Origin of the sequence: Salegentibacter agarivorans (genome assembly GCF_900113135.1) — a bacterium.
GTDB lineage: Bacteria > Bacteroidota > Bacteroidia > Flavobacteriales > Flavobacteriaceae > Salegentibacter > Salegentibacter agarivorans.
On the sequence record NZ_FOOH01000009.1, the window covers coordinates 1 to 115,343 of the forward strand.

Genomic DNA, 115,343 nt, shown 5'->3' on the forward strand with positions numbered 1-115,343 from the left:
AGGTATTTAAATTAAATTCATTCTCGGTGATACAAATAATCGGATTTTCATCATTAACTTCCACAATAGCTTGTTCGGGAGCAAGTACTTCTACAGAAAGTTCTACAGAATCTTGACATTCTCCAGATCCAACAGTATAAGTTGTGGAAAAGATGCCAATCTCAGCCTCGTTGTTGTACCAGTTTACGATTTCGTTAATAGTAGGTTCGAAAGTTCCGTTTCTACTTACACCTTCATCAAGAAGATCTAGATAGTAATTTCTAACCGAACTAATTGAAGGGAACCTTCCGTTTTCGATCGTTATATTACAGATTTCTGTGCTGTTAGGTTGCCCAGCATCTATAAGTTCACCATCAAAAATAGTAATGGCAAAAGTAGATTCGTCTGTGTCACATTCATCAGCTTCATTCCCAACGGTGTAAGTTCCGTTTAAAGAAAGTTCAGGGTCTCTATCTGGATCACCGTAGTAGGAAAGTAATTGGGCTCCTAAAATATTTACATTGGGTGAAAATTCTCCGTCAATTTCTCCATCCCATTCAAATCTCTGGAATAGTTGCGTTAAAGTTGCCTCTGGATTTAAAGGATCAAAATCAGCAAGAAGTGATTCAAGTTCAGAAACACAGATAGAATCTTCAATATCGTTTCCTGCATCAGGTCCTTGGATTACATCAATGGTAAAAGTAGTTTCCTCACTACCGCTTACACAATTTAAAGATTCGTCTACTCTGTAAGTAATTGTATAAGTGTCTGGTTCTACTGTTGAAGGATCAAAAACATTGTTGGATACTCCTTCTCCTGAGAAAGTTCCGCCTACCGTGCCTTCAAAAGAATCAGCTTCAGTTAATGAAGTTAGATCTATTGGCTGGTCACTTGTGCAAACATCTTCGTTATAAACTAAATTTCCTGCGTTAGCCGTTTCTCCTTCGATAACAGTACGGGTAAGTTCAATTTCCTCTGAACAGCCATTTTCAACATTTGCAATGAAGGTAGCAGTAAATGTATCGATGTTATTCTGGTTGTATTGATTGATTACAGCCTGAATATCGCCTTCTTCAAAATCTCCTTCAGGAATGTTTTCTCCGAAGTTTTCTAAGAATAATGCTTCAACATCTTCTGGAATCTCATTAACTAAAGCCGGAATATCATCATTACATAAGTCTGTAACGGGTACTAATTCAAAATCTGCTCCTTCTAAAACAGTTACTCCTAAATTAGCTGTGTCTTCACAACTTGTTCCTTCCCCAATGGTATAGATAATATCAAAAGTAATTTCGTCGGAAGTATTATTTAAATCGTCTGCAATTTCTGAAGGCAAAGGTGAAAACTTACCATCTTCATCAGCATCACCGCTTAAGAGGCTATTTAGATAATTTCTTACTTCTGTTTCATCAACTTCACCGATTTCTGAGCGACAAAGGATATTGCCTAAATTACTATCTCCAGCTTCAAAGCTTTCTTCTACTGTTATAGAAAGTTCTACTGTGTCTTCACAACCTGCTTCGGTAGTGAAAGTAGCCTGGGTCGTAAAAGTATCTATTGGTTCATCACTGTAATCGCTTGCTATTGATTGTATAGACGGGAGGAAGCTTACATTAGTAGGTAAGTCCCTTCCTGCAACTAGGCTAAGAAATAATTGCTCAGGAGTTTCATCTTCTAATCTTTCCTCAACTTCTGACAAACATAAGGTTGTTGATGCGTCTTCACCAGCATCAAAATCCTCTAAAGTAACCGCAACAGCAGCTCTGTCCACAGTTGGAGTTTCACAGGGAGGAGTGATGCGTCCAGCATCATTCACAACTTGTCCAACGTAGTAAACCTGTCCTGAGATTAATTCAGTGCCAGCTGCCAAAGGAGATGTTGCATTTCTTGAGCGGTACCATCTAATGGCTTGAGTATTATTATAAGTACCTTCCGCTTCTAAATCTGCTACAGTTGCTCCTTCACATAAAGTTTGTGAAGTCTCAGTAGCGGGAGCTTCTATTTGATTTGGATCGTAACCAAAAGCTACTCTTTGTGAAGGACAATTACCTGGTTCAATTGTAGAAATTGGAACCTGAGCAATATAATAACTATTACCAGCAACAAGTTCGCCGGTAAATTCATCACTTCCTTCTTCGGTAGTATATACCGCTATTCTATAGTTATTTTCATCATCTACAATAAACAAATCACTTAGATCGCCTTCATCAAAATTAGTAGGTGTACAATTAGAAAAAGTGAATCCGCTAGATCGATCGTTTGTTATTCTGTTCTCCGGTAATAACTCGCTTTCTACAGTTACCGTGATAGCAATACGCTCGCATTGTCCAGATTCTCCACCTACAAAATAGGTTTCTCCATCCACGAGAAGTTCATCTTGCGGGATGGCTTGAGTGTCATTCGCGTTATCGTCTGTTTGGTAAACTGGATAACCATCCGTATTAAGTTCGCTAACTGTTTGTGTAAAACAAACGGTTTGTGTTTCAGAGAAACTAAAATTGTCCGGATCAGGACAATCATCTTGCCCAAATGAGGGCAAGGTTCCAATTAACAATACAAAGGCGAAAAGGAACCAATTTGTTCCCTTCCTCCCAAAAGTAAAATTTTGCATAGGCTAGGTGTTAAAATTCAATTATTAGTATTAGGTTTAAATAATTTTAGCAGCACAAATATTAAAATAATTTTTAACATTGTGAGTTAAACTAAGCAGTACTTTAACAAATTTTACCATTTATTTTGGTTCTATATATTTTTGTTAAACGTTACTTGAGGCTTTAGGTCGATATTCGCGATAAATTTATGAAAAAATTAATAGGATGACTAACAAATTCTTAATATTCGGTATAATTCTCTTCTCAATATTTACGCCGGTTTGGGCGCAGTCTTCTATAGAAACCGGGGAGAAATATCTTAATGAAAACCAAATTAACCAGGCAAAGAAGGTTTTTGAAGAGCACAATGAGAATTTAAAGGCCATAGAATACCTTGGTGATATTGCCAGTTTTGAGAAAAAATGGGATGAAGCAATAAATTATTATGAAAAACTGGTGGAAAACCAGCCTAACTCTTCGGCCTATAACTTCAAACTTGGTGGAGCCATGGGAATGAAAGCTATGGAGGCTTCTAAATTTAAAGCGGCTTTAATGCTGGGCGATATTAAAACGCATTTGAATAAAGCTGCCGAATTAGATAAAAACCATGCAGAAGTCCGTAGGGCCCTGGTGGAACTTTATATGCAGTTGCCAACGATTATTGGTGGTAGCAAAGAACTTGCGCAGCAGTATGTGAAAGAACTTCAGTCAATAAATAGAGTAGATGCTTACCTGGCTCAGGCTTATATTCATAAAATAGAAGAAGACCGGGAAGCAATGAAAATAGCAGTAAATAAGGCTCTTGACACGGCCATTAAAGATAAAAGTTTGGTAGCGCGTAATTACCTGAATTATGAATTAGGCGAAAGAGCGGCTTTGTTAAATCTGAAGCCGGAAATGGCAGTTGATTTTCTTGAAAAGTATATAAAAAATTATAATTATAAAGATTTGAAATCGCCGGCCTGGGCCCATTTTCATATTGCTAAAATTCAGGCTTCAAAGAATAATCAGGATCAAGCTTTGTCTCATATAAATAAGGCCCTTGCATCAAAGTTTAATTTTCCTGAAGCCGAAAAACTCAAACAACAAATATTAGAGATGTAGGCTAAAGGCTTTTCCTAAAGTCTTAACTATATTTGCAGCCAGTTAACAGAGTTGAAATTGCCATAATTACTGGCGCGAAAAAGAATCTAATGAAACTTCATTTTATAGCAATTGGCGGTAGTGCTATGCATAGTCTTGCCCTTGCACTTCACACAAAAGGAAATATTATTACCGGAAGCGATGATGCTATCTACGAACCCTCAAAATCTGCTTTACAAAACAAAGGTTTGCTTCCGGAAGAATTTGGGTGGTTTCCTGAGAAATTAACACGGGAATTGGATGCCGTGATATTGGGTATGCACGCCAGGAAAGATAATCCCGAGTTGAAGAAAGCCGAAGAATTAGGCTTGAAAATTTATTCGTATCCTGAATTCCTTTTTGAACTTTCTAAAGAGAAAACACGCGTAGTAGTTGGTGGATCTCACGGAAAAACTACGATTACGGCTATGATATTGCACGTGATGCATTATCATGGGAAAGAAATTGACTATATGCTTGGTGCCCCGGTTCGCGGAATTGAAAATACTATTAATCTAAGCGATGAGAATGACTTTATGCTCATTGAAGGTGACGAATACCCGGCTTCAGCTATAGATCTTCGTCCTAAATTTCATCTTTATCAACCAAATATAGCCTTACTTAGTGGGATTGCATGGGATCACATTAATGTGTTTCCCACTTTTGAAAACTATGTAGAGCAGTTTCAAATTTTTATAAAATCTATTGTAAAAGGCGGAATCCTCGTTTATAACGAAGAAGATGAAACTTTGAAAATTTTAGCTGAAAATACCGAAAATCAAATAAGAAAGCATCCTTATTTTACCCCTGAATACCACGTAGAAGATGGAGAAACAATCCTGGAAACTTCTGAAGGGGATATGCCTTTAGAAATCTTTGGAAGACATAATATGAATAACCTTGCCGGTGCAAAATGGATTTGCCAGCATATGGGAATTGATGAAGACGATTTCTATGAAGCGATGATGGAATTTGAAGGGGCTAGTCGCAGGTTAGAAAAGATTTATGAAAATGAGAACGGAATTATTTTTAAAGATTTTGCGCACAGCCCATCTAAAGTGAAAGCCAGCACAGAGGCGGTCAAAGAACAATATCCCAATAAGAAACTTATTGCCTGTTTAGAATTACACACTTTTAGCAGCCTTAATTCAGAATTTATTCAGCAGTATAAAGATACTTTAGGTAAAGCGGATGAAGCTATGGTATTTTATTCTCCAGAGGCAATTTCGCAAAAACAAATGCAAGCTGTTTCTCCCGAGGAAATAAAAAATGCCTTCAATGAACCAAATCTGGAAGTGGTTTCTGAAACTTCAGCATTTAAAAAAATATTGGAATCTAAAGATTTTAAAAATTCGGTTTTACTTTTAATGAGTAGCGGGACTTTTGGAAGTTTAGATCTTGAAGAGATGAAAACTTTGTTTTAAGTTAAATACCTCATTTTAAATTGTCCCGCTGTAGATAAGAAATCATTTTTTATCTTTATAAAACTATGGGGCAGGAAAATCAGGTTGGTTTTGGAATTAAATCCTGGGCAGAAGACGATCGGCCCAGGGAAAAACTGCTTCATAAAGGTAAACTCAGTCTAAGCAACGCTGAACTTATCGCAATATTAATTGGTTCAGGAAGCCGCAATGAATCTGCAGTGCAATTAAGCAAACGCATTCTAGCTTCTACAGGAAATCAACTTAGCGATCTCGGAAAACTTTCAGTAAAAAAGCTCTGTGAATTTAAAGGAATTGGTCCGGCAAAAGCTATAAGTATTGTAGCTGCGATGGAACTGGGCCGGCGCCGAAGAACAGAAGAAGCCTTAGAGAAGAAGAAAATTACTTCCAGTGCTTCGGTTTTTGAGCTGATGCAGCCTATAATTGGCGAACTTTATCACGAAGAATTCTGGATTATTTATCTTAATAATTCCAATAAAGTTATTGAGCAATTACAACTTAGCAAAGGTGGCATTACCGGCACCCTTGTAGATGTGCGACTCACACTTAGAAAAGCGCTGGAAGTTGGTGCAACTTCTATTATTTTGGCGCATAACCATCCCTCGGGAACTTTAAAGCCAAGTGAAGCCGATAAGCAACTTACCCAAAAGCTTAAAACTGCCGCGCAAAGTTTAGATATAAAGGTGTTAGACCATCTTATTGTTACCGAAAAATCATACTTTAGCTTTGCAGACGAAGGCGTACTTTAAATTGATTAAATGCTACTAATTTATACCCAGAAAATCACCCCGCGAATAGTTTACACTTTCAAACATATTTGCACCAATGTTCTGGGGATTTCTATAAAATTTACTACTAAAATTGAAGAATTTATCGCCCACGAGGGGATGAAACTTTCTTACGGGAAACAAGCCCTGGGAAACGAATTGTTTGTGCAAAAAGTAGATCTTTTACTAGAACAGGGTTTAAGCGAGGTAGAAATAAAAGTACAGCCCTGGGGCGATAATTATTGCTTTTTCCCAGTGTCAGAAAACAGTGCTTTGCCTTTTGATATTTTTGCAGCTTCTTTCTTTTTACTGAGTAGGTACGAAGAATATTTACCGCACGTAAAAGACGATTTAGGGCGTTTTCCTGCTTCAGAAAGTGTAGGTTTTCAGGAAGGATTTTTAAAAACTCCCGTAGTAGATATCTGGGCTTATAAATTTAAGGAAATTCTGCTGGAAAGATTCCCGGAAATTTCACTTGCTAATAGGAAATTTCATACCAGGGCCATAATAGCAGTAGAGCACGTTTTTAATTTTCAGAATAAAGGGTTTTTGCGCAGTTTAGCAGGAATGCATTTAGATATTATAAAACTCCAGTTTAATAAAGTTTTAGATCGTATACAGGTAGTGATGCGGATTAAAAAAGATCCTATAAATATTTTTGAAGATCTAATTGCCTTTATAAAGGAATACAAAGTTCCTTTACTGTTTATGTTTCAGCTTAGTGATTTTTCTATTTACGATCGTAACATTAATTACAACCGAAACCCGTATCGCTCTATTATAAAATATGTGGGAGATTATGCTAAAGTGGGTTTAATGCCCGGTTATTTTGCAATGGAAGATTTTAAAACCCTTCGGAAGGAAAAGTTGCGTATGGAGAATACCGTACATACCCCTTTAGATAGCGTGATTAATGTGAAATATAATTTGAATATTCCTGAGTTTTATAATTTCCTCTCAGAGCTTGAAATTCCGCAGGATTATTCTATGGGATATCCTGAAACTGCCGGTTTTAGAGCGGGGACCTGCAGTCCTTTTTTGTTTTATGATATTAATACTGAATCTACCCTCGCTTTAAAAATTCATCCTTATGTATTCAATTCAAATATCGTAGAACATACAGATTTTGGACAATTAACCGGCGATATTGGCAAAATGATTGCTGAAGTAAAAAAAGTAGGTGGAAGTTTTAAAGCGGTATTTAAAAATCAGGATTTTTCTGAATATTCTAACTTCCAGGCTTATTACGCATTACTAAAACAGATTTATGAAATTAAGTAATATCAATCATATATTTTTCGATTTAGACCATACTTTATGGGATTTTGATCGAAATTCTGCCCTTGCTTTTGAGCGGGTTTTTAAATTCAGAAATATTCCGTTAGAGATAAACGATTTTCTCAAAATCTATATGCCGGTAAATTTTAAATACTGGGAGCGATATAGAAATGATCAGGTTACAAAAGAAGCTTTACGCTACGGGCGGTTAAAAGACAGTTTTGATCTTTTAAAATTTGAAGCCGATAAGGATTTAATAAATAATATTGCGATAGATTATATAGAATATCTACCCGACCATAATCATCTTTTAGATGGTAGTAAAGAGGTGTTGGATTATCTTCATAAAAGTTATGAATTGCATATTATCACAAATGGCTTTGAAGAGGTGCAGCATAAAAAACTTTCTAATTCCGGTATAAGTAAGTATTTTACTACAATCACTACTTCTGAAGAAGTAGGGGTGAAAAAACCCAATAGATTAATTTTCGAAGCCGCACTCAAAAAATCTTCAGCTACCCCCGAAAATAGTATTATGATTGGAGATAATTATGAAGCCGATTGTACAGGAGCTCAAAATTGTGGGATAAAACCCATCTTCTTCGACTACTATGGAAATAAAGAAAACATCGGCGTAATGCATATAAAAACGTTAAATGAACTAAAGACCTATTTGTAATAGTATTCTTTTGTTAATTTCGTTAGTGCAGCCTAAAGCCGTGCCTAATGAAATTACTTTCAAAATTTATTTTAAGAAGTATTGGCCTAGTGCTTATTGGGGTTGTGTTATGCGGTTGCGTAAAAGATATAGATCTTAACCAAAAAGAGGAAATTAGTTTAAGCCCAGATGTGCAAATAGATCTTCTTATCTACGATATAGACCAATCTCAATTTAAAGATCCTTCTACCGGAAATGTTAGAAACCATATAAGTGATACAGTTCGCTTAGAATTTCTGGACGACGATTATATTCAGAAAGATCTTACCTCAGTAGAATTTTATTTCAGGCATATTAATACTTTTCCCCACGAGATAGAAAGTAAGATAAGATTTTTATCTGATGGTAACCGGGAACAATTTGCGGTAAACTATACAATAAAGCCGGGGATTAATGGTAATCCCGTAACAACAGAACAGTTTGAGTTTATTGAAGAAAATCGTATACATTTAGTTCGTAGAACAATAAAAATGGTTGTTGAATTAGAGGTTCAACCGGGATCAGCGAAGTTTGAAGGGGAATTAGATTTCGCTTCCAAAGGCCTCTTTTCGTTTGAATTTTAATGATGTGGAGACTAATAGGATTGTTTTTAATTATTTCAGGAACGGTTGTAGCCCAAAACAAACCGCTACTGTTTAATGTAGACGATTTGCCACAAACTTTAATGAGTAATCCCGGGGCTCAAATTAACTTTACTGGCCATATTGGGATTCCGTTTTTTTCACAAATCCATCTTTCTGCAGGTTCTACGGGAGCCGATCTTTATGATGTTTTTGCCAATGATGGTACTAACATAAATACCCGAATTCAGGAAACCATGCGCAATATGGATTCCAGGGATTATTTTTCCATAAATCAGCAATTGGAAATCTTTTCTATGGGTTGGAAAATAGATAAAAAGAATTATCTGTCTACCGGTATTTACCAGGAAATGGATGTGTTTTCTTATTTTCCAAAAGACCCTGCGATTCTGGCCAACGAAGGGAATAACGATTATTTAAACGAACCTTTCTATTTTGACGATGTGTCTTTTACCGGAGAAATAATGACAGTGTATCACCTGGGAATTAACCATAAATTTGATAACCGGCTCACGGTAGGTGCGAGGGCAAAATTATATTCCAGTATTTTTAATGCCGAAAGTACCGGGAATACAGGCAGATTTACCACCTATACCACTCCCGATGGTAGAAATGTCTACAATCACGAAGTGGTAGATATGAACGTTTTAATTAATACCTCAGGTTTTGCTCCCTTAAAGGAGGAAGAAGGAATGACCGTAGAACAAGCTACCGCCGAATTGCTAAGTCGGTCTTTTTTTGGAGGCAACGTGGGTTTCGGCTTGGATTTGGGTCTTTCCTATATTTTGCATGAACAATTTATCCTATCAGGTTCTGTGCAGGATCTTGGTGCTGTTTTTCAGCGTAAAGATGTAGAAAATTACAGGTATTTTGGATCTTATGAAACCAGCGGGATAGAACCACTATTCCCTGAGTTGGATGCAAATGACGAAGCATTACCATATTGGGACGATTTTGAAGATGAAGTAGATAGAAATCTTAGAGATGAAACTACCAACCAATCTTATACTACCTGGCGACCTATAAAAGCAAACTTTGCTATGGAATATGGTTTTGGCCCCGCTTTTTTACCCTGTCATTACCTAAGTGTGAAAAAAGTGAGGTATATGAATTTGCTGGGAATGCAGCTAAGCGGTGTAAAGAGGCCAAAAGGTTTTGTATATGCTTTTACTACTTATTGGGATAGAAAAATTAATGAAAACCAGCGCTTAAAAGTCTCTTATTCTTTAGACGATTATTCTTTAACTAATATTGGCTTGATGTATACAAGAACTTTTAATAAATTTAATGTTTATCTGGCTGCCAATAATTTGCTGGCTTTCCCTAATTTGGCCAAAGCTCACAGTGCTTCCCTGCAATTGGGGATGCAGCTTATTTTTAATGATTAATAATATTTAAATGAAAAGAATAATTTTTATAATCACTTTTTTTATTGGTTCTATTCCAATGCTTTCGCAAGATCTTGATCAATATAAATATGTTATAGTTCCTGAAGAGTTTGAGTTTTCTAAAGAAAAAAATCAATTTCAATTAAACGCACTCACTAAATTTCTCTTTGAAAAATATGGATTTGAAACATTGATGAAAAGTGAAGAAAAACCAGCCGATCTTCAGGAGAATTATTGCTTGGGGCTCAATACCAAAGTAAAAGATAATTCGGGTTTATTTGTGACTAAACTGGTGATTCAGTTAGAAGACTGCAGAGGTAATATTGTTTTTGAAACCAAAGAGGGGCGAAGCAGGGAAAAAGATTATAAAGCAGCCCATCACGAAGCTTTGCGGGATGCTTTTAGTGATATTGAAGCATTAAATTACAGCTATAATCAGGGTGAAGTTGCAGCGACTGCACCTGCTAATGATAAGAAGCCGAAAGCTGCCGAAAAAGCTGAAGTAGCACAAAGCAAGCCTGAAACCAGAGCTCCCGAAGCTCCTGAAGACGCTCAAACACCTGCAACAGCTCCCGCCGAAGTAGTGGTTGAAAACCCTATGATAGATAATGATTCAGCAAAGGAATTGGAATTTGAAAAAGATAATATTTCTTATTTTCTTGAAAAATCAGATTCAGGGTATTCATTTTTTCAGGAAAATTCCCAGGAACCTTTTGCTGTTTTAGCCAAATCTGGTGAGAAAAATAGCTTTATCTACAAATCCCTCACCCGGCAAGGCGTAGCCTATTTTGACGAGGGTGGCAATTTGGTAGTCGAGTATTTAAATGCCGAAAATAAATCGGTTAAGCTTGTTTATAAAGCTTCAGCCAATCAATAATTATACTTGTTTTTCCAGCGTTTCTTAAGAAATTCTCTTTGAGCATTTTCCCGCGGATTGTTCCCAGGATCATAAAACTTTGTATTTTTTATTTCATCTGGCAAAAACTCTGCTTCTACAAAATTATTCTCGTGGTTGTGAGCATATTTGTAATCTTTTCCATAGCCAATATCTTTCATGAGTTTGGTTGGAGCATTCCTAATAGAAAGTGGCACCGATAAATTTCCTGTTTTTTTTACTGCGCTTTGTGCCTGGTTAATTGCCATATAGGCCGCGTTACTTTTTGGGGAAGTTGCCAAGTAGGTAACGCATTGGCTCAATACAATTCGGGCTTCAGGAAAACCAATGGTAGTTACTGCCTGAAACGTGTTATTAGCTATAACCAGGGCGGTAGGATTGGCATTTCCGATATCTTCACTGGCTAAAATTAGTAATCTGCGGGCAATAAATTTTACATCTTCACCACCTTCAATCATCCGGGCGAGCCAGTAAACAGCCGCGTTGGGATCGCTCCCGCGAATAGATTTAATAAATGCCGAAATAATGTCGTAATGCTGTTCACCGGTTTTATCGTAAAGCACTGTGTTTTGCTGAACCCTATTAAAAACCATATCGTTGGTAATTTCCAGGTTTCCTTCAGAAGAAGTAACGAGAAGTTCAAAAATATTGAGAAGCTTTCGGGCATCACCGCCACTTAATCTAAGTAAAGCTTCGGTTTCCTTTAATTTTATATTTTTGGCCGCAATAATTTTATCTTCCCGCATCGCTCTTTCCAAAAGTGCTACCAGATCTTCTTTGGTAAAAGGTTTTAAAATATAAACCTGGCAACGGGAAAGTAGGGCAGAGATCACCTCAAAACTCGGATTTTCAGTAGTTGCACCAATTAAAGTAACCCAACCTTTTTCTACTGCGCCTAACAGAGAATCCTGTTGAGATTTGCTAAAACGATGAATCTCGTCAATAAATAGAATAGGATTTTTTGTGGTGAATAAACCATCGCTTTTTTTAGCTTTTTCTATCACTTCCCTAACATCTTTCACGCCACTGCTAATTGCGCTCAGTGTAAAGAAAGGCCTGTCTGAAGTAGTGGCTATAATATTGGCTAAAGTGGTTTTGCCAACGCCCGGCGGCCCCCAAAAAATCATGGAAGGAATAATGCCTTGTTGAATTTGCTGCCTCAGTGCTCCCTTTGGCCCAATAAGGTGCTGCTGACTTAAATAATCGTCTAAAGTTTGTGGCCGTAATCGTTCTGCTAATGGTTTACTCATCTGACAAAATTAGTAAATTGAATAACACTTTGTCATCTATTAACAAATGGATTCTTTTTTGTAATATTAAAAGAAACTAATTCTTTTGAAACAGTCCAGTCCTTTTGTTTTTACTACCGGTGTTTTGGGATATCCCATCCTGTTTGTGCTGCTTATATGGATAGTTTTCTGGTTTGAGATTCGCTTCGGAATTAGTTTTAACAGTTTTGGTGTACGGCCGGGAGAAGTTAAAGGTTTACGTGGAATTTTATTCTCACCATTTATCCATGGCGATATAAAGCACCTTTTCAATAATACCATCCCGCTTTTTGTGCTTTCCATGTCACTTTTCTATTTCTACAGAAAAATAAGCTGGCCGGTTTTAATTATTGGTTTGCTGCTTACCGGAATTCTTACCTGGAGCATTGGACGGCCTGCGAACCATATTGGCGCGAGTGGAATAATATATATGCTTGCCGCTTTTTTATTTTTTAAAGGTATTTTTTCTAAATACTATAGGTTAGTTGCTCTTTCTCTAATCGTAGTTTTTCTTTATGGCGGAATGCTATGGTATGTTACTCCTATAAATCCTGAAATTTCCTGGGAAGGTCATTTATCGGGATTAATCTCGGGTTTTGTGTTATCGGTTTTTTATCGGAAGAATACTATTAAAAGTCCTAAATACGAATGGGAAAAACCTGAATACAGCGAGAAGGAAGATCTATTTATGCAGCATTTTGATGAAAATGGGAATTTCATTGAACGGCGCTTTGAAACGAAGGAAGAGGAAGAGGCTTACCAACCTCCCGAAGTAAATTCGGGACAGGTTCCGAAAGGGGAGCAATATATTGCAAATGAAAATGATGATAGAGATAAAATTACTTATCGCTATTTTTATAAGAAATCCGAATCCAGGAAAGAGTAAGGGAAAACCTTTTTGAATAACTAAGGAGTTTGTCTTTGTCTTATCGCTTCATACAAAAATACACCACAGGCAACCGATACATTCAATGATTCTATTTTGCCAAACATTGGCAGTTTTGCCTTTTTATCTACGCTTTTTAATATAGAATTTGAAACTCCTTTAGCTTCATTTCCCATAATAATTCCTGAGGCCTGCTTAAAATCTACATCGTAAATTGTGTCTTCTGTTTTTTCGGTAGCAGCTACCAATTGCACACCTGAAGATTGTAAATAAAAAACAGCATCTTTAATGTGATTTACTTTTACAATAGGAAGGTTGAATACCCCACCAGCTGAAGTTTTAACGGTATCGGCATTTAAAGGCGCACCTCCTTTTTCAGGAATAATTATAGCATCAACTCCTGTGCATTCTGCGGTTCTAATAATTGCCCCAAAATTACGGACATCGGTAATTTGGTCTAGCAATAGAAAAAGGGGAGTGGTTTTTTCTGCAAGAATTTTTTCAATTGTTTCTTCGAGGTTCCCAAATTTAATTGGGGAGATAGTCGCTACCACACCCTGGTGATTTCCTTTGGAAAGCTTATAAAGTTTTTCTTCTGGAACAAATGAAATATTATAGCTGCCCTTTTGAAGAAGGTGATTCAATTCTTGAAATAAAGGTCCTGAGAGGCCTTTTTGAATATATACCTTATCAATGCTTTTTCCTCCCTGAATAGCTTCTATAACAGCCCTAATTCCAAAAATACGTGTAGTTTCTTCCATAGGGCAAAGGTATGCTTTGTTAGGAAATTTAAATAAAGTTAAAGCATAAAAAAAGCCACCCAATCTGGGTGGCTTAGTAGTCAATATTAAAAGAATGGGAAATTAATCCTCGTCTTCAGAATCGTCTTCTTCTTCAAGAACTGTGATTTCACCTTCAGCACCTTCGGTTAAATCACCGCGTGTAGCTGCAAATTGGTAGAAAATAACATCTCCAACTTCAAGATTAAGACCACTGTAATCAAAATCACTCATGCTTACAGATCCTTCGGCAGTGTCAAGATCAAGATCTTCAATTATCATATATTCAGCATCTTCTCCGTTTTTCACCCAAAGATTTACTTCATCTATAGGTGCAGAAGTAGTGCTAACACTATATTCTAATTCAACATCATCCAACTTATTGATTGGAGCTGCTTCTGGATTATCACCTCCAAGAGCTACAGCTTCTACTACACTGATGGTTGCAGGATCATCAGATACGTTACCATTGGAAAGACTGGCACGAACCCTTACTGAATAAGTAGAGTCTACGGCAAATGATCCAAGATCAGCAGCATTGAAAGTTGCCATGTCTCCAGAAATATCGGCGGTAGTCAACGTACTTCCATCCTCAATTATTTCTACTGATTCTACGGTAACACCTTCGTCGGTAAACAATTCAATACTTAAATCCTGATCATAATCAAAAATTGTAAGGCTTCGGGTTTGTAGGTAGGCATAACCACCTACATCCCTTGGGTCTTCTCTATATCCGTTATCATCTGGTTCACAAGACGATAAACCAACTACTGCAATTAGGCAGAAGCTTATATATTTCAAAATGTTTTTCATTTTATATTTTTTAAAGTTATTGTTCAAAATTACCAATTACTCTTCATCCCAGAATAAAGGAGTTTGTTGATCATCACCACCAATAGCATCTGAAGCAGCGCTCCAGTTTGCGTTGTTTAGGTTTTGCTCGTTAACTGGATAAGTGTAGCGCAATGGTACTTCATTTCCTGTATCTTCTGGGAGGTTGAATGAAGGAGCATCAAATCTTCTCCATACATTCCATCCCTGGAAGGGATTATCATACATTGCTAACCAGAACTGGGTTGCAAATTGCTCCTCAGAACCATCATAGGCTACATCACCACTTGCAAGGTAATCTTCAATTTCTCCTTCAGGAATATCCCAGTATTCCATAGAAGCAGTTATTGCAGCTTCGTAATGCTCTTCAGCAGTACCACCTACAGAAAAATCATTTTGAGCAGCATCTGCAAGAAGGAATCTAACCTCTGCATAATCCATTAAAATTCCAGGATGAGTAGGTTCTCTAAACGCATCACCTACGTGAGTATAATTCTGAAACGAATTACTTCCACCATAAGTACCACCTATGTATTCACCGCTTGATAAATTATCATCAAGGTAAGCCGAGCGTCTAGGATCTTCTAATTCATTAAGAATATCAACTGCAGTATTAGCTGAAACATAATCTGAACGGCCACTCTGAACTAAATCTTCCCAAAGGGGGTTAGTGTTTGGTGGGGCTGATTGGAATTCTAAAGTTGCATTATCTGCATTGCTAGCAAAAACTCCATCAGTATAAGCATCCTCTGCTGTAGTTTTCGCAAGCGAAGGATTTACATCTGAAATTTGCATAGCTAACCTTAATTGCACAGAATTTGCAAACTTTTCCCATTTAGCCATATCTCCTCCGTAAAGTATATCCGCACCAGCAAATCCCTGGCCGGCACTTAAATTTCCACTGGCGGCACCTATTCTTGAAATTAGATCTTCGTAAATAGTTGCTGCATCATCATAAGCGGGAGAAATGTTATCTGCTCCTCCTAAAGCTTCTGAATAAGGAATATCACCAAAGGTGTCTACCAATACTTGCCAGGTGTATACTTCTAATACTTCAATTTGTGCAATTCTGGCTGTTCTTTCACCTTCACTAAGCGTTTCATCTTCCTGTACTTTTGTTTTAGCATCTTCCAGGTTGAAAATTACCCATCTATATAATCTATTCCAGTGATTTTGTGGAATTCCACGATTAGTTAAATCGTAGTTAGGTTCATCTAAGTAAGTCGTAGAGGTCCAATACTGCGCTACAAATCTGAAGATGTTAAGGTTCACATTAGGACTTGCCATTTGTCTGCTTAAATCTTTTGTAGCACTAGTGAACAAGAAATCTGCGGCTACATCCGTCGGATTTTTTGGATCTTTGTTGAGATCTTCATATTGCTCATCAGTTTGGCAAGACCAAAGTGTTGCTAGAGCAATAAATGTTAATATATATTTTTTCATTTTAATATTTATTAAAAGTTAAGTTTAAGACTTGCACCTATTTCTCTAAATGTAGGGTATGCACCAGATTGGTATCCCTGAACGTTACCGGCACTAAGTCCTGATTCTGGATCTGAATATGGAATGTTCTTATGAATAATCCATAGGTTTCTACCAATTAATGAAACAGAAGCTCTTGTAAATGGCAATCTGTCTATCATTTCTTCTCCAAAAGCATAAGTTAGGTTAGCCTCTCTAAGTTTTACGAAAGAAGCATCATAAACGTGACCGGCATTCGCATCTCTTGCATAACCATAAGGGTTAGCATAAGTAGAGAAGTCTGCTCTTGTACTGTTTGGTTCTCCATTTTCATTAACTCCTGGTAGCACAATACCTCCACCATTAGCTAATGTATTTCTCATTGGATTACCTAAATCATTGGTTCCAACTGATTGATCATAAACACCTGTTGCTTGACCATACCAGGTATCAAGAGAGAAAATATCTCCCCCTTTTTGTACATCAATAAGGAAGCCTAAGCTAAGGTTTTTATATTGGAAAGTGTTTTGTACACCTCCGGTCCATTCTGGCAAAATATTACCAATGATCTCGTTAGAGTTTGGAGTTGTTAAGTAATAGCCATTAGATCCAACAACTTTATTGCCACTGTCATCATAGATATAGTCTGTACCTCTTATGGTACCATAAGGCTCTCCTGGGGTCGCGTTAATAGAAACTCCACCTTGTAATCCAGCTAACTGAAGGTTATCAATTCCCTGTGCAAGGTTTAATACCTCACTACGGTTTCTTGCCCAGTTAATATTCATGTTCCAGTTAAAGTCTTCAGTCCTAATAGGGTTTAAGCGTAAAGAAGCTTCAAAACCTTTATTCTCAACTGTCCCTGCATTAAAGAATACAGAAGTAAATCCAGATGCCATTGATACCGGTACCGGTGTAATTTGATCTTCAGTTTGAGAGTTGTAGTAAGAAAGATCAAAACCTATTCTTCTATCTAAGAAATTAGCTTCAAGTCCAACTTCGTAAGATTTAGTTCTTTCCGGTTTTAGGTTGGCATTGTTTAATGTAGCTTGATTTCCAGCAACACCTGCTCCAGCAAATGGTGTACTTAATACATACGTATTTAGAACACTATAAGGGGCTGCATCATTACCTACTTCTGCATAATTTGCTCTTATTTTTGCAAAGCTTAACCAGTCTGCCTCTACAACATTAGAAAGTAATACGCTAGTAGAGATAGATGGGTAGTAAAAAGTATTATTGTCTGCAGGAAGGGTAGAAGATCGGTCTCTTCTTATAGTACCTTCAACATAATAAGTGTCTAAATAACCTAAACTCGCTCTTGCGTAAATACCATCAATCATTCTTGTGGCATCATATTCATTTGGTGGGTTAATTGGATCCACACTATTGCTTAATGCAAAAAAGTCTGGAGCGTTAAGACCACCATTAGTGGAAGCTCTAATAGAACTGTTATCATTTCTTCTTAGGTTCCAACCTAAATTACCATCCAGGTTTAAATCATCAATGATATCAGTATTGAAATTTAAAATTAAGTCATAGTTATATTCTGCAGCTCTACCATTGTAACGGGAGTATCCAGAAACACCAACACTACCAACATTTCTTCTTTCTTCCTGTAGTTCATCAAAAGTATCAAATGAAAAACGTCCAACTACACTAAATACATCGTTGATTTCGTAGTTAAGGTTAAAGTTACCAAAATACCTGTTACGGGTATCTGTTTGGAAATTTTCGTAACGTGTCCAATATGGGTTATCAGAATATATTGGAGTTCTGTTAAGTGGACTGTTAGGGTTCCAGGTGATATTCTGTCCTGTTTCAAGGTAAGCATCTCTTTGTGCGTAAACATCTACGTTTGCCTGGTTCCACTGGCGAAAAGATTGCATTGGGTTTTCTGAATCGTAACCTGTACCATATCTACCTTTACCGTCTGTTTTGGTGTAAGTGATATTGGCACCTGCGCTAAATTTATCAGTAAATTCGTGTGTTCCACTAAATTTAATAGTGTTTCTTTTAATTCTACTGTTTGGTAGATTTCCCTGGTTGTTTAGGTTAGTAACACCTAATCTAAAGGTACTGGTTTCGCTTCCTCCATCTAAGGCTACAGAGTTTATAGCAGTATAACCTCTTTCCCAAATATCATTTGGAGTATTTTGAGCTGCCTGCCATGGGGTAGCTTGCTGATAAGTGCTTAATTGTGGGTAAATGGAATTCCATTGGTGAATTAATTGACCATCAAAAGGAGCACCAAAAGAAGCATCTTCAGTAAATGGCGTAAATGGAATATTAGGATCAAAACCATCAGGAAGATCTAAATTTCCATAAGTGTTGAAAAATGGAGTGTCATAAAATGGGCCATATCCCGCACCATATTGGTCCTGGTAAACAGGAAGGGTATTATCATCTACTGAAGTAGTCATAAAAGTGGAATTGATAGAGATACCAATTCCTTGTTTTTTAGAACCTTTTTTAGTTTCAATAATAATTGCTCCGTTTGCAGCTCTTGCTCCGTAAAGTGCAGTTGCAGCAGCACCCTTTAAAACGTTGATAGACTCAATGTCGTTAGGGTTAATGTCTGATGCAGCGTTACCATAATCATAACCACCACGTCCAGCTTGCTGATCGGCAGTGTTAGGAGTGTCATTACTAATAGGAGTACCATCTATTACAAAAAGTGCCTGGTTGTTTCCTGTTAATGAAGCATTACCACGAATTACAATATTCGTAGATCCCCCCATAGTACCAGAACTTTTAATAGAAAGTCCAGCTACTTTACCAGATAGTGAGTTCATAAAGTTTTGGGTTGGTACATCAGAAACTTCAGCACCTTGAACCTCCTGAGTTGCATAACCAAGAGATTTCTTTTCACGTTGAATACCTAAAGCGGTAACAACAACTTCATCTAATTGGGCAGAATCTGTGCTTAATGTCACATCTATAGTGTCATTGTTTGCTACAGTATATTCTGCGGTTTCCATTCCAACGAAAGAATAAACCAAAACATCTCCTTGTGTGGCAGGAATGGAATAATTTCCGTCAAAATCGGTTTGGGTACCTGTATTGGTTCCCTTGATTAAAACGGTTACACCTGGAAGGGGTAGCCCGTCTTCATCGACTACCGTACCGGTAATCGTTCGTTCTTGTGCAAAAGTAATTTGCACAGCTAACACTAATAATAGTGTTAGAATACTACTAAACTTTGTTCTCATTTTTAAATTTGTTTGAATTAGCCAAGGCCAAAAGTGCTAATAAATGGTTAATAAAACAAACTTTTAATTTTAAATATCAGGTAGTTATTTAAATAAATGTTAATAATTGTATATAGATTGGTTAGAGTCAGGCGTTAAAGTGGTATTGGTGAAATGTTAAAATGTTAGAATATTATTGAATTTTGCTATTAAAATGTAGTTAAAGTCTAAAATATTCCTTTTTGAGTAAGATGAGCTTGTTTTTTAATCAGCTTATTTTTATTGATCTATACCTATTAATATATATGTTGTTAAAAGGTGTGTTCTGTCTTCCAGATTATCCTTCTGAAAATTAATTCATTATAGTTTGATTAATTTGTTTTTATTTCTACATTTGCAAACCCTAAAAAACAGGGGATTAAATTTATTAATAATTAGGTAAAAGAAATTATGCCAACAATTTCACAATTAGTACGAAAAGGAAGAGCCCAGATAACCAAGAAGAGTAAATCGGCTGCTTTAGATTCGTGTCCTCAAAGAAGAGGAGTGTGCACACGTGTGTATACTACTACACCTAAGAAACCAAACTCAGCTATGCGTAAAGTAGCAAGGGTGAGGTTGACAAACGGAAAAGAAGTTAACGCTTATATTCCAGGTGAGGGTCACAATCTACAAGAGCACTCGATAGTATTGGTTAGAGGTGGAAGGGTAAAAGATTTGCCAGGTGTTAGATATCACATTGTTCGCGGTGCATTAGATACTGCGGGTGTTGAAGGAAGAAGCCAGCGTAGATCTAAATACGGAGCAAAACGCCCTAAGAAGTAATTAAAAACTTTTAATGTAAAGAAATGAGAAGAAGACAGGCCAAAAAAAGACCGCTTTTACCAGATCCAAAATTTAACGATCAACTTGTTACACGTTTTGTGAACATGATGATGTGGGATGGTAAGAAATCGGTAGCCTTTAAAATTTTCTATGATTCTATCGCAATTATAGAAGAGAAGAAACAAGACGAAGAAAAAACCGGTTTGGAAATTTGGAAAGATGCTCTTTCTAATGTTATGCCTCACGTTGAAGTTAGAAGTAGGCGAGTTGGGGGTGCAACATTTCAAATCCCAATGCAAATAAGACCAGATAGAAAAGTAGCAACCGCTATGAAATGGTTAATTTCATTTGCGCGAAAGAGAAATGAGAAAACTATGGCGCAGAAATTAGCTTCTGAAGTTCTTGCTGCTGCTAAAGAAGAAGGTGCTGCAGTTAAGAAAAGAGTTGATACTCATAAAATGGCTGAAGCTAATAAAGCATTCTCTCACTTTAGATTCTAAAATAAAATGGCACAAAGAGATTTAAAATTTACTAGAAATATTGGAATTGCAGCTCATATTGATGCAGGTAAAACTACAACAACAGAGCGTATCCTTTATTATACAGGAATAAGCCACAAAATAGGAGAGGTGCATGATGGTGCCGCTACTATGGACTGGATGGAACAGGAGCAGGAAAGAGGTATTACAATTACTTCTGCTGCTACGCATTGTAAGTGGATGTATAGAGATCAGGAATTTACGGTAAATATTATCGATACTCCTGGTCACGTTGATTTTACCGTAGAGGTAGAGCGTTCTTTACGTGTTCTTGATGGTGTGGTTGCATTGTTCAGTGCTGTAGATGGTGTTGAGCCACAATCTGAAACCGTTTGGAGACAGGCTGATAAATATAAAGTACCACGTTTAGGATTTGTAAATAAAATGGACCGTCAGGGAGCTGACTTCTTTAATGTGTGTAAGCAGGTTAGAGAAATGCTAGGTGGAAACCCAGTACCATTACAAGTTCCAATCGGTGACGAAATAGACTTTAAAGGAGTTGTTGATCTTATTTCCAAAAAAGCAATTATTTGGAATGATGAGGATCACGGGATGACCTATGAGACTATAGATATTCCTGAAGAACTTATGGATGATGTGAATAAATACCGAACTGAGCTTGTAGAAGCTGTAGCTGAGTATGATGAAGCATTAATGGAAAAGTTCTTTGAAGATGAAGATTCAATTACTGAAGACGAAATTATTGCTGCGCTTAGAGCTGCAACCATAGATATGTCTATTATACCTATGATGTGTGGTTCTGCCTTTAAAAATAAAGGTGTTCAGGCAATGCTTGATGCAGTAATGAGGTATATGCCTTCTCCAGTAGATGTTGAAGCCATTGTAGGAACAAATCCTGAAACTAATGAAGATGAAAGCAGAAAGCCACACGTTGACTCTCCTTTCTCTGCATTAGCATTTAAAATTGCTACCGATCCTTTTGTTGGTCGTTTGGCATTCTTCCGTGTTTACTCGGGAGCTTTAGATGCAGGATCTTATGTATTGAACAATAGATCAGGTAAAAAAGAGCGTATTTCTCGTATTTACCAGATGCACTCTAATAAGCAGGAGCCTATTAATAGAATTGAAGCTGGTGATATTGGTGCAGCTGTTGGTTTTAAAGACATTAAAACCGGTGATACGCTAACTGATGAGAAACACCCAATCGTTCTTGAGTCTATGACTTTCCCAGAGCCAGTAATTGGTATTGCGGTAGAGCCTAAGACGAAAGCCGATGTTGATAAAATGGGTATGGCTTTAGCTAAACTAGCTGAAGAAGATCCAACTTTCCAGGTTAAAACTGATGAAATTTCAGGACAAACTATTATCTCTGGAATGGGAGAGCTTCATATTGAAATTCTTGTAGATCGTTTAAAGAGAGAATTTAAAGTTGAAGTTAACGAAGGTCAGCCACAGGTTGAGTATAAAGAAACAGTAACTAAAACTGCAGAGCATAGAGAGGTTTATAAAAAGCAATCTGGTGGTCGTGGTAAATTTGCTGATATTGTTTTTGAAATGGGACCTGTAGACGAAGACTTTGAAGGAAAAGGACTTCAGTTTGTAGACCAAATTAAAGGTGGACGTATTCCTAAAGAATTTGTTCCTTCGGTAGAAAAAGGATTTAAAGAAGCTATGAAAAACGGGCCAATGGCTGGTTTCCAAATGGATACTTTAAAAGTGATCCTTAAGGATGGATCTTTCCACCCTGTAGATTCCGATCAACTTTCTTTCGAATTGGCTGCAAAAATGGGTTACAAAGCCGCTGCTAAAAAAGCCGGTGCTGTAGTTCTTGAGCCAATTATGAAAATAGAAGTAGTAACTCCAGAAGAAAACATGGGTGATATTGTTGGTGACTTGAACCGTAGAAGAGGTCAGGTAAGCAGCATGTCAGACAGGTCTGGTGCTAAGATTATTAAAGCAGAAGTGCCTTTAGCTGAAATGTTTGGATATGTAACAACATTAAGAACATTATCTTCTGGTAGAGCAACTTCAACTATGGAATTTTCTCACTATGCTGAAACTCCTTCTAATATTTCAGAAGAAGTTATTAAAGCGGCAAAGGGTACAAACGAATAATATTAGGAAAATGAGTCAGAAAATAAGAATAAAACTAAAATCCTACGATCATAACCTGGTAGATAAATCTGCAGAGAAGATCGTGAAGACTGTAAAAACTACAGGTGCGGTGGTAACAGGACCAATTCCTTTGCCTACTCACAAAAAACTTTTTACTGTTTTACGTTCTCCTCACGTAAACAAGAAAGCAAGAGAGCAATTTCAATTAAGCTCTTATAAAAGGCTTCTTGATATCTACAGTTCTTCTTCAAAAACCATTGATGCGTTAATGAAGTTGGAGCTGCCTAGTGGAGTTGAAGTAGAGATTAAGGTGTGATGAAACTTGGTTTTCCGGTTTTTCCGGCAAACCTTAGTTGAATACATCCCGAACTTGTTTCGGGATCTCTTGAGTAAAACTCAAGTTTACATGTCCCGAGCAGTTGGCGAGGGAAAAACGGAAGAAAGATACATTCAGGGCGAAAGTATTTTTCTGCCCTGAATTTTTTTAAATAAATAAGTAATAATCAATAATTAATTATGTCTGGGTTAATAGGAAAAAAAATAGGCATGACCAGTATTTTTGACGAGAACGGGAAAAACATTCCGTGTACCGTAATAGAAGCAGGTCCATGCGTAGTTACCCAAGTCAGAACCAAAGAGGTTGACGGGTATGAGGCACTTCAAGTTGGTTTCGATGACAAAAAGACTGCAAATAAAGCTGCTGAAGGGCACGCTAAAAAAGCAGGAAGCGTTGCAAAACGTAAAGTCGTTGAATTCCAGGGCTATGAAGCAGATTATAAATTAGGTGATGCTATCACTGTAGAGCACTTTAACGAGGGGGAATTTGTGGATATTGCAGGTACTTCTAAAGGTAAAGGCTTTCAGGGTGTTGTAAAAAGACACAACTTTGGTGGTGTGGGTCAGGCGACTCACGGTCAGCATAACCGATTAAGAGCTCCGGGTTCTATTGGTGCAGCGTCTTACCCTGCACGGGTTTTCAAAGGAATGAAAATGGCCGGTAGAATGGGTGGAGAGAGAGTAAAAGTAGAAAACCTGAGAGTTTTAAAAGTGGTGGCAGATAAAAACCTTTTAGTAGTAAAAGGATGTGTGCCAGGTCACAAAAACTCATACGTAATCATTAGCAAGTAATGGAAGTAGCAGTTTTAGATGTAAAAGGAAAAGAAACAGGCAGAAAAGCAAAGCTTTCTGACGCTGTTTTCGCTATAGAGCCAAACGATCACGCAGTTTATCTAGATGTTAAACAATATTTAGCTAATCAGCGCCAGGGAACCCACAAAGCTAAAGAAAGAGCTGAGATTGCTGGGAGTACCCGTAAGATCAAAAAACAAAAAGGTACCGGTACTGCACGTGCAGGTAGCATTAAGTCACCAATTTTTAAAGGCGGTGGACGTGTTTTTGGACCAAGACCAAGAAACTACGGTTTTAAATTGAACAAAAATTTAAAACGTTTGGCAAGAAAATCGGCTTTATCAATAAAAGCAAAAGGAGAATCAATTTTTGTAGTTGAAGACTTTTCTTTTGATGCGCCGAAGACAAAAAGTATGATAGATGTTTTGAAAGCCCTTGGTATTCAGGACAAAAAATCGCTTATAGTGTTGGGTGACTCAAATAAAAACGTATATTTGTCGTCACGTAATTTAAAAGGACTTGAGGTTGTAAATTCCTCAGAATTAAGTACTTACGGAATTCTTAATGCTAAGAATATCGTGTTGCTTGAGGGTTCTTTAGAAGGAATTGAGTCGAATTTAAGTAAATAAGCCTTATGAGTATCTTGATAAAACCAATTATTACAGAAAAAGCCACCGGAGATAGCGAGTTGAATAACCGTTTTTCTTTTGTGGTAGACAATAAGGCGAATAAGATTGAAATTAAGAATGCAGTAGAAGCTGCTTACGGAGTTTCAGTTGAAAAAGTTCGTACTATAAATGTTCGTCCAGATCGCAAAACCAGATATACAAAATCTGGTATGATCACTGGTAAAACCAAAGCTTTCAAAAAAGCATTGGTACAGGTGACGGAAGGTGAAACTATTGATTTATACAGTAATCTTTAAGATTAAAAAATGTCAGTTAGAAAATTAAAACCAATCACCCCTGGTCAGCGTTTTAGAGTAGTTAATGGTTTTGACGCCATTACTACTGATAAGCCGGAGAAGAGTTTAATAGCTCCGTTAAAAAAATCAGGTGGGAGAAACAGTCAGGGAAAAATGACTATCCGCTACAAAGGTGGAGGTCATAAAAGACGTTACAGAATTGTAGACTTTAAACGCGACAAGCATGGAATTCCTGCTACTGTTGCGAGTATAGAATACGATCCAAACAGAACTGCCTTTATCGCGTTGTTGAATTACCAGGATGGTGAAAAACGATACGTTATTGCTCAAAATGGGTTACAGGTAGGTCAAAATATTGTATCAAGCACAGATTCGGCTGCTCCAGAAATTGGAAATGCAATGCCGTTATCTAGTATTCCGCTTGGTACTGTAGTTTCTTGTATAGAGTTAAGAGCCGGTCAGGGTGCTGTAATGGCAAGAAGTGCTGGAGCTTTTGCTCAATTATTAGCAAGAGAAGGAAAATACGCAACCGTAAAACTACCTTCAGGAGAAATTAGAAGAGTGTTGTCTACTTGTATGGCTACAATTGGAGCTGTATCAAATAGTGATCACCAACTTCAGGTTTCTGGTAAAGCTGGTAGAAAACGTTGGTTGGGTATTAGACCAAGAACAAGACCTGTAGCTATGAACCCTGTAGATCACCCAATGGGTGGTGGGGAAGGAAGAGCTTCCGGTGGTCACCCACGTTCTAGAAAAGGTTTACCTGCTAAAGGTTTCAAAACCCGTTCAAGAACAAAAGCGAGTAATAAATATATTGTAGAACGTAGAAAGAAATAATAAGATATGGCACGTTCATTAAAAAAAGGACCTTACGTTCACTATAAGTTAGATAAGAAGGTTGCTCAAAATGTTGAATCTGGAAAAAAAGCCGTGATCAAAACCTGGTCTAGAGCTTCAATGATTACTCCAGATTTCGTAGGGCAAACTATCGCTGTTCATAACGGGAAACAATTTGTACCTGTATATGTGACAGAGAACATGGTAGGGCATAAATTAGGAGAATTTTCACCAACACGTTCTTTTAGAGGGCATTCTGGTGCAAAAAATAAAGGTAAAAGATAATTGAAGCTATGGGAGTTCGTAAAAGAGAAAGAGCAGAGCAAATAAAAGAAGCCAAAAAACAGGTAGCTTTTGCAAAGTTGAATAACTGCCCTACTTCGCCTAGAAAAATGCGCTTAGTTGCGGATTTAGTAAGAGGAGAGAAAGTAGAAAAAGCGCTTCAAATATTAAAATTCAGTTCAAAAGAAGCTTCTGGACGTTTAGAGAAATTATTGCTTTCTGCAATAGCCAACTGGCAATCTAAAAACGAAGATGCAAGTATTGAAGATGCTGAATTGTTTGTAAAAGAAATCCGTGTAGATGGAGGAGCGATGCTTAAGAGGCTGCGTCCTGCACCACAGGGTCGCGCACATAGAATTAGAAAGAGATCCAACCACGTTACTTTGGTGCTTGGAGAAAACAATAATACACAAAGCTAAGTAGAGTATGGGACAAAAAACAAATCCAATCGGGAATCGCCTCGGTATCGTAAGAGGATGGGAATCCAACTGGTATGGAGGAAATGACTACGGCGACAAATTAGCCGAAGACGATAAGATTAGAAAGTACATCCATGCTCGTCTTTCTAAAGCGAGTGTATCCAGGGTAATTATTGAGCGTACGCTTAAGCTTGTAACCGTTACTATCACCACTGCCAGACCGGGTATTATTATTGGTAAAGGCGGCCAGGAGGTAGACAAGCTTAAAGAAGAACTTAAGAAAATTACCGACAAGGAAGTTCAAATTAACATCTTTGAGATTAAGAGGCCAGAACTTGATGCGCATTTAGTAGCATCTAGTGTTGCAAGACAAATTGAAAATCGTATTTCTTACCGTCGTGCAATTAAAATGGCTATCGCGGCTGCTATGAGAATGAATGCTGAAGGAATCAAAATTCAGATTTCCGGACGTTTAAATGGTGCTGAAATGGCACGTTCAGAAGCATACAAAGATGGTAGAATTCCTCTGTCTACTTTTAGGGCCGATATTGACTATGCTTTAGTTGAAGCTCACACTACTTATGGTAGGTTGGGTGTTAAGGTATGGATCATGAAAGGCGAAGTTTATGGTAAAAGAGATCTTTCTCCACTTGTTGGAATGTCCAAGAAACAAGGAGGAAAACCTGGAGCCGGGCGAGGTGGTAACAAATCACGTCGTAGAAAGTAATTTTTTAAAGTAAAGAAAAATGTTACAACCTAAAAGAACAAAATACCGTAAACAGCAGAAGGGCCGTATGAAAGGCAACGCCGGAAGAGGGCATAGACTCTCTAATGGTACCTTTGGAATTAAATCTATGGATTCTAGTTTCATTACTGCCCGTCAAATAGAAGCTGCACGTATTGCTGCTACCCGATATATGAAAAGGGAAGGTTCTATCTGGATTAAAATATTTCCAGACAAGCCTATCACTAAGAAACCTCTAGAGGTACGTATGGGTAAAGGTAAAGGTGCTGTAGAATATTGGGCTGCTGTTGTAAAACCAGGAAGAATTATGTTTGAAATTGGTGGAGTACCAATGGATGTTGCTAAAGAAGCTTTAAGGCTTGCGGCACAGAAACTTCCGGTAAGAACCAAATTTATTGTAGCTAGAGATTATCAAGCTTAATATTATAAAGTTATGAAACAATCAGAAGTAAAAGAACTGTCTGTGGCAGAATTACAAGAAGAGCTTGGGAAATCTAGAAAAGCATATTCAGATTTGAAAATGGCTCACGCAGTTTCGCCATTAGAGAACCCAATACAGCTTAGAGCTGTACGAAGAACTATAGCGAGACTTGCTACAGAGTTAACTAAAAGAGAACAACAATAAGTGTTATTCTGCTGAAAGATGGAAAAAAGAAATTTAAGAAAAGAGCGTATAGGCGTTGTTACAAGTAATAAAATGCAGAAATCTATAGTGGTTTCTGAAGTTAAGAAAGTAAAACACCCTATGTATGGAAAATTCGTTTTAAAAACGAAAAAATACGTAGCGCACGACGAAACAAACGACTGCAACGAAGGGGATACTGTAAGGATCATGGAAACAAGACCTTTAAGTAAATCTAAATGTTGGAGATTAGTAGAAATAATTGAAAGAGCGAAGTAATGGTACAACAAGAGTCTAGACTAAGAGTAGCAGACAATACCGGGGCAAAAGAAGTTTTGACCATACGTGTATTGGGCGGTACAAAGAAAAGATACGCTTCTGTTGGGGACAAAATAGTTGTCAGCGTTAAAGAAGCTACACCTAACGGAAATATCAAAAAAGGTGCAGTTTCAACAGCAGTTGTTGTTCGTACCAAGAAAGAAGTACGCAGAGCAGACGGGTCTTATATCCGTTTTGATGATAATGCCTGTGTATTATTAAATCCAACCGGAGAAATGCGCGGAACTCGTGTATTTGGACCGGTTGCGAGAGAACTTCGTGATAAGCAATTCATGAAAATTGTATCATTGGCACCAGAGGTGCTTTAATACATTAACAAGATGAGAAAGCTTAAAATAAAAACTGGAGATACTGTAAGAGTTATTGCTGGAGACCACAAAGGTCAGGAAGGTAAAGTTCAAAAAGTTCTCATAGAAAAGAATAAAGCCATCGTGGAAGGTGTTAACACTATCTCAAAACATGAGAAACCAAGTGCATCTAACCCACAAGGTGGTATTGTAAAGAAAGAAGCTCCTATTCATATTTCTAACCTTTCTTTGTTAGACAAAGATGGTAACACTACCAGAGTTGGATATAAAGAAGAGGATGGAAAGAAAGTAAGATTTTCCAAAAAATCTAATGAAGTAATTTAGTTATGGCATACGTACCAAGACTTAGAGCAGAATATGCAGAGCGAGTAAAGCCTGCATTAAAAGAAGAATTTAGCTATGCTAACGTAATGGAGATCCCAAAACTTGAAAAAATAGTTTTGAGCCGTGGCGTTGGTGCAGCTGTAGCAGATAAAAAGCTAATTGACCATGCTGTAGATGAACTTTCTACAATTACCGGTCAAAAAGCGGTGCAAACCATTTCTAAAAAGGATGTTGCTTCATTCAAACTTCGTAAAGGTATGCCTATTGGGGCAAAAGTTACTTTGCGAGGATACAGAATGTACGAATTCTTAGATCGTTTAATCACATCAGCACTTCCACGTGTTCGTGACTTTAACGGGATTAAGGCTAATGGTTTTGATGGTAGAGGAAACTATAATTTAGGAATTACTGAGCAAATCATCTTTCCGGAGATTGATATTGATAAAGTAAACCGAATTAATGGTATGGATATTACCTTCGTGACCACTGCCAAGACCGATAAGGAAGCAAAATCGTTGTTAACCGAACTAGGATTACCTTTTAAAAAGAATTAATTATGGCTAAAGAATCAATGAAAGCCCGTGAGGTGAAGAGACAAAAAATGGTAAAAAAGTATGCTGAAAAACGCGAGGCTTTAAAAGAAGCTGGCGATTGGGAAGCACTACAAAAATTACCAAAAAATTCTTCTCCTGTACGTTTGCATAACCGTTGTAAGCTAACTGGTAGGCCAAAAGGTTATATGAGACAGTTTGGTCTTTCTCGTGTAATGTTTAGAGAAATGGCTAATAAGGGATTAATTCCTGGAGTTAGAAAAGCTAGTTGGTAAAATTATAAATTGGTTGCAGGTTCTCCCGAGTGACGGGACGAAAACCACATCCGCAAATTAAGATAGATGAATACAGATCCTATTGCAGATTATTTGACAAGAGTTAGGAACGCTGTGGCTGCAAACCACAGGGTGGTAGAAATACCAGCTTCTAACCTTAAAAAGGAGATTACAAAAATATTATTCGATCAGGGATATATTCTTAGTTACAAGTTTGATGATGCTAGTGCCCAGGGAACAATTAAAATTGCCCTTAAGTACGACAAGATCACAAAAGAACCTGTAATTAAAGATATCCAGAGAATAAGTAAACCTGGTTTACGTAAGTATGCCGGCGCTAACGAATTGCCACGTATCTTAAACGGTCTTGGTATCGCTATAGTTTCTACTTCTCACGGTGTAATGACCGGGAAGCAGGCTAAAGCCGAGAAAGTTGGTGGTGAAGTATTGTGTTACGTTTACTAATACTTAAAAGACTAAAGAAATGTCAAGAATAGGTAAAAGCCCAATTACAATTCCAGAAGGTGTAAATGTAGACCTTAAAGATGGCGTTGTAACGGTAAAAGGAAAATTAGGAGAACTTAAGCAGGAAGTTAGCGACATTGATGTAAAAATTGAAGATGGCGTAATTACTTTTGAACGTTCTTCAGAGAAAAGTGATCAGAAAGCAAAACACGGTCTTTATCGTGCTTTGATAAACAATATGATTGAAGGAGTAACTAACGGATATACAAAATCTTTAGAATTGGTTGGAGTTGGATATAGAGCTTCTAACCAGGGACAAAAATTAGATTTAGCCGTTGGGTTTTCCCATAATATTGTAATAGATTTGGCACCGGAAGTTAAAGTAGAAGCAATTTCTGAGAAAGGGAAAAACCCAATCGTGAAATTAACTTCTTACGATAAACAACTTGTGGGCCAGGTAGCTGCTAAAATACGCTCCTTTAGAGCACCAGAGCCTTATAAAGGTAAAGGTATTAAGTATGTTGGAGAACAATTACGTAGAAAAGCAGGTAAATCAGCTTAATAAAGTTTAGATATGGCAGTTTCAAAACAAGATAGACGAAATAAGATAAGAAAGCGTGTTCGTAAGTCAATTACGGGTACCGCTAGCCGTCCAAGATTATCTGTATTTAGAAGTAATAAAGAAATTTATGCTCAAATTATAGATGACGTAGAAGGAAAAACACTAGCTGCAGCCTCTTCAAGAGATAAGGGCGTATCAGTAGAAGGTGATAAATCCAAACAAGCAGAATTGGTTGGTAAAGCCCTTGCTGAAAAAGCTTTGAAAGCCGGTGTAGAAACCATTTCTTTTGACAGAGGTGGTTACCTGTATCACGGAAGAGTTAAATCATTAGCAGAAGGTGCTCGAGAAGGAGGACTAAAATTCTAGAAAATTATGTATCAAGATTATAAAAACGTAGAACATGTAAAACCGGGCGGACTTGAATTAAAAGACCGTTTGGTAGGAGTACAACGTGTGACCAAAGTAACCAAAGGTGGTAGAGCTTTTGGATTTTCTGCTATTGTTGTAGTAGGAGATGAGAATGGTGTTGTAGGGCAAGGTTTAGGTAAATCTAAAGAAGTTGCCGATGCTATCTCTAAAGCTGTGGAAGATGCAAAGAAGAATTTAGTGCGTATTCCTTTACATAAAGGAAGCCTTCCTCATGAGCAAAAAGGTAAGTATGGTGGAGCAAGAGTTCTTTTGCTACCTGCTGCAACTGGTACCGGGATTATAGCCGGTGGTGCAATTCGTGCCGTACTGGAAGCTGTTGGTGTACACGACGTACTTTCTAAAAACCAGGGTTCTTCAAACCCACACAACGTGGTAAAAGCTACTTTTGATGCGCTACTTCAATTAAGAAGTGCGGATACTGTTGCTAAACAACGTGGTATTTCATTAGAAAAGGTTTTTAAAGGATAAATCAAGGAGAAAGATGGGAAAGATAAAAGTTACAAAAGTAAAGAGTGCAATTAACCGATCTAAAAACCAGAAACTGGTTTTAGAGTCTCTTGGTCTTAAGAAAATTGGCCAAACGGTAGAGCACAACGATACGCCAAACATCCTTGGTATGGTAAATAAAGTTAAACATTTAGTTTCCATTGAGGAAACAAAATAATAAATTCACATGGAATTAAATAACTTAAAACCTGCAAAAGGTTCAGTTAAGAGTAACAACAAGCGTGTTGGCCGTGGAGAAGGATCAGGTAAAGGTGGTACTGCCACCCGTGGTCACAAAGGGGCTAAATCTCGTTCTGGTTACTCCAAGAAGATTGGTTTTGAAGGAGGGCAGATGCCACTTCAACGTCGTGTTCCAAAATTTGGTTTCACTAACAGAAATCGTGTAGCATACCAGGGTGTTAACCTTGATACCTTACAGCGTTTGGTTGATGAAGGTAAAATTAAAGATACTGTAGATGTTGATACTTTGATCGAAAACGGTCTTGTGAGTAAAAACAAACCAGTAAAGATATTAGGTAGAGGTGAATTAAAGGCAAAGTTGAAAATATCTGTTCATAAATTTACAGCCACAGCTAAAGAAGCTATAGAAGCTGCTGGAGGTGAAGTTGTTACTTTATAATAGATAGCCAAATGAAATTCATCAATACTATTAAAAATATTTGGAAGATCGAGGAGCTAAAAAATAGAATTTTAGTAACCCTCGGTCTGTTATTAGTTTATCGTTTTGGAGCGCAAGTTGTGCTTCCCGGGATAGATGCTTCGCAGCTATCTAACCTGGCATCCCAAACAGATGGAGGTCTTTTAGGCCTCTTAAACGCATTTACAGGTGGAGCTTTTTCTAATGCTTCTGTATTTGCATTGGGAATTATGCCATATATCTCGGCTTCTATTGTAGTGCAGCTAATGGGTATTGCTATACCTTACCTGCAAAAACTGCAAAAAGAAGGTGAAAGTGGTAGACGTAAGATCAATCAGATCACCCGTTGGTTAACTATTGCAATTACATTAGTACAGGGACCCGGTTATATCTATAACCTTTTTGCTACACTTCCGCAGCAAGCCTTTTTATTAGGTGATACTGTTACGTTTGTAGCTTCTGCAGTAGTAATTCTTACTACAGGTACCATTTTCGCAATGTGGCTGGGTGAAAAGATAACCGACAAAGGTATTGGTAATGGTATTTCGCTATTAATTATGGTAGGTATTATTGCTACCTTACCACAAGCATTTATTCAGGAATTCGCTTCCAGGGTATTTGAATCTAACGGTGGCCTTATTATGATTCTTATTGAATTGGTAATTTGGTTTGCTATTATTCTTGCTTCGGTAATGTTGGTGATGGCAGTGCGCCAAATCCCGGTGCAATATGCCAGAAGAACCGCCTCTGGAGGTTACGAGAAAAACGTATTTGGATCAAGACAGTACATTCCACTTAAGCTTAATGCTTCAGGTGTAATGCCAATTATATTTGCGCAGGCAATTATGTTTATCCCAGCTGCTGTAGCAGGATTATCAGATTCTGATGCTGCACAAGGGGTTACCGCTGCCTTTAGCGATATATTTGGGTTTTGGTATAATGTAGTTTTTGCACTATTAATTATTGTGTTTACTTACTTCTATACCGCGATTACTGTACCTACCAATAAGATGGCTGATGATCTAAAACGAAGTGGAGGATTTATTCCGGGCATTCGTCCTGGTACTGAAACCGCTGAGTTTTTAGATAGAATTATGTCTCAAATTACCTTGCCAGGATCTATTTTCCTTGCGCTTATTGCTGTGTTCCCAGCGATTGTGGTGCAACTCTTAGGTGTGCAACAAGGATGGGCATTGTTTTTTGGAGGAACCTCGCTTTTAATTATGGTTGGAGTTGCAATAGATACTATGCAACAAGTAAACTCTTACTTGCTGAATAGACATTACGACGGATTAATGAAAACAGGTAAAAACAGAAAAGCAGTAGCTTAATTATGGCAAAACAACCGGCAATAGAACAAGACGGAACAATTATAGAAGCATTATCTAATGCAATGTTTCGTGTAGAATTGGAAAATGGTCACGTTGTGACAGCTCATATCTCTGGGAAGATGCGTATGCACTACATTAAATTGTTACCTGGAGATAAAGTAAAACTGGAAATGAGCCCTTACGATTTAAGTAAGGCTCGTATAACATACAGATACTAAAAGTAATTTGAGCTATTTATAAAATTTTCAGTACTTTTGCAACCTGAAAAAAATATGAATGCTGAAATCCTGATTTTGAGCCTATTTCAAAATCAGTGAATTGAAAAAAACTAAAGAGATGAAAGTTAGAGCATCAGTAAAAAAAAGAAGTGCCGACTGCAAAATTGTACGCAGAAAAGGGCGCCTTTACGTAATTAACAAAAAGAATCCTAGATTTAAACAAAGACAAGGCTAATTATGGCAAGAATTGCAGGGGTAGATATACCTAAACAAAAGCGAGGAGTTATAGCATTGACCTATATCTTCGGAATTGGTAGAAGCAGGGCTCAAAAGATCCTTAGCCAGGCCAAAGTAGATGAAAGCAAAAAAGTTTCAGATTGGGACGATGAAGAAATTGGTCGTATTCGTGAAGCTGTTGGTGAATTTACAATCGAAGGAGAATTACGTACAGAAGTTCAAATGAGTATTAAGCGTCTAATGGATATTGGATGCTATAGAGGTATTCGCCACAGAAGTGGTTTGCCACTTAGAGGTCAAAGAACCAAAAATAACTCAAGAACCAGAAAAGGTAGAAGAAAAACAGTTGCTAACAAGAAGAAAGCAACTAAATAGTAAGTAATATGGCAAAGAAGACAGTTCAAAAAAAGCGTAAAGTAACCGTGGAGTCCGTAGGGCAAGCACACGTTACGGCTTCTTTCAATAACATTATTGTTTCCCTAACCAATAAAAAGGGAGACGTTATTGCTTGGTCATCTGCAGGAAAAATGGGTTTTAGAGGTTCTAAAAAGAATACTCCTTATGCTGCCCAGTTAGCTGCAGAAGACGCGTCTAAAGTAGCTCACGAAGCTGGTTTGCGCAAAGTTAAAGTTTACGTTAAAGGGCCGGGGAATGGTAGAGAATCTGCTATTCGTTCGCTTCATAACAACGGGATTGAGGTAACAGAAATTATTGATGTTACTCCATTACCACACAATGGATGTCGTCCTCCTAAGAGACGTAGAGTTTAATAAATAGTATAATAATAAGAGAGGAGTTAAGATTATCGAAGGACAGAGACCTTAATTCATAATCCCTTTCTTCTAAAATTTAAATTAATGGCAAGATATACTGGTCCAAAGACTAAAATAGCCCGTAAATTCGGTGAAGCTATTTTTGGAGACGATAAATCTTTTGAAAAAAGAAATTATCCTCCGGGACAACACGGTAACAACCGTCGTCGCGGAAAGAAATCTGAATATGCTATCCAGTTAATGGAAAAGCAAAAAGCAAAATATACTTACGGTATCCTTGAGCGTCAGTTTAGCAATATGTTTAAGAAAGCTACTAGAGCACAGGGAATTACTGGTGAAGTTCTACTTCAACTTTGTGAATCACGTCTTGATAACGTAGTTTATAGAATGGGTATTGCCCCAACTAGAAGCGCAGCAAGACAATTTGTATCTCACAGGCACATTACGGTAAATGGCGAGTTGGTGAATATACCTTCTTACCAATTGAAACCTGGTGATGTAGTAAGTGTTCGTGAAAAATCAAAATCTTTACAGGCTATTCAGGATTCACTAGCTAACAATAGCAGTGTTTACGAATGGATTACCTGGAATAACGAAACAAAACAAGGAACTTTTGTTTCAGTACCCGGACGTATTCAGATTCCGGAAAACATAAATGAACAATTCATCGTCGAATTATATTCGAAATAATAATTCACAGAAGTCGTAATATGGCAATACTAAATTTTCAGAAGCCCGATAAAGTTATAATGATTGATTCAACCGATTTCGAAGGGAAATTTGAATTTCGCCCTTTGGAGCCCGGCTATGGATTAACCGTTGGTAACGCTTTAAGGAGAGTGCTTTTATCTTCGTTAGAAGGTTATGCAATCACTTCAATTCGTATAGAAGGCGTAGATCACGAATTCTCCGCTATTCCTGGAGTTGTTGAAGACGTAACAGAAATTATCCTGAATCTTAAACAAGTTAGGTTCAAAAGGCAAATTGATGAAATAGATAACGAAGCCGTTACCATTTCTGTATCTGGAGAAGAACAAATTACTGCCGGTCACTTTCAAAAATTCATTTCAGGCTTTCAGGTACTAAACCCAGATCAGGTTATTTGTACTGCAGATAAGAAAGTTAACCTGAATATGGAAATGACCATAGAGAAAGGTAGAGGTTATGTTCCGGCCGAAGAAAACAAAAAAGCCAACGCACCTCTTGGAACTATATTTACAGATTCTATTTATACACCAATAAAGAACGTAAAGTATAGCATTGAAAACTATCGTGTAGAACAAAAAACCGATTATGAAAAATTGGTTTTTGAAATCGTAAGCGATGGCTCTATACATCCAAAAGATGCACTTACTGAAGCTGCAAAAACACTTATCCACCACTTTATGCTATTCTCTGACGAGCGTATTACGCTTGAAGCTGATGAGATAGCACAAACTGAAACTTATGATGAAGAATCTCTTCACATGAGACAGTTGTTAAAAACTAAGTTGGTAGATATGGATCTTTCAGTAAGAGCTTTAAATTGCTTAAAAGCGGCTGAAGTTGATACTCTAGGAGACCTTGTTTCATACAACAAAAACGACTTGATGAAGTTTAGAAACTTCGGAAAGAAATCTTTGACAGAGCTTGAAGAACTGGTAAGTAACAAAGGACTTAACTTTGGTATGGATCTTTCAAAATACAAATTAGATAAGGACTAATATATAAGTAGTTTTCCATAAAAGCCGGCAAAAGATCGCGCTTTGGGAAAATGAATTAAGAACAAAACAATGAGACACGGAAAGAAAACAAACCATTTAGGTAGAAAGACCGCTCACAGGAAGTCTATGCTAGCCAATATGGCCTGCTCTCTTATAGAGCACAAGAGAATCAATACCACCGTAGCTAAAGCAAAAGCTTTAAAAGTTTTTGTAGAGCCTTTGGTAACTAAGTCTAAAGAAGATACAACCCACAACCGTAGGTTAGTATTTAGTAAACTTCGCCAAAAGGAAGCTGTAGCCGAATTGTTTCGTGAGGTAGCTCCTAAAGTTGGTGACCGCCCGGGTGGATACACAAGGGTAATTAAATTAGGTAACCGTCTTGGAGATAATGCCGATATGGCCCTTATTGAGTTAGTTGATTACAACGAAACTTATAAACTTGGTAAAACAGAGAAGAAGAAATCTACACGTAGAGCGGGTAGAAAGAAATCTACTGAAGCTACTCCAAATGCTCCAAAGGCAGAAGGAAAAACAGAAGAGAAATCTTCAGAAAATAAAGAAGACAAAAAAGAGGAATAGAAATGAATCTTTTAAAGTTCTAATTTTTAAAAAGGATAAACTCTCAGGGTTTATCCTTTTTTTATATATTAAAGTGAAATAGTCATTTCCGCGAAGGCGGAAATCTAAAGATTAAAAAAATTTCCGTAGCTGCGGAAATCCCAGCAACACAACAAATAAAGCAAAATGAAATATCAAACCCGAAAAAAAGCGATTATCCTACTGGAAGACGGTACTATCTTTCACGGTAAGGCTGTTGGAGACAAAGATGGTAAAGCCGTAGGTGAAGTTTGTTTTAACACCGGTATGACCGGTTACCAGGAGATCTTTACAGATCCTTCCTATTATGGCCAACTTATGGTTACCACCAATGCCCACATTGGGAATTATGGAACTCTAGCTGAAGAAAGTGAATCTGATAAAGCTAAGATCTCCGGACTTATCTGTAAGAATTTTAGTTATACCCATTCCCGCCCGGCTGCAGACAAATCACTTCAGGAATTTTTAGATGATAGTAATCTTTTCGCAATTTCCGATGTAGATACACGAGCCCTTGTAACTTATATTCGGGAAAATGGTGCAATGAATGCAATTATTTCTACTGATGTTGATAATATTGAAGGCCTAAAAAAAGAACTTGCTGAAGTTCCTGATATGAATGGTTTGGAGTTAGCTTCTAAAGTTTCAACTAAAGAACCTTATTATTTCGGGAATGAAAATGCAACTTATAAAATCGCTGCGCTTGATGTTGGCATAAAAAAGAATATTCTTCGCAATTTTGATCAACGTGATGTGTATGTAAAAGTGTTTCCATACAATGCTACTTACGAAGAAATGAGTGAATGGAATCCAGATGGTTATTTTCTTTCTAACGGTCCCGGAGATCCCGCCCCTTTAGATAGTGCTATTAATCTTACAAAAACGATTATAGAAAAAGATCATCCGTTGTTTGGTATTTGTTTGGGGCACCAGATAATCGCCATTGCAAATGGAATTAAAACCTATAAAATGCATCACGGTCACCGCGGGATAAACCACCCGGTTAAAAACCTTAAAACAGGAAAAGGAGAAATCACTTCTCAAAACCACGGTTTCTCGGTAGATAAAGCAGAAACTGAAGCAAATAATGAAGTGGAAATCACTCATATTTGCTTAAACGACGATACTGTTGGTGGAATCGCGATGAAAAATAAAAACTGTTTCTCGGTACAATACCACCCGGAAGCAAGTCCGGGGCCTCATGATGCCAGTTACCTTTTTGATGAATTTATGGATCGAATAAAGAGAGTGAAAGCTTAAATATTTTTTATAAAATTTGAATAAAAAGCCCAAAATTTAAAGATTTTGGGCTTTTCTTTTCTTAAAAGTGAATTTATTCTAAATTGCGATCTCATTCATCAAAAAATCATCAATGAAAAAATTATTACTACTCAGCTTTTTTCTCTTCTCATTTCTATTCATTAATGCACAAGATCAGGCTTCGGTTGAAGACGGACTTTTATCAGTAAACATCTTAACTCCCGGTTTAGAATACGAATTCGGACTTACAAATTCTACTACAATTGATTTAAGAGCTGGCTCAGGTATTGCTTTTGGTACCGGTTCAGCGGGAGATTTTTTTGGTATTTTCCCCGTCTTTTCTGCTCAGTATCGTTATTATTATAATTTTAAAAATAGAATTGAAAAGAATAAAAGAGTAAAAAATAATAGCGCCAATTATATAGCACTAAGTGGTAACCTCCAATCGGGAAAACCTATTATTGGGAATATTGAATATACTGCCGATTATTTTGGAGTTATAGGGCCGGTTTGGGGTTTGCAACGTTACTATGGCAGCGGTTTTAAATTAGACCTAAATTTAGGAGCTGGATATGGTTTTGATGAATTGGGTGATTCATATTTTTCACCAATCATAGGAATTAGGCTTGGATGGCTTCTTTCAAACTAATTTTCTTCAGAAGATGCGTTTATACAGTCAACTTCAACTTCTGTCATTGGGCTGGCTTTTCGTTTTTACTACAATCCTTTTGCTTCAGGAAATGACTAAAATTATTTTTCAAATAATTTCGGCATTTAAAAATCTTCTGAATTTTATAAAATGTTATTCTATTTCAGTTTTCGGTAAATTCATAAAAAATCTTACTATTTCCTGAGATTCTTTTAAACACTTTCTTTTAGAAAACCATTTCGTGTTTCCATAATGTTATAAATGCTTTAAAACTACCTGTTTCCCTCGATTTTTTAGGCTTCAATTTGTATCTTGCATTCAAATCAATTAACTAATTAAAAAAGATTATGAGTGTAATAATAAATATTCACGCCCGTCAGATTTTTGACTCAAGAGGAAATCCAACCGTAGAAGTAGATGTTTTAACCGAGAATGGAATTTTAGGAAGAGCAGCAGTGCCTTCTGGAGCTTCTACCGGAGAGCACGAAGCTGTAGAACTTCGTGATGGTGGCGATGATTATATGGGCAAAGGGGTAACCAAAGCCGTAGAAAATGTAAATGATGTAATTGCTGAAGAATTATTGGGTTATTCTGTTTTTGAACAAAACCTAATTGATAGGGCGATGATTGAAATAGACGGAACGCCAAATAAAGCGAAACTTGGTGCGAATGCAATTTTAGGTGTTTCGCTTGCCGTAGCTAAAGCTGCAGCAAACGAACTTGGTTTGCCGTTGTACCGTTACATTGGCGGTGTTAGTGCCAATACGCTTCCGGTACCAATGATGAATATTATTAATGGTGGTTCACATAGTGATGCTCCTATCGCTTTTCAGGAATTTATGATTATGCCTGTAAAAGCCGAAAGCTTTTCTCACGCTCTAAAAATGGGAACTGAGATCTTCCACCATCTTAAAAAAGTGCTACACGATCGTGGTTTAAGTACTGCTGTTGGTGATGAAGGTGGGTTTGCTCCAACTTTAGACGGGACAGAAGATGCTTTAGATACTATTCTTAAGGCCATAGAAAATGCGGGTTACAAAGGTGGCGACGAAGTGATGATCGCTCTGGATTGTGCCGCAGCAGAATTCTATGAAAATGGAAAATACGATTATAAGAAATTTGAAGGTGAAGGCGGAAAAATAAGATCTAGCGAGGAACAAGCTGAGTATCTTGCCGAACTTTCTTCTAAATATCCTATTATTTCTATTGAAGATGGAATGGATGAAAATGACTGGGATGGTTGGAAAGCCTTAACCGATAAGATTGGAGATAAAGTTCAGTTGGTTGGTGACGATCTTTTTGTTACTAACGTAGAAAGACTTTCAAGAGGAATTGAAGAAGGAATTGCAAATTCAATCCTTATTAAAGTAAACCAAATTGGTACCTTAACTGAAACTATTGCAGCAGTAAATATGGCTCACAACGCCGGCTTTACTTCAGTAATGTCACACCGTTCTGGAGAGACAGAAGATAATACTATTGCCGATCTTGCTGTAGCTTTAAATACCGGGCAGATAAAAACCGGTTCAGCTTCAAGAAGTGACCGTATGGCAAAATACAACCAGTTAATTAGAATTGAGGAGGAACTTGGCGAAGTAGCCTATTTCCCAAAGCGTAAAGCTTTTAAAATCTAATTACAGGATTCTAATAAAAATCAAATCCCTTTTGAAGAAATTTCAAAAGGGATTTTTTTTTGAGATAATTCAGCAAAAAACCTTTCAAAATCCCTTGTTTCAGTGAAAATCTTATCGCTGCTTAACGCAAAATTAACAGTAGATTTCTTAAATTAGCAACTCTCGAAAAAATAGTTGAATCAAGTATATAAAATTAAGATATGTCAAAAGTTGCGACGATTGAAATAGATGGGGAAAAATACGAATTTCCCGTTGTAGAAGGAACTGAAAACGAACTGGGAATAGATATTAAGAAACTGCGAGCTGAAGCAGGTGTTATTACCCTGGATCGTGGTTATAAAAATACAGGAAGTTGTGAGAGTGCCATTACTTTTCTTAACGGAGAAGAAGGTATTTTAAGATACCGCGGCTACTCTATAGAAGCCCTGGCAGAAAAAGCCGATTTTCTTGAAGTAGCCTACCTTCTTATTTTTGGGGAATTACCAACTAAAACCCAATTAGATAAGTTTTATGCCGATATCAAGGAGGAGTCTACGGTAGATGAAGAGATGAAGAAAATCCTTGATGGTTTTCCAAAATCGGCTCACCCAATGGGCGTTCTTTCATCTTTAACCAGTGCGCTTATTGCATTTAACCCTTCTTCAGTAAATGTAGATTCTGCAGAAGATATGTATAAGGCTATAGTAAAAATTCTTGGTAAATTCCCGGTTCTTGCAGCCTGGACACTTAGAAAGAAAAATAGTCTTCCGCTAAATTACGGTGACGACTCGCTTGGGTATGTGGAGAACCTCCATAAAATGATGTTCGAAAAACCAGGAAAGAGTTACAAAGTAGACAAAGAGGTTATTGATGCTTTAGATAAATTATTAATTCTGCACGCAGATCATGAACAAAACTGTTCTACCTCTACGGTAAGAATGGTAGGTTCTTCTCACGCAGGTCTTTTTGCTTCAATTTCAGCAGGAATTTCTGCACTTTGGGGGCCACTTCACGGTGGTGCAAACCAGGCGGTGATAGAAATGCTGGAAAGAATTAAAGAAGATGGTGGTGATACTAAGAAATTTATGGCAAAAGCTAAAGACAAGGAAGATCCTTTCCGTCTAATGGGCTTTGGTCACCGTGTTTATAAAAACTTTGATCCACGAGCTAAGATTATCAAGAAATCTGCCGATGAAGTTCTTGCCCAACTGGGTGTAGACGATCCTGTTTTGGATATCGCCAAAGGTCTTGAAAAAGAAGCTTTAGAAGATCAATATTTTGTAGATAGAAAACTATATCCAAACGTAGATTTCTATTCAGGAATTATTTACCGTGCATTGGGAATTCCAGTAGAAATGTTTACCGTAATGTTCGCACTTGGTAGACTTCCGGGATGGATTGCGCAGTGGAGAGAAATGAGGTTAATGAAAGAACCAATTGGCCGTCCACGCCAAATTTACACCGGTGCAAACCTGCGTGAATTTAAAGAGGTTGAGAAAAGATAAGAATATCTTACATATATTAATAAATTCGGAAAAAGCTTCATCATCGTATGAAGCTTTTTCTATATTTGATGAAAATTTTACTTGTGAAATTGAATATCAATAATGAGACTTCCCGCCTTAAAGCGGTGGTTTTAGGCACAGCAGAAAGTAACGGTCCCGTTCCATCTCTTGAAGAGGCTTACGACCCAAAATCAGCCGAATTCATCAGGATGGGTTCCTATCCCAAAGAAGAGGATATGGTAGAGGAAATGGAAGCCGTTGCCAAAATACTGGAGAAATACAAAGTGCAGGTTTTTAGACCAAAAGTTATAAAAGATTATAACCAGATTTTTACCCGCGATATTGCTTTTGTAATAGAAGATAAATTTATAAAATCAAATATTTTACCAGATCGCGAACAGGAAATTGAAGCTATTAGTCACGTAATTAAGCAAATAGATCCTTCAAAAATAATTCAGTTGCCTGAGGAAGCGCATATAGAAGGTGGTGATGTTATGCCGTTGGGAGATTATATCCTGGTGGGCACCTACCGCGGTGCAGATTATAAAGATTATATCACGGCGCGTACCAACGTGCAGGCGGTAGAAGCTTTACAAGAGTTATTTCCGCATAAAAAAGTGGTTTCTTTCAACTTAAGAAAATCTAATACTGAACCTCGTGATAATGCTTTGCATTTAGATTGTTGCTTTCAGCCGGTGGGAAAAGGCAAGGCTATAATTCATAGAAACGGTTTTCTGGAAGAAGAAGAGTATAACTGGCTGGTAAATCTCTTTGGAAAAGAAAATGTTTTCGAAATCTCCCGGGATGAAATGTATTATATGAATTCTAATATATTTTCTATTGATGAAGATGTAGTGATTTCAGAAAAGAATTTTACAAGATTAAATGCCTGGTTAAGAGAGCAGGGCATTACTGTAGAAGAAGTGCCTTATGCCGAAATTTCTAAGCAGGAAGGACTTTTGCGTTGTTCAACTTTACCGTTAATAAGAGAATAGATTATGAGACAGATTACAGATACAATTTTAATGGTGCGCCCGGTTGCGTTTAGAATGAACGAGCAAACCGCGGTTAATAATTATTTTCAAAAAGATCTTACTGCCGATAATGTAAATGAACGAGCCCAGGCTGAATTTGATGAGTTTGCTTCAAAACTTAAAAAAGTGGGAGTGAATGTTATTGTGGTAGACGATAAGCAGGAAGATGATACTCCCGATTCTATTTTTCCGAATAATTGGGTTTCTTTTCACGAAAATGGACACATTGCTCTATATCCTATGTTTGCTGAAAACAGGAGAAAAGAGCGCCGAATGGAGTATTTTGCGAAATTGGAAGAAAACGGTTTTAAGATTACCCAATTAGTAGATTACACTTCGGCTGAAGAGCACGATTTATTCCTTGAAGGCACAGGCAGCCTTTTGTTAGATAGACAAAACCAAAAAGCCTATTGTGCTCTATCGCCCCGCGCCGATGAAGACCTTTTGATAGAATTCTGTGAAGATTTTGAATTCACCCCGGTTATTTTTAATGCAAACCAAAGTGTAGGCGGAAAAAGAAAAGCCATTTATCACACTAATGTGATGATGTGTTTAGCTGAAAATTTTGCAGTTATCTGTCTGGATACCATAGACGATAGCAAAGAGCGTAAAAATGTGCTTAAACATTTAAAAGAAGATGGTAAAGAAATAATTGCAATTACTGAAGCCCAAATGCACGAATTTGCCGGAAATATGTTACAGGTGCAGGGTGCTTTTGATAAAAAGTATTTGGTTATGAGCGCCAGAGCTCATAAAAGTCTAAACCAGGATCAACTAAGTAAAATTGAAAAGCATTGCGAAATTCTAAGCAGTGACCTGGATGTAATTGAAACCTGCGGAGGCGGCAGCGCCCGTTGTATGATGGCCGAGGTTTTCTTGCCAAAAGCTTAGTTTTACATATTTTTCAGAAAAAATAATTAAAGATCTTCGTCAAGCTGAATTTATTTCAGCTTCTAACATGATGTAGAGTATAAACAACTTAGATCCTGAAACAAGTTCAGAATGACGATTTTGAAGTTCCTAACCTTTTTTTTCAAAGGGAGGTGGCCACAGGCCGGAGGGGTTTAATACTTCTTATACAACTCCCTTAAAAACAAGACCATAATCCCTGCGGTAAAAAAAGCAAAAGGAAGGGAACTTATAATTAAAAACTTCTGCATGGCGGTGAGTACATCGCTATTAGGTTTTATATTTCCCAGCAGAATTATTGCTTCTGAAAAAAGAAGGATCAGTACCGCCCAGATAAACCTGAATTTTTTCCTCGGGTGTTCCTTTCCTTTATCACTAAACATACTGAGAACATAGATAGCCGAATCTACAGAGGTTACCAGAAAACTAATCAGTAAAATTATTGTTACAATATTTGTGAAATTAGATAAAGGAAAGGCTTCGAAAAAACGAAATAAAGAAGTAAATACATTATCAAATTCACCGCTGTAAGAATCCATATTTTCAATAAGATCAAAAGAAGCAGAACCAAAGACACTAAACCAGAAAAAACTTCCCAGGGAGGGAATGAGCAAAACTCCTAAAATCATTTCCCTGATATTTCTACCTTTTGAAATTCTGGCAATAAAAATTCCGGTAAAAGGTGCCCAGGCTACCCAAAACGCCCAGTAATAATAAGTCCAGTCGGTTAAAAATTCTTTTCCGGGATTGTATTTTCCCAGTGCTAAACTAAGCGGAACAAAATCTATAATGTAGCTGTAAATTGATTCAAAAAACTGACTGAAAACATTTAATATATCTACCTGGAAAAACACGAAAAACATTAAAATAACAGTTACATAAATATTCCAGTTTGAAATTCGTTTTATCCCTTTTTTAATTCCGGCAAAAGCCGAAATAAAAGCTAATAGACAAACTAGAAAAACCAGCAGAATTGTTATCCATAAGGTTCCGGCGGGTGTTGAAGTAAGATGACTAATGCCACCTTCAATTTGAGTGGTTCCCAAACCTATTGCCGCTACCAGGCCAAAAACAGTGGTGAGAATAGTGAGCAGATTTACGCCTTGCGACAAATATTTTATCGTTTTAAGTTGGGGTAAGCTGCTGCCTAAAAGAATATCAGATTTTCTTACAAAAAGAGCGTAGGCGATGAGTAATGCGAAAATTCCATAGAACGCCCAGGCAGTAAAACCCCATTGATAGAATGTATATTCTAAAGCGATTACTTGAGAAGAAGAAGTTGTTTCTATAGGCGAATTTAAAAACATAAACACCGGTTCCTGCACTGCTCTTAGTAGAATACCGGCGCCCATTCCGGCACTATATAACATGGCAATCCAGGAAAGTCGGTCAAATTCCGGCGGGGAATTTCCCAATCTTATTTTTCCAAACCTTGAAAAAGCGATAAAAATGAGGAAGAATACGCACAACAATCCCAGCCATAGATAAAATCTGCCGAAATACTCCCGAACCCAAAGGGAACCGGTTTCTATTAATTCATAGAAAAATTCAGTAAAGAAAAAGATAAAAAGCGCAAGAAAAAACAGAATCCCAGAAGCGATATAAAGCAGCGGATTTCTTAGAAAAGCTTGAAAAAGGTGCTTCAAAATTTATTGCTTTTCAGGTTATAATTAGTTCTTCAACAGGTAGTTTTTTCAAATTTAAACAATTCAGAAAGAATCAGGCTATTTGTTTTTTGGGTTCGCCTTTAGCAATTTTATTCAGCATTCCTTCAAAAATAAAATAGTGAAAGGGATACATTGCATACCAATATAACCGGCCCCAAATACCTTTGGGTCTAAACGTGGCGGTTTGGTGCAGCACATTTTCTTTATCGATACAAAACTCTAACCAGGCCTCGCCGGGAACTTTCATTTCGGCAAAAAGTAAGAGTCTTTTTTCCTCTTTATCGGCTAAAAGTACACGCCAAAAATCTAAAGAATCGCCTGAGGCAATTTTATTAGGGTGTGTTCTTCCGCGGCGTAAACCCACCCCGCCAAAAAGTTTGTCTATATAACCACGAAATTTCCATAACCAATTTCCGTAATACCAACCATTTAGTCCGCCAATAGCCCAAATGCGTTCCAGTACTTCTTCGGGATTTTCCACTTTGGCGGCTTGTTTATCCTGGAGACATCCATATTTTGGTACCTGTATGTATTTATTTAATTCTTTACGAAAACGGCCGCTGCTTAACGAGTCTTTCCAGCTGGAAATAACCTGGTTTTGTTCAATTTTATAGAAGGCCAGTTCAATAGCTTCGGTATAAGAAATGGGTTCAATGTTGAGTATTTCCTGTAAACGAGTGTCATTGGTAATTACTTCAACCCGCATACTATCTACCAGGTTTTGTGCAAGTTTGTACGAGGTTGAGGTTACAAAATAAAGCCAGTAGGAAGATAATTTTGGCGACATTACCGGAACACTTAAAATCCATAATTTAAGTTTTCTCACTTCGGCATATTTCAGCATCATTTCCTTGTAAGTGAGCACATCTGGACCGCCAACATCAAAAGATTCATTATAGCATTCTTCTTTTCCAATAACGCCGGTTAGAAATTTAATAATATCCCGAATAGAAATTGGCTGGCATTTAGTTTCTACCCAGCTTGGGGTGATCATTACCGGTAATTTTTCACATAAATCTCTTATTATTTCAAATGAAGAACTGCCCGAGCCTACAATAATCGCCGCCCTTAAAACAGTAAGGTTAAAATTTCCTTTATAAAGGATTTCTTCAACTTTTTTTCTTGATTTTAAATGTTTGGATAGTTCTTCTTCGTTTATAATTCCGCTTAAATAAATTACCTGCTTCACCGAGGTGCCGGCCATAATTTTATTAAAATTTTCTGCGGCCTGGGATTCCTGCGTGTCAAAATTATCTGTAGAACCACTCATAGAATGAATAAGATAATAGGCTACATCTATATTTTTTATTATAGCTGGTGCTTCTTCATCTTTTAAAAAATCGAGTTCTACGATCTCTACTTTTTCCAGTAATTCCTCGTTAGAGGTAAAGCGGTTTTTATTTCTAACCGCACAAATTACTTCGTGCCCTTTTTCAAGAAGTTCGGGGAGCATACGCATCCCAATATATCCGTTAGCACCTGTTAGAAGAATTCTCATACAAAGATTTTAAGCTTAAAGTACCAATTAAATTAGTACTTTTCATTTTGATTAGTAAAACTTTATAAAATGAATAACGTCCTGAAAATAGTGCTTTTAGTAATTGGTGTTGGAATGATTGCTTATGGGTTATACCGGCTAATTACACCAGAATTTGCTCTCGATGCCGGACCTCTCCAAATTGAAGCTCACGGCGATAATACACAATCTTACGCTATGATAGGTTTTGGTATTTTGGCTCTTATAGGTGGCCTCGCTTTTGGGAAACGCTAAACAAACCTAAAGATCACCTATTTGGGTAAGTGCATTATCGGCTTTATAATCCAAAATCTTTTTAAAATATTTATGTATCGCAGGCGTATCGGCCTTTACCTTAATTTTAGAATGATCTTTATAGATAGAATATTCTTCAGCTTTGCCCTTATAAAGATGAAGTTTATAATAAGGAATAACCAGCGCGTAGGTTTCCAGTAAAGACCTAAACATCACGATAATTCCGTTGGGCCGCATTTCAACATTACAGGTATTGGCATTATTATCCAGAACCAATAAGTTATGAATATCAATACTGGTCTCGGTAATATGTAGTTTTGGAGACCCTGTGCCGTTTAATTTCATTCGCGCAAGCAGCGTAAAAGGCTTGCCAACTTCCTTATCAATTTTCTCTTTGGTTTTACTGCGGTTATAAGAGATATTTAATAACATAGCTTTTTGTTTAAAGATAAGTAAATTACTTCGGGACATGCTCATGAAGTAATAAGAAAAAATAATTTACAATTTCGAAACAAGTCTCGGTGCATTTAATCTCGATTATCGAGTAAATTATAGGCAAAAGCCTATTTTCTGTTATCTTTGCAGGGCTTAAAACAACAAATAAAAGTAAAAAATGAAACTCCAAAGTACCCTTTCTACCCACGTAAAAGATGCTGTTAAAAAGATCTATGATGTTGAAATTGATCACTTAGAATTTCAGCCTACGCGCAAGGATTTTGAAGGAGATATTACTTTGGTGACTTTCCCAATGCTGAAAACGCTCAAAACCAATCCTGTGAAATTGGGTGAAGAAATTGGAAATTATTTAACTGAAAATGTTGCTGAAGTTTCTGGATTTAATGTGGTGAAAGGCTTTTTGAACATTGTTTTAAGCGATGCTTATTTTCTAGATTTCTTCATTGAAATGAAAGATAGAAAAGATTTTGGGATACTTCCCGCCGCTGAAGATGCTAAAGGAATTATGGTTGAATATTCTTCGCCAAATACCAATAAACCTTTGCACTTAGGGCATATTAGGAATATACTTTTAGGATTTTCTGTTGCCGAAATTTTAAGTGCTGCCGGAAATAAAGCCTATAAGACCCAGATTATTAACGATCGTGGGATTCATATTTGTAAATCTATGCTGGCATGGGAGCGCTTCGGGAATGGAGAAACTCCCCAATCTGTGGGCATAAAAGGAGATAAACTGGTTGGGAATTACTACGTAAAGTTTGACCAGGAATACAAAAAGGAAATTTCCGAATTAATCGAAACCAAAGGAATTTCTGAAGAAGCCGCGAAAGCTGAAGCACCAATTTTGGTGGAAGCCAAGCAAATGTTGCTAAAATGGGAAGCCGGCGATCCAGAAGTGGTTGCACTTTGGGAAAAAATGAACCAATGGGTTTATGATGGCTTTGAAAAAACCTACGATGCTTTAGGCGTGGATTTCGACAAAAATTATTACGAAAGCGATACTTACCTGCTTGGGAAAGACGTGGTGAACCAGGGACTTGAAAAAGGTGTTTTTTATAAAAAAGAAGACGGTAGTGTTTGGATAGATCTTACCGATGAAGGCCTGGATGAAAAAATCGTTTTACGAAGCGATGGGACTGCTGTTTATATGACGCAGGATATTGGAACCGCTATTCAAAGGGTAAAGGATTTTGATATTAGTGGGATGGTTTATACCGTAGGAAACGAACAGGATTATCACTTTAAAGTTTTGTTTTTAATTCTGAAGAAACTCGGATTTGATTGGGCAGATTATCTATATCATTTAAGCTACGGAATGGTAGATTTACCTAGCGGAAAAATGAAAAGTAGGGAAGGAACCGTTGTAGATGCCGATGATCTTATTGCTGAAATGACCGAAACTGCCAGAAATATTTCTGAAGAATTAGGGAAATTAGACGGTTATACCGAAGTTGAAAAAGAAGAGCTCTACCGAATTATTGGTTTAGGGGCTTTGAAATATTATATTTTAAAAGTAGATCCTAAAAAACGAATTCTCTTTAATCCTGAAGAATCTGTAGATTTCCAGGGGAATACCGGTCCGTTTATTCAATATACTTACGCGAGAATTCAATCTATAATCAGGAAAGCCGATTTCGACTTTAAGAAACCGGTAGCCGATGGCTATGAATTTCACGAAAAAGAACGTTCGTTAATCAAGCAGCTTCAGTTATATCCTGAAACAATTCAGTTGGCGGCAGAAAATCATAGTCCGGCGTTGATTGCTAACTACACGTACGATCTGGTAAAAGAATTCAATTCATTTTATCAAAATGTAACTATCCTTGGTACTGAGGATATTACCGAAAAAATTTTAAGAGTGCAATTGGCCAATAGTGTTGGGAATGTTATAAAATCTTCTTTTGGCTTATTGGGAATCCAGGTGCCAGAAAGAATGTAGAAAGCCCCCCTTGTCCCCGAAAGGAGAATAAAAAGATAGATTAAATATTTAAAATGAGGTGAAATAAAAAGTTTTCACTTCAGGCTCAAATCATTAAATTTGCAATTCGTTGAAAAACGGAGAATAAAACCTCGGGATAAGTCCTGAAGGTTTAAATTGAAAAAAGTTTTCAAAATATCGGGGCGAGCCTCGGCAGAATTATACCCTTTATGGGAAATTAAACCATAGGAAAAATTATGTTTGATAGTTTAAGTGATAAGTTAGATAATGCCTTACACGTTTTAAAAGGCCACGGGCAAATTACCGAGGTAAACGTTGCCGAAACTTTAAAAGAAGTGAGACGTGCTTTGGTGGATGCCGATGTGAACTATAAAATTGCCAAAGACTTTACCAATACCGTAAAGGAAAAAGCGCTTGGTCAAGACGTTTTAACCGCTCTGAAACCAGGCCAGATGATGGTGAAATTGGTGAAGGATGAACTTACCCAGTTAATGGGTGGGGAAGCCGAAGGAATTAATCTTTCCGGAGATCCTTCTATTATTCTTATGTCTGGATTACAGGGTAGTGGTAAAACAACTTTCTCTGGAAAACTTGCTAATTTTCTAAAAACTAAAAAGACCAAAAAACCACTTTTGGTGGCTTGTGATGTTTATCGTCCTGCAGCGATCAACCAGTTACACGTAGTTGGTGAGCAGGTTGGCGTTGAGGTGTTTTCAGATGAAGGTAACCAGGATCCGGTTGCTATTTCTAAAGCTGCCATTGCACACGCTAAGCAAAATGGCCACAATGTGGTTATTATAGATACCGCGGGTCGTTTAGCTGTAGATGAGGCGATGATGACCGAGATATCCAATATCCACGAAGCAATCCAACCGCACGAGACTTTATTCGTGGTAGATTCTATGACGGGTCAGGATGCGGTGAATACAGCCAAAACTTTTAATGAAAGGTTGAATTTTGATGGGGTAATCCTTACAAAATTAGATGGTGATACTCGTGGTGGTGCGGCGATTTCCATTAAATCTGTAGTTAATAAGCCTATTAAATTTATTGGTACCGGTGAGAAAATGGACGCACTAGATGTGTTCTATCCAGACCGTATGGCCGATAGGATTCTTGGGATGGGAGATGTGGTGTCTCTTGTGGAACGTGCCCAGGAACAATATGATGAAGAGGAAGCAAGAAAACTTCAGAAGAAAATTGCCAAGAACCAGTTTGGTTTTGACGATTTCCTGAAGCAATTACAGCAAATCAAGAAAATGGGGTCTATGAAAGACCTTATGGGAATGATTCCGGGAGCCGGAAAAATGCTGAAAGATGTAGATATTGATGATGATGCCTTTAAAGGAATTGAAGCAATAATTCACTCGATGACTCCCGAAGAAAGAAGCAATCCAAAAGTTATAAATTCCAGCCGAAAGAAACGAATTAGTAAAGGTTCGGGAACATCGGTACAGGAAGTTAACCAATTGTTGAAGCAATTCAACCAGATGGGTAAAATGATGAAGATGATGCAAGGTGGCGGCGGCCAGAAGATGATGCAAATGATGAAGGGAATGAAGTAAAAAGCCCCCTAACCCCCAAAGGGGGGAATTAATGAAAAACAAATCGCAACTCTCCTCCCTTTTGGGGAGGTCGGGAGGGGCTTATAGATTACTGATAATGATCATTTTAGACGGAAAAAAAACCAGCAACGATATTAAAGATGAGATTGCTGCTGAGGTTGAAAAGATTAAAAAAAGAGGTGAAAAAGTACCTCATTTAGCTGCAATTATCGTTGGGAACGACGGTGCCAGCTTAACCTATGTAAATGCAAAAGTAAAATCCTGTAAACGCGTAGGATTTCAATCTTCTCTATACAGATTACCAAATACGGTAAGCGAGTTGGAGTTACTTGACAAGATTGAAGAACTAAATCAGAATGATGATATAGACGGATTTATTGTTCAGCTTCCATTGCCTCCACAAATTGATACGCAAAAAGTATTAAACGCCGTTGACCCCGATAAAGATGTAGATGGTTTTCATCCTACCAACTTTGGAAAAATGGCTTTGGATATGACGTCTTTTATTCCGGCTACTCCTTTTGGCATTTTAGAATTACTGGAGCGTTATGATATTCCTACCAAAGGAAAACATACCGTGGTTATTGGTAGAAGTTATATAGTGGGAAGACCTATGAGTATTTTAATGGGACGGAGTGGTTTCCCTGGAAACTCAACCGTAACTTTAACTCACGAATTCACCAAAAATATTACCCAAATAACTTCTCAGGCAGATATTATTATAATTGCCGTTGGAATTCCAGATTTTCTGAAGGCGGAAATGATTAAGGATGATGCAGTAATTATTGACGTTGGAATTACCAGGGTGCCAAATGATGAAGCGGAAAAAGGCTATGTAATTAAAGGTGATGTAGACTTTGATAATGTAAGTAAACGTGCCTCTTATATAACGCCTGTGCCTGGTGGAGTAGGACCAATGACGGTTTCAATGTTGCTTAAAAACACTTTGCTTGCTACAGAAAGACATAAGAAAAGAGCAAAAGAAAACAGTAAAGCCAGATCTGTTTAAGCAGGTTTTCAGTATAAAAAAAAGTCCTGTTAGATCTTACATTTAGTAGATTTAACAGGACTTTTTCATTGATTGGGATTCAGAAAAAAATAGAAACTAATCTTCTTCTAATTTCCAATCTAAATATTTATGAAGGTCAGTTTCAATAAATCTTAAGGTAATGGTCAGTAGCGCAAAATCATCTACATAACCAATTCCGGGCAGAAAATCGGGTACTATATCTAACGGATTAAGCACGTACAGGAGCACAAAAGCTATGGCGGCTATAGAAAACCACGGGATATCTTTGTAAACACCTTTTCGGTAATCTTTTAGCATCCCAAACATCACTTTTCCCAGCTCAGTATATTTTCTTAAAGCACCAGAATTATTAATTTTATCATCAATTTCTTTTTGATTTTTTACGGCAATATCAATATCGCCATCTTTAATTTGAGTAGCTCCTTTTTTTAGGTATTTCTCATCAATTTCTTCTTTCTTTTTACTAAACATATTCATAATTCTTCATTTTGTGGTTAGTAGTTATTTTTTAAAGTCGGTCGTGGGCATTTCCGTATTCCTTTTTATAAATTTTCAGAATTAATAAAAACAGGGAAATAAGCAAAGGCCCAAAAATTAATCCTATAAAACCAAACAGCTGTACTCCAACAATTACACCAAAAAGGGTGATTAGCGGATGCACAGCGGCGAGTCTATCCAGGATATAAAGTCTAATAATATTATCGGTAGAACCAACTACAACAAAGCCGTAGATTAGCATTGCAATGGCCTGCCAGTTATCGCCCTGGGCTATTAACAGTATTACTACCGGGAGAATACCAATTGCCGTACCTATAAAAGGAATCATAGATCCTATGGCGGTTATTACAAACCAAAAGAAAGGATCTGGTACACCAAAAATTAAGTATCCAATAAGTGCAATAATTCCCTGGAATATAGCCACCAGCGGAATACCCAATGCGTTAGATTTAACAAGTTGATCACTTTCTTGTGCAATTATCTCCAGGTTATCATTCCCAAGCGGGATATAAGAAATAAGAGAAGATTTCATAGACTCTCTTTTAACCAGCATATAGTAAAGCATAAAATACATAATACCAATAGCAATAAAGGCATTAAATGTGCCGCCTGCCAAACTTTGCAGGTTTCCAGACATCCAGTTTGTTACAGAAGAGGTATCTATAGACTCACTTAAACTATAACCTATATAGGTTTCAGCTTCGGTAAGTTGTTCTTTAACGGCCCTAATGACACGTTCAGAGTTTGCAACCGCTTTACTAATTTTAGAAGTAAGCATTACTACAATTAGTATAATAGGCACCAGGATACCTACAAAAGATCCTGCCATTAAGAGCGCTGCTGCTACCGGAGGTTTCCAACCCCTGGCCAGTAATTTTTTCATCCAATTGCGCAAAAGAACGTATAAAGTAATTGCCCCTAAAACCCCCGAGAGGTATGGGATAATTTCTTTAAAAATTAAAACCGTTAAAAAGATAATGAGCATTAGTACGAAAATTTGCCGTACCAGTGCCGGTTTTAATCTATCCATATTTTTGTGCTTGGTTGGTTATTTTGCAAATAGTTGTTCTTTATTTTTAAAGGCTTTGAATTCCAGTGCATTTCCGCTGGGATCTTTAAAAAACATTGTGGCTTGTTCCCCTACCTGGCCCTCAAAACGGATGTAAGGCTCAATTTCAAAATCAATATTTTTTGATCGTAATAAATTAGCAAATTCCTGAAATACTTCCCATTCCAGAACTACTCCAAAATGCGGTACAGGCACATCTTTACCATCTACAGGATTGCTATGTGCTTTTTCGGTTTCGTTAGCCGGTTTATAATGAATTACCAATTGGTGCCCGAAAAAATTAAAATCTACCCAATGATCACTGCTGCGGCCTTCGCCACAACCCAGGGTTTCTTTATAAAATTTCCTGGCTTTTTCTAAATTTGATACCGGGATTGCTAAATGAAACGGTTGTACCTTCATAAATCTTAATAGAATTACATTATTATACGCTATTAAAATTAACAAGTAATCTTAACATGCGGGCAAGCCACAGCGCTAATAATGTGTTAAGATTTAATCTTTACGAGGTCTTTTGCCAGATCGCAGTTTTGTTTTAGATTTTAAAGCAGAAGCTTTAAGACGGGAAGCTTCTTCTGTCTTGCTGGATTCGTCTACCATGTGGTTGATGGTATTAAGTTCTTCCTGGGTAAGGTCACGCCATTGCCCCACCGGGACGTCCAGGCTAACATTCATAATTCTAATGCGTTTAAGCGCGGTAACTTCATAACCTAAAAACTCACACATTCTACGAATTTGTCGGTTTAGTCCCTGGGTAAGTATAATTCTGAAATCATTCTTTCCTAATTTCTCTACTTCGCATTTTTTAGTGGTGGTTCCCAAAATAGGTACTCCATTGCCCATTCTTCTAATAAAATCTGGAGTAATGGGTTTATTGACTGAAACTATATATTCCTTCTCGTGGTTGTTCCTGGCGCGTAGAATCTTATTAACAATATCCCCATCGTTGGTAAGAAAAATAAGTCCTTCACTGGGTTTATCCAGTCTGCCAATAGGAAAAATTCTTTTCGGATAATTTATATAATCAATAATATTGTCTTTTTCCACACGGGTATCGGTGGTGCAAACAATGCCTACCGGTTTATTGAAGGCGATATAAACATTTGGTTCTTTTTTTTCTGCATCAGAAACCGTTTTCCCGTCTACTTTTACCACATCATCGGGACCAATTTTGGTGCCCATTTCGGGTACAGCTCCATTAATGGTCACCCGGCCCTGATCTATGAGTTTATCAGCCGCGCGGCGTGAGCAGTAACCTATTTCACTTAAGTATTTATTTATTCGGGTAAGCTTCTGTTCAGACATAAAAAAGATTGTGCTGCAAAGATACAAGAATTCGCCGCGAAACTAATTTTTTAAAAAATAATCAAGGTACAGGCAACCTTTTGTAACTTTCCTGCGTCTATGTAAATAGAAGGCCTTTTAATTAGAAAAATCGGGTGAAAGTAATTCAACTCTTTAAAAACGAAACTCAATTAATAAAGCGTGCGGCTAAAAAAGACCGTAAGGCGCAGCGCGAATTATATGAGTTGCATTCGGGAAAAATGCTTAGCGTTTGCCGGCAGTATATAAAGGATATGCACCACGCCGAAGAAGTTATGCTTAACGGATTTCTAAAAGTTTTCACCCACCTTAAAGATTTTGAATCCAAAGGAAGTTTTGAAGGCTGGATAAGAAAAATTATGGTGAGGGAATCAATTTCTTTTTTAAGATCACAAAAGAAAATTGTTTTTAGTAACGAAGAAATCGCAGACACTGGTTTTTCTGAAGAAATGAATACAGAGCTAAACGTGGCACATATTCAAAACCTCATAGACAATTTGCCGGAAGGCTACAGGATGGTTTTTGTTATGTATGCGGTAGAAGGATATAAGCACGCCGAGATTGCGAAAATGCTGAAGATAACCGAAGGGACTTCAAAATCGCAATTATCTAAAGCGAGAAAAATGTTGCAGGAGCAGTTAAATATACAAAACACATCGGATTATGGAATTAAATAAATTCGAAGAAAACACCAGGGAAATATTAGGAAAAAGGGAAATTAAGCCTTCTGCCCAAAGCTGGGAAAAGTTGGAGGCTAAATTAGATGCTGAAGCACACAAAACCTCTCCAACCCCCTGGAAATATATTGCCGCTGCAGTGGCAGTGCTATTAATTGCAGGAACTTTTATGTGGAATAACAATTTTTACGAAAGTCCGCAGGTTGTTGAAGAACCGGTAAACGAGATCATAAAAAAACCTGAAGTAAAACAAGAATTTACGCAAGAAAATAAGACACAAATAGCTTCTGAAGAAATTAAAAAGGAGGAAGAAATTTCAACTGAAAATAATACGAAAAATGATATTGTAGTAGTACCTGAAATTTCAGTAGAAGAAGAGAATGCTGAAACGCCAATTTTCGAAGAAAATAGATATAAAGAAGCTGTTGTTTTAGAGCCAATAAGCTTGGAACCTCCAATTTTAGAAGAAAAATTAATTCAATCTAAACTTGAAGAAGTGATTGCGGCCACTAGCAAAAATGATAAAATCTCTGGAGATGAAGTAGACGCGTTATTAGCCCAGGCGGCTTCAGAAATAAGTAGGGAAAGAGACAGGTCGCAATTTTACAATTCAAATAACGAGATTAGTGCCAATGCACTTTTGGCCGAAGTAGAAGACGAGATTTACCAATCTTTTAAAGCAAAAGTTTTTGAAGTTTTAAAAGAAGGATATCTCAAGGCTAAAACTGCGGTTGCCAATAGAAACTATTAATCATCAAAATCCCACCAACGGGTCATTCATCAAACATCAAAATCAATTATTATGAAAACACTTACTTTTTACGTCGCGCTTTTAGTATTTAGTTTTGCGCATCAGCAGGTTTCTGCCCAAGAAGTTGCTTCTGCAGAGACAGAAATATCTTCAGATGAGAAAGCCAGAGAATTTTTTGAAAAGCAAAAAGCTGAAATTATTGAAAAGGAGAAAACAAAACTAAAATACCAGATTGAGCGTATAAACGGCCAACTGGAAAGAAGTGAAATCACTAAAGAAGAAGCCGAAAAACAAAAGAAAGAATACGCTGAAAAGCACGCAAAAAATATTGAAAATAAAATAGCCATTTTGGAGAATGAAATGGAACTGAGGGATAGAAATGATTCTTCTGGAAATTATATTGCAATTGGCGGTAAGGGAAAAGTCTTGGATATTAATATTAATACAAAGAAGAAATACGATAAACGTACCACCAGTGATTTGGTAGTCGCTGCCGGTTTTAATAATGCCCTGGAAGAAGGCCAATCTCTCAACGATTCAGATTTTAAATTGGGAGGTAGCCGATTTTTTGAACTTGGTTGGGCGTGGAAAACACGGGTTTTTAAAGAAACAAACTGGTTGCGCATTCGTTACGGACTTTCTTTTCAATTTAATGGATTAAAACCTACCGATAATCGCATTTTTGTAGAAGATGGAGACGAAACTTACCTGCAGGAATTCGCATTAGATCTTGATAAATCTAAATTTAGAATGGACAACCTGGTAGTTCCGGTTCATTTTGAAATTGGTCCTTCTACAAAAACCGAAACCGAAGATCGGTTACATTTTTCTACCTATAAAATGCTGAAAATTGGATTTGGTGGTTATGCCGGTTTTAATATTGGGGAACGCCAAAAACTAAAGTATAAGGATGATGGCGATAAGGTGAAGGAGAAGCTTAAAAACAATTATAATACTAACGATTTGGTTTACGGATTGAGTGCTTACCTGGGCTGGGGTGGTGCCACGCTCTATGGGAAATACGATCTAAATCCAATATTTCAAGACCCAAATAAAGAATTACACAACTTTTCTTTAGGACTAAGGTTTGATGTTGATTAATGAAACCATCCTTTATTAATTTTTATTATTAGCCAATTTTAAATTGTAATTTTGTTTTGAATTTACAGACCCCATAGGTTTCCAAAACCTGTGGGGTCTAACCGCTTAAACAACATCAATTTGATCTCAAAATCCACTATAGACAATGTGTTTGAAACCGCCCGGGTAGAGGAGGTTATTGGTGATTTTGTTCAGCTAAAAAAGTCAGGATCTAATTTTAAGGGTTTAAGTCCGTTTAGTGATGAGCGAACGCCAAGTTTTATGGTTTCTCCCGTAAAACAGATCTGGAAGGATTTCTCAAGCGGAAAGGGTGGAAACGTCGTTGCTTTCCTTATGGAGCACGAACATTTCACCTATCCTGAAGCCATAAAATACCTCGCTAAAAAATACGGAATTGAGATCGAGGAAACCCAGCAAAGCAACGAGCAAAAACAGCAAGCCGATGAGCGGGAAAGCATGTATTTGGTTTCAGAATTTGCTAATAAACATTTTCAGAAAAACCTGCATAAAACCGATTTAGGGAAAGCTATTGGATTAAGCTATTTCAAGGAGCGTGGTTTCACTTTAGAAACCGTCAAAAAGTTTGAACTTGGCTATTCTTTAGACGAATGGGACGATTTTACTAAAGAAGCGCTCGCTGAGGCCTACAAATTGGAATACCTGGAAAAAACCGGACTTACCATTGTAAAAGGCGAAAAGCAGTTTGATCGATTTAAAGGAAGAGTGATGTTCCCTATTCATTCTATGTCTGGCAGGGTGTTAGGATTTGGAGGTAGAATTCTTACCAATGAAAAAAAGGCGGCAAAATACCTGAATTCACCCGAGAGTGATATTTACCATAAGAGTAAGGTTTTATACGGGATAAATTTTGCGAAACAAGCCATCGCCAAAGAAGATAATTGTTTTTTGGTTGAAGGTTATACCGATGTAATTCAGTTTCATCAAAGTGGGATTGAAAATGTAGTTTCTTCTTCAGGAACTGCATTAACTCCTGAACAAATTCGCTTAATTAACAGACTTACCAAAAATATTACTGTACTTTTTGATGGTGATGCCGCTGGAATAAGAGCTTCGCTCCGTGGAATAGACCTAATCCTGGAGCAGGGAATGAATGTGCGGGTTTGTACTTTCCCTGAAGGTGAGGATCCCGATAGTTTTGCAAAGAATAATTCAGATGAAGCTTTAGCTGAATATCTTCAAGAGAACGCACAGGATTTTATTAGTTATAAAGCTTCCTTACTAATGGAAGAAGCGAAGAAAGATCCGGTCAAGAAAGCAGAATTAATTCGGGATATAGTAAATAGTATTTCGAAGATTCCAGATACTATTCAGCAGGAAGTTTATTTACAGGAATGTTCCCGAATTATGGATATTTCTGAAAATGTATTGTTTTCCAGCCTTGCACAGCTCAATGCGAAAAGTGGAAGAACTTCTCCTCAACAACAGCAGAAAAAGAAATCTTTTGATGTAGTTAAAGAAGAACCGCAACCAAAGGCAGCTAAAGTAGACGAGCAATACGAGCTTGAGAAAAAAATTATTAGTCTGCTGCTTCAGTATGGAACTGTGGAGGAAGATTTTGAAGATCTGGTGCTTAAAGAAAAAGAAGACGGGGAGCTGGGTTTAGAAAAGGAAATACAAAGAACAAGAGTTTTTGAGAAAATATTTTTAGACCTGCAGGAAGATGAAATTGCTTTTACCAATCCTAAATTCAGGGATATTTATACTGAATTAATGGCTCGGCTAAATAGTGAAGAAAAATTTGAAGTTAAGAATTTTATTAATGATATAGATCCGGAGCAGGCTTCTGAGATCACTTCAATTTTAATGGAGGAAGAGCAATATAAATTGCATGAATGGGATCGGCAAAACATTTTTGTGAAAGCAAAAACCGAAACTATTTCAAGGCACGTTAGTGAAACCATCCTCTCGCTGCGCAGATTTTTAATAAATCAAAAAATAAACGAACTTTCAGAAAAGGTAAAAACTCCAGCTGAAGAGCAGGACACCCAACATGTTCTTGAAGACGTAAAAGATTATCTTAGTTTGAAGAAGGTTCTCTCAGAGAAGCTTAATCGCGTTATGTAGTATTTATTTGTAATAATCTTGATCTGGTAATAAGATCGGCAATATTGTCTACCTGTAATTTTTTAAGTAGCCTGGTTTTATAAGTACTTACCGTTTTTTCATTAATAGAAAGTGCCTCGGCAATGTCTTTATTTCGTTTTCCGGAAGCGATAAGGTTTAAAACTTCAGATTCGCGTGTAGAAAGTTTCTTAAATTTTGCGATTAAATTTCTTCCGGGAGACATCCCTGCGTTTAGTTTATCGGTAATTTTTTTGTTGAGATAAATTCCGCCTCTGGCTACCTGGTAAATGGCTTTTTCCAGTTCTTCTGGTTTTGCAAGTTTAGAAATATAACCTGCCGCTCCCGCTTTTATAGCGCTTAACGCATAAACTTCTTCAGGATGACCGGTACAAACGAGAATTTTTACTTTTGAATAATCGGTTTTAATGGTGCGAAGCGCGTTAATCCCGTTTATTTCGGGAAGGTCAATTTCTATAATTAAAACATCTGGTTGGCTTTCGCTTAAAAATCCGTACAGCTCCATCCCGCTATGTACGCTGCCTACTAACTCAAGCGCCGGGTTTTTTCTAAGGATACACCTGATACCCTCATGCACCACAGGGTGGTGATCTGCAATTAATACTGTACTCATAATAAAAGGTTGGTTAAAAAACACGCCGGGGTAGGACAAGCGCGTATATACTATTAAAAATAACCGATTTTCCCTCTACTTCCGTTTTTTGAGTACAATAATCGATAAAAAGATTACTTTTTAAGATTAACGGGAATATTGCACACCGGGATAGGTTTCATTTTGTGTAAATTAGCCCCATGCCTACTTTTATAAATTTTAAAAACTTCCTGTTTTCTTCCTTCAAAATCTTCAGCGGTTTTTCCGTTTTCGGCTTCTTTCATCGCCCATTCCAATTCGGGATAAGATGCGCCAATTTGATCTTCGTCGGTACGGCTGTCCCCAAAAAGTCCGTCTGTTGGTGCGGCATTTACAATTTCAGGAGTAACTCCTAAAAACTTAGCGATTTCAGTAACTTCAGTTTTCATAAGGTCGGCAATAGGGCTTAAGTCTACGCCGCCGTCTCCGTATTTTGTAAAAAATCCCACGCCAAAATCTTCTACTTTATTTCCGGTTCCTGCTACCAGGTAGCTATGTAGGCCGGCAAAATAATATAAAGTAGACATTCTTAATCTTGCCCGGGTATTTGCTAATGTGAGATCTAAAGTATCTGAAGCTTCAACCTGTGGAGCCGCTTTTTTAAATTCATCAAAAACCGGAGTTAGATCAACTTCCAGGTTGGTAACATTAGCATAATGTTGCTTTAACCAGTCTATATGCTTTTGGGCCCTGGTCACCTGGTCTGTATGTTGGTGAATAGGCATTTCTACACAAAGTGTACGCAAACCAGTTTTGGCGCAAAGTGCTGAGGTTACTGCCGAGTCAATTCCACCGCTTATTCCAAGCACAAAACCGTTCATTCCGGCATTTGTAGCGTATTCCTTTAACCAGTTAACTATGTGATCTACCACTTTTTCAGTTTGCATAATTTTGGGTGATTAAGTTTGTAAATAATACCTTTGCACACAAATCTACTATTTAAACATAATTATTAAAAGGGCAGGGCGTTAAAGCCTTCATAAAGAATGCCTATGTATAAGAAAATAATTTTCTTGCTTTGTACAATTGTTTTTGTTTCCTGTAATGAGGATGCTAAAATTGAAAAAGAGATTGCAAAAGTGCCGGTAGATTTTGAAGTGGTTCGTTTTGACAGGCAATTTGCCGAAGCCACGCCGCAAAAACTTATGGATTTAAAACAGGAATATCCGTTCTTATTCCCACAGCAGTTTTCAGATAGCGTTTGGATTTATAAACTTACCGATACCATTCAGCAGGAAATAGATGCCGAAGTAGCTAAGGCTTTTCCTTCTTTTGAAAATCAAAAGGCCGAAATTCACAGTCTTTTTCAGCATATAAAATATTATTTCCCCGAGTTTGAGGCGCCAAAAGTATTTACGCTAACCTCTGAAGTGGATTATAAAAACAAGGTGATTCTTCAGGATGATTATTTATTTATTTCACTGGATACTTATTTAGGGGAAGAGCATCATTTTTATATTGGGATCCAGGATTTTTTAAAAAAGAATTTTAGAAAAGACCAGATAATCCCGGATGTTGCCAATGCGTATGCCGAAAAATATGTAGAAAGGCCGCGTTCCAGAACTTTTCTTGCCCATATGGTATATTATGGCAAGTTATTGTATTTAAAAGATAAGTTTATTCCTGAAGTAACTGATGCTGAAAAAATAGGATATACTGAAGAAGAGCTCAATTGGGCCCAAAAGAATGAAGCGCAAATGTGGCGGTATTTTGTAGAAAATGAATTGTTTTTTGATACCGATACCGAACTTTATTCGCGGTTTCTATATCCTGCACCTTTTTCAAAATTCTACCTGCAACTTGATGCCGAATCTCCCGACAGACTTGGCCAGTATATTGGCTGGCAGATTGTGCGTAGTTATATGAAAAAAACCGATGCATCTTTAGAAGAAATGATAAAAACCGATGCCGAAACGATATTTAATAAAGCGAATTTTAAACCAAGAAAGTAATGTCAGAATTTAAAAAATCAGAAATAAACATAGAAGTAGTTACCGATGAAAATCGTGTGCCGGAAGGAATTACCTGGAGTGCCGAAGATGGCAACGTTTATAAAGAAGAAGCCAAAGCTTTAATGCTTTCGGTTTGGGACAGCAAATCGCAGGAAACACTGCGTATAGATCTTTGGACCAAAGATATGCCGGTAGACGAAATGAAGAAATTCTTTCATCAAACCCTGGTTTCTATGAGTGATACTTTTAACCGTGCCACCCAGGATGAAAAAATGACTGCTACAATGAAAGATTTTTGCGATTATTTTGCTGAAAAGCTTGAAATCACTCAAAAGTAAACTACCTTGGAGCAAGTTTATGAAGTATATAGAAATAATACTTCCGTGACGGTGCATTAAATCTGGATTACCGAGTGGAAAAACTCATTTTTGTATATAACGCGTATTCCGGTACCCGCCACGTGGTGCTGGATGCGCTGCATAAATTAATTAGGCCTAATACTTATGCCTGCAGTATTTGCAAAGTTACCCACGGCATTTTATCGGAAAATTCAAGGTGGAAAAATTATAGGCTGGCTTCAGAAGTAAAAATGGAGTTTTTGCATATAGACGAATTTCAGAAGCGATATGCTTCAAAATTCGGGTATAAATACACGTTTCCTATAGTTTTGTGGGAAGATGAAGGCGAAATGGGAATATTTATTTCTACTGAAGAGTTAGAAAGAATTCAAAATGAGGAAGACCTAATTAATTTGGTTGAAGAAAAACTTTAATTGATTATTTGGGAGAATTAGAAGAATTTAACTCGGTATTTATTGCTTCAATATAATCTAAAATCTCATCCTGTCCCAATTTTGAGGTAGCAGAGCTTACAAAGAATTCAGGCATCTCTTCCCATACTTCCAGCATTTTATCCTGGTAATTATTAATGTTTCTTTCCAGGGCTTTGGGCTTCATTTTATCGGCTTTGGTAAAAATTATACAGAAGGGAACGTTGTGTTCGCCAAGCCACTGCATAAATTCCATATCTATAGGTTGAGGTTCGTGCCTGCTGTCTATAAGTACAAAAGCACATATCATTTGCGCTCGATCCTCAAAATATTTGGTGATGAATTTCTGAAAAGTCCTTTTAGTAGATTTTGAAACCTTTGCATAACCATAACCAGGTAAATCTACAAGGTGCCAGTTCTTATTGATCAAAAAATGATTAATAAGTTGTGTTTTCCCGGGTTTTGCCGAGGTTTTAGCAAGTGCTTTCCTGCCGGTAAGCATATTTATCAAAGAAGATTTACCAACGTTACTGCGGCCAATAAAAGCGTATTCGGGCAGTTTGCTATCAGGGCATTGATTTACCCGCGTATTGCTCACCACAAATTCAGCCGACTTAATTTTCATCTTAAAATGTTTAAAAGTAATATTTGAAAGAGACCTAAAAAGAAGCTTTAAATCTTTAAACTTTCTTATTTAAAATTCCGTTTTTTCAGCCAGGCGTGAAGCAATTCATTAAAAACAATTGGGTGTTCCATCATTGCAGCGTGGCCGCATTTATCTACCCAGTACAGATCGGCATCGGGAAGTAAACGCTGAAAGTCTTCAGCAACTTCGGGCGGAGTAACATTATCGTCTTTTCCCCAAATTATACAGGTTGGGGTTTTCATTTTTGGTAAATCTTTGGCCATATTGTGTCTTATGGCGCTTTTTGCAATAGCAAGGGTTTTTACCAATTTGTTACGATCGCTTACCGTTTCGTAAACCTCGTCTACCACTTCTTTTGTTGCAACTTCAGGATCGTAAAAAACATCCTGTGCTTTTTTCTTTATAAATTCGTAATCACCACGGCGCGGATAGCTCTCACCCATAGAATTTTCATAAAGTCCCGAGCTCCCGGTAATTACCAGCCCTTTAACTATCTCAGGATATAATTTAGTAGCCAGTAGAGCAATATGCCCGCCAAGAGAGTTTCCCAACAGGATTACTTTATCGTAACCTTTATAATCTACAAATTCTTTTAAATATTTAGCAAAAGTCTGTACGCTGGTTTTAAGTAGCGACATGGAATAGAGGGGTAGTTCTGGAATTACCACTTTATAACCATGCTTCGGAAAATACTCTGTAACCCCATCAAAGTTACTTAAACCGCCCATAAGTCCGTGTAAAATAACTATCGGGGTTCCTTCTCCTTGCTCCAGGTACGTAAACTTTCCCTCTTGCCTTAAATTATTCTTCATTGATTGGCTTTGCGGTTAGCAATCGCAAATATAGCGATTTCATTACAAGTATAATCATTTTTGAGAAATAGCAAAGCCATTTAAGAAATGCATTTCTGCCTCAAAAATTAAATTTTTTAACACTAAAAGCACAATAAAAACCAAGCCTCTGAAACCTAAACAAATAGCGCTATTTGATAGTCTTTCAGCTAAATACAGTGGAGAAACTTATCAACAAAGTGGTAGAAAGTGGTAAAATGTGGTAAAATTTTCAATATATTTGACTCTATAAAGTATAGAAGTGGTAAACCTCATAGGAACATACGAATGTAAAGCAGATGCCAAGGGCCGGTTAATGGTCCCTTCGGCGTTAAAAAAGCAGCTTGCGCCTATGTTGCAGGATGGTTTTGTGCTAAAACGTTCGGTTTTTCAGTCTTGCTTGGAGTTATATCCAATGCAGGAATGGAATGTTTTAATGCAAAAAATTAACGGGCTAAACCGCTTCAAAAAGAAGAATAACGATTTTATTAGAAAATTTCAGGCTGGTGTGAAGATGGTGGAGGTAGATTCAAATGGAAGACTTTTAATTCCGAAAGATCTTGTGGCTTTTGCCGGGATTAGCAAAGAGATCGTGCTTTCTTCAGCAGTAAATATTATAGAGATCTGGGATAAAGATAAATACGAAAACACCATTGATGAAACTTCAGACGATTTTGCTGAATTGGCTGAAGAAGTAATGGGAAACGATGATTTAGATGCAATATCATAATCCGGTTTTATTAAAAGAATCTGTAGACGGTCTTAATATTAAAGAAGATGGCGTGTATGTGGATGTTACGTTTGGTGGCGGTGGTCATTCCAGAGAAATTCTAAACAGGCTCGGGCCAAAAGGAAAACTTTTTGCGTTCGATCAGGATAAGGATGCGCTGGAAAATAAAATTGAAGATCCGCGATTTATACTTATTCACGAAAACTTCAGGTTTATTAAAAGGTTTTTGAGGTTTTATGGAATAAAAAAAGTTGATGGAATTTTAGGTGATTTTGGAGTTTCCTCTCATCAGTTTAATGAAGCTGAAAGAGGTTTTTCTACGCGTTTTGATGCGCGTCTTGATATGAGAATGAACCAGGGAAGCAATTTAAGTGCTTTTGAGGTAATCAATGAATATACTGAAGAACAGCTTAAAAAGCTGTTTTATGATTATGCCGATTTAAAAAATGCGCCAAAGCTGGCGAATTTGATTGTTGAAGCAAGAAAAGAAAAAGCTATAGAAAGTAGTGAACAATTAAATGATTTGCTGAAACCGCACCTTTTTAAAGGAAAAGAAAATAAGATCCTGGCGCAGATCTACCAGGCAATTCGTATAGAAGTAAACCAGGAAATTGAAGCTTTAAAAGAGTTTTTGAAGCAAACCGAAGAGCTGGTGGTGAAAAATGGGAGAATTAGTCTTATTTCTTACCACTCACTGGAAGATAGATTGGTGAAGCGATATATAAGAAGCGGATTGTTTGAAGGTGAACCCGAAAAAGATTTCTACGGAAATATTTCAGTTCCCTTTAAAAAAGTGGGCGGACTTATAGTGCCTTCGGCGGAAGAAATTAAGGAGAATAACAGGGCAAGAAGTGCCAAGCTAAGAGTAGCTAAGAAATTATAGTTTTTTGAAACTTTATGAAAAAGGGTTTTTACAACATACTACGGGCTAATTTTCTTATTAGCAGGGATGCGGTAAACAACTGGCGCTTTATAGTTTTTTGTACGCTGCTCGCTATTATTATGATTGCGAGTTCGCACAGTGCAGAAAGGAAGGTGCATAAAATTGCAAAACTTCATACAGAAGTAAGAGAATTAAAAAGTGAGTTTGTAGATCGCCGTTCAGCGCTTATGCGTATTAAAATGGAATCTACAATTACGCAAAAAATGAAAGATAGAGGTATTCTACCTTCCGAGAATCCTCCTTATAAAATAAAAGTGAATATAAAGGAGTAAATGGCTACATCTGAAAAAGGCATATTGAATAGATTATACGTGGTTGCGGCCTGTATGTTCATTTTCGCTGTGGGGGTGGGCGTGAAGCTGCTGGATATTCAGTTTGTAGAAGGAGATCATTACCGCAACCTGGCAGAAGAGCGCACGGTAAGAAGTTTTAAAATTCCCGCCAGCCGTGGAAATCTTTATGATGCCAAAGGCAATCTTTTAGCAACTTCAGTTCCTAAATACGATATCCGGTTTGATGCGGTTACCGTTTCAGATAAAAATTTCCAGGAAAATATAGTGCCTCTTTCCAATAGCCTAACCGAGATGTTTGGGAAATCTGCAGCATATTGGTCTCAATATTTAAGACAGGCAAGAGCTAACGGCCAGCGTTATTTAACTATTGCAAAAAATCTTGGCTATTCAGAATATATGAAAGTGAAAAGCTTTCCTATGTTCAATTTGGGAACTTACCGAGGTGGAATGATTGTAGAGCAAAGAACAGTTCGGGAGCATCCACTTGGAAAAATGGGAGAGCGTACGGTTGGTTACGAACGCCAGGATGAGAATGGCTATTTTACCCGTGTAGGACTGGAAGGTGCTTTTAGTTCTTATTTAAGAGGAACAGATGGCCGTAGATTAAAACAAAAAATTGCCAAAGGCCAGTGGAAACCTATAAGTGATAATAATGAGGTAGAGCCTAAAGATGGTTATGATGTGATCTCTACTATAGATGTGAATATTCAGGATATTGCGCACCACGCTTTACTGAAGCAACTTGAATATTTTGAAGCAGATCACGGTACTGTAGTGGTTATGGAAACCAAAACCGGTGAGATCAAAGCAATGTCTAATCTTGGTCGGACTGAAACAGGGACTTATTTTGAAAAAAGAAATTATGCGGTTTACGAGTCGCACGAGCCAGGCTCTACATTTAAGCTAATGGCCATGACCGCCGCTTTAGAAGATGGCGTGATAGATACCAGCTCGGTTATAGATACTGAAAATGGTGTGGTACGATATTATGGAAGGCCGGTAAGGGATTCGCGTCACGGTGGCTATGGAAAGATATCTGCGGCCAAGGCATTTGAGGTTTCTTCCAATACAGCATTCACTAAAATTATTACTGAAGGTTATAAAGACAATCCGGCCAAATTTGTAGATAAGTTATACGATATGGGCTTAAATAGTAAAATTGGCCTGGATATAAAAGGAGAAGGATCGCCTAGAATTCCTCATCCTAAAGATAAAAACTGGAATGGTTTAAGCCTCCCCTGGATGGCCTTTGGCTATGGAGTTTCCATTACACCTTTGCAAACTCTGAACTTTTACAATGCTATTGCCAATAATGGGGAAATGGTAAAGCCGCGGTTTATTAAAGAGGTAAAAGAGTGGGACAAAAGTATTTTAAAGGTTGAACGTGAGGTGATGAATCCTAGAATTTGTTCTCCCGAAACTGCTAAAAAACTTCAAAAAATGATGCAGCAAACTGTAGAAAAAGGTACAGCTGCAAATATTTATACGCCAAACTTTTCTATGGCCGGAAAAACAGGAACCTGTCAGGTAGAATACTGGATTGAACCGGGAAGATATATCTCTTCTTTCGCGGGATATTTTCCAGCTGAAGATCCTAAATATTCCTGTATTGTGATTATTCATAAACCGAAAAGGAGTAAAGGATATTATGGAAATATCGTTGCCGCACCGGTTTTTAAACAAATCGCCCAAAAGATTTATACCGATACCCCGGTAATGGATACCCTGCCTTCCCTCGATATTCAGAATGATAAAGTGACAGACGATTTTGATGCATATTTTGCGAAAATTGATAATGAGAAAATAGTAATGCCAGATGTGACCGGGATGCCGGCTATGGATGCTGTTTCGCTTTTAGAAAACCTTGGTTTAAAAGTCAATTTCAATGGCACCGGAAAAGTTAACGGACAATCAATTACGGCAGGGCAGAAAATAAAAACTAATCAACAAGTAAATTTAAATATAGGTTGAGAGTCTTAAAAGACATATTATATAAAGTACAGATCGATGCCGTGGTTGGAAATACTTCGGTAACTATAAATAAGCTTCAGTTTGATTCAAGAAAGGTTGAATTAAACGATGCTTTTGTAGCTATTCGGGGTAGTATCTCAGATGGGCATAACTTCATTGAGCAGGCTATAAATCAGGGCGCACTCGCGGTTATTTGTGAAGAATTTCCGAAGGAAATTGTAAATGGAATAACCTATATAAAAGTAGAAAATGCCCAACAGGCTTTAGCTTTTATGGCTGCAAATTATTACGATAATCCTTCAGAAAAATTAAAACTTGTAGGTGTTACCGGGACCAACGGAAAAACTACGATTGCTACACTTTTATATAATTTATTTACAAAAGCAGGTTTTAAAGTCGGTTTACTCTCTACGGTAAAAGTAATGGTTGCTGAAAACACTTATGATGCAGTGAGAACCACTCCAGATTCTATTACCATCAATAAGTATTTAAAGCAGATGAATGATGAAGGTGTGGAGTTTTGCTTTATGGAAGTGAGCTCGCACGGGATAGATCAGCATAGAACCACCGCCCTGGAATTTGCCGGCGGAATTTTCACCAATCTTAGCCACGATCATTTAGATTATCACAGCAGTTTCGCTGAATACCGCGATGTAAAAAAGCGGTTTTTCGATGAATTACCGGCTTCAGCATTTGCGCTAACCAATACCGATGATAAGAATGGGCAGATAATGCTTCAGAATACTAGAGCTCAAAAATATACTTACGCCCTAAAATCTTACGCCGATTATAAAGCGCAAATTCTTGAAAATTCTTTCACTGGATTATTGCTGAAAGTAAACGACCAGGAATTATGGACACGCCTCATAGGAAGCTTCAACGCTTACAATGTTTTGGCTATTTATGCTACGGCAGAACTTTTAGGCCTTGAAAATCTGGAAAGTTTAAAGATTATTAGTGAGTTAAATTCGGTTAGTGGAAGGTTTCAATATATCATTTCAAAAGAAGAGAAAATTACGGCGATCGTAGATTACGCCCACACGCCAGATGCTTTAAAAAATGTTCTGGAAACCATAAATAGCATTCGTACAAAAAACGAGGAGCTTATTACGGTTGTAGGCTGCGGCGGAGATCGCGATAAATCTAAAAGGCCAAAAATGGGTCATATTGCTTCGGCTTTAAGTACTAAAGTGATATTTACCAGTGATAACCCGAGAACTGAAGATCCCGATAAAATTATTGAGGATGTAGAAGCCGGGGTTGAACCGCAGAATTTTAAGAAAATTATGTCGGTAACCAATAGAAAACAGGCAATTAAAACTGCCTGCCAAATGGCCGGTGAAAACGACATTATTTTAATCGCAGGTAAGGGTCACGAGACCTATCAGGAGGTAAATGGAGAGCGTAAAGATTTCGATGACCTTAAGATAGTGACCGAATTTTTGAAACAATTAAATAAGTAAGCCCACTTTTTCCACTGGAAGAATAACCAGAAAATATGTTATACTATTTATTTCAATATTTAGATGCAGAATACCAGGTGCCCGGGGCGCGCTTGTTTGAGTACATTTCCTTTAGATCGGCGATGGCTATAATCCTTTCTTTGGCTATTTCTACGATCTACGGAAAAAGAATAATCAATTATTTACAGGCAAAACAGGTTGGGGAAAGTGTACGAGATTTAGGACTTAGAGGACAAAGCGAAAAAGCGGGTACACCAACTATGGGCGGGGTTATTATAATCTTCGCCACGCTAATTCCTGTTTTACTCTTTGCTAAATTGGAGAATATTTATGTAATCCTGCTTATAGTAACCACCCTTTGGATGGGAGCTATAGGTTTTATAGACGATTACATTAAAACATTTAAAAAGGATAAAGAAGGCCTGCAGGGGAAATTTAAAATCCTGGGGCAGGTTGGCCTGGGAATAATTGTAGGTGGCACTTTGTATCTGCATCCGGGAGTTACCGTAAAAGAAGAAACAAATGAGCCGGCGCCAGAGCAACAAGAGCTGGTAGATAGCTTTCAGAATATTAGGGAAATGGGCCCGGAAATTAAAACTACCACTACCACAATTCCTTTTGTGAAAAATAACGAGTTCGATTATTCCAGCTTGATTAGTTGGATAAATCCTGCTTTGGCAAATTATGCCTGGTTAATCTTTATTCCAATCGTAATATTTATTGTGACTGCAGTTTCCAATGGCGCCAATTTGACCGATGGAATAGATGGTCTCGCCGCTGGTTCTTCGGCAATAATTGTGCTCACGCTTGGGATATTTGCCTGGGTTTCGGGTAACATAATTTTTTCAGATTATCTCAATATAATGTACATCCCGCGATCTGGTGAGATGACGATTTTTATAAGTGCTTTTGCGGGTGCTTTGGTCGGATTTTTATGGTACAACACTTATCCTGCACAGGTTTTTATGGGCGATACTGGTAGTTTAACTATTGGTGGAATTATAGCCGTACTCGCAATTGCCACAAGAAAAGAATTATTGATCCCCATTTTATGCGGAATCTTTTTAATGGAAAACCTATCGGTGGTTATGCAGGTAGCCTGGTTTAAGATTACCAAAAGAAAATATGGCGAAGGCCGAAGAATTTTCCTGATGTCTCCTTTACATCATCATTATCAGAAAAAAGGATACCACGAAAGTAAAATAGTAGTGCGCTTTTGGATTATTGGAATTTTTCTGGCCATTGTAACTATAATCACGCTAAAAGTAAGATAAGAAATAGTGAAAACTGAAACTCAAAATACTAACAATTCCGGTAAAAAACTGGTGATCCTTGGCGGCGGCGAAAGCGGTGCTGGGACTGCTATTTTAGGCGTGAAGGAAGGTTTTAAGGTTTTTGTTTCAGATAAAGGAAAAATAAAAGAAAAATATAAATCGGTTTTTGAAGAATTGAAGATCGATTGGGAAGAGGAAATTCATACTGAAGCTAAGATTTTAGATGCCGATGTAGTGATGAAAAGTCCCGGAATCCCGGAAACTGTTTCAATTGTAAAACAATTAGTAGAGAAAGGTATTCCGGTGATTTCAGAAATTGAATTTGCTGCCGCTTTTACTTCAGCAAAAATTATTGGGATTACAGGCAGCAACGGGAAAACCACCACTACAAAATTTGTGCACCATATTTTAAAAAATGCAGGCGTAAATGTGGGAATGGCAGGGAATGTAGGCGACAGCTTTGCAAAACAGGTCGCTGAAACAAATCCCGACTGGTTTGTGCTGGAATTAAGCAGTTTTCAATTAGACGGGATTAAAGAATTTAGGCCTGATATTTCGGTGTTAACCAATATCACGCCCGATCATTTAGATCGTTATGAACATAAACTGGAGAATTACGTTTTTTCAAAATTCAGGATTGCCGAAAATCAAACTAAAGATGATTTTTTTATCTACGATTTAGACGATGAAATTATCACAAACTGGTTGGATAGACACCCGGTAAAAGCGCAAAAATTACCGTTTTCCCTTCAGCAAAAAGTAGAAAATGGCTCATACATAGAGAACGAAAATATTATAGTTAATATAAAAAACAAACAATTTAATATGCCAACAACAAAATTAGGTTTACAGGGTAAACACAATACTAAAAATGCGATGGCTGCGGCCACTGTTTCCCAATTATTGCGAATTAGAAAAGAAACTATTCGTGAAAGTATGGAGAGTTTTCAGGGGGTAGAACACCGCCTGGAAAAAGTGCTGAAAATTAATAATGTTCAGTATATAAACGATTCTAAAGCAACTAATGTAAACGCAACTTTTTATGCTTTGGAAAGTATGGAAAGTGAAACCGTTTGGATTGTTGGAGGAGTAGATAAAGGAAATGTTTACGACGATCTTCTACCACTGGTAAATGAAAAAGTAAAAGCAATTATTTGCCTGGGAGTAGATAACCAAAAGCTAATGCAAAACTTTGGGAATTGTGTAGATACAATTGTTGAAACAGAATCTATGAAAGAAGCTGTAAGAATGGCTTATAGTCTCGCTGAAAGAGGAGATTCGGTTTTACTTTCTCCTGCCTGTGCAAGTTTTGACCTTTTTGAAAATTACGAAGACAGAGGACGTCAGTTTAAAGATGCCGTTAGAGATCTATAAAAAGAGCTTAGATCCTGAAACAAGTTCAGGATGAGGTTCGATAAAAGGAAATTAAAGAATTAAATGAGCAACATTTTTTCAAATCTTAAAGGCGATAAGGTTATCTGGGCTACGGCCGGGCTGTTGGCAATATTTTCATTTTTGCCGGTTTACAGTTCCAGTAGTAATCTTGCGTATTTATATGGAGATGGCAGCACTTTCCAGTATGTGGTGGTGCATTTCTTCCATTTGCTTTTAGGTTTTTGTTTGCTCTTTGCTGTACATAAAATTCCCTATCATTATTTCCGGGGGCTTTCCATCTTATTTTTGCCGGTTGTAATTGTGTTGTTAATTTATACGGTTGCCCAGGGAACAATGATAGACGGTGCTTATGCGAGTAGATGGATCCAAATTCCGGGCTTAGGGGTTTCGTTTCAGTCATCTACGTTGGCATCGGTAGTTTTAATGATTTATGTGGCGCGTTACCTCTCTAAAAAAACCAATGAGAATCTCACTTTTAAAGAGTCAATTTTACCGCTTTGGTTGCCTGTAGGAGTGGTATTATCCTTAATTTTGCCGGCCAATTTCTCCACAACTGCCATCGTTTTTTCTATGGTGCTGGTGTTGATGTTTTTAGGAGGATATCCAATAAAATACCTTGGAATTATTGTAGCGGCAGGTTTGATTTTGTTGACTATGTTTATTCTTACGGCTAAAGCTTTTCCGGGGCTTTTACCAAATAGGGTAGATACATGGGCAAGCCGAATTGAAAGTTTTTCTAACGATGAAGATACCGAAGCCGATTACCAGATTGAAAAAGCAAAAATTGCCATAGCCACTGGCGGAGTTGCAGGGACAGGAATTGGTAAAAGTGTGCAAAGAAATTTTTTACCTCAATCTTCTTCAGATTTTATCTACGCGATAATTGTTGAAGAAATGGGCTTAATAGGTGCCTTCGGAGTAATGTTGGCGTATTTGCTATTGCTTTTCCGGATTGTGATCGTAGCTACCAAGGCTAATACGATTTTTGGAAAACTACTGGTTATGGGAGTTGGTTTACCAATAATTTTCCAGGCATTGATAAATATGGGAGTTGCGGTAGAGTTATTTCCGGTTACAGGACAAACTTTGCCTTTAATAAGTAGCGGGGGAACTTCCATTTGGATGACCTGTATGGCACTTGGAATTATTTTAAGTGTAAGCGCCAAACGTGAGGAAATGAAAGAACGGGAAGAAGCTGAAAAGGAACTGGATAATGAAAATCCACTAGATATTTTAAGCGAAGCTATATAACCAGCATGATGCTGGACGAAAGAAATTGCGAAAGATATAAATGTAATTAAGTTCCAAAAATAGGGATGGAAATTTAAAAAAATGAAAAAGGATTTACGTGTAATATTATCTGGAGGCGGCACAGGCGGGCATATTTACCCGGCCATTGCTATTGCCCACGAGATAAAAACACGTTATCCTGAAGCCGAAATATTGTTTGTTGGTGCCAGTGACAGGATGGAAATGGAGAAAGTACCACAAGCCGGTTACAAAATAGAAGGTCTTTGGATTAGTGGAATTCAGCGAAAGTTAACGATGAGCAATCTAATGTTTCCGTTTAAGCTGTTAAGCAGTTTGGCGAAATCCAGAAGAATAATTAGGGAATTTAAACCAGATGTGGTGATTGGAACGGGCGGCTTTGCTAGCGGGCCATTACTAAAAGTGGCAAACTCGAATGGCATTCCAACTCTTATTCAAGAGCAGAATTCTTTTCCAGGAATAACCAATAAACTTTTGGCAAAACAGGCCGATAAGATTTGTGCCGCTTATGAAGAGGTTAAAAGATTTTTTCCTGCTGAAAAAACTGTAATTACCGGTAACCCGGTTAGACAGGATTTATTGAAAATTGACGAAAACAGGGAAAAAGCTCTTGCACATTTTGGTCTTGAAAAAGACAAGAAAGTAGTGCTGGTTTTAGGTGGGAGCCTTGGCGCAAGAAGAATAAATCAATTGGTGGAAGCCAATTTAGAAAGATTTAAAGAAGAAAATATTCAGCTTATCTGGCAAACCGGGAAGCTGTATTTCGAAGAATATAAAAAGTACAATTCAGGTTTGGTGCAAACGCATTTATTTCTGAATGAAATGAATTTGGCTTATGGCGCTGCAGATGTTATTATTTCAAGAGCTGGAGCGGGCACGGTTTCAGAATTAAGTATTGTGGGAAAACCGGTGCTTTTTGTTCCGTCCCCAAATGTAGCTGAAGACCACCAGGCCAAGAATGCAATGGCGGTAGTAAAGAAAAATGCCGCGATGATGTTGAAGGAAAATGAACTGGATGAAAAATTTGAGACCGAGTTTTTCGCATTAATGGCTTCCGAAGAGAAGCAAGAAGAACTGGGAGAAAATATTAAAAAACTGGCTTTGCCAAATGCAACCGCAAGGATTGTAGACGAAGTAGAGAAATTGATTAAGAAGTAAGCAAATCAGATTCTGAAATAATCCGAAAGATTGGGACAGAATGACGTGAGATTAAAATATAAATGCAGGATTTAAACCACATACGAAACATTTATTTTATCGGTATTGGCGGTATTGGGATGAGTGCGCTGGCGCGTTACTTTAAATTCTTGGGAAAAAATGTGGCCGGTTACGATAAAACTTCAACTTCACTTACCAGAACGCTGGAAGCTGAAGATATTGTTGTGGTTTATGATGAAAAAATGAAGTTGGTTCCAGCTGAATTTACAGATAAAGAAAATACGCTGGTTGTCTACACACCCGCGGTTCCTGCCGGTCACGAACAACTGGTTTACTTTAAGAATAATGATTTCAACCTAAAGAAAAGAGCCTCTGTGCTCGGATTAATTTCTAAAGGAAAAACCACTTTAGCGGTAGCTGGAACTCACGGTAAAACTACCACTACGGCAATTTTAGGGCATTTGCTTAAAGAAACCAATGCGAAAGTAACCGGATTCTTAGGTGGAATTAGTGAAGATATTCAAAGCAATTTAATCCTAAAAGGTGACGAAGTTATTGTAGTTGAAGCCGATGAATTTGATCGCTCATTTCTTCATCTTTCACCAAATATTGCAGCGGTAACCTCTATGGATGCCGATCATTTAGATATTTATGGCAAAAAAGAAGAGCTGGAAGATACCTTTAGGCAATTCGCAAAGCTAGTTCCTCAAAATGGAACTTTATTGGTGAAAAATGGCTTGCCGCTGGATGGAATTACTTTTGGAATAGAAGACAATGCCGATTATTCGGCTCAAAATATAAAGATCGAAAATGGAACGTATCATTTTGATCTAAAAACTCCTAACGGAGTTATTGAAGATTTTAAGTTTAATCTACCCGGCAAACACAATTTGCTAAATGCTATAACCGCCCTGGCGATGGCTATCCAATATGGATCCCCAATCCCCAGGCTATCCAGGGCGTTATATAGTTTTAAAGGTGTTAAACGTAGATTTTCTTATAAAATTAAGTCAGATAAGTTGGTGCTTATAGACGATTATGCACACCATCCGGCAGAGATCGCTGCGGTGAACCAGGCCATAAGGGAAATGCATCCCGGGAAGAAGGTTTTGGCAGTTTTTCAGCCGCATTTGTTCAGCAGAACGAAAGATTTTGTTGATGATTTTGCTGAAAGTCTGTCTTTATTTGATGAGTTGATGTTGCTGGATATTTATCCGGCGCGAGAATTGCCAATTGAAGGTGTTACTTCAGGCTGGCTACTGGAAAAAGTAAATAATAATTCAAAGAAATTAATTCAAAAAGAAAATATTATTGAAGAAGTAAAAAGATCAAATCCGGAAGTGGTGGTGCTAATGGGCGCAGGCAGTATTGGGGAAGAAGTGGAATCTATAAAAAATGGATTGCAGGATGAAGCTTAAGCTAAACTACATAAAACTGCCCGTTTTACTCCTTTTAGTGGGATTTCTGTTCGGTTTTGCAGAAAAACGGAATAATTCCCGAAAAGTGAGTGAGGTAAAAGTGCAATTTGTAACGGGTGAAAACCTGTATGTTACTGAGGAAGCGGTTAATAAGTTGTTGATACAAAATGATGTGGCCGCGGCGGGCATAGACAAAGAAATTTTAGATTTGAATAGGGTAGAGAGCCTGTTGAATAATCACGATATGATAGAAAATGCTGAAGCTTTTTTAAGTCTGGATGGGAAACTCCAAACTAAAATAAGTCAGCGTAAACCCATTGGTAGAATAGTGGGGAATTCTTCTTTTTATTTAGACAGGAATGGGCAGGTAATGCCGCTTTCACCATACTATGCTGCACGGGTACCACTGCTTATGGGAGTAGACTCCAGCAACGTAATTACAGCATATCCGCTGGTAGATTATATTCAGAAAGATGAATTTTTAACCCGACATATCACCGGTGTTAAACGTTTACCCGGAGATAAATTTGAACTGGAAATGAGAAAATTAGACTTTAAGGTGTATTTCGGCAAAGCCAATGATATAGCCTTAAAGTTCAATAATTTTAAAGCATTTTATAAAAAAGCTTTACAAGACGAGAAATTAGAGACCTACAAAAAAGTGAATTTACAATTTGGAGATCAGGTTGTTTGCACTAAAAAGTAAATTATGGAACACAACGAGATAGCCGTAGGATTAGATATTGGTACCACAAAAATTGTGGCCATGATTGGACGTAAGAACGAATATGGAAAGGTAGAGATCGTAGGTATTGGGAAATCCAAAAGCCTTGGTGTGCACCGCGGGGTGGTAAATAATATTACCCAAACTATTCAGTCTATACAGCAGGCTATTCAGGAAGCTGAGGCAGATTCAGGATTAAAAATTAGTGATGTAGTGGTTGGTATTGCCGGCCAGCATATAAGAAGCCTTCAACATAGCGATTATATTACCAGGCCAAACCCCGAAGAGGTGATTGATGCCGATGATATACATAGCCTTTGCAACCAGGTTCACAAATTGGTGATGTTGCCTGGTGAAGAGATTATTCACGTTTTACCTCAGGAATTCAAGGTAGACGGCCAGGCAGAGATCAAGGAACCTATTGGAATGTATGGCGGGAGGTTAGAAGCTAATTTCCACGTAGTGGTTGGCCAGGTTTCTTCCATTAGAAACATTGGAAGATGTGTGAAAAGCGCCGGATTAGAACTTTCGGCAGTGACTTTAGAACCATTGGCTTCAGCTAATGCCGTATTGAGTCAGGAAGAAAAAGAAGCAGGGGTGGCACTTATAGATATAGGTGGTGGTACTACCGATTTAGCCATTTTTAAAGACGGAATAATTAGACATACCGCCGTAATTCCTTTTGGGGGAAATGTAATTACCGAAGACATTAAAGAAGGATGTTCAATTATAGAAAAACAGGCAGAATTGCTTAAGATTAAGTTTGGATCTGCCTGGCCTGGAGAAAATAAAGACAATGAGATTGTTTCCATTCCCGGTTTACGCGGAAGGGAACCTAAGGAAATCACCTTAAAGAACCTTTCAAAAATTATCCACGCTCGTGTAGTTGAAATTATTGAGCAGGTTTACCTGGAAATTAAAAACTACGGGCACGAAGAACAAAAGAAGAAGTTAATTGCCGGAATGGTCTTAACAGGTGGTGGAGCACAGTTGAAGCATATTAAACAACTTGCCGAATATATTACCGGGATGGATACCAGAATTGGATATCCTAACGAGCACCTTGCAGGAAATAACGATACCGAAACTACCAGCCCGGTTTATGCCACAGCGGTAGGATTGGTAATGAATAGCCTGGAACACGGTGAAAAGAAGTTTCAAGAAGAAGTTGTGCTAAAAAGCAAAGAAGAAAGAGAAAGAGAAGAAGAGGAGTTGCAGAAAGATTTTGAGCAAAATCCACCGGAAGGTGAAGATTTGAGGCAGGATCCCGAAGCTTCAAAAAGACCGCCCAAAAAGAGCATTTTTGATAAATGGGCAGAGAAGTTTAAAGATTTTTTAGATAACGCAGAGTAAATACCTCGAGGTAATCCTACGAGGAATAGAATTAAAAAGTAAAAACATTTCAACGTAAGCGTTGAAGCATATTAAATCTCACTTAGTGAGTAAAAGAGAGAACCAGTAAAACAGAATTTATGAGCAGTACAGAATTCGACAACATTGCATTCGATTTGCCAAAGAATCAATCGAACGTCATTAAGGTTATTGGTGTAGGTGGTGGAGGCAGCAATGCTATAAACCACATGTTCCAGTTAGGAATTAAAGGAGTAGATTTCGTGGTTTGCAATACCGATGCACAAGCCCTTGATAATAGTCCCGTTCCTAACAAAATACAATTAGGTGTAAGCCTAACCGAAGGATTAGGAGCCGGTGCTAACCCGTTAATTGGGGAGCAGGCAGCCGTAGAAAGTTTTGATGAAATTAAACAAATGCTTGATGTAAATACCAAGATGGTATTTATCACCGCAGGTATGGGAGGTGGTACCGGTACAGGGGCAGCCCCTGTTATTGCGAAACAGGCAAAAGATATGGATATCCTTACCGTTGGGATCGTGACCATTCCTTTTCAGTTTGAAGGGAAAATGAGGAACGAGCAAGCCCAACTTGGGGTAGAAAAACTTAGAAGTCACGTAGATTCCTTAATCGTGATCAATAATAATAAACTTCGGGAAGTTTATGGGAACCTTGGTTTTAAAGCCGGTTTCTCTAAAGCCGATGAGGTTTTAGCTACCGCTTCAAGGGGTATTGCTGAAGTAATTACCCATCACTACACGCAAAATATTGACCTTAGGGATGCTAAGACGGTATTAAGTAACAGTGGAACAGCAATTATGGGATCGGCCCAGGCCACTGGTGCAACCAGGGCTCAGGATGCTATAAGTAAAGCATTGGATTCTCCTTTATTAAACGATAATAAGATTACCGGTGCCCAAAACGTATTACTGCTAATTGTTTCGGGTGGCGAGGAAATTACTATTGATGAGATTGGAGAAATCAATGACCATATCCAGGCAGAAGCCGGGCACAGCGCCAATATTATTATGGGTGTTGGTGAAGATGAAGCTTTAGATGATGCAATTTCAGTAACAATTATCGCTACGGGGTTTAACGTAGAGCAACAAAACGAAATTGTAAATACCGAAACCAAAAAGATTATCCACACGCTGGAGGATGATCAAAAAGCTGAACAAAAATTAGATCCTAAGAAAAGAGGTTTTTATCCAAAACACAATCAACAGGTTGAAGAACCAAAACAGGAAGAAGAATCAAATACACCGGAGCCTGATAATACCATTGTACACACATTGGACGATAGTGTAGAAGAAGTAGACGAGGTCGGGAATATTCAGGTAAAGGAAGACGAGCTTTACAAAACGCCAAAATCAGCGCGGGATATGGAAGTTTCTTATGAAGAAATAAATCCTGATGATTTTATAATTAATGATACTTCAGAAGAAATTAAATCTATGGAAGTGAATGAGCCTGAAGAGGTTCAAAATGATAATGAAGAGCAAATAATGTTCACTTTCGATTTTCCTATAAATCAGGAGAAAAGAGAGGAACCAAAAAAGGAACAAGCAAAACGGGAAGATCCTAAAGCTCAAACTCAACAGCCAAAACCAGAGCAAAAGGAAATTAGACATCAGCTTGAAGAAGATGAGTCTAAGAATATTGAAGTGAACGAACCGGTAGAAATCGTACCGGTAACCGAGAGTTCTACTCGTGGAGTGAAACGTTACAGCCTGGACGATTATATGGAATTTGAGCAATCTTTAGACAGGTCTAAACCACAAACTAAGAAGAAAGAGGAGCCAAAGGATGAAACCATTGCTTTTGAAAAGAAAACGGTAAAACCCGAACCTCAAACTCCTGAAAAGAAACAGGAAGAAAATGAAGGCGAAGAAGACCCGTTTAATAATCCTATTTCTGAAGTTTTAATTGAGCGTGCTGCCGAGCGTAGGGCGAAAATGAAAGAATTTAATTACAAGTTTAGAAGTAATGCCGCCCAAATTGATGAAATTGAAAAACAACCTGCTTACAAAAGACAGGGCGTAGACCTGGATAAAAATCAACCGGGAGAAGGAAAATTATCGCGCACTACCTTAGGGAAAGACGATAATGATGATCTTCATTTTAGAAGAAACAATTCTTTTTTACACGATAATGTAGACTAACACCAATCTTTTTTATATTACTGTTCATAAAAAAAGGTGCCTCGCAATGGGCACCTTTTTTGATTTTATAAAACCTCTTATTTAAGTTTTTTTCTCGGCTTCAATATCTTCGGTATCCTTTCTTCTTTTAATGAGAGAAATTCCTGAAATAAAGAAAATAAAACCAATAATGGCCAGCGCCCAGGGGCTTAACATAAGAGCAATACTTCCAAAAATTCCCAGAATTCCCATTACCAGTGCAATAGCACCGCCAACAGTTAAGATAATTCCTAAGACTTTAATCATAACTAAAATGTTTTGGTTAGGAGATTAAAGGTAACCAAATGTTTGAAAATCAAAGCGCGATTAACATTTCTTAAAGAAACGAGCTTAATGGTTAAGGTTTAGAAATCCACTTTTCTATTTCTAAAATTGCATCGGCTTCATCGCCCCAGCCTTTAATTTCTAAAACCTGGGATTTATCGTAATAAGTAAACCAGCTTTCCAGGATCTTAATTACTTCAGGATAATTTGAACTGAAGGTTTTATAATTTTCAACATTAATAATTTGATCTTTTATTTGGGCCGGAATAGCAATAACTTTATAATCAAATTCATTTTCGTCTATTAGCTTGAGCACCGCAATAGGGATAATTTCTATAATACTACCCGTTTTTTGACTTTCGCCAAGTACCAACACGTCTACCGCATCACCATCACCTCCTTTCCTGGGATCAGAAAATGTTGAAGGAATAAACCCATAATTCCCTGGGTAAGGCAGAAAGTTTATAATACGATCTTTACCATCTCTTTGGTCTACCAAAAATTTCTTTTGGGTTTTATGGTATTCAATCTTTTTATTGGTTCCCGCCGGGATTTCAATTACTGCCTGGTAATTTCCATTACTGGTTTTGGTTGGTAATTTCCCCAAATCTTTTGAGGTTTTACAGGCTGAAAAAATTAGAAATAATCCTAAATAAATACCGAAGGGAAAAATTTTCATTTTCTAAATTTTAGTCCCAGTAAATCATAAAATACTTGATCCTGGCCTCGTCTGGAATTTGTGACGCCCTAATTTTGGAATCGGTATCATACCTTAAATCTGAAGGTAGTTCCTTTTTGTCTATAGTGATATAAGCGTTTATCTCATCTAAAAAAACCACTGCCGCGTTAAGGGTATTTTCAATTCTGGAAATATTATAATCTTTCATAATATCTTTAAATGTACTCGCCGTACTTAAGCCGCTTTTGGTTTCATACCTTGGGTCAAGAACTCTTATGTAGCCAATAGTGCTGGTAGAATCAAATTCCTGCAGTGGTTCTAAGATCATTAAGGGTTTGCCTCCTTTTTCAAAAACTTTAATCTCACTGGTAGCCCGAAATTCTTCGGCGCCACTTTTTTGTTTAACAAGAGAATCTTCAGAAAACAGGGAATCTAACTGATTAATTTTAATATCCCGGTTTACTGGCCCCACCTGGTTAGCGGTAATTAAAAAAGGATTGTCTTCATCTTTTTGGCAGGAGGTTAAACCTAAAGTTAAACCAAGAATAAGTAGCAAAGATTTTTTCATTTTTTAGATTGAATATTGATGATATTTATTTTAATAATTTGTTGAGTACGCCCATAACGCCTCTAATAAATGTTGCGCTGGTAAGCACTTTAATTACTGCTCCCTGGGTTTTGCCAGAGGTTTTACGGGAAGTTTTACTACTGGCTTTTTCCCGTTCTAAAGCTTCAGCTTCAGCCTTTTCTTTGGCTTCTTTAGCTTCAGCTTCTTCTATTTTTTTATTTAGAAGTTCGTATGCACTCTCACGATCTATTTCCTCGTTATATTTTGGACGTAATTTAGATTGAAAAATAAGTTCTTCCAGTTCAGTATCAGTTAAAATATCCATCCTGCTCATTGGTGCTCTTAACATGGTGGCAGCAAGGGCAGAAGGTCTTCCTTTCTCGTCTAATGCCGAAACCAGCGCCTCACCAATACCTAACGAGGTAAGCTGGTTTTTGGTATCGTAATATTCAGAAATTGGATAATTTTCAGCCGATAATTTTATCGCTTTTCGGTCTTTGGCGGTAAATGCTCTTAATGCATGCTGAATTTTTAAACCCAGTTGGCCCAATACTTGGGAAGGTACATCGGTGGGGTTTTGAGTGACAAAGTAAAGCCCTACGCCTTTAGACCTAATTAACTTTACAATACTTTCAATTTGATCCAGCAACGCGCCTGAAGCTTCTTTAAAAATAAGATGGGCTTCATCAATAAATAAAACCAGTTTTGGCTTGTCGCTGTCGCCTTCTTCGGGGAAAGTGGTGTAGATCTCTGCGAGTAAACTCAACATAAATGTTGAAAATAACTTCGGCCTATCCTGAATATCGGTAAGTCGCATGATATTTACATAACCGTGGCCATTTTCGTCTTTCCTGGTAAGATCGGTTACGTTAAAAGAACGTTCCCCGAAAAAGCGTTCGGCTCCCTGCTGTTCAAGGGCTACAATTTTTCTAAGAATAGCACCGGTGGATGCGCTTGAAATTCTTCCGTATTCGTTTTCTATATTTTCGCGACCTTCATTAGTAACATACTGAAGCATTTTTTTAAGATCCTTCAGGTCTAATAATGGTAAGTGATGATCGTCGCAGTATTTAAAAATGATAGCGAGAATTCCTTCCTGGGTTGGGGTAACATCTAAAATTCGAGATAAAAGAATAGGACCAAATTCACTGACCGTGGCCCTTAAACGAACACCATCCTGTTCTGAAATTGTAAGAAATTCAACGGGTGATTTTGAAGCTTCAAACGGAAAACCTATTTTTTGATGTCTTTCATGTAAAAATTCTTCTCCGGCTGATGGTTTGGCGATCCCACTAAGGTCTCCCTTTACATCCATCAATAAAACCGGGACACCCTTTTGCGAAAGGTTTTCAGCAAGAATTTGCAATGTTTTAGATTTTCCTGTTCCTGTTGCTCCGGCGATTAATCCGTGGCGGTTCATGGTTTTTAGCGGGATTTTAACCGCCGCATCGGCGAAAGTTTCACCATCTAGCATTGCCGCACCTAAATGAATAAAATCTCCTTTTGGTTGGTAGGCATTGCGAATATGATCTACAAATTCTTGTTTTTTATCCACGTTTCAAATTTCCTTAAAAATAAGAATTGTTGCGAATAATTGCCGGTTTTCAGTCAATTTACTTTTAAATCTCAGGTTATTTTACGGGGTTTTCTAAAAGTTCTATACTTCCGTTTGTAGCGTTTATCTTCGCTTTCAATCCGTTAGGAACGGTAATGTTATCGTCTATATGGCCAATCATCGCTCCAGAAAAAGCAGGAATATGTAAAGGTTTTATGTAATGATCCATAACTTCTTCCATAGTTAGAGAACCATAACCTGAGCCGCCGGGATTGCAGCTGGTGCATTTTCCAAAGACAAATCCGCTTATTTTATCCAGAACTCCTCCCAATTGTAACTGGCTCATCATCCTGTCTACAGCATAAATTTGTTCGCCAACATCTTCTAAATATAAAATATTGTTTTTCCAATTTGTAGGAAAATATTCCGATCCCATAATTCCGGTAAGAACCGAAAGATTTCCGCCTATAAGTCGGCCGGTGGCTTCGCCGGGTTGAATAGTTCTAATGCGGTTTTTAGTTTGGGCCAGGTTATCACCTTTGTTCTTAGGATTTGTAAAATTGATTTTTTCGTTATCGAATAACAAACGTTTAAAATGATCAAAACTAAAAGAATTCCAGGTAGAAACCGCCAATGGTCCATGATAAGTAACGAGTCCGGTTTTTTCGAAAATCGCCAGGTGTAAGGCCGTAATATCGCTGTAGCCAATAAAAATTTTTGGATTGTTTTTTATCAATTCATAATCTAATTTATCCAGGATTCTCGCCGCGCCAGATCCTCCACGAAGGGCCATTACGGCCTGAATATTTTCGTCGCGAAACATGTTATTGAGTTCTTCGGCCCGTTCTTCATCGGTTCCTGCCAGGTGGCCATAGCTACTTTTTACGAATTTGCCGAATTTCACTTTTAAGCCCATAGCTTCCAAACTTTCTTTAGCAATTTCGTAGGGTTCGGTTTCAAAAATAGCGCTAGACGGACTTACAACGCCAACCGTATCTCCTTCTTTTAATCCCTGCGGAATTATCACCGAATTATTTGAAAGCTTAATTTTATCAATTTCAGTAAAATTAGCCAGCGGAAAAGCTAAGCTCCCAATTCCTATATTTTGAATGAATTTTCTACGTTGCATGTATGAAGATTTTGAAGAATTAAAGTTAGTAATTATCACGAATCTGCAGCAATACCTTTTCCATTTCAGCCTTTAAAACTGAAGTAGGAACCGTGTAATTGCTATTCATAAAGCTAAAAATTAGTAGTTTTCCGCTTTTGGTTTTTAGGTATCCGCTAAGGCTGTGATTATTTTTTAAAGTTCCGGTTTTTGCAAAAACATAAGGCTCATCGGCTTTGTAATAATTTTTGATAGTTCCCGAATGTCCGCCGGTGGGCAGCATATCTAATAATTCTTCTTCCGGTACTTCGGCTTTAATTTTCGTTAGTAATTTCACAATGCTTCGAGGAGTAAAAAGGTTATAGCGTGAAAGTCCGGAGCCATCGTACCACATAGGTTCATCTGGAAGATCTTTTAGATGATTTTCCTTCATAAAATTTATAGCGATATCAGATTTAAGAGTATCAGATAATTTTCCTGCCGCCATTATTAAAATCTGTTCTGCAATAAAATTATCACTTACTTTCAGCATTTCTTTATACACACTATCGCTGGGAATACTGTAGCGTGTTTTTTGAATTTTTTGATTTATTTCTGAATTCTGAACCAGGCTAACCGGTTTTTGTAGCGTATCACTTAGAAGTTTCAGGAGAATTTCTGAAGAATATTTAAAGGGTACAGATTGAGAAAAATCTGATTCCTTTTCCTGATTATTGAACTGGAAACTATTCTTAACAATATCACGTCTAAGCCGGGCTGAAACCAGGCTGTCTTTAGAACTAACCAGTGAATCTTTAAAAATTGTAGGGGAAACCAGGGGGAACTCCTTATTTTTTTTAAACTTGAATTCTACCATATTGCCATAAATGGGAAAAGCAGTACGCTCTGCCGAATAGTAGGCGTTATAATCGTCCCAGGCCCAACCAGGTCCCTGGTGCTTTTCGGTATATGTTGGTGCCACATAGGCCAAATGATTTTCGTTTTTCTTCAAAAATTGAAAAACTGAGGAATTTGGTAAATTTTCATTTAAAAATGATGGGTCTCCTGTAGCTTTAAAATAAAGCGTGTCGTTTTCAATAGAATATTTAAGTGCAGGAATAGAATCTCCCAGAATTTTTAGACCTGCATAAAATGTAAATAATTTGGTGTTGGAGGCCGGGGTGAAATATTTACCGGCATTATGGCTATAAATAGTTTTATTTTCTTCTGGATCTACGAGCATAAATCCTACAAATCCCTGTTCAAAAACCGGAGATTCGGTAAAAATCTTATCTAAAGGCTTGCTTATTTTGCGTGTGGTGGAACATGAGGAAATCGAGATAGTAATTAGGAGGAAAATTACAATTTTTAAGGATAATTTTAAAGAGGGGTAGATTTTCACAATTATAAAATTTTAAACAGGTTTACATATTTTTAAAAAATTAGCACAAAGTTAATTTAATTACCAAGAAGTTAATAAAAGTTTAATTTTTAAGTCAACAAATTTGCCCAGTTTTGGCGCTTTTCGGTATATTTAATTTATAATTCAGAAAACTTTAACACAAAAGGAATGAGAAACAAACTAACAATTATGGCCTTGCTGGCATTTTTCCAGATTACTGGAGTGCTGGCCCAACAAACTGAAGTGACCGGTACGGTTACTGTGGCCAGTGACGGAATGCCTTTGCCAGGGGTAAACGTTTTGGTAAAGGGAACTAATGACGGAACGGTAACTGATATGGATGGGAATTATGCTATTGAAGTTGCTGCAGATGCAGTGCTGGTATTTTCTTCCCTAGGTTTTGAAAACCAGGAACAAGCCATAGAAGGCCGTAGTGTAATTAATGTTGCTATGATCGAAGACATGGAGGGTCTTGATGAAGTAGTAGTAACTTCCCTGGGAATAGAAAGAGAGAAGAAAGCACTGGGTTATGCTGTACAGGAAATACAGGGTGAAGATATTACGAAAACTAATCAGCCTAATATTGTAAGCGCACTGCAAGGACAAACTGCAGGGGTGCAAATTACTAATTCAGGTGGTGCTCCAGGGCAGAGTGCAAGAATAATTATTCGGGGTGTAAACTCTTTAGATCCAAATGCCGATAACCAGCCGTTATTTGTAATTGATGGGGTTCCGGTAGATAACTCTACTACCGAAAGCGGTAGTACACCTCGTGGTTTATCTAACCGTGCTGCAGATATTAACCCGAACGATATAGAATCTATGAACGTACTAAAAGGTGCTGCCGCTACAGCACTTTATGGGGTTAGGGCTGCAAATGGAGCCGTAATTATTACCACTAAAAAAGGTAAAGCAGGAGATGTAAGAATAAATGTAAACAGCTCTATTGGTTTTGAAGAAGTAAATCAATATCCAGAAATTCAGGATGTGTATGGCCAGGGATTTGGTGGCGTTTACGATCCTAATTCTTTTTGGCCAAACTGGGGTCCTTCCATAGATGAAATTAGAGAAATAGATCCTGATGCTCAAATAAATGATATTTGGAGAGATGCCATGAGAACTGGAATTCAAATAGATAATTCTTTTAATATTTCAGGCGGTAATGAAAAAGCTAATTTTTACGCTTCACTTAATAATTTAGATCAGGAAGGGATTATTCCTTTTAGTGACTGGGGAAGAACTTCTGCAAGATTAAATGGAGAGTTGAAATTTAGTGACCAGTTTAAGGTTGCCGGTAATATGAGTTATACAATTTCCGGTGGTAACCGGGTGCCACACGATAGATTTATGGAACGTATGGTTTATAATACTCCTATGCAGGATATAAATGATTATATAAATGAAGATGGTACTATGAAAAGTATAGGAACCAATACCAATCCTATTTACGATGCACGTTTTAGTACTTTTGAAGACGAAGTAAACCGTATAATTGGTAACCTTAATTTTACTTACAGTCCGTTTGAATGGATGGATGTTAATTACCTAATTGGTACCGATTTCTATACAGATTCCCGAACAGAAATTACGCCGGGGCCATTAGGAATTGAAGGTGAAGTTCCTTTAAGTTCGCAAGGGTTTATAACTGAAACCAGGATAGATAGTAGAGATATAAACTCTAACCTTTTTATTACGCTAAAAAAACAATGGGACGATAAATGGAACACTACTTTACGTGTTGGTAACGATGTTTTTGAACGTGATTATGAAAGAGTAGATGCTACCGGGGAGAATTTTGTAATTCCTCAATTTTATGACCTTAGTTACGCAAGCCAGATTTCAAACTCACAAGATAAGCGTAAGAAAAGGCTGGTGGGGTTATATGGAGACCTTATGGTAGATTATGATGATATGTTATTCTTAAATATTACTGCGAGAAACGACTGGACATCAACTTTACCACAAGGGAATAATTCATTCTTTTATCCATCTGTAAACTTAGGTTTTGCATTTACTGAAGCTTTTGAAATGCCAGAAGTACTTTCTTATGGTAAACTTAGAGCTTCTTATGCTGAAGTTGGTAAAGACACCGATCCTTATAGAATAGGTCAAACCTATACTTCACCGGGTATTTTCCCTTTAGGAGGGGAAGTTGGTTTTACTAGATTTAGCCAATTTGGTGATCTTGGCCTAAAACCTGAAAGAACTACTTCTATAGAATTAGGTACAGATCTTAGATTCTTCGGAAACCGTTTGGGAATTGATTTTACCTGGTATAAGTCTAATAGTAAAGATCAAATTATTCCTGTTCCTGTTTCTGAATCATCAGGATTTTCTACTTTCATAACCAACGCCGGGGAAATAGAAAACCAGGGTGTTGAATTCATAATTACCGGGAATCCTATTAGAACCGAAGATTTTACCTGGAATGTTACTTTGAACGCTGCATATAACCAAAACGAAGTTGTAAGCATTAGAGAAGGTATTGAGCAAATTCAGGTGGGAAGCCAATATGGCTACGCTGGTAGTACCGTAACTATGCAACTTATAGAAGGAGAGGCGTATGGTAATATATTTGGAAGTAGTTATGAAAGATATGGAGCCGATGCAAATAACCTTTTCTTAAATGAAGATTTACCTAAGGTAATTGGGGAAAATGGTTTTCCGGTTAGAAATGGTAATCAGTTAATCTTAGGAAATACCACCCCAAAATGGATTGGTGGTTTAAAAAATGATTTCACCTATAAGAATTTTGACCTTTCTTTCCTTATTGATTTTAGAACCGGTTTAGAACAATATAGCCAATACGATAACTTTTTCTCTGCTTTTGGTATAGCTGAATATACTTTAGATAGAAACGAAACCCGGGTTTTTGAAGGCGTACTTGCCGATGGAACGCCCAATACTCAAGAAGTTTGGTTAGGCCAGGGTGAAGGTCCTGATGGTAGGGATTATGGCGCAGGTTACTATAGAAATAATTATCGTACGGTTAGTGAAAACTTTGTGCACGATGCTTCTTTTATTAAACTACGTAACATTTCCCTTGGGTATAATTTTGGAGATAACGTGTTAGATGCTATTTCTTTCCTTGAAACCGCGAGAGTATCGGTAGCTGCTAATAATATCATCCTTTACACACCCTGGGATGGTTTTGATCCCGAATCTTTTAGTGCCGGTGCCGGTGGGAATGCTACAGGCTTTACAGGACTTGGATATCCGGGCGTGCAAAGCTTGTTTTTTACACTTAACTTAGGTTTATAAAAAATATTGAATATGAAAATTTTAAGAAAAACATATAGTTTTATAGCAATCGCCGGGCTGTTTCTCACATTTACAGCCTGTGAGGATTACCTGGATATAAATGAGAATCCAAATAACCCTACTACTGCTCCTTTGAGCGGATTGATGGTGAATTCTACATTTGAAACTGCTCAAAATACATTTAGAATTGGAAATACAACTTCCAACTATGTACAGTATTTGGCGTCCCCCAACCAGGGAAGTGCCTCTGATGTTATGGATGAACTTAGTTTTAATACCACCTGGTCTTCTTTGTATAATGTAATGACCGATCTTAATGATATGATTCTGGAAGCTAACGAAACAGGCGCTTCCCATTACGAAGGTGCTGGCCAGATTCTAATGGCATTGAATTTAGCCATGACCGTGGATGCTTTTGGAGATGCTCCGTTTAGCGAAAGTTTCAATTTTGAAACCATCACTCCGGCTTACGATGATGATGCAGCTTTGTATAATAGGGTTTTTGAATTACTTGAAAATGGAATAGCAAACCTATCGCAAGAAACAGATTTACCCATAGGCTCAGATGATTATATCTATAATGGAGATGCAGATCAATGGATTAAGTTTGGAAATATGCTAAAGGCGCGTTATGCTAATCACTTAAGTAAAACCGATCAATATAATCCTACCGAAATTTTGGCAGCGATTGATGCAGGTTTTGAAAGTAATGAAGATAATGCCGAGGTAGAATATTTTGAAGAAGAATTCAATCCCTGGGCGAATGTGGCTATTAATAACGAAAACCTAATCCTGGGCGGCTGGATTTCTGAACAATTTGTAGAAGCTACCGATGGTACCACCTTTGGTGTAGAAGATCCCCGTTTGCCGTATATGATCGGAACTACTGACGATGGAGAGTATATTGGAGTTCCAAATGGAGAAGGCCGCGGTAGTGCAGCCGAATCTGGTGAGCGTTCTACGCTGGTTCCGGGAGACTTTTATACTTCAGAACAGTCTCCTGTATTAATCGCTACCTACGCAGAACAAAAATTTATTGAAGCCGAAGCAGCTTTTGAAATAGATAAAACACGTTCTTATAATGCCTATCTTGAAGGAATAAGAGCGCATATGAGAATGTTGGGTGTAGAACAATCAGAGATAGATGCCTATGTAAATAGCTCGGCAGTAAGTGTAGGGGAAGATAATTTCACCATAGATCATATTTTTAAAGAAAAATGGGTGGCTATGTTCTTACATCCAGAAGCCTGGGTAGATGCCAGAAGACATGATTATGATTATGAGAATTTTGATCTTCCGGCCAACTTAAACCCAGATCTTAATGGGCAGTTTATTAGAAGATTGCGTTATCCCGATTCTGAAATTGGAAGAAACGGTAGCAATGTTCCAGATGTAACTTTATTAGACAGAATTTTTTGGGACGAATAATCCCTAATTAAAACAATAATTTCAAATCTCCCGGCTTGCCCGGGAGATTTTGGTTTTAAATACTTATAAAATGAGGTATATAATTATAATCTTCACCCTTTTCCTGTTTAGTTGTAAAAGTGCAGATGTTTCAGAAAGGATTATTGATCGTCCAATCATTTTTAATGAAGAACGAAAAGAACTTAGCTTAGAATATCTAAAGGAACGCTACAATTTAGAACAATCTTCTCCAGAAATTACTCCAAAAATGATTGTCTTACACTGGACCGCTATTCCAGATTTAGAAAGTTCTTTTAGAGCATTTAATCCTGTTAAATTACCGGGTGCTAGAGAAGATATTCAGCAAGCCGGTGCTTTAAATGTTTCCGCCCATTTTCTGGTAGACCGTGATGGAACAATTTACCGGTTAATGCCGGAAACTACTATGGCCAGGCACGTAATTGGATTAAACCATGTCGCGATTGGGGTAGAAAATGTTGGCGGCACAAGAGAAACTCCGCTTACCAAAGCTCAACTTAAAGCTAATATTGATTTAGTGAAATATTTAAATGAAAAATATGATATAGAATATTTGCTGGGGCATTACGAATATCCGCAGTTTGAAGGCCATGAGTTATGGCTGGAAAAAGACGAGGGCTACCGAACCCAAAAGACCGATCCTGGAAAAGATTTTATGCAAAAAGTACGTGAAAAAACTAAAAACCTTAATTTTAAACCGGTACCCAAAAATCCTTAAAATGAATTTTAAAAATATAAGCTTGCTGTTGTTTTTGTGCGGTTTTTTTAATGTTTCAGTCAGCTCTGCACAGGAAAAGGAACTTTATAAAGAATTGTATAATTCCTATGAAGATTTCAAGGAAGAATCTATTGAACAACGTCGATTTACACATTCTGAAATTCAACCTTTAATTGAGAAGTTTAAGGAAAAAGAGAATTTTGAAGTGGCAAAAGTTGGAGAATCTATTGAGGGCAGGCCACTTCAGTTAATTTCAACTGGTGAAGGTGAGGTAGACGTTTTTCTCTGGTCGCAAATGCACGGCGATGAATCTACAGCTACGATGGCTATTTTTGATATTCTTAATTTCCTGGATTCCGAAGCATTTTCAGAAGAAAAAGAGGAAATGTTGAAAAAGGTAAAACTTCATTTTTTACCAATGCTGAATCCTGATGGCGCTCAGCGTTTTCAGCGTAGAAATTTATTGGGAGTAGATATTAATCGCGATGCTCTACGTTTACAATCGCCAGAAAGTAAAACTTTAAAAAGAGTGCGGGATAGTCTGGATGCCGATTTTGGATTTAACCTTCACGATCAAAGCACTTATTATAATGCCGAAAGAACTCCAAAACCGGCAACTATTTCATATCTGGCTCCCGCTTATAATTATGAAAAATCTATAAATGATGTTCGGGCCGCGGCAATGCAGGTAATTGTTCAAATGAATAATATTCTTCAGGAATACGCTCCCGGCCAGGTTGGGCGATATAACGACGATTTCGAGCCGCGAGCTTTTGGCGATAATATTCAAAAATGGGGAACCAGCACTATTTTAATTGAATCTGGTGGCTACCCAAATGATCCCGAAAAGCAGGAGATTAGAAAGTTAAATTTCGTTTCAATTCTTGCTGCAGTTTTTTCTATTGCTGAAGAAGATTATAAAAATGCTGAGATATCTGAATACGAGAAAATACCGAATAATGACCGCAAACTTTTTGATCTTAAGCTCACCGGACTTACCTATGAGCTGTTAGGAAAAGAATATATATTAGATTTAGGAATTAATCAGCGAGAAGTTCAGGATGAAAACCTTGATTATTTTTACGATGCCTATATAGCAGACAGGGGCGATCTTTCTACGTTTTACGGTTATGAAGACCTGGATGCTTCGGGTTTTAAATTATTAGAAGGAAAAATTTATCCTGAAAGTTTTGAAAATTTAGCTGAGCTTCAGCAGGAAAATATTTCAGAAATACTTCGTAAAGGGTATGCTTATGTCGCTTTAAATGAACTTCCAGAAGAAGATTTTGCAGAAATTCCTATTAATATTGTTTCTAAAGAGTTTGAAATTTCAGAAAGTCTACAGCCTCATTTCTTCCTCGAAAAAGATGGGGAATTAGAATACGCGGTTATTAACGGATTTTTGATAGACCTTTCCGAAGAAAAATTCCAGGTAGAAAATGCGCTTATTTTAGATTAGAAAGTAATTCAGCCATAAGCACAGCTTAAAAATAAGAGATTACGTATCTTTGCAGGCTATGATTACAGAAGAGACTAAGGCATTGGTAGACGATGGGATTATGCTTCCGCTTATGGAAGAATTTTACACCATCCAGGGAGAGGGATTTCATAAAGGAACGGCCGCTTATTTTATTAGAATTGGAGGTTGTGATGTAGGATGCCACTGGTGTGACGTGAAAGAGAGCTGGGACCCAAATATTCACCCGCCAACGCATATTGGGGAGATTGTTGAAAAAGCAGTTGCAAGTAGCAAAACCATTGTGATTACAGGTGGAGAACCATTAACCTGGGATATGACGAGGCTTACCGGCGCTTTAAAAGCTAAAGGTTGTGATATTCATATAGAAACTTCTGGAGCTTATAAACTAACCGGCCAATGGGATTGGATTTGTTTATCGCCCAAGAAAATAAAATTACCTACCGAAGAAATTTATCCGCTGGCCCACGAGCTTAAAGTGATTATTTTTAACAAACACGATTTCAAGTTTGCTGAGGAGCAGGCTGAAAAAGTGAGCGAAAATTGTATTCTTTATCTGCAACCAGAGTGGAGTAATAGAGATAAAATGATGCCACTTATTGTAGACTTTGTGATGAAACACCCAAAGTGGAAGGTTTCACTACAAACCCATAAATATCTTAATATTCCATAAAAAAACGGCTGTTTATAAATCAAACAGCCGTTTTTAGTAAAAATTGTATTTAATATTATCCAGCGGGAGAGAAAGGCACTTTAATATATTTATCGGCCCAACCCATTAATAGGTTTGCTCCTGCGTCCCCTTCTTTCTGCTCTATGGCCATAGAGAAATTCTCAATTTTCTGGCTGGAATTTCTTACAGGCACTTTAATTCTTACGTAGTCTTGTTTGTCGGTATATTCATAAGCTCCCCAGGTATGCGTGGATTGATTTAGGATAACAGTCCACTCTTTTTCGTCTGGAATAGTGTATAAAGTATAAGTACCTGCCTTTACAGTTTCACCACCAATTTCCATGTCTTTGTAAAAAGTGATTTCGGTAGCTTCGTTAGCACCGGTTCTCCAAACTTCTCCGTAAGGCACCAGTTTACCAAAAATTTCGCGATCCCGGGTTTGAGGTCGGCTGTAAATTACCCGCATAATTACCTCGTCTTTTTGATCGCGATGTATAATCATATCCATTGGGCTGGTATCTAATTTCGGAAAATTAGGTCCGTTGGTATTTTCTGTTTCCTGGGCGTTTAAATCTTGGAATCCCAAAAATCCAATTAAACATAGCGTAGTTAAAAGTATTTTCTTCATTGTGTTAGATTTTTAAGGTTAAAGATAGTTTACTGTTATTTCTTAAGGTGTTAAAGATTTATTTAGTTGCTGTTAAATTATTGAGTTTTTACAGATGTAAAGTTTGAAAGTTTTTTAGGTATAATTTACTTACTTCTGAATCCTAATTTTCCAAAAATTATTTTCAGATTATACCAATATACTAATTTGTGTTTACATAATGTATTCTCTGGCGCATATTTGTATAGAATTAATAATGCAAATGTTATGTGTGGAATTTTAGCAGTAATCGGAAAACGATTATCAGAAGAAAAGATTGGCGGGCTATCAAAAAGAATGTCGCACCGCGGTCCAGATGAAAGTGATGTGCATGTAACCGAAGAAGGGTATGTATTAAGTCACGAAAGATTGTCTATTGTAGATCTTGAAACCGGAAAACAACCTATCCAGGGTACTTCAACTGCCTGGATGATTCACAACGGCGAGATTTATAACCACCAGGCATTGCGAAATAATGAATTGAAACATCATACTTTTAGAACCACAGGAGATTCAGAAGTAATTGTTCATTTATATGAAGAATTCGGTGTAGATTTTCTTAATAAATTAGATGGCGTATTTTCTTTTGTAGTGGTAGATGGTAAAGATTTTATCGTAGCAAGAGATCCAATTGGGGTAAAGCCACTTTACTACGGAACAGATGATGAAGGTTCTATTTGGTTTGCCAGTGAAATGAAAACTTTGGTTGATCAATGTAGTAGTTTTGCAGCTTTTCCTCCCGGGCATTATTACACGCCTGAAACTGGTTTTGTAGAGTATTACACGCCAGATTGGTTTGATTATAAAAAAGCAACGAAGGAATTAGATCTTTCAAAAATAAGAGAAAGTTTAATTGAAGCCACCCGTAAAAGATTAATGGCCGATGTTCCCCTGGGAGTTTTATTAAGCGGAGGTTTGGATTCTTCTTTAACCTCTTCTATCGCAGCAAGATTAATGAAAGACAGCGGCCAAAAATTACATTCTTTTTCAATAGGTTTAGATGAAACCGCGCCAGATTTAGTTGCAGCAAGAAAAGTTGCTAAATTTCTGGGCACCGAGCATAGCGAATTTCATTTTACCGTAGAAGAAGGAATTGATATCCTTAAAAAACTGGTATGGCATTTAGAAACTTATGATGTTACTTCTATAAGGGCTAGCACCCCAATGTATTTTCTTTCAAAAGGAATTAAGGAGAAAGGCGTAAAAGTTGTTTTAAGTGGGGAAGGAGCCGATGAGATCTTTGGAGGTTACCTTTACTTTAAAAACGCACCTACGGCTGATGATTTTCAGAAGGAAACTATAAGAAGAGTGCAAAGATTGGCTACTGCAGATTGCCTAAGAGCAGATAAATCTACAATGGCCCACGGGCTGGAAGCAAGGGTTCCATTTTTAGATAAAGCATTCTTAAAAACAGCAATGGAAACTGAAGCTGTGCATAAACTGCCAAAAACCTATGATGGCGTTGAGAAATATATTCTTAGAAAAGCTTTTGATACTCCAGAGCAGCCATTTTTACCAGACGAGGTTTTATGGCGGCAAAAGGAACAATTTAGTGATGGTGTTGGTTACAGCTGGATAGACGAGTTGATTGCCTACGCTTCAGCCAAAGTTAGTGATGAGCAAATGGCAAAGGCTTCAGAGAAGTATCCTTACAACACACCGGCTACTAAAGAAGCATATTTCTATAGAGAAATATTCCACAGTCATTTCCCGCAGGAAAATGCTGCAAAAACAGTAAAAAGATGGATTCCGAAATGGCAGGAAGACCTTGATCCAAGCGGAAGAGCAAACACTTCTCACGTAGCAACAAATGCTAAAAAACAGCTTGAGGAATTAGCCCAAATATAGAGTAAACAATCGTGTGGTTTGTTATGCCCGAAATGCAGCTTTTATTTTGCTGTATTTTGGGCTTTTTTTTGCACAAATTGTTAATAACTTAAAACCCTTGTCAAGCTTCTTAGCCTATTAAAAATGTGCGTTTTGTTATATTTGTTCGTTATTCAAAATAGACGAATTTAATTAGCAAAATATATGAGCGAAGAACCCAAAAAACACAGTTATTCGGCCGATAGTATCCAGGCTTTAGAAGGTATGGAGCACGTACGCCTTAGGCCTTCAATGTATATTGGGGATACCGGTGTAAGAGGTTTGCACCATTTGGTGTACGAGGTGGTAGATAACTCTATAGATGAGGCTATGGCCGGCCATTGTGATACAATTAAAGTAACCATTAACGAAGACGGTTCTGTAACCACCGAGGATAACGGAAGGGGAATTCCAATAGACCTTCACAAGAAGGAAGGCGTTTCTGCCCTACAAGTGGTAATGACAAAAATTGGTGCCGGGGGTAAATTCGATAAAGATTCTTATAAAGTTTCCGGTGGTTTACACGGGGTTGGGGTTAGTTGTGTTAACGCACTGTCTACTTCTCTAAAAGCAACGGTTTACCGTGACGGACAAATTTGGGAACAAGAGTATGAAATAGGAAAACCGCTTTACCCGGTTAAGCCTGTTGGTGAAACCGATCTAAATGGAACGGTGATTACTTTTAAGCCCGATTCCAGTATTTTTCAGCAGAGCGTAGATTACAGCTATGAGACTTTGTCTAGCAGAATGCGTGAGTTAGCTTTCCTTAATAAGGGAATTCAAATTACACTTACCGATAAGCGTGAGGTTAATGAAAAAGGAGAATATCTTTCTGAGAGATTTTATTCTGAAGAAGGATTAAAAGAATTTATAAAATTCCTTGATGGGAACCGTGAGCCAATTATTGCGGATGTGATCGCGATGGAAGGTGAGAAGAACGATATCCCGGTTGAGGTTGCTATGGTTTACAATACTTCGTTCAATGAAAATCTTCATTCTTACGTAAATAATATCAATACCCACGAAGGAGGTACGCATTTATCTGGTTTTAGACGTGGTTTAACCACTACGCTTAAAAAATATGCCGATGCTTCTGGAATGTTGGATAAGCTGAAATTTGAAATCGTTGGAGATGATTTTCGTGAAGGTTTAACTGCGATAATTTCAGTAAAAGTTGCCGAGCCTCAATTTGAAGGACAAACAAAAACAAAACTTGGGAACAGGGAGGTAACTTCGGCGGTTTCTCAGGCGGTTTCAGAAATGCTTGAAAATTACCTGGAAGAAAACCCGAATGATGCCAAAACCATTATTCAAAAAGTAATTCTTGCGGCCCAGGCTAGAAATGCAGCCAAGAAAGCGCGAGATATGGTTCAACGTAAAACCGCAATGAGTATTGGCGGTTTGCCCGGGAAATTATCTGACTGTTCTGAGCAGGATCCTACTCAAAGTGAAGTGTTCCTTGTTGAGGGTGACTCTGCAGGTGGTACAGCCAAACAAGGTAGAGATCGTAGATTCCAGGCTATTCTTCCGTTAAGAGGGAAAATTTTGAATGTTGAAAAAGCGATGACGCATCGTGTTTTTGATAACGAAGAGATAAAAAATATTTACACTGCTCTTGGGGTTACTATTGGTACTGAGGAAGATAGTAAAGCTCTGAATACCGATAAATTAAGATATCATAAAGTAGTGATAATGTGTGATGCCGATGTAGATGGTAGTCACATTGAAACGCTTATTTTAACTTTCTTCTATAGATATATGAAAGAATTAATAGAAGGAGGTCATATTTATATTGCAACTCCACCTTTATATTTGGTTAAAAAGGGTAGCAGAAAACGCTATGCCTGGAGTGAAGAAGAACGTGATGAGATTGTTGAAAGTTACAGCGGTGGCGTACAAATTCAACGTTATAAAGGTCTTGGTGAGATGAATGCTGAGCAACTTTGGGATACTACTATGGATCCTGAAAGACGTAAACTTAGACAGGTAAATATTGATAATAGTAGTGAAGCCGATAGAATTTTCTCTATGCTTATGGGAGATGAGGTGCCGCCAAGACGTGAATTTATTGAGAAGAATGCTAAATATGCTAATATTGATGCATAATTGAGAATATTTTGAAAAGGAAAACCCGTAAGTGAGCTTACGGGTTTTTTTATGATTTTTTTAAACTTGTTTTAGGAGTGCTTTTTTTATTATTTTTACCGCCTAACTTAACACCTACTTATTTTGAAATTTCAAGCTAAATACCTCATTCTATTTATTTTATTTTCAGTTAATTCCTACGCTCAGGAGGGCGATGTTACAAAATTCGCAAATGAGATGCTGTATATTGCGGATGAATTTGCAGGACCTGCAGCCGAAGGGGTTGCTTATCAGGCCGGGGCCGGTTGGTTTACTTCAGCAACTGCTTTAAAACCATGGAAAGTAGAGATTTCCTTTCAGGGGAATGCTTTATTTGTTCCTTCTAACAGGCAATCTTTTACAATATCAAATGGTGATCTTGCGGGTGTTCACGAGAGCGGTGGTCCAATTTTGAGTCTTAAAGGAGATGAAAGTAATGCTGTAGTACCTACAGCCTTTGGTGGAGAAACTGATGTTTATTTTGAAGGAACTTTATTAGGAGAATCTTTTGAATTTCAGGCTCTCGAAGGCGTGAATAAAAGTGTGGTAGCATATCCTTTTGTTCAGGCTAATGTAGGTTTACCTTATGAAACAGAATTTTCGGCAAGATTTTTACCTCAGTTAACTGTAGATGGAGTAGCTATCACAACTTATGGTGCTGGAGTAAAACATAATTTCTCGCAATATTTTAAATTTAATAATGAAGAAGACTTTCAAGCCGCTGCTATAATCGCTTACAGTAAATTTGATGTAGAGTATGAATTTAGTCCTGTAAATATAGATAACGTAGTAAACTTGAATTTGGTTAACGTAAACTCTAACCTATGGATGGCATCAGTTATGGGATCTAAATTGTACGGCGATAGTTTTGAAGTTTTTGGAGCTTTAGGAGCAACAAACTCAAGCTTTAATTACGCAATGGGCGGTTCGGGGGTTGCTTTAGGGCCAATTAATTCGGCACTACGCGGTTTAGATCAAAGTCAGGCGCAATTTAAAGCCGATTTAGGTTTTAATTTGTATTTCGACCGTTTTAAGATTAGTACAATGGCAACTGCCGGGAAGTTTTTTCATCTTAATGCCGGTATGCATTTCAGAATATAAAACCCATAGTTTTAACCATATCTTATAGTAATACTATATCAATATTCGTATTTTTGGAATCAAATATTAATCGATTTAAATAAAATATAAGATGAAAGTTACTATAGTAGGAGCAGGTGCCGTGGGTGCCAGTTGTGCAGAATATGTAGCCATTAAAGATTTTGCTTCAGAAGTGGTTTTACTCGATATTAAAGAAGGAGTAGCCGAAGGGAAAGCAATGGATTTAATGCAAACCGCAACCTTAAACGGTTTTGATACTAAAATTACAGGAACTACAAACGATTATTCTAAAACTGCAGGCAGTGATGTGGCAGTAATTACCAGTGGTATTCCGCGTAAACCGGGAATGACACGTGAGGAACTAATAGGAATAAACGCCGGGATCGTAAAAGAAGTTTCTTCAAACCTTATTAAGCATTCTCCAAATGTGACCTTAATCGTGGTAAGTAATCCTATGGATACTATGACTTACCTTGTGCATAAAACTACCGGACTTCCAAAGAGCAAAATTATTGGAATGGGTGGAGCTTTAGATAGCGCCCGTTTTAAATATAGATTGAGTGAAGCTTTGGAATGCCCACCATCAGATGTTGATGGAATGGTAATTGGAGGTCACAGTGATACCGGGATGGTGCCACTTACAAGATTGGCAACAAGAAATTCGGTTCCTGTTTCAGCATTTTTATCTGAAGATCGTTTAAACCAGGTTTCAGAAGATACTAAAGTTGGTGGAGCAACCCTAACTAAGTTATTAGGAACCAGTGCCTGGTATGCACCTGGAGCTGCAGTTTCGGCTTTGGTTCAGGCTATTGCTTGCGATCAGAAAAAGATGTTCCCATGCTCGGCAATGTTAGAAGGAGAGTACGGATTAAATGATATTTGTATAGGTGTACCTGCAATTCTTGGAAAAGACGGACTTGAGAAAATTGTTGAGATCGAGCTTGATGATACAGAGTCTAATAAAATTAAAGAAAGTGCAGAGGGTGTGAATAAAACCAATGCCCTATTAGAACTATAAGTAGTTTTAAACTTGAATATATGTTAAAAAAGGCCGCAGAATTTGCGGCCTTTTTTATGTTTAAAAGTTAAATTATTCAAAAAAAAATTGTTGGCATTTCATTTTTGAAACCCTATATTTGTCCGTTTTTAAAATCGACCTAATTAATTATAACTTAAGGAATAATGCAGAACAAAGGACTGATTAAGGTTTTTGCAATTTTATTTGGGCTGGTATGTATATATCAGTTGTCTTTTACTTTTATTACCAATAATGTAGAAAGTGAAGCTGAAGATTTTGCCAGGCAAAGAATTAGCGAAAATGTAGAAGATTACTCGGCGTTGAGAGATGCTGAAGAAGAAAGGTATCTGGATTCGGTAGCGAATAATGAGGTAATTGCCGGTATCACATACAGTGACGCGAAAGACAAGGAGCTAAATAAAGGCCTTGACCTTAAAGGAGGAATTAACGTAATTCTTCAAATTTCGGTTAAAGATATTCTTGCCGGACTAGCGAATAATACCGACGATCCTGCTTTTAACCAGGCCATTGCTGAAGCTGATGCAGCTGCAACAGATAGCCAGGACGATTATATTGATCTTTTCTTTGAAGCTTTTAATAGTATTCCAGATGCTAAACTGGCATCTCCAGATATTTTTGCTAATAAAACCTTAAGTGACGAGATTAATTTTGATATGTCTAATGACGAGGTTGAAACCGTTATTAGAAGAAAAGTTGATGAGTCTATTACTTCTGCTTTTGAAGTATTGAGAAAACGTATTGATAAGTTTGGGGTAACCCAACCAAATATTCAGCGTTTAGGAAATTCAGGAAGAATTCTTGTTGAATTACCAGGTGCCAAAGATATTAATCGTGTACAAGGTTTGCTGCAGAGTACTGCACAACTTGAATTCTGGCACGTATATAAAAATACTGAATTAGGGAACTTCCTTGCTCAGGCTAATAATGTTCTTAAAAACGTTGTAGATAAAGAAAGTGAGCAAGCAGAAACTCAAGCTGATACTACGGCTGCTGCCGATAGTGATATTGATGAACTTCTTGCTGAAAGTGAAGATACTACAGATGTAGCTACAGGAAACAATCCTTTATTTGAATTAGTGCAAAGTCCAGGCTTCCAGGGAGGTCCTGTAATTGCATATTTTTCTGTACAGGATACCGCAAAAGTTAATAACTACCTTGAAATGTCTCAGGTAAGATCTATTCTTCCTGCCGAGCAACGTTACGCTAAATTTGCCTGGGGAATCCCGGAAGATGAAGAAGGTGTAGTTGGTCTTTATGCATTAAAAGGAAACCGTAACATGGAGCCGCCTCTTAGTGGTGATGTGATTACAGATGCTCAACAAACTTATGACCAAATGGGTCGTGTTGCAGTATCTATGCAAATGGACGGAAGAGGAGCTAAGGTATGGGAAGAAATGACCGGTCAGGCTTCAACCCAACAGAGCAATATAGCTATTGTTTTAGATAATACTGTTTATTCGGCTCCAGGTGTTTCAACCGGGCCTATTTCAGGTGGAAGAAGTGAAATTAGTGGAGATTTTAGCATAACCGAAGGTCAGGATTTAGCCAACGTGCTTAGAGCTGGTAAACTTCCGGCTTCCGCAGATATTATCCAAAGTGAAATTGTTGGACCAAGTTTAGGTCAGGAAGCTATAGACAGCGGGATTTGGTCTTTCGGGATCGCCCTCGTTTTTGTATTGATATGGATGGTATTTTACTATGGTAAGGCCGGTCTTTTTGCCGATGTTGCCCTTGCTGTAAACATCTTATTTATCTTCGGAATTCTTGCCGGTTTAGGTGCCGTGTTAACATTACCTGGTATTGCCGGTATTGTATTAACTATTGGTATCTCGGTAGATGCAAACGTACTTATCTTTGAAAGAATCCGGGAAGAGCTTGCTAAAGGAAAAATGCAGAAAGATGCGATTAAAGATGGATTCAACAATGCACTTTCTTCAATTTTAGATGCCAACATTACTACCGGTTTAACTGGTTTTATTCTATTAATTTTAGGAACAGGACCAATTAAAGGTTTTGCTACTACTTTATTAATAGGTATCGCAACTTCGTTATTTACCGCAATTTTCATTACCAGGTTATTTATTGATGGTTATGGTAAAAACGGAAAATCTTTAGAATTCGCAACCGGCGCTACCAAAAACCTTTTCAGAAATGTAAAAATTGACTGGCTTGGGAAACGTAAGGTAGCTTATGTAATCTCCGGAATTTTAATTATTCTAAGTGTTGGTTCTTTATTAGTACAGGGATTAAACCAGGGGGTTGATTTTGTTGGAGGTAGAACTTACACTGTTCGTTTTGATCAGGATGTGAATCCTACCGATGTTGAACAGGATCTTATCGCTGAATTTGGAAGTGCCGAAGCAAAAACTTTCGGGCCAAATAATCAGCTAAAGATAACTACAAAATATAAAGTAGATGAAGAGAGCACTGAAGTAGATAACGAGATTCAACAATCTATGTTTGATGCTTTACAATCTTACCTTCCGCAGGATCTTACTTTTGATGAATTTACTACAGGTGGAGCTGGGAAAGATATTGGTATTATGCAGTCTATGAAAGTAGGTCCAACTATCGCCGATGATATTAAGAACGACTCTTTCTGGGCTATCTTAGGATCACTAGTGGTAATATTCCTTTATATCTTATTACGATTTAGAAAATGGCAGTTTAGTATTGGTGCCGTAGCCGCAGTAGCTCACGATGTTATTATTGTATTGGGTATTTTCTCTTTACTCTACAAAGTGATGCCATTTAGTATGGAAATTAACCAGGCATTTATCGCTGCAATCCTTACGGTAATTGGTTACTCATTAAACGATACCGTGGTTGTATTTGATAGGATTAGAGAATTTGTAAACGAGCATACCAGCTGGCCATTAGGCAGAACGGTAAACAGCGCTTTAGATAGTACTATTAGCCGTACGTTGAATACCTCGCTTACTACCTTGATCGTTTTACTTGCCATCTTCATTTTTGGTGGAGAGAGCATTAGAGGCTTTATGTTTGCCTTGATCATTGGTGTGATTGTAGGTACTTATTCCTCTTTATTTATCGCAACACCTGTTATGTTTGACAGTGTGACCGATAAATCTAAGATCGAAAAGAAGAAGAAAATTGAAGAAGATTCTGAAGCAACTACTGCTTAAGATTTCTTTGGAAATAGATAAACTAAAAAGCGCTCCAAATGGGGCGCTTTTTTTATGGCTTGGTTTTGTTGAAATGGGGTTTTTGATTGCATAAACCTTAACGCCTTGAAATTGGGAAATCCAAGTGCAATTTTTTTATTCTAAAGTTCTAAATTAGAGAACTTTAATTATCTTTATTTTAGATTTTTTAAAATGAAGAGAATAGTTTCAAAAAAGACATTGAGAGAATTCTGGGAAAAGCATTCTGAATCAGAGCAATATTTAAAGACCTGGCATGAAACAGCTAAAAGTTGCAATTGGAGTTCTCCAAATGATGCAAAGAAAACTTATATAAATGCTTGCATTTTAAAAGATAATAGAGTTGTTTTCAATATTAAAGGAAACTCATATAGATTAATTGTGAAATTCAACTATGAAAGACAGTGGGCCTTTATAAGATTTGTTGGAACACATGCAGAATATGATAAAATAGATGCTAACACAATTTAAAAATTAGAGCTATGAGAATTAAACCTTTAAAAAACGAAGAGGATTACGAGAAAGCTTTAGAAAGGCTAGACGTAATATTTGATGCTCCAACTGATTCTGAGGAGGGGGATGAAGCGGAGATCCTTTCTATGATGATTAATAATTACGAAAATGAACATTATCCAATTGATGCTCCTGATCCTATTGAAGCGATAAAAATCAGAATGGAAGAAATGAATCTAAAACAAAAAGATTTAGTTGGAGTTATTGGAGGAAAAAGTAGAGTTTCAGAAATCCTGAATAAAAAGAAAAGATTGACAGTAGATATGATTAGAGAGCTTGAAGGAATTCTACATATTTCTGCTTCTGTTTTAGTATCAAATTACCAGTTAACGAAATAAAAAACCTGCATAGAACAACGGTTCGCTACAAATAGGTGGCAGCGATAGGAAGAAAATAGTTAACTTGATGAAGAAACCAATATTAAGTCGACAAATCTGCGTTCCCTTACTCCCAACTGCCAATAACCGGGATCATTCAGTGATAGATCAAAACAAAAAACTACAAAAGATTATAAAAAATCCCTGTGCTAAACTAATTCAGTAAATGAAATATTTAGCTTTAAAACTGAATCTATCCTTTAAGTATTTATCTTATCACCAACTTCAATATTCCAGTGGTCGGCAAAACCAATTTATTACTTAAAATAAAAAATTTGCTTCTGATGTAAATATGGTGCAATTTTACATCAAAAGGAATTATTATGCCCAGACAAAGTATTTCATTTACAAAACCAAATGATGAATGGTTAAAATCTCAAATTGAGAGTCTGGAATATTCAAGTAAAAGTGAATTGATTAATGACCTGATAAGACAGGTCAGAAATCAGCAGGTTCAAATTGATTGGATTAAAAGTAAATTAGAAAAAGCAGAAGAAAGCGGATTTACAAATGATAGTAAAAAACAGATTTTAGCACAATCAAAGTCTTTACTTAATGAGTAAGTATAGGTTAAGTAATGTTGCTAAAGAAGATTTAATAAGAATTCATCAATTTGGAGTACAAAGGTTTGGAGTCACTCATGCAGATATCTGTTTCGAAATATTTTTTGAATATTTCGAATTAATCGCAGAGCAACCTTTCTCTTTCGAAGCAGTTGATTTCATAAAACCTGGGTATAGAAGATGTGTATGTGGCGTTGATAGTATCTATTATCGCATAGAAAACGATATTGTAGAAATTATGGCAATAATCGGAAAACAGGATTTAAGCAATATTTAATCTAAAAATCGTTAAGAAGTACACTTTTTCAGAAAACTACAACACAAATTTCGGGTTCGATAGAAATACTTCTAATTCAATAAATGAAATATTTAGCTTTAAAACCTAATCTACCCGCTCAAAATCTATTTTATCCCCAACTTCAATATTCCAGTCGTCTGCAAGTCCTGCGTTTAATTCAAGTACAAATTGAGCCGGTTCTCCAGAGGGTAGTGAAGTTTCATCTTGCGGTTGCGCATTCTTTTGGAAACTCACCGCAGTACTATCTGAAGCGAAATATATAATATCTAAGGGGATATAGGTATTCTTCATATAAAAAGCCCTGGGCGCTTCATCATCGTAAATAAAAAGCATTCCCTGGTCGTCTTCCATACTCTCACGGTACATTAAACCCGTTTCTCTTTCGTAAGTATTATCGGCAATTTCAATATCAATTTGCTTTATTGTATCTCCGTTAGGTTTCAGCAAGGTTGCTTCGCCTTCTTTAGTGAAAGTTATTTCTTCGGTTTCAATAGGTTCTTCAACAGTATTATCATCCTTGCAGGAAGATAAGAATGAAACCGCTATAAGCGCTGATAAAATTATGGATTTACGTATCATACGGTTCTGGGTTTGGTAGGACGATACATAAAGTATAATCCGGCGATAATAAACGGAATACTAAGCCATTGCCCGGTATTTAATAACCAGGTGGTGCGTTCTTCTACCTGGGCTTCCTTTACAAATTCTACAAAGAATCTTACCGTCCAAAGTAAAACCAGGAACAAGCCAAAAAGATAGCCTACTTTATGGCGTTTTTCGGTTTTCCAGTATAAATACCATAGCAGGATAAAAATTAATAAATAACAAAAAGATTCATATAACTGTGCCGGATGCCTTGGAAAAGTTTCTCCTAAATTTGCGAAAATCACTCCATAATCTGAATTGGTGGGTTTTCCTATAATTTCAGAATTCATAAAATTTCCTATTCTTACAAAAATAGCCCCACTAGCTACCGGAATTACAATTCGGTCTAAAACCCAAAGTACGGGTTTGTCTAAAACGCGTTTACGGTAAAGGTACATTGCGATAATAATCCCAATAGCGGCACCGTGACTGGCCAAACCTCTAAAGCCGGTAAATTCAAATTCTGGTTCAAAACGAACCGGTAAGAATATTTCTAATAAATGATTTTGAAAATAATCCCAATCATAAAAAATAACGTGACCTAATCTCGCACCTATCAATGTGGCTAAAACCGTGTAAATAAAAAGCGAATCCAGTTTCTCTATCGAGACTTTTTCCCTTACAAAAATACTTTTCATAATGTACCAGCCCAGTCCAAAGGCTATCAAAAACATTAAACTGTAATAGTGAAGGGTGAAAAAACCTAAGTCTAAACCTTCTGAAGGGCTCCAGGTGATCGCGTTAAAAAGCATAAATTAAAATTGATTAGTAGGGTAAAGATACATATTTGCAAGTAGTTGCCCTATATTTTGGTTTCTGTTTTTTCAGGAACCGGGTCGTAGCCTTTTCCGCCCCACGGGTTGCAGCTAAAAATGCGTTTTAAGCTAAGCCAGCCACCTTTAAAAACACCAAAACGCTGTAAAGCGATTAGACTGTATTGCGAGCAGGTTGGATTATAACGGCAGGTTGCCGGTGTAAGCGGGGAAATAAAATTCTGGTAAAATTTCACCAACAGGATAAACGGATATGCTAACCATTTTTTAAGCATCGTTTTTCCTGTTTTATTAATTACTTAATAGTAAAAGTGGTACCTTCTTTTCCGTCTTTAAGCTGAATACCCATTTCCTGTAATTGATCTCTTATCTGGTCACTTAAAGCAAAATCTTTATTGTTTCTTGCTTCAGCACGCAGTTTTATAAGCAATTCTACGGTTGAAGAAAGCTTATCTGAAGTGTCATTATTTTCAGAAACTTTGTCTAAAAGGCCTAACACATCAAACATAAAAGCCGACATTGTTTTTTGCAATTCGTCTTTATCTTCTGAAGTGATCGTAGCAGCTTCTTCCTTGATGTTGTTGATCATCTTAACCGCATCAAAAAGTTTGGCGATTAAAATCGGGCTGTTAAAATCATCGTTCATCGCATCGTAGCAAGACTGTTTCCAGCTCTTAATATCTACGCTCGATTTATCTGAAACCGGAAGCTCATCTATAGCATGGTAAGCATCCATCAATCGGTTAAAACCTTTTTCACTGGCTTTTAATGCTTCATCTGAAAAATCCAGGATGCTACGGTAATTCGCCTGAAGCATAAAGAAGCGGGTCACATTCGGTGAAAATGGTTTATCTAAAACATCATTATTTCCAGAGAAAATTTCCTCGGGAAGAATATTATTGCCGGTACTTTTTGCCATTTTCTTCCCGTTTAAAGTAAGCATATTGGCGTGTAACCAATAATGAACGGGGTTTTTCCCCGTAGCCGCTTCTCCCTGGGCAATTTCGCATTCGTGGTGTGGAAATTTTAGATCCATTCCGCCGCCGTGAATATCAAATTCTTCACCTAAATATTTTGTGCTCATCACGGTGCACTCTAAATGCCAGCCGGGAAAACCATCGCTCCAGGGTGAAGGCCAGCGCATAATATGCTGTGGTTCGGCTTTTTTCCAAAGCGCAAAATCCTGCGGATTCTTCTTGTCACTTTGTGCAGCAAGTTCGCGGGTGTTAGCAATCATATTGTCAATATCCCTTCCGCTTAGCTTACCATAATGATTGGTTTCATTGAATTTCTTTACATCAAAATAAACCGATCCGTTTACCTCGTAGGCAAATCCTTTTTCGATTATGGTTTTAATGATCTCAATTTGCTCAACGATATGGCCGGTAGCCGTAGGCTCTATACTCGGCGGCAGGTTATTGAATTTTTGCAGAATATTATGAAAATCTATGGTGTAGCGTTGTACCACTTCCATAGGTTCTATTTGTTCTAAACGTGCTTTTTTGGCAATTCTATCTTCCCCGCTATCGGCATCATTTTCAAGGTGACCGGCATCGGTAATATTTCTTACATATCTTACTTTATAGCCTAAATGTTTTAGGTAGCGAAAAACCAGATCAAAAGAGATAAAAGTTCGGCAATTACCTAAATGAACATTACTGTAAACAGTAGGGCCGCAAACATACATTCCAACGTTTCCTTCGTTTATGGGTTTAAAGACTTCCTTTTCCCCCGTCATAGAATTGTACATTTTCAAGCTTTGTTCCTGGTATAGCGCCATAGATAGTTAGTTGTTGGTTATTAAGAAATAGAATTTTTTAAAAAGTAGTGTCTAATTTTATATAGTCAAGGAATTCTCTTTTTACAGATTTTTCTTTGAAAGCTCCGCCAAATTCACTGGTTACGGTGCTACTGTCTATATCTCTAATTCCGCGGCTGTTTACACAGAGGTGCTTGGCATCAACAACACAAGCAACATCTGGAGTACCCAAAGCTTTTTGTAATTCCTGAACAATTTGCATCGTCATTCGCTCCTGTACCTGTGGTCTTTTTGCGAAATAATCTACAATTCGGTTCATTTTTGACAGTCCAATAACCCTACCTTTAGAAATATAGGCTACGTGGGCTTTTCCAACGATAGGAAGTAAATGGTGCTCACAGGTAGAATAAACGGTAATGTTCTTTTCTACCAGCATTTCGCCATATTTATACTTATTTTCAAAAGTAGATGCAATGGGTTTTTTTTCAGGATCTAATCCTGCAAAAATCTCATTTACAAACATTTTTGCCACACGTTGTGGAGTTCCTTTTAGGCTGTCATCTGTAAGATCCAGGCCTAAAGTTTCCATAATATGTTTTACATCTTTATTGATGAGCGCTACTTTTTCAATATCGCTCAATTCAAAAGCATCTTCACGAATAGGGGTTTCTGCACTGCTGCCTACGTGGGCATCTCCCTGCTCATCAATTTCATTCAAAATTTTATCTATTTTCATACCGTTTTTACAATAATAGTCGTAAACCGATTGTTTGGCTTGCAAAGATACATATTTAATAGGTTTTTATGTAATCATAAAAGCCGGGGTTTAAATAGATATTTGTTATTTTGTAACTTCTAGAACTTATTATGAAACAAGAAACCCTACTTCTTTTTTGTATAATTCTTCTTTACGGGAGTTTTAGCGTTTTTGGCCAGGGTAGTTCTTGTGAAAATCTAGATCCATTTTGCGCCGGAGACGAGGAGCTTGTTTTTCCTAATTCTAATACAACAAACAGTAATATTGTAAATGGGCAACCGGGACCAGATTATGGCTGTTTGCTTTCGCAACCTTATCCTGCCTGGTTTTATTTGCAGGTAGAAGAAACCGGAAATCTTCGATTTGATATTTCTCAATTTCAAAATGAAGATGGTGGCGGTTCTCAATACGATGTAGATTTTATTGTGTGGGGACCTTTTGACCGTACTGAAGATTATTGTACAGACGATTCTTTAAGCGAACTAAATATTGTAGACTGCAGTTACGAACCCGATACCGTAGAACAAATGTTTATCCCAAATGCTGAGGAAGGACAGGTTTACGTGGTTTTAATTACTAATTATGAAGAATTGCCCGGGTTTATAAGTTTACGGCAAACAAATTCAGATCAGGCTAATTCCGGTTCTACAGATTGTGGGATTTTAGACGAAGTGTTGGGGCCAGACAGGTTTCTATGTGGGCAAAATGAAACAACTTTAGATGCTACTACAGATGGGGTAGAGCGCTACGAATGGTTTAGGTTTGATAATACCACAAACAATTTCGAGATAATTGCTAATGAAGAAGATCCTACCTTAACCATAACAAATTCTGGACGTTATAAGGTGATTGTATATGAAAATATTACGGGACAGGCTGATGAAGATGAAATTGAAGTTACGTTTTATAGTGAGCCCGTTGCTAATACTCCAGAAGATCTTTACCTCTGTGATCCCAATCAAACCACTATAGATTTAAGCGCTGCCTCAGCCGAAATTCTGAATGGAAATTCCGCTGAAGAAAATTACAGGGTGAATTTTTATGAATCTATCCAGGAGCTTGAAGCTGAAAATCCTATTTCTAATCCCACTGCATTCCCGGTAGAAGAGTCCCGGGAAATTGTTGCTCAGGTAGAAGGAACCGAAAGCGGTTGTCTTTCAAACGAGGTTATTTTCAATGTAGAATTGACTTTTGTGCCGGAAAACTTTCTACCGGCAGAAAGCGTGATTTGTGTAGATGTAGACGGAACTGTGCTTGATCAACAAGGAATAGGCGAAGATTTAGGTACCGATTATACTTACGAGTGGATAGCCGGGGGGAATACAATTAGTACCGAAGCGGTTTTAAATTTCACTGAAACTCCCAATTTTAATAGTGTAAGTCTTATAGTGACCGATATTCGCTCTGGTTGTACCATAGAATTTAACACTACTTTACTTGTTTATTCCCGCCCCGAAACGGTTGAGGTAGAGATTGAAGGAAGTGATTTTACCGGCGGTTATATAATTAGTGCCGAAGCAACTCCTGGGCCAGGAAATGAAACCACTTATGAATATAGTGCTGATAACGGTAATTGGCAGGGAAGTACAGTTTTTAGAAATTTAGACCCTGGAAATCATACCATTAGTGCCAGAGAAATTAATGGCTGTGGAATTACAACTTCTGAAGAATTCTACCTGGTTGGTTATCCGCGTTTTTTTACCCCAAATTCTGATGGGTATAACGATACCTGGAATATTGAAAATACCACTGAAATTCAGATTAAAAAACTCTATGTTTTTGACCGCTATGGGAAACTGATTAAAGAGTTAACTCCCGGAGGCGCAGGCTGGGACGGCACTTACAATGGTAGAACCTTGCCCGCAGACGATTATTGGTTTAGAGTTGAATTTGAAAAAGATGGTACCAACGATCATTTTGGCGCCAATTTTACACTGAAAAGATAATAAGTTGATAGAAAAATAAAAGAGCTCCTCACCTTTTTTCAAAGGGAGGTGGTCTCAGGTCGGAGGGGTGATTTTTAAAAATTTTATTTTAATTATTAAATGTTTAACCACCCCTTTCCTCAGCTAAAGCTGAATCCGTTTCCATCCTTTTAACGAGGGGAGCTGTATATCTTTGTATTACAAATAATTCATCCCCAACAATTCCTCTACATAACTTCTGGAATTAGAAAGTCTCGGGATTTTATGTTGCCCGCCCAGTTTATCATTTTTCTTAAGCCAGTCGTAAAATAATTTTTCACGTGCCTGGTGAATTTTAGGCATATTCAGCGTCATATTATTATAACGTTTTGCTTCATAATCGCTGTTTACCTGTTGCAATGCCAAATCGAGTTCGTATTTGAATTTCTCAAAATCCCGTGGCGGATTTTTAAATTCAATAATCCACTCGTGCGCACCTTTTTCTTTGCCTTCCATAAAAACAGGCGCTGCGGTATAATCTACAATTTCGCAATTGGTAACTAAAGAAGTCTTTTTTAAGGCTGCTTCAGCATTTTCAATAATTAATTCTTCCCCAAAAACATTAATATGGTGCTTGGTTCTTCCGGTTACTTTTATACGGTAAGGACTAGTAGAAGTGAACTTAACGGTATCGCCTATCTTATAGCGCCATAAACCTGCATTTGTGGTTATTACCACCGCATAATTTTTCCCGGTTTCAACTTCGGCCAGGGGAATTGCTTTTTCATTTTCGCTTCCGTAACTATCCATAGGAATAAACTCGTAGTAAACTCCGTAATCCAGCATTAACAATAATTCTTTGGAATCGTTTTGGTCCTGGCAGGCAAAAAATCCTTCAGAAGCATTATAGATCTCGTAAAACCTGAAATCTTCTTTGGGTAATATCTTTTGATATTGCGGAGCATAAGGATCAAAACTTACCCCACCGTGAAAATAAACTTCTAAGTGAGGCCACACCTCAAATAGATTTTCTTTTCCTGTGGTTTCTAAAATATTATTCAGTAAAACCAGCATCCAACTGGGAACCCCGGCAAGGCTGGTCACATTCTCTTTAATAGTTTCGTTAACAATCGCCTGCATTTTCACTTCCCAATCGTTCATTAGGGAAACCTCGTTGCTGGGCGTGCTGCTAAACTCTGCCCAAAATGGCATGTTGGCAATTAAAATCGCCGAAAGATCGCCGTAAGCCGTACCGTTATTTTTGTAAATTTCTTTACTGCCACCTAACCTTAAACTCTTTCCCGTAAATAACTGGGATTGAGGATTGTTATTTAAATACATGCAAAGCAAATCTTTGCCTGCGTTATAATGACAATGTTCCAGGGAATCCTCACTAACCGGAATAAATTTGCTTTTAGCGCTGGTGGTGCCGCTGGATTTTGCAAACCATTTTATAGGCGTAGGCCAAAAAATATTGGTTTCTCCCTGCCGGCTGCGTTCTATGCAAGCCTGGTAATCTTCATATTGCTGAATAGGTACCCGGCTCGCAAACTGGCTGTGGTTTTTAATTTCTGAAAAGCCATACTTTTTGCCAATTTCGGTATTTTTTGCTTTAGAAAGCAAATGTCTAAGTAGCTCGTCCTGAACTTCGTGGGGGTATTTTATAAACAACTCCATTTGATGAATTCGCTTCTTGAGAAACCACGAAGCAATGGAGTTTACTAATGGAATTGGCATTATTCTTTATATCTTTATCGCTGACAATGCTTCAGCTGTTTGGCTGGCTAAAATTAATTTAAACTTCGAAGCTTACAAATCAACTTCGGTTAAAAATAGGGAAAAAAAGATGAGATACGAAGGGGTGTTTAGAAAAATGAGAACTGAGATCACCGATAAGGTGCAATATTACCTCATTTTTGAGGAAGACTTTATTAATATGAACCAGATTCTCGGGAAGAAAATAAGCCTTAATTTTCTTCGATTTCAGTGTTTAAACTGTGGATTGCAAAAGAAAATTTTCCGCCAGGGGTATTGTTACGATTGTTTTACTTCCATTCCGCAAGCCGGAGATTGGATTATGAGTCCCGAACTTAGTAAAGCACATTTAGATGAAGAAGATCGAGACCTGGATTTCGAAAAAGAAGCTCAGTTGCAACCGCACGTGGTTTACCTGGCAAATTCCAGCAATGTAAAAGTTGGAGTAACCCGAAAAACGCAAATTCCTACGCGTTGGATAGATCAGGGAGCGCACGAAGCCATTGAAATTGTAGAAGTTCCCAATAGATATCTCGCCGGAATAACTGAAGTGGCTTTGAAAAGTCATGTTTCGGATAAAACCAATTGGCGGAAAATGTTGACCAATGAAGTTTTGGATCTGAATCTGGCGGAAGAAAGAGATAAACTTAAAGAGTTTATTCCCGACGAAGCCAAAGAATATTATCTGGGCGATAGAAAAGAATTAGAAATTGAATTTCCGGTATTAGAATTTCCGAAAAAGATTAAAACTCTCAATTTGGGTAAAAACCCATTCTACGAAGGGGTTTTAAAAGGAATTAAAGGACAATATTTAATTTTTGAAGACGGTACCGTTTTTAACGTCCGGGCCCACGAAGGTTTTGTAGTGGAGTTGGGTGTGCTTTAATTTAAAAAAGCTGTGAAAACACGTCATGCTGAATTTATTTCAGCATCTAACATTTAGAAAAGTTTATTCCTGAAGATATAATATAATAAACCCTCCCAGATTTCTGAAATTACTAAAAATCTGTGAGGGTTTAATTTTTTAATTGCTTGTCGTATCCTTTTTCTGAGTTCTGTTTTTCAGAATTCCGCCTAAAATATTCCGGGCAGCATCTTTAACCTGCTCTTCCTGACTTTTTGGGGTTTGGTCAGTTTTTGGGGTTTGGGTTTGTGTAGAATCCTGAGAAGTAATGCTATCATTTTGTGGCTTTTGATTTCCACCGGTTTGCTTATTAATAATATCTCTAATTGCATCCTGCCCGCGTTCTTTAAGGTTTTCTTTTTGTTTTGCAACAATTTTCTGGGTAAGATTGCTAACCGCCTGCTCCATATTGATATTTATCTGCGGATTTTGAAAAGTTCCTTTTAAACCTATTGGCAGCGCTACTACCATATTCTTAAGTTCATCTCCACTTAATCTGCTAAGGGCATTACCTACCTGACTTCCCAGCATTCTTGCAGGCACATCGAGACTCAGGTTGTAGTTCATATTCATATCAAAGCCGTGGCCCCCGGAAACTTCTACATTTACGCCCTTTACATCAAAATTAAAGGGTTCAATTTGCACCATTCCATCATTAAAGGTCAAACGTGTTTTAAGTTTGTCCAGGTCAATATCCTTTAAATTTATAAAGTCTAACTGCTGGTCTAAACGTGAAAGTAAAGCAAGTTGTTCAGGATTTACCTCTGCAGTTAGTATTTCCGCCAGTGCATTCCCGGCAAGGGTTGATAATTGCGGAGTAAGATCGTTATTTAAATTACCGTTTAACTTAAGGCTGGTCTGTAATTTACCCTGTAAAGCCTGGGCTACCGGTGCGAGGCCCTGTAACATCTCCAATCCGTTAAAAGATTCTGCGATATTGAGTGCGTTTAGCGCCAGGTCCATATCAAAAGTTGGTGTTGCTCCTTTAGTAGAAACATTTCCTGCCAGCGCGATATTTCCACCAAAAATATTGGTTGTGATGTTTTGTAAAGTGGCGGTTTCATCGCGTAAGATAATAGTTCCTTTAGCGTTTTTAAGTTCCAGGTTATCATAGATTACCGTGTTTACATTAAACGCAAGTTCGGTATCTAAAAATGAAGGAATTTTTACCGCTTCATTGGTGCCCGGAGTAGAAATTTCTCCCGGAGTATCTTCTGGTTTGGTTTCGCTCTGAGATTGATTTTTGGTTTCAGCGAT

The 115,343-nt window shown here is 37.5% G+C and carries 118 protein-coding genes (1 of these 118 running past the window's edge); 87 read left to right on the forward strand and 31 right to left on the reverse strand.

From position 1 onward, the window contains the following. Nucleotides 1-2,590, reverse strand: a 2,590-nt coding sequence (locus BM084_RS08025) for an immunoglobulin domain-containing protein (protein ID WP_143083634.1), incomplete at its 3' end; no start/stop codon positions are given. A 205-nt stretch (nucleotides 2,591-2,795) separates the two neighbouring features. On the opposite strand from BM084_RS08025, the gene BM084_RS08030 reads away from it, so the two are divergent. From BM084_RS08030 to BM084_RS08065, 8 genes are all read left to right on the forward strand, one after another. Next, a complete protein-coding gene (locus BM084_RS08030; protein ID WP_093304229.1) occupies nucleotides 2,796-3,674 on the forward strand; it encodes a tetratricopeptide repeat protein in 879 nt (292 codons plus the stop codon). Between the two features lie 89 nt (nucleotides 3,675-3,763). Then, nucleotides 3,764-5,116 carry a UDP-N-acetylmuramate--L-alanine ligase gene (locus BM084_RS08035; RefSeq protein ID WP_093304339.1) on the forward strand — a complete coding sequence of 451 codons (1,353 nt, stop codon included), beginning with the start codon at nucleotides 3,764-3,766 and terminating at the stop codon, nucleotides 5,114-5,116. Nucleotides 5,117-5,181: 65 nt separating this feature from the next. Beyond that, a complete protein-coding gene (radC, locus tag BM084_RS08040) occupies nucleotides 5,182-5,883 on the forward strand; it encodes a RadC family protein (protein WP_075324966.1) in 702 nt (233 codons plus the stop codon). A 9-nt stretch (nucleotides 5,884-5,892) separates the two neighbouring features. Next, nucleotides 5,893-7,182: a polysaccharide deacetylase family protein gene (locus tag BM084_RS08045; protein ID WP_075324965.1), complete on the forward strand. Its 1,290-nt coding sequence runs from the start codon at nucleotides 5,893-5,895 to the stop codon at nucleotides 7,180-7,182. Next, nucleotides 7,169-7,858, forward strand: coding sequence for a YjjG family noncanonical pyrimidine nucleotidase (locus BM084_RS08050; protein ID WP_075324964.1), 690 nt, complete (start codon nucleotides 7,169-7,171; stop codon nucleotides 7,856-7,858). Before BM084_RS08045 ends, BM084_RS08050 begins: the two co-directional genes overlap by 14 nt. 47 nt (nucleotides 7,859-7,905) lie before the next feature. Then, nucleotides 7,906-8,460, forward strand: a complete 555-nt coding sequence (locus BM084_RS08055; RefSeq protein WP_075324963.1) for a hypothetical protein — start codon at nucleotides 7,906-7,908, stop codon at nucleotides 8,458-8,460. Next, nucleotides 8,460-9,866, forward strand: a complete 1,407-nt coding sequence (locus BM084_RS08060; protein WP_093304233.1) for a DUF5723 family protein — start codon at nucleotides 8,460-8,462, stop codon at nucleotides 9,864-9,866. Before BM084_RS08055 ends, BM084_RS08060 begins: the two co-directional genes overlap by 1 nt. Before the next feature lie 10 nt (nucleotides 9,867-9,876). After that, nucleotides 9,877-10,743 carry an SPOR domain-containing protein gene (locus BM084_RS08065; protein ID WP_093304237.1) on the forward strand — a complete coding sequence of 289 codons (867 nt, stop codon included), beginning with the start codon at nucleotides 9,877-9,879 and terminating at the stop codon, nucleotides 10,741-10,743. Here the strand turns inward: BM084_RS08065 and BM084_RS08070 are convergent. Then, nucleotides 10,737-12,011, reverse strand: coding sequence for a replication-associated recombination protein A (locus BM084_RS08070; protein ID WP_093304241.1), 1,275 nt, complete (start codon nucleotides 12,009-12,011; stop codon nucleotides 10,737-10,739). The two genes, BM084_RS08065 and BM084_RS08070, sit on opposite strands and share 7 nt — an antisense overlap. Nucleotides 12,012-12,096: 85 nt before the next feature. Between BM084_RS08070 and BM084_RS08075 the strand changes: the two genes are divergently transcribed. Then, nucleotides 12,097-12,915 carry a rhomboid family intramembrane serine protease gene (locus BM084_RS08075; protein ID WP_075324959.1) on the forward strand — a complete coding sequence of 273 codons (819 nt, stop codon included), beginning with the start codon at nucleotides 12,097-12,099 and terminating at the stop codon, nucleotides 12,913-12,915. A 20-nt stretch (nucleotides 12,916-12,935) separates the two neighbouring features. Here the strand turns inward: BM084_RS08075 and rlmB are convergent, their stop codons facing one another. From rlmB to BM084_RS08095, 4 genes are all read right to left on the reverse strand, one after another. Continuing rightward, entirely contained in the window at nucleotides 12,936-13,676 is a 741-nt protein-coding gene (gene rlmB, locus BM084_RS08080; protein ID WP_075327854.1) for a 23S rRNA (guanosine(2251)-2'-O)-methyltransferase RlmB, read from the reverse strand. Nucleotides 13,677-13,778: 102 nt separating this feature from the next. Then, complete coding sequence (locus BM084_RS08085) at nucleotides 13,779-14,507, reverse strand: hypothetical protein (RefSeq protein WP_075324958.1); 729 nt, start codon at nucleotides 14,505-14,507, stop codon at nucleotides 13,779-13,781. Between the two features lie 36 nt (nucleotides 14,508-14,543). Further along, a complete protein-coding gene (locus BM084_RS08090) occupies nucleotides 14,544-15,968 on the reverse strand; it encodes a SusD/RagB family nutrient-binding outer membrane lipoprotein (protein ID WP_093304247.1) in 1,425 nt (474 codons plus the stop codon). Between the two features lie 11 nt (nucleotides 15,969-15,979). Next, entirely contained in the window at nucleotides 15,980-19,198 is a 3,219-nt protein-coding gene (locus BM084_RS08095; RefSeq protein ID WP_093304250.1) for a SusC/RagA family TonB-linked outer membrane protein, read from the reverse strand. Between the two features lie 429 nt (nucleotides 19,199-19,627). Here BM084_RS08095 and rpsL point away from each other — a divergent pair, with 429 nt between their 5' ends. From rpsL to ctlX, 38 genes are all read left to right on the forward strand, one after another. Further along, complete coding sequence (gene rpsL / locus BM084_RS08100) at nucleotides 19,628-20,002, forward strand: 30S ribosomal protein S12 (protein WP_037319203.1); 375 nt, start codon at nucleotides 19,628-19,630, stop codon at nucleotides 20,000-20,002. 23 nt (nucleotides 20,003-20,025) lie between these two features. Beyond that, a complete protein-coding gene (gene rpsG, locus BM084_RS08105; protein WP_070053719.1) occupies nucleotides 20,026-20,502 on the forward strand; it encodes a 30S ribosomal protein S7 in 477 nt (158 codons plus the stop codon). A gap of 6 nt (nucleotides 20,503-20,508) precedes the next feature. After that, the gene (fusA, locus tag BM084_RS08110; protein WP_075324955.1) at nucleotides 20,509-22,617 is read left to right on the forward strand and encodes an elongation factor G; all 2,109 of its coding nucleotides are present in this window, start codon (nucleotides 20,509-20,511) and stop codon (nucleotides 22,615-22,617) included. A 10-nt stretch (nucleotides 22,618-22,627) separates the two neighbouring features. Continuing rightward, complete coding sequence (gene rpsJ / locus BM084_RS08115; protein WP_037319211.1) at nucleotides 22,628-22,933, forward strand: 30S ribosomal protein S10; 306 nt, start codon at nucleotides 22,628-22,630, stop codon at nucleotides 22,931-22,933. A gap of 200 nt (nucleotides 22,934-23,133) precedes the next feature. Then, nucleotides 23,134-23,745: a 50S ribosomal protein L3 gene (gene rplC / locus BM084_RS08120; protein ID WP_075324954.1), complete on the forward strand. Its 612-nt coding sequence runs from the start codon at nucleotides 23,134-23,136 to the stop codon at nucleotides 23,743-23,745. Then, nucleotides 23,745-24,374, forward strand: coding sequence for a 50S ribosomal protein L4 (gene rplD / locus BM084_RS08125; protein WP_075324953.1), 630 nt, complete (start codon nucleotides 23,745-23,747; stop codon nucleotides 24,372-24,374). Before rplC ends, rplD begins: the two co-directional genes overlap by 1 nt. A gap of 5 nt (nucleotides 24,375-24,379) precedes the next feature. Further along, on the forward strand, nucleotides 24,380-24,670 hold the full coding sequence (rplW, locus tag BM084_RS08130; RefSeq protein WP_075324952.1) for a 50S ribosomal protein L23: 291 nt from the start codon (nucleotides 24,380-24,382) through the stop codon (nucleotides 24,668-24,670). Between the two features lie 9 nt (nucleotides 24,671-24,679). Then, complete coding sequence (gene rplB, locus BM084_RS08135; RefSeq protein WP_075324951.1) at nucleotides 24,680-25,507, forward strand: 50S ribosomal protein L2; 828 nt, start codon at nucleotides 24,680-24,682, stop codon at nucleotides 25,505-25,507. 6 nt (nucleotides 25,508-25,513) lie between these two features. Then, complete coding sequence (gene rpsS, locus BM084_RS08140; protein WP_057482232.1) at nucleotides 25,514-25,792, forward strand: 30S ribosomal protein S19; 279 nt, start codon at nucleotides 25,514-25,516, stop codon at nucleotides 25,790-25,792. Nucleotides 25,793-25,800: 8 nt separating this feature from the next. Next, entirely contained in the window at nucleotides 25,801-26,208 is a 408-nt protein-coding gene (gene rplV / locus BM084_RS08145) for a 50S ribosomal protein L22 (protein WP_075324950.1), read from the forward strand. Between the two features lie 7 nt (nucleotides 26,209-26,215). Then, nucleotides 26,216-26,935: a 30S ribosomal protein S3 gene (gene rpsC, locus BM084_RS08150; protein WP_075324949.1), complete on the forward strand. Its 720-nt coding sequence runs from the start codon at nucleotides 26,216-26,218 to the stop codon at nucleotides 26,933-26,935. Between the two features lie 19 nt (nucleotides 26,936-26,954). Further along, nucleotides 26,955-27,374, forward strand: coding sequence for a 50S ribosomal protein L16 (gene rplP / locus BM084_RS08155; RefSeq protein ID WP_057482229.1), 420 nt, complete (start codon nucleotides 26,955-26,957; stop codon nucleotides 27,372-27,374). A gap of 12 nt (nucleotides 27,375-27,386) precedes the next feature. Beyond that, complete coding sequence (rpmC, locus tag BM084_RS08160; protein WP_037319233.1) at nucleotides 27,387-27,578, forward strand: 50S ribosomal protein L29; 192 nt, start codon at nucleotides 27,387-27,389, stop codon at nucleotides 27,576-27,578. An 18-nt stretch (nucleotides 27,579-27,596) separates the two neighbouring features. Next, nucleotides 27,597-27,854 (forward strand): 30S ribosomal protein S17, encoded by a 258-nt coding sequence (gene rpsQ / locus BM084_RS08165; protein WP_037319236.1) that lies wholly within the window; start codon nucleotides 27,597-27,599, stop codon nucleotides 27,852-27,854. Then, the gene (gene rplN, locus BM084_RS08170) at nucleotides 27,854-28,222 is read left to right on the forward strand and encodes a 50S ribosomal protein L14 (RefSeq protein WP_075324948.1); all 369 of its coding nucleotides are present in this window, start codon (nucleotides 27,854-27,856) and stop codon (nucleotides 28,220-28,222) included. The genes rpsQ and rplN overlap by 1 nt, the downstream gene beginning before the upstream one ends. 12 nt (nucleotides 28,223-28,234) lie before the next feature. Continuing rightward, nucleotides 28,235-28,546, forward strand: a complete 312-nt coding sequence (rplX, locus tag BM084_RS08175) for a 50S ribosomal protein L24 (RefSeq protein WP_075324947.1) — start codon at nucleotides 28,235-28,237, stop codon at nucleotides 28,544-28,546. A 2-nt stretch (nucleotides 28,547-28,548) separates the two neighbouring features. Further along, nucleotides 28,549-29,100 (forward strand): 50S ribosomal protein L5, encoded by a 552-nt coding sequence (gene rplE / locus BM084_RS08180; protein ID WP_075324946.1) that lies wholly within the window; start codon nucleotides 28,549-28,551, stop codon nucleotides 29,098-29,100. Between the two features lie 2 nt (nucleotides 29,101-29,102). Then, nucleotides 29,103-29,372, forward strand: coding sequence for a 30S ribosomal protein S14 (gene rpsN / locus BM084_RS08185; RefSeq protein ID WP_057482226.1), 270 nt, complete (start codon nucleotides 29,103-29,105; stop codon nucleotides 29,370-29,372). Between the two features lie 66 nt (nucleotides 29,373-29,438). Continuing rightward, the gene (gene rpsH / locus BM084_RS08190) at nucleotides 29,439-29,837 is read left to right on the forward strand and encodes a 30S ribosomal protein S8 (protein WP_075324945.1); all 399 of its coding nucleotides are present in this window, start codon (nucleotides 29,439-29,441) and stop codon (nucleotides 29,835-29,837) included. A 19-nt stretch (nucleotides 29,838-29,856) separates the two neighbouring features. After that, the gene (gene rplF / locus BM084_RS08195) at nucleotides 29,857-30,399 is read left to right on the forward strand and encodes a 50S ribosomal protein L6 (RefSeq protein WP_075324944.1); all 543 of its coding nucleotides are present in this window, start codon (nucleotides 29,857-29,859) and stop codon (nucleotides 30,397-30,399) included. Between the two features lie 12 nt (nucleotides 30,400-30,411). Further along, nucleotides 30,412-30,765, forward strand: a complete 354-nt coding sequence (rplR, locus tag BM084_RS08200; RefSeq protein WP_075324943.1) for a 50S ribosomal protein L18 — start codon at nucleotides 30,412-30,414, stop codon at nucleotides 30,763-30,765. A 6-nt stretch (nucleotides 30,766-30,771) separates the two neighbouring features. Further along, nucleotides 30,772-31,296: a 30S ribosomal protein S5 gene (gene rpsE / locus BM084_RS08205; protein WP_075324942.1), complete on the forward strand. Its 525-nt coding sequence runs from the start codon at nucleotides 30,772-30,774 to the stop codon at nucleotides 31,294-31,296. Between the two features lie 13 nt (nucleotides 31,297-31,309). After that, on the forward strand, nucleotides 31,310-31,492 hold the full coding sequence (gene rpmD / locus BM084_RS08210) for a 50S ribosomal protein L30 (protein ID WP_075324941.1): 183 nt from the start codon (nucleotides 31,310-31,312) through the stop codon (nucleotides 31,490-31,492). A gap of 9 nt (nucleotides 31,493-31,501) precedes the next feature. Next, the gene (gene rplO / locus BM084_RS08215) at nucleotides 31,502-31,954 is read left to right on the forward strand and encodes a 50S ribosomal protein L15 (RefSeq protein ID WP_075324940.1); all 453 of its coding nucleotides are present in this window, start codon (nucleotides 31,502-31,504) and stop codon (nucleotides 31,952-31,954) included. An 11-nt stretch (nucleotides 31,955-31,965) separates the two neighbouring features. Then, entirely contained in the window at nucleotides 31,966-33,303 is a 1,338-nt protein-coding gene (gene secY, locus BM084_RS08220) for a preprotein translocase subunit SecY (RefSeq protein ID WP_075324939.1), read from the forward strand. A 2-nt stretch (nucleotides 33,304-33,305) separates the two neighbouring features. Beyond that, on the forward strand, nucleotides 33,306-33,521 hold the full coding sequence (gene infA / locus BM084_RS08225) for a translation initiation factor IF-1 (protein WP_013073244.1): 216 nt from the start codon (nucleotides 33,306-33,308) through the stop codon (nucleotides 33,519-33,521). A gap of 118 nt (nucleotides 33,522-33,639) precedes the next feature. Further along, nucleotides 33,640-33,756 carry a type B 50S ribosomal protein L36 gene (gene ykgO, locus BM084_RS08230; RefSeq protein WP_013305171.1) on the forward strand — a complete coding sequence of 39 codons (117 nt, stop codon included), beginning with the start codon at nucleotides 33,640-33,642 and terminating at the stop codon, nucleotides 33,754-33,756. A gap of 2 nt (nucleotides 33,757-33,758) precedes the next feature. Beyond that, complete coding sequence (gene rpsM, locus BM084_RS08235; protein ID WP_075324938.1) at nucleotides 33,759-34,133, forward strand: 30S ribosomal protein S13; 375 nt, start codon at nucleotides 33,759-33,761, stop codon at nucleotides 34,131-34,133. Nucleotides 34,134-34,141: 8 nt separating this feature from the next. Continuing rightward, nucleotides 34,142-34,528: a 30S ribosomal protein S11 gene (gene rpsK, locus BM084_RS08240; RefSeq protein ID WP_037319270.1), complete on the forward strand. Its 387-nt coding sequence runs from the start codon at nucleotides 34,142-34,144 to the stop codon at nucleotides 34,526-34,528. Between the two features lie 87 nt (nucleotides 34,529-34,615). After that, the gene (gene rpsD / locus BM084_RS08245; protein WP_075324937.1) at nucleotides 34,616-35,221 is read left to right on the forward strand and encodes a 30S ribosomal protein S4; all 606 of its coding nucleotides are present in this window, start codon (nucleotides 34,616-34,618) and stop codon (nucleotides 35,219-35,221) included. Between the two features lie 20 nt (nucleotides 35,222-35,241). Further along, nucleotides 35,242-36,234, forward strand: coding sequence for a DNA-directed RNA polymerase subunit alpha (locus BM084_RS08250; protein ID WP_075324936.1), 993 nt, complete (start codon nucleotides 35,242-35,244; stop codon nucleotides 36,232-36,234). A gap of 69 nt (nucleotides 36,235-36,303) precedes the next feature. Further along, nucleotides 36,304-36,813 (forward strand): 50S ribosomal protein L17, encoded by a 510-nt coding sequence (gene rplQ / locus BM084_RS08255; protein WP_075324935.1) that lies wholly within the window; start codon nucleotides 36,304-36,306, stop codon nucleotides 36,811-36,813. A gap of 165 nt (nucleotides 36,814-36,978) precedes the next feature. Beyond that, complete coding sequence (gene carA, locus BM084_RS08260) at nucleotides 36,979-38,091, forward strand: glutamine-hydrolyzing carbamoyl-phosphate synthase small subunit (protein WP_075324934.1); 1,113 nt, start codon at nucleotides 36,979-36,981, stop codon at nucleotides 38,089-38,091. Between the two features lie 112 nt (nucleotides 38,092-38,203). Continuing rightward, nucleotides 38,204-38,740: a hypothetical protein gene (locus BM084_RS08265; protein ID WP_075324933.1), complete on the forward strand. Its 537-nt coding sequence runs from the start codon at nucleotides 38,204-38,206 to the stop codon at nucleotides 38,738-38,740. Between the two features lie 347 nt (nucleotides 38,741-39,087). After that, nucleotides 39,088-40,374 (forward strand): phosphopyruvate hydratase, encoded by a 1,287-nt coding sequence (gene eno, locus BM084_RS08270; RefSeq protein WP_075324932.1) that lies wholly within the window; start codon nucleotides 39,088-39,090, stop codon nucleotides 40,372-40,374. A gap of 200 nt (nucleotides 40,375-40,574) precedes the next feature. Beyond that, nucleotides 40,575-41,858, forward strand: a complete 1,284-nt coding sequence (locus BM084_RS08275) for a citrate synthase (protein WP_093304254.1) — start codon at nucleotides 40,575-40,577, stop codon at nucleotides 41,856-41,858. Nucleotides 41,859-41,926: 68 nt separating this feature from the next. Then, nucleotides 41,927-42,853, forward strand: a complete 927-nt coding sequence (locus BM084_RS08280; protein ID WP_232228879.1) for a dimethylarginine dimethylaminohydrolase family protein — start codon at nucleotides 41,927-41,929, stop codon at nucleotides 42,851-42,853. A gap of 3 nt (nucleotides 42,854-42,856) precedes the next feature. After that, a complete protein-coding gene (gene ctlX, locus BM084_RS08285; RefSeq protein ID WP_093304257.1) occupies nucleotides 42,857-43,783 on the forward strand; it encodes a citrulline utilization hydrolase CtlX in 927 nt (308 codons plus the stop codon). A gap of 173 nt (nucleotides 43,784-43,956) precedes the next feature. Here ctlX and BM084_RS08290 read toward each other — a convergent pair whose 3' ends face one another. Beyond that, nucleotides 43,957-45,447 carry a BCCT family transporter gene (locus BM084_RS08290; protein WP_093304261.1) on the reverse strand — a complete coding sequence of 497 codons (1,491 nt, stop codon included), beginning with the start codon at nucleotides 45,445-45,447 and terminating at the stop codon, nucleotides 43,957-43,959. A gap of 73 nt (nucleotides 45,448-45,520) precedes the next feature. Then, on the reverse strand, nucleotides 45,521-46,966 hold the full coding sequence (locus BM084_RS08295) for an SDR family oxidoreductase (protein WP_093304264.1): 1,446 nt from the start codon (nucleotides 46,964-46,966) through the stop codon (nucleotides 45,521-45,523). A gap of 69 nt (nucleotides 46,967-47,035) precedes the next feature. Here BM084_RS08295 and BM084_RS08300 point away from each other — a divergent pair, with 69 nt between their 5' ends. Beyond that, nucleotides 47,036-47,239 carry a hypothetical protein gene (locus BM084_RS08300; RefSeq protein WP_075324927.1) on the forward strand — a complete coding sequence of 68 codons (204 nt, stop codon included), beginning with the start codon at nucleotides 47,036-47,038 and terminating at the stop codon, nucleotides 47,237-47,239. A gap of 6 nt (nucleotides 47,240-47,245) precedes the next feature. On the opposite strand, the gene BM084_RS08305 is transcribed toward BM084_RS08300, so the two are convergent. Next, the gene (locus BM084_RS08305) at nucleotides 47,246-47,671 is read right to left on the reverse strand and encodes a hypothetical protein (RefSeq protein WP_075327852.1); all 426 of its coding nucleotides are present in this window, start codon (nucleotides 47,669-47,671) and stop codon (nucleotides 47,246-47,248) included. Between the two features lie 181 nt (nucleotides 47,672-47,852). Between BM084_RS08305 and argS the strand changes: the two genes are divergently transcribed. The 3 genes from argS (at nucleotide 47,853) to BM084_RS08320 (ending at nucleotide 52,208) form a co-directional block, all read left to right on the forward strand. After that, nucleotides 47,853-49,634 (forward strand): arginine--tRNA ligase, encoded by a 1,782-nt coding sequence (gene argS, locus BM084_RS08310; protein WP_075324926.1) that lies wholly within the window; start codon nucleotides 47,853-47,855, stop codon nucleotides 49,632-49,634. Nucleotides 49,635-49,870: 236 nt separating this feature from the next. Next, nucleotides 49,871-51,199 carry a signal recognition particle protein gene (gene ffh, locus BM084_RS08315; protein WP_075324925.1) on the forward strand — a complete coding sequence of 443 codons (1,329 nt, stop codon included), beginning with the start codon at nucleotides 49,871-49,873 and terminating at the stop codon, nucleotides 51,197-51,199. Between the two features lie 97 nt (nucleotides 51,200-51,296). Continuing rightward, on the forward strand, nucleotides 51,297-52,208 hold the full coding sequence (locus BM084_RS08320) for a bifunctional 5,10-methylenetetrahydrofolate dehydrogenase/5,10-methenyltetrahydrofolate cyclohydrolase (RefSeq protein WP_075324924.1): 912 nt from the start codon (nucleotides 51,297-51,299) through the stop codon (nucleotides 52,206-52,208). Nucleotides 52,209-52,304: 96 nt separating this feature from the next. On the opposite strand, the gene BM084_RS08325 is transcribed toward BM084_RS08320, so the two are convergent. The 4 genes from BM084_RS08325 to rluF all read right to left on the reverse strand — a co-directional run bounded on the left by BM084_RS08325 (nucleotide 52,305) and on the right by rluF (nucleotide 55,101). Further along, the gene (locus BM084_RS08325) at nucleotides 52,305-52,706 is read right to left on the reverse strand and encodes a YkvA family protein (protein WP_317040656.1); all 402 of its coding nucleotides are present in this window, start codon (nucleotides 52,704-52,706) and stop codon (nucleotides 52,305-52,307) included. A 31-nt stretch (nucleotides 52,707-52,737) separates the two neighbouring features. Beyond that, a complete protein-coding gene (locus BM084_RS08330) occupies nucleotides 52,738-53,757 on the reverse strand; it encodes an AI-2E family transporter (RefSeq protein WP_075324923.1) in 1,020 nt (339 codons plus the stop codon). Between the two features lie 18 nt (nucleotides 53,758-53,775). Then, nucleotides 53,776-54,198, reverse strand: a complete 423-nt coding sequence (locus tag BM084_RS08335; protein WP_075324922.1) for a VOC family protein — start codon at nucleotides 54,196-54,198, stop codon at nucleotides 53,776-53,778. Between the two features lie 93 nt (nucleotides 54,199-54,291). Next, nucleotides 54,292-55,101: a 23S rRNA pseudouridine(2604) synthase RluF gene (gene rluF, locus BM084_RS08340; protein ID WP_075324921.1), complete on the reverse strand. Its 810-nt coding sequence runs from the start codon at nucleotides 55,099-55,101 to the stop codon at nucleotides 54,292-54,294. A 134-nt stretch (nucleotides 55,102-55,235) separates the two neighbouring features. Here rluF and BM084_RS08345 point away from each other — a divergent pair, with 134 nt between their 5' ends. The 4 genes from BM084_RS08345 to dnaG all read left to right on the forward strand — a co-directional run bounded on the left by BM084_RS08345 (nucleotide 55,236) and on the right by dnaG (nucleotide 59,733). Further along, nucleotides 55,236-55,796 carry an RNA polymerase sigma factor gene (locus BM084_RS08345; RefSeq protein ID WP_093304267.1) on the forward strand — a complete coding sequence of 187 codons (561 nt, stop codon included), beginning with the start codon at nucleotides 55,236-55,238 and terminating at the stop codon, nucleotides 55,794-55,796. After that, entirely contained in the window at nucleotides 55,783-56,547 is a 765-nt protein-coding gene (locus BM084_RS08350; RefSeq protein ID WP_093304269.1) for a hypothetical protein, read from the forward strand. Before BM084_RS08345 ends, BM084_RS08350 begins: the two co-directional genes overlap by 14 nt. 51 nt (nucleotides 56,548-56,598) lie before the next feature. After that, nucleotides 56,599-57,648, forward strand: a complete 1,050-nt coding sequence (locus BM084_RS08355) for a porin family protein (protein WP_093304272.1) — start codon at nucleotides 56,599-56,601, stop codon at nucleotides 57,646-57,648. Nucleotides 57,649-57,768: 120 nt separating this feature from the next. Beyond that, nucleotides 57,769-59,733, forward strand: a complete 1,965-nt coding sequence (dnaG, locus tag BM084_RS08360; protein WP_075327850.1) for a DNA primase — start codon at nucleotides 57,769-57,771, stop codon at nucleotides 59,731-59,733. Here dnaG and BM084_RS08365 read toward each other — a convergent pair. After that, nucleotides 59,726-60,364: a response regulator gene (locus tag BM084_RS08365; RefSeq protein ID WP_075324917.1), complete on the reverse strand. Its 639-nt coding sequence runs from the start codon at nucleotides 60,362-60,364 to the stop codon at nucleotides 59,726-59,728. The two genes, dnaG and BM084_RS08365, sit on opposite strands and share 8 nt — an antisense overlap. A gap of 113 nt (nucleotides 60,365-60,477) precedes the next feature. Next, nucleotides 60,478-61,269: an NAD(+) synthase gene (nadE, locus tag BM084_RS08370; RefSeq protein ID WP_075324916.1), complete on the reverse strand. Its 792-nt coding sequence runs from the start codon at nucleotides 61,267-61,269 to the stop codon at nucleotides 60,478-60,480. A gap of 105 nt (nucleotides 61,270-61,374) precedes the next feature. Between nadE and gldB the strand changes: the two genes are divergently transcribed. The 3 genes from gldB to BM084_RS08385 all read left to right on the forward strand — a co-directional run bounded on the left by gldB (nucleotide 61,375) and on the right by BM084_RS08385 (nucleotide 63,106). Continuing rightward, nucleotides 61,375-62,334 (forward strand): gliding motility lipoprotein GldB, encoded by a 960-nt coding sequence (gldB, locus tag BM084_RS08375; RefSeq protein WP_075327849.1) that lies wholly within the window; start codon nucleotides 61,375-61,377, stop codon nucleotides 62,332-62,334. Beyond that, nucleotides 62,334-62,672: a gliding motility protein GldC gene (gene gldC, locus BM084_RS08380; protein WP_075324915.1), complete on the forward strand. Its 339-nt coding sequence runs from the start codon at nucleotides 62,334-62,336 to the stop codon at nucleotides 62,670-62,672. The genes gldB and gldC overlap by 1 nt, the downstream gene beginning before the upstream one ends. Before the next feature lie 74 nt (nucleotides 62,673-62,746). Further along, on the forward strand, nucleotides 62,747-63,106 hold the full coding sequence (locus BM084_RS08385; protein ID WP_075324914.1) for a GTPase: 360 nt from the start codon (nucleotides 62,747-62,749) through the stop codon (nucleotides 63,104-63,106). A 4-nt stretch (nucleotides 63,107-63,110) separates the two neighbouring features. On the opposite strand, the gene yihA is transcribed toward BM084_RS08385, so the two are convergent. Both yihA and BM084_RS08395 read right to left on the reverse strand, forming a co-directional pair. Continuing rightward, entirely contained in the window at nucleotides 63,111-63,728 is a 618-nt protein-coding gene (yihA, locus tag BM084_RS08390) for a ribosome biogenesis GTP-binding protein YihA/YsxC (protein WP_075324913.1), read from the reverse strand. A gap of 65 nt (nucleotides 63,729-63,793) precedes the next feature. Then, nucleotides 63,794-64,561, reverse strand: coding sequence for an alpha/beta fold hydrolase (locus tag BM084_RS08395; RefSeq protein ID WP_075324912.1), 768 nt, complete (start codon nucleotides 64,559-64,561; stop codon nucleotides 63,794-63,796). A gap of 280 nt (nucleotides 64,562-64,841) precedes the next feature. On the opposite strand from BM084_RS08395, the gene mraZ reads away from it, so the two are divergent. From mraZ to ftsZ, 13 genes are all read left to right on the forward strand, one after another. Continuing rightward, nucleotides 64,842-65,309: a division/cell wall cluster transcriptional repressor MraZ gene (gene mraZ / locus BM084_RS08400; RefSeq protein ID WP_093304274.1), complete on the forward strand. Its 468-nt coding sequence runs from the start codon at nucleotides 64,842-64,844 to the stop codon at nucleotides 65,307-65,309. Next, the gene (gene rsmH / locus BM084_RS08405; protein WP_075324910.1) at nucleotides 65,296-66,192 is read left to right on the forward strand and encodes a 16S rRNA (cytosine(1402)-N(4))-methyltransferase RsmH; all 897 of its coding nucleotides are present in this window, start codon (nucleotides 65,296-65,298) and stop codon (nucleotides 66,190-66,192) included. The genes mraZ and rsmH overlap by 14 nt, the downstream gene beginning before the upstream one ends. Before the next feature lie 14 nt (nucleotides 66,193-66,206). Next, complete coding sequence (locus BM084_RS08410) at nucleotides 66,207-66,524, forward strand: FtsL-like putative cell division protein (RefSeq protein WP_075324909.1); 318 nt, start codon at nucleotides 66,207-66,209, stop codon at nucleotides 66,522-66,524. Further along, on the forward strand, nucleotides 66,525-68,516 hold the full coding sequence (locus BM084_RS08415; RefSeq protein ID WP_075324908.1) for a penicillin-binding protein: 1,992 nt from the start codon (nucleotides 66,525-66,527) through the stop codon (nucleotides 68,514-68,516). It begins immediately after the preceding gene. Then, the gene (locus BM084_RS08420; protein WP_075324907.1) at nucleotides 68,513-69,979 is read left to right on the forward strand and encodes a UDP-N-acetylmuramoyl-L-alanyl-D-glutamate--2,6-diaminopimelate ligase; all 1,467 of its coding nucleotides are present in this window, start codon (nucleotides 68,513-68,515) and stop codon (nucleotides 69,977-69,979) included. Before BM084_RS08415 ends, BM084_RS08420 begins: the two co-directional genes overlap by 4 nt. Nucleotides 69,980-70,014: 35 nt before the next feature. Further along, the gene (gene mraY / locus BM084_RS08425; protein WP_075324906.1) at nucleotides 70,015-71,253 is read left to right on the forward strand and encodes a phospho-N-acetylmuramoyl-pentapeptide-transferase; all 1,239 of its coding nucleotides are present in this window, start codon (nucleotides 70,015-70,017) and stop codon (nucleotides 71,251-71,253) included. Between the two features lie 6 nt (nucleotides 71,254-71,259). Further along, the gene (murD, locus tag BM084_RS08430) at nucleotides 71,260-72,627 is read left to right on the forward strand and encodes a UDP-N-acetylmuramoyl-L-alanine--D-glutamate ligase (protein WP_075324905.1); all 1,368 of its coding nucleotides are present in this window, start codon (nucleotides 71,260-71,262) and stop codon (nucleotides 72,625-72,627) included. Between the two features lie 63 nt (nucleotides 72,628-72,690). After that, nucleotides 72,691-73,899: an FtsW/RodA/SpoVE family cell cycle protein gene (locus BM084_RS08435; protein WP_075324904.1), complete on the forward strand. Its 1,209-nt coding sequence runs from the start codon at nucleotides 72,691-72,693 to the stop codon at nucleotides 73,897-73,899. An 81-nt stretch (nucleotides 73,900-73,980) separates the two neighbouring features. Continuing rightward, on the forward strand, nucleotides 73,981-75,075 hold the full coding sequence (gene murG / locus BM084_RS08440; protein WP_075324903.1) for an undecaprenyldiphospho-muramoylpentapeptide beta-N-acetylglucosaminyltransferase: 1,095 nt from the start codon (nucleotides 73,981-73,983) through the stop codon (nucleotides 75,073-75,075). Between the two features lie 62 nt (nucleotides 75,076-75,137). After that, nucleotides 75,138-76,493, forward strand: a complete 1,356-nt coding sequence (gene murC / locus BM084_RS08445) for a UDP-N-acetylmuramate--L-alanine ligase (protein WP_075324902.1) — start codon at nucleotides 75,138-75,140, stop codon at nucleotides 76,491-76,493. Beyond that, entirely contained in the window at nucleotides 76,483-77,199 is a 717-nt protein-coding gene (locus BM084_RS08450; RefSeq protein ID WP_075324901.1) for a cell division protein FtsQ/DivIB, read from the forward strand. The genes murC and BM084_RS08450 overlap by 11 nt, the downstream gene beginning before the upstream one ends. Nucleotides 77,200-77,202: 3 nt before the next feature. Beyond that, nucleotides 77,203-78,570: a cell division protein FtsA gene (gene ftsA, locus BM084_RS08455; protein ID WP_075324900.1), complete on the forward strand. Its 1,368-nt coding sequence runs from the start codon at nucleotides 77,203-77,205 to the stop codon at nucleotides 78,568-78,570. A 119-nt stretch (nucleotides 78,571-78,689) separates the two neighbouring features. Beyond that, nucleotides 78,690-80,729, forward strand: a complete 2,040-nt coding sequence (gene ftsZ / locus BM084_RS08460) for a cell division protein FtsZ (protein WP_075324899.1) — start codon at nucleotides 78,690-78,692, stop codon at nucleotides 80,727-80,729. 81 nt (nucleotides 80,730-80,810) lie between these two features. On the opposite strand, the gene BM084_RS08465 is transcribed toward ftsZ, so the two are convergent. From BM084_RS08465 to dacB, 6 genes are all read right to left on the reverse strand, one after another. Next, entirely contained in the window at nucleotides 80,811-81,014 is a 204-nt protein-coding gene (locus BM084_RS08465; protein WP_075324898.1) for a hypothetical protein, read from the reverse strand. A gap of 91 nt (nucleotides 81,015-81,105) precedes the next feature. After that, nucleotides 81,106-81,711: an inorganic diphosphatase gene (locus BM084_RS08470; RefSeq protein WP_245764358.1), complete on the reverse strand. Its 606-nt coding sequence runs from the start codon at nucleotides 81,709-81,711 to the stop codon at nucleotides 81,106-81,108. A 10-nt stretch (nucleotides 81,712-81,721) separates the two neighbouring features. Then, entirely contained in the window at nucleotides 81,722-82,279 is a 558-nt protein-coding gene (locus BM084_RS08475; protein ID WP_075324896.1) for a hypothetical protein, read from the reverse strand. A gap of 25 nt (nucleotides 82,280-82,304) precedes the next feature. Next, nucleotides 82,305-83,834 (reverse strand): helicase HerA-like domain-containing protein, encoded by a 1,530-nt coding sequence (locus BM084_RS08480; RefSeq protein ID WP_075324895.1) that lies wholly within the window; start codon nucleotides 83,832-83,834, stop codon nucleotides 82,305-82,307. 76 nt (nucleotides 83,835-83,910) lie between these two features. After that, entirely contained in the window at nucleotides 83,911-84,963 is a 1,053-nt protein-coding gene (locus BM084_RS08485; protein WP_093304277.1) for a S66 peptidase family protein, read from the reverse strand. A 25-nt stretch (nucleotides 84,964-84,988) separates the two neighbouring features. Continuing rightward, nucleotides 84,989-86,323 carry a D-alanyl-D-alanine carboxypeptidase/D-alanyl-D-alanine endopeptidase gene (gene dacB / locus BM084_RS08490; RefSeq protein WP_245764359.1) on the reverse strand — a complete coding sequence of 445 codons (1,335 nt, stop codon included), beginning with the start codon at nucleotides 86,321-86,323 and terminating at the stop codon, nucleotides 84,989-84,991. A 168-nt stretch (nucleotides 86,324-86,491) separates the two neighbouring features. Here dacB and BM084_RS08495 point away from each other — a divergent pair, with 168 nt between their 5' ends. The 5 genes from BM084_RS08495 to BM084_RS08515 all read left to right on the forward strand — a co-directional run bounded on the left by BM084_RS08495 (nucleotide 86,492) and on the right by BM084_RS08515 (nucleotide 93,898). Then, nucleotides 86,492-89,584: a SusC/RagA family TonB-linked outer membrane protein gene (locus BM084_RS08495; RefSeq protein WP_093304279.1), complete on the forward strand. Its 3,093-nt coding sequence runs from the start codon at nucleotides 86,492-86,494 to the stop codon at nucleotides 89,582-89,584. 12 nt (nucleotides 89,585-89,596) lie between these two features. Continuing rightward, nucleotides 89,597-91,012 carry a SusD/RagB family nutrient-binding outer membrane lipoprotein gene (locus BM084_RS08500; RefSeq protein WP_093304282.1) on the forward strand — a complete coding sequence of 472 codons (1,416 nt, stop codon included), beginning with the start codon at nucleotides 89,597-89,599 and terminating at the stop codon, nucleotides 91,010-91,012. A 70-nt stretch (nucleotides 91,013-91,082) separates the two neighbouring features. Beyond that, complete coding sequence (locus tag BM084_RS08505; RefSeq protein WP_075324890.1) at nucleotides 91,083-91,748, forward strand: peptidoglycan recognition protein family protein; 666 nt, start codon at nucleotides 91,083-91,085, stop codon at nucleotides 91,746-91,748. Nucleotide 91,749: 1 nt separating this feature from the next. After that, a complete protein-coding gene (locus tag BM084_RS08510; RefSeq protein ID WP_075324889.1) occupies nucleotides 91,750-93,207 on the forward strand; it encodes a M14 family metallopeptidase in 1,458 nt (485 codons plus the stop codon). A 58-nt stretch (nucleotides 93,208-93,265) separates the two neighbouring features. Continuing rightward, nucleotides 93,266-93,898, forward strand: a complete 633-nt coding sequence (locus BM084_RS08515) for a 7-carboxy-7-deazaguanine synthase QueE (RefSeq protein WP_075324888.1) — start codon at nucleotides 93,266-93,268, stop codon at nucleotides 93,896-93,898. A 55-nt stretch (nucleotides 93,899-93,953) separates the two neighbouring features. On the opposite strand, the gene BM084_RS08520 is transcribed toward BM084_RS08515, so the two are convergent. Further along, the gene (locus BM084_RS08520; protein WP_093304286.1) at nucleotides 93,954-94,526 is read right to left on the reverse strand and encodes a DUF2911 domain-containing protein; all 573 of its coding nucleotides are present in this window, start codon (nucleotides 94,524-94,526) and stop codon (nucleotides 93,954-93,956) included. 246 nt (nucleotides 94,527-94,772) lie between these two features. Between BM084_RS08520 and asnB the strand changes: the two genes are divergently transcribed. From asnB to BM084_RS08565, 9 genes are all read left to right on the forward strand, one after another. Then, entirely contained in the window at nucleotides 94,773-96,392 is a 1,620-nt protein-coding gene (asnB, locus tag BM084_RS08525; RefSeq protein ID WP_075324886.1) for an asparagine synthase B, read from the forward strand. 183 nt (nucleotides 96,393-96,575) lie between these two features. Further along, complete coding sequence (gene gyrB / locus BM084_RS08530; protein ID WP_093304288.1) at nucleotides 96,576-98,516, forward strand: DNA topoisomerase (ATP-hydrolyzing) subunit B; 1,941 nt, start codon at nucleotides 96,576-96,578, stop codon at nucleotides 98,514-98,516. A gap of 123 nt (nucleotides 98,517-98,639) precedes the next feature. Further along, nucleotides 98,640-99,635: a DUF6588 family protein gene (locus BM084_RS08535; RefSeq protein WP_083634115.1), complete on the forward strand. Its 996-nt coding sequence runs from the start codon at nucleotides 98,640-98,642 to the stop codon at nucleotides 99,633-99,635. 91 nt (nucleotides 99,636-99,726) lie between these two features. Further along, nucleotides 99,727-100,653 (forward strand): malate dehydrogenase, encoded by a 927-nt coding sequence (mdh, locus tag BM084_RS08540; protein ID WP_093304291.1) that lies wholly within the window; start codon nucleotides 99,727-99,729, stop codon nucleotides 100,651-100,653. Between the two features lie 164 nt (nucleotides 100,654-100,817). Continuing rightward, nucleotides 100,818-103,820 carry a protein translocase subunit SecDF gene (gene secDF / locus BM084_RS08545; protein WP_075324882.1) on the forward strand — a complete coding sequence of 1,001 codons (3,003 nt, stop codon included), beginning with the start codon at nucleotides 100,818-100,820 and terminating at the stop codon, nucleotides 103,818-103,820. Between the two features lie 192 nt (nucleotides 103,821-104,012). Beyond that, nucleotides 104,013-104,309 (forward strand): type II toxin-antitoxin system HigB family toxin, encoded by a 297-nt coding sequence (locus BM084_RS08550; protein ID WP_093304295.1) that lies wholly within the window; start codon nucleotides 104,013-104,015, stop codon nucleotides 104,307-104,309. 11 nt (nucleotides 104,310-104,320) lie between these two features. Then, entirely contained in the window at nucleotides 104,321-104,689 is a 369-nt protein-coding gene (locus tag BM084_RS08555; RefSeq protein WP_093304298.1) for a helix-turn-helix domain-containing protein, read from the forward strand. Nucleotides 104,690-105,051: 362 nt separating this feature from the next. After that, nucleotides 105,052-105,291 carry a ribbon-helix-helix domain-containing protein gene (locus tag BM084_RS08560; RefSeq protein WP_093304303.1) on the forward strand — a complete coding sequence of 80 codons (240 nt, stop codon included), beginning with the start codon at nucleotides 105,052-105,054 and terminating at the stop codon, nucleotides 105,289-105,291. Then, nucleotides 105,284-105,568, forward strand: a complete 285-nt coding sequence (locus BM084_RS08565) for a type II toxin-antitoxin system RelE/ParE family toxin (RefSeq protein ID WP_093304306.1) — start codon at nucleotides 105,284-105,286, stop codon at nucleotides 105,566-105,568. Before BM084_RS08560 ends, BM084_RS08565 begins: the two co-directional genes overlap by 8 nt. A 105-nt stretch (nucleotides 105,569-105,673) precedes the next feature. Here BM084_RS08565 and BM084_RS08570 read toward each other — a convergent pair whose 3' ends face one another. From BM084_RS08570 to folE, 5 genes are read right to left on the reverse strand one after another with little or no spacing between them, the layout of a single operon-like run. Further along, complete coding sequence (locus BM084_RS08570; RefSeq protein ID WP_075324878.1) at nucleotides 105,674-106,168, reverse strand: DUF192 domain-containing protein; 495 nt, start codon at nucleotides 106,166-106,168, stop codon at nucleotides 105,674-105,676. Next, nucleotides 106,165-106,986 (reverse strand): prolipoprotein diacylglyceryl transferase, encoded by an 822-nt coding sequence (lgt, locus tag BM084_RS08575; RefSeq protein WP_075324877.1) that lies wholly within the window; start codon nucleotides 106,984-106,986, stop codon nucleotides 106,165-106,167. Before lgt ends, BM084_RS08570 begins: the two co-directional genes overlap by 4 nt. A 50-nt stretch (nucleotides 106,987-107,036) precedes the next feature. After that, nucleotides 107,037-107,282 carry a membrane protein insertion efficiency factor YidD gene (yidD, locus tag BM084_RS08580; RefSeq protein ID WP_075324876.1) on the reverse strand — a complete coding sequence of 82 codons (246 nt, stop codon included), beginning with the start codon at nucleotides 107,280-107,282 and terminating at the stop codon, nucleotides 107,037-107,039. Between the two features lie 20 nt (nucleotides 107,283-107,302). After that, the gene (gene cysS / locus BM084_RS08585; RefSeq protein ID WP_075324875.1) at nucleotides 107,303-108,787 is read right to left on the reverse strand and encodes a cysteine--tRNA ligase; all 1,485 of its coding nucleotides are present in this window, start codon (nucleotides 108,785-108,787) and stop codon (nucleotides 107,303-107,305) included. 37 nt (nucleotides 108,788-108,824) lie between these two features. After that, nucleotides 108,825-109,502 (reverse strand): GTP cyclohydrolase I FolE, encoded by a 678-nt coding sequence (gene folE / locus BM084_RS08590; RefSeq protein WP_075324874.1) that lies wholly within the window; start codon nucleotides 109,500-109,502, stop codon nucleotides 108,825-108,827. A 131-nt stretch (nucleotides 109,503-109,633) separates the two neighbouring features. Here folE and BM084_RS08595 point away from each other — a divergent pair, with 131 nt between their 5' ends. After that, nucleotides 109,634-111,469 carry a T9SS type B sorting domain-containing protein gene (locus BM084_RS08595; RefSeq protein WP_093304309.1) on the forward strand — a complete coding sequence of 612 codons (1,836 nt, stop codon included), beginning with the start codon at nucleotides 109,634-109,636 and terminating at the stop codon, nucleotides 111,467-111,469. A gap of 177 nt (nucleotides 111,470-111,646) precedes the next feature. Here the strand turns inward: BM084_RS08595 and BM084_RS08600 are convergent, their stop codons facing one another. Beyond that, nucleotides 111,647-113,164 carry a GH3 auxin-responsive promoter family protein gene (locus BM084_RS08600; RefSeq protein WP_075324872.1) on the reverse strand — a complete coding sequence of 506 codons (1,518 nt, stop codon included), beginning with the start codon at nucleotides 113,162-113,164 and terminating at the stop codon, nucleotides 111,647-111,649. A gap of 109 nt (nucleotides 113,165-113,273) precedes the next feature. Here BM084_RS08600 and BM084_RS08605 point away from each other — a divergent pair, with 109 nt between their 5' ends. Then, complete coding sequence (locus BM084_RS08605) at nucleotides 113,274-114,068, forward strand: DUF2797 domain-containing protein (RefSeq protein WP_093304348.1); 795 nt, start codon at nucleotides 113,274-113,276, stop codon at nucleotides 114,066-114,068. A 138-nt stretch (nucleotides 114,069-114,206) separates the two neighbouring features. Here BM084_RS08605 and BM084_RS08610 read toward each other — a convergent pair whose 3' ends face one another. Further along, on the reverse strand, nucleotides 114,207-115,343 hold the 3' end of the coding sequence (locus BM084_RS08610; protein WP_075324871.1) for an AsmA-like C-terminal region-containing protein. 1,557 nt of this gene lie beyond the right edge of the window; the window shows 1,137 of its 2,694 coding nt (coding positions 1,558-2,694); its start codon lies off the right edge, out of view — the gene reads right to left on this strand; it ends in the stop codon at nucleotides 114,207-114,209.

Bases quoted from the DNA above. Each gene is read 5' to 3' on its own strand.
- BM084_RS08030 (WP_093304229.1), top strand. From the start codon at position 2,796: ATGACTAACAAATTCTTAATATTCGGTATAATTCTCTTCTCAATATTT.
- BM084_RS08035 (WP_093304339.1), top strand. From the start codon at position 3,764: ATGAAACTTCATTTTATAGCAATTGGCGGTAGTGCTATGCATAGTCTT.
- radC (WP_075324966.1), top strand. From the start codon at position 5,182: ATGGGGCAGGAAAATCAGGTTGGTTTTGGAATTAAATCCTGGGCAGAA.
- BM084_RS08045 (WP_075324965.1), top strand. From the start codon at position 5,893: ATGCTACTAATTTATACCCAGAAAATCACCCCGCGAATAGTTTACACT.
- BM084_RS08050 (WP_075324964.1), top strand. From the start codon at position 7,169: ATGAAATTAAGTAATATCAATCATATATTTTTCGATTTAGACCATACT.
- BM084_RS08055 (WP_075324963.1), top strand. From the start codon at position 7,906: ATGAAATTACTTTCAAAATTTATTTTAAGAAGTATTGGCCTAGTGCTT.
- BM084_RS08060 (WP_093304233.1), top strand. From the start codon at position 8,460: ATGATGTGGAGACTAATAGGATTGTTTTTAATTATTTCAGGAACGGTT.
- BM084_RS08065 (WP_093304237.1), top strand. From the start codon at position 9,877: ATGAAAAGAATAATTTTTATAATCACTTTTTTTATTGGTTCTATTCCA.
- BM084_RS08070 (WP_093304241.1), bottom strand. From the start codon at position 12,011: ATGAGTAAACCATTAGCAGAACGATTACGGCCACAAACTTTAGACGAT.
- rlmB (WP_075327854.1), bottom strand. From the start codon at position 13,676: ATGGAAGAAACTACACGTATTTTTGGAATTAGGGCTGTTATAGAAGCT.
- BM084_RS08085 (WP_075324958.1), bottom strand. From the start codon at position 14,507: ATGAAAAACATTTTGAAATATATAAGCTTCTGCCTAATTGCAGTAGTT.
- BM084_RS08090 (WP_093304247.1), bottom strand. From the start codon at position 15,968: ATGAAAAAATATATATTAACATTTATTGCTCTAGCAACACTTTGGTCT.
- BM084_RS08095 (WP_093304250.1), bottom strand. From the start codon at position 19,198: ATGAGAACAAAGTTTAGTAGTATTCTAACACTATTATTAGTGTTAGCT.
- rpsL (WP_037319203.1), top strand. From the start codon at position 19,628: ATGCCAACAATTTCACAATTAGTACGAAAAGGAAGAGCCCAGATAACC.
- rpsG (WP_070053719.1), top strand. From the start codon at position 20,026: ATGAGAAGAAGACAGGCCAAAAAAAGACCGCTTTTACCAGATCCAAAA.
- fusA (WP_075324955.1), top strand. From the start codon at position 20,509: ATGGCACAAAGAGATTTAAAATTTACTAGAAATATTGGAATTGCAGCT.
- rpsJ (WP_037319211.1), top strand. From the start codon at position 22,628: ATGAGTCAGAAAATAAGAATAAAACTAAAATCCTACGATCATAACCTG.
- rplC (WP_075324954.1), top strand. From the start codon at position 23,134: ATGTCTGGGTTAATAGGAAAAAAAATAGGCATGACCAGTATTTTTGAC.
- rplD (WP_075324953.1), top strand. From the start codon at position 23,745: ATGGAAGTAGCAGTTTTAGATGTAAAAGGAAAAGAAACAGGCAGAAAA.
- rplW (WP_075324952.1), top strand. From the start codon at position 24,380: ATGAGTATCTTGATAAAACCAATTATTACAGAAAAAGCCACCGGAGAT.
- rplB (WP_075324951.1), top strand. From the start codon at position 24,680: ATGTCAGTTAGAAAATTAAAACCAATCACCCCTGGTCAGCGTTTTAGA.
- rpsS (WP_057482232.1), top strand. From the start codon at position 25,514: ATGGCACGTTCATTAAAAAAAGGACCTTACGTTCACTATAAGTTAGAT.
- rplV (WP_075324950.1), top strand. From the start codon at position 25,801: ATGGGAGTTCGTAAAAGAGAAAGAGCAGAGCAAATAAAAGAAGCCAAA.
- rpsC (WP_075324949.1), top strand. From the start codon at position 26,216: ATGGGACAAAAAACAAATCCAATCGGGAATCGCCTCGGTATCGTAAGA.
- rplP (WP_057482229.1), top strand. From the start codon at position 26,955: ATGTTACAACCTAAAAGAACAAAATACCGTAAACAGCAGAAGGGCCGT.
- rpmC (WP_037319233.1), top strand. From the start codon at position 27,387: ATGAAACAATCAGAAGTAAAAGAACTGTCTGTGGCAGAATTACAAGAA.
- rpsQ (WP_037319236.1), top strand. From the start codon at position 27,597: ATGGAAAAAAGAAATTTAAGAAAAGAGCGTATAGGCGTTGTTACAAGT.
- rplN (WP_075324948.1), top strand. From the start codon at position 27,854: ATGGTACAACAAGAGTCTAGACTAAGAGTAGCAGACAATACCGGGGCA.
- rplX (WP_075324947.1), top strand. From the start codon at position 28,235: ATGAGAAAGCTTAAAATAAAAACTGGAGATACTGTAAGAGTTATTGCT.
- rplE (WP_075324946.1), top strand. From the start codon at position 28,549: ATGGCATACGTACCAAGACTTAGAGCAGAATATGCAGAGCGAGTAAAG.
- rpsN (WP_057482226.1), top strand. From the start codon at position 29,103: ATGGCTAAAGAATCAATGAAAGCCCGTGAGGTGAAGAGACAAAAAATG.
- rpsH (WP_075324945.1), top strand. From the start codon at position 29,439: ATGAATACAGATCCTATTGCAGATTATTTGACAAGAGTTAGGAACGCT.
- rplF (WP_075324944.1), top strand. From the start codon at position 29,857: ATGTCAAGAATAGGTAAAAGCCCAATTACAATTCCAGAAGGTGTAAAT.
- rplR (WP_075324943.1), top strand. From the start codon at position 30,412: ATGGCAGTTTCAAAACAAGATAGACGAAATAAGATAAGAAAGCGTGTT.
- rpsE (WP_075324942.1), top strand. From the start codon at position 30,772: ATGTATCAAGATTATAAAAACGTAGAACATGTAAAACCGGGCGGACTT.
- rpmD (WP_075324941.1), top strand. From the start codon at position 31,310: ATGGGAAAGATAAAAGTTACAAAAGTAAAGAGTGCAATTAACCGATCT.
- rplO (WP_075324940.1), top strand. From the start codon at position 31,502: ATGGAATTAAATAACTTAAAACCTGCAAAAGGTTCAGTTAAGAGTAAC.
- secY (WP_075324939.1), top strand. From the start codon at position 31,966: ATGAAATTCATCAATACTATTAAAAATATTTGGAAGATCGAGGAGCTA.
- infA (WP_013073244.1), top strand. From the start codon at position 33,306: ATGGCAAAACAACCGGCAATAGAACAAGACGGAACAATTATAGAAGCA.
- ykgO (WP_013305171.1), top strand. From the start codon at position 33,640: ATGAAAGTTAGAGCATCAGTAAAAAAAAGAAGTGCCGACTGCAAAATT.
- rpsM (WP_075324938.1), top strand. From the start codon at position 33,759: ATGGCAAGAATTGCAGGGGTAGATATACCTAAACAAAAGCGAGGAGTT.
- rpsK (WP_037319270.1), top strand. From the start codon at position 34,142: ATGGCAAAGAAGACAGTTCAAAAAAAGCGTAAAGTAACCGTGGAGTCC.
- rpsD (WP_075324937.1), top strand. From the start codon at position 34,616: ATGGCAAGATATACTGGTCCAAAGACTAAAATAGCCCGTAAATTCGGT.
- BM084_RS08250 (WP_075324936.1), top strand. From the start codon at position 35,242: ATGGCAATACTAAATTTTCAGAAGCCCGATAAAGTTATAATGATTGAT.
- rplQ (WP_075324935.1), top strand. From the start codon at position 36,304: ATGAGACACGGAAAGAAAACAAACCATTTAGGTAGAAAGACCGCTCAC.
- carA (WP_075324934.1), top strand. From the start codon at position 36,979: ATGAAATATCAAACCCGAAAAAAAGCGATTATCCTACTGGAAGACGGT.
- BM084_RS08265 (WP_075324933.1), top strand. From the start codon at position 38,204: ATGAAAAAATTATTACTACTCAGCTTTTTTCTCTTCTCATTTCTATTC.
- eno (WP_075324932.1), top strand. From the start codon at position 39,088: ATGAGTGTAATAATAAATATTCACGCCCGTCAGATTTTTGACTCAAGA.
- BM084_RS08275 (WP_093304254.1), top strand. From the start codon at position 40,575: ATGTCAAAAGTTGCGACGATTGAAATAGATGGGGAAAAATACGAATTT.
- BM084_RS08280 (WP_232228879.1), top strand. From the start codon at position 41,927: ATGAAAATTTTACTTGTGAAATTGAATATCAATAATGAGACTTCCCGC.
- ctlX (WP_093304257.1), top strand. From the start codon at position 42,857: ATGAGACAGATTACAGATACAATTTTAATGGTGCGCCCGGTTGCGTTT.
- BM084_RS08295 (WP_093304264.1), bottom strand. From the start codon at position 46,966: ATGAGAATTCTTCTAACAGGTGCTAACGGATATATTGGGATGCGTATG.
- BM084_RS08300 (WP_075324927.1), top strand. From the start codon at position 47,036: ATGAATAACGTCCTGAAAATAGTGCTTTTAGTAATTGGTGTTGGAATG.
- BM084_RS08305 (WP_075327852.1), bottom strand. From the start codon at position 47,671: ATGTTATTAAATATCTCTTATAACCGCAGTAAAACCAAAGAGAAAATT.
- argS (WP_075324926.1), top strand. From the start codon at position 47,853: ATGAAACTCCAAAGTACCCTTTCTACCCACGTAAAAGATGCTGTTAAA.
- ffh (WP_075324925.1), top strand. From the start codon at position 49,871: ATGTTTGATAGTTTAAGTGATAAGTTAGATAATGCCTTACACGTTTTA.
- BM084_RS08320 (WP_075324924.1), top strand. From the start codon at position 51,297: ATGATCATTTTAGACGGAAAAAAAACCAGCAACGATATTAAAGATGAG.
- BM084_RS08325 (WP_317040656.1), bottom strand. From the start codon at position 52,706: ATGAATATGTTTAGTAAAAAGAAAGAAGAAATTGATGAGAAATACCTA.
- BM084_RS08330 (WP_075324923.1), bottom strand. From the start codon at position 53,757: ATGGATAGATTAAAACCGGCACTGGTACGGCAAATTTTCGTACTAATG.
- BM084_RS08335 (WP_075324922.1), bottom strand. From the start codon at position 54,198: ATGAAGGTACAACCGTTTCATTTAGCAATCCCGGTATCAAATTTAGAA.
- rluF (WP_075324921.1), bottom strand. From the start codon at position 55,101: ATGTCTGAACAGAAGCTTACCCGAATAAATAAATACTTAAGTGAAATA.
- BM084_RS08350 (WP_093304269.1), top strand. From the start codon at position 55,783: ATGGAATTAAATAAATTCGAAGAAAACACCAGGGAAATATTAGGAAAA.
- BM084_RS08355 (WP_093304272.1), top strand. From the start codon at position 56,599: ATGAAAACACTTACTTTTTACGTCGCGCTTTTAGTATTTAGTTTTGCG.
- BM084_RS08365 (WP_075324917.1), bottom strand. From the start codon at position 60,364: ATGAGTACAGTATTAATTGCAGATCACCACCCTGTGGTGCATGAGGGT.
- nadE (WP_075324916.1), bottom strand. From the start codon at position 61,269: ATGCAAACTGAAAAAGTGGTAGATCACATAGTTAACTGGTTAAAGGAA.
- gldB (WP_075327849.1), top strand. From the start codon at position 61,375: ATGTATAAGAAAATAATTTTCTTGCTTTGTACAATTGTTTTTGTTTCC.
- gldC (WP_075324915.1), top strand. From the start codon at position 62,334: ATGTCAGAATTTAAAAAATCAGAAATAAACATAGAAGTAGTTACCGAT.
- yihA (WP_075324913.1), bottom strand. From the start codon at position 63,728: ATGAAAATTAAGTCGGCTGAATTTGTGGTGAGCAATACGCGGGTAAAT.
- BM084_RS08395 (WP_075324912.1), bottom strand. From the start codon at position 64,561: ATGAAGAATAATTTAAGGCAAGAGGGAAAGTTTACGTACCTGGAGCAA.
- rsmH (WP_075324910.1), top strand. From the start codon at position 65,296: ATGCAATATCATAATCCGGTTTTATTAAAAGAATCTGTAGACGGTCTT.
- BM084_RS08410 (WP_075324909.1), top strand. From the start codon at position 66,207: ATGAAAAAGGGTTTTTACAACATACTACGGGCTAATTTTCTTATTAGC.
- BM084_RS08415 (WP_075324908.1), top strand. From the start codon at position 66,525: ATGGCTACATCTGAAAAAGGCATATTGAATAGATTATACGTGGTTGCG.
- mraY (WP_075324906.1), top strand. From the start codon at position 70,015: ATGTTATACTATTTATTTCAATATTTAGATGCAGAATACCAGGTGCCC.
- BM084_RS08435 (WP_075324904.1), top strand. From the start codon at position 72,691: ATGAGCAACATTTTTTCAAATCTTAAAGGCGATAAGGTTATCTGGGCT.
- murG (WP_075324903.1), top strand. From the start codon at position 73,981: ATGAAAAAGGATTTACGTGTAATATTATCTGGAGGCGGCACAGGCGGG.
- murC (WP_075324902.1), top strand. From the start codon at position 75,138: ATGCAGGATTTAAACCACATACGAAACATTTATTTTATCGGTATTGGC.
- BM084_RS08450 (WP_075324901.1), top strand. From the start codon at position 76,483: ATGAAGCTTAAGCTAAACTACATAAAACTGCCCGTTTTACTCCTTTTA.
- ftsA (WP_075324900.1), top strand. From the start codon at position 77,203: ATGGAACACAACGAGATAGCCGTAGGATTAGATATTGGTACCACAAAA.
- ftsZ (WP_075324899.1), top strand. From the start codon at position 78,690: ATGAGCAGTACAGAATTCGACAACATTGCATTCGATTTGCCAAAGAAT.
- BM084_RS08465 (WP_075324898.1), bottom strand. From the start codon at position 81,014: ATGATTAAAGTCTTAGGAATTATCTTAACTGTTGGCGGTGCTATTGCA.
- BM084_RS08470 (WP_245764358.1), bottom strand. From the start codon at position 81,711: ATGAAAATTTTTCCCTTCGGTATTTATTTAGGATTATTTCTAATTTTT.
- BM084_RS08475 (WP_075324896.1), bottom strand. From the start codon at position 82,279: ATGAAAAAATCTTTGCTACTTATTCTTGGTTTAACTTTAGGTTTAACC.
- BM084_RS08485 (WP_093304277.1), bottom strand. From the start codon at position 84,963: ATGCAACGTAGAAAATTCATTCAAAATATAGGAATTGGGAGCTTAGCT.
- BM084_RS08495 (WP_093304279.1), top strand. From the start codon at position 86,492: ATGAGAAACAAACTAACAATTATGGCCTTGCTGGCATTTTTCCAGATT.
- BM084_RS08500 (WP_093304282.1), top strand. From the start codon at position 89,597: ATGAAAATTTTAAGAAAAACATATAGTTTTATAGCAATCGCCGGGCTG.
- BM084_RS08505 (WP_075324890.1), top strand. From the start codon at position 91,083: ATGAGGTATATAATTATAATCTTCACCCTTTTCCTGTTTAGTTGTAAA.
- BM084_RS08510 (WP_075324889.1), top strand. From the start codon at position 91,750: ATGAATTTTAAAAATATAAGCTTGCTGTTGTTTTTGTGCGGTTTTTTT.
- BM084_RS08515 (WP_075324888.1), top strand. From the start codon at position 93,266: ATGATTACAGAAGAGACTAAGGCATTGGTAGACGATGGGATTATGCTT.
- BM084_RS08520 (WP_093304286.1), bottom strand. From the start codon at position 94,526: ATGAAGAAAATACTTTTAACTACGCTATGTTTAATTGGATTTTTGGGA.
- asnB (WP_075324886.1), top strand. From the start codon at position 94,773: ATGTGTGGAATTTTAGCAGTAATCGGAAAACGATTATCAGAAGAAAAG.
- gyrB (WP_093304288.1), top strand. From the start codon at position 96,576: ATGAGCGAAGAACCCAAAAAACACAGTTATTCGGCCGATAGTATCCAG.
- mdh (WP_093304291.1), top strand. From the start codon at position 99,727: ATGAAAGTTACTATAGTAGGAGCAGGTGCCGTGGGTGCCAGTTGTGCA.
- secDF (WP_075324882.1), top strand. From the start codon at position 100,818: ATGCAGAACAAAGGACTGATTAAGGTTTTTGCAATTTTATTTGGGCTG.
- BM084_RS08550 (WP_093304295.1), top strand. From the start codon at position 104,013: ATGAAGAGAATAGTTTCAAAAAAGACATTGAGAGAATTCTGGGAAAAG.
- BM084_RS08555 (WP_093304298.1), top strand. From the start codon at position 104,321: ATGAGAATTAAACCTTTAAAAAACGAAGAGGATTACGAGAAAGCTTTA.
- BM084_RS08560 (WP_093304303.1), top strand. From the start codon at position 105,052: ATGCCCAGACAAAGTATTTCATTTACAAAACCAAATGATGAATGGTTA.
- BM084_RS08565 (WP_093304306.1), top strand. From the start codon at position 105,284: ATGAGTAAGTATAGGTTAAGTAATGTTGCTAAAGAAGATTTAATAAGA.
- BM084_RS08570 (WP_075324878.1), bottom strand. From the start codon at position 106,168: ATGATACGTAAATCCATAATTTTATCAGCGCTTATAGCGGTTTCATTC.
- lgt (WP_075324877.1), bottom strand. From the start codon at position 106,986: ATGCTTTTTAACGCGATCACCTGGAGCCCTTCAGAAGGTTTAGACTTA.
- yidD (WP_075324876.1), bottom strand. From the start codon at position 107,282: ATGCTTAAAAAATGGTTAGCATATCCGTTTATCCTGTTGGTGAAATTT.
- cysS (WP_075324875.1), bottom strand. From the start codon at position 108,787: ATGGCGCTATACCAGGAACAAAGCTTGAAAATGTACAATTCTATGACG.
- folE (WP_075324874.1), bottom strand. From the start codon at position 109,502: ATGAAAATAGATAAAATTTTGAATGAAATTGATGAGCAGGGAGATGCC.
- BM084_RS08595 (WP_093304309.1), top strand. From the start codon at position 109,634: ATGAAACAAGAAACCCTACTTCTTTTTTGTATAATTCTTCTTTACGGG.
- BM084_RS08600 (WP_075324872.1), bottom strand. From the start codon at position 113,164: ATGCCAATTCCATTAGTAAACTCCATTGCTTCGTGGTTTCTCAAGAAG.
- BM084_RS08605 (WP_093304348.1), top strand. From the start codon at position 113,274: ATGAGATACGAAGGGGTGTTTAGAAAAATGAGAACTGAGATCACCGAT.